Genomic DNA, 112720 nt, shown 5'->3' on the forward strand with positions numbered 1-112720 from the left:
ACTGCCGCCTGGAGCAGTCGGGATCCGTGACCCTTGCCGCGCTCGGTGGGGTCGAGGGTCAGCTCGGAGATCTCGCCGTCGGTGATCGGGTCGGCATCGGGGTCGGTGGCCGGGCTCGTCAGCGCGAAGCCGGTCACCCGGTTGCGTTCGAGGGCCACCAGCACCCGGTTGCGGGCATCGGCCGGCTTCCTCAGGGCGGAGCGCCAGGCGTCGGCGACGGGAGCGGGGTCGGAGGGCAAGGCATCGGCGGGTACGACGTCGGCGTACAACACCTGCCAGGCGCGGACCTGCACCGCCGCAATGGCGTCTGCGTCGTCAGCCCACGCGATCCGCACGGAGACGTCGGCGGTGGGTTTGTTCATGCACTCATCCTCACACCCGACCCGGCGGTGGCAGACCCCGGCTGGCGGCCGAGGTGGATGGCTCCCGCGATGGACAGCGCGAGTCCGCCGACGACCGCGACGGTCCACCCCGCCCGGACCGTGTCGCCGAAGGCCAGGACCCCGACCAGCGCGGGGACGCAGGTCTGCATGACGATCAGTGGGGCCGTGGAGGACGCGACGTCGGCCCGTCCCAGGGCGACCGAGTAGAGCCAGAACGCCACGACGCCCAGGGCGGACACGACGGCCAGCGCCGCCAGCGACACCAGCGGCGCGTCGAGGTCCAGGCCACGCGTCGTGACGGCCGTTCCTGCGTAGCCGAGCCCGGACCACGCCCCCAGGACTCCCGCGCCGGCCCTGATGCTCCACCGGGCGCCGATGCCGAGCACGAGCAGCCAGACACCGCCCACGACGACGAGGGCGGCTGCGGAGGCGGTGTGCTCGACACCGCCCGCGCCCAGCGCCACCAGCACCAGGCCCGCGATGACCGCGGCCACGGCCAGCCAGCGCCCCGGCTCGAGCCGTTCGTGCAGGACCACTGCCGAGATGACGGCCGTGACCGGCAACGACAGGGAGATCGAGGCCTGGGCGAGGTAGAGGGGCAGGAGCCACAGGGCGACGGCGTGCAGTCCGAACCCCGCGAGGTAGGCGCCGACGACGGCAAGAAGTGGCCAGGAGCGTACGGCGGCCCGTGCGAACGTGCGCAGGCCGGGATCGCCCTCCGGCAGCGCCCGCATGGCGTGGGCCTGGAGCACAGCAGACACCCCGAAGAGGACGGCAGAGCCGAGCGCGCAGGCGAGTCCCAGGATCACCGGGCACTCAGCGGTAGTGCTCGGGCAGCGTCTGCCCGATCTTGACCTTCGCCTTCGGCATCCGCATGAACTTCATCTGCAACGAGCGCATCACGGCGTAGTAGGTGGTGCCCTTGAGGGGCTCGTCGGGGAACCGCTGCGCCAGCTCGCGGCGCAGCTTGAAGCGCATCAGGATGATGTCGAAGGTGACCAGGAGCACGGTCCCGATCAAGATGGCGTTCCCGATGTTGGCGAGGTATCGGCTGCCCGCGTAGCCGAGCAGCATCGTCAGGACCAGCAGCGGCACCATCAGCTCCACGAAGGAGAAGCGCGCGTCGACATAGTCGCGGATGAAGCGGCGCGCCGGCCCCTTGTCGCGGGCCATCAGGTAGCGCTCGTCGCCCGACTTCATCGCGGCCCGGACGCTCTGGCTCGACTCGGTGCGCGCACTTCGCTGGGCGAGCATCTGCTCGCGGCGGGTCCGCGGGACCTTCGCACGCGCCTTGGCGGCCGCCTCGGCCTCCTTGCGGCTCGGCGTCGGGCGACCCTTCCCGCCGGGCTTGTCGACGACGGGAGCGGTGGATGTGGTGGCTTGCGACTTGCTACGACCGAACACGCGGGGGCCTCTGGGATCAGGTGAGTTGAATCTCCAGCCTACCGGCGCCTATCACTGGGCTTGGCTTTGGTCCTAGGGTGAAGGGAGTACCCCGAGGGAGACACAGGAGAGAACATCCCCATGAGTGTGATGAAGCGCTTGAGTCTGATCTTCCATTCCAAGGCGAACAAGGCGCTCGACCGCGCCGAGGACCCCCGCGAGACCCTGGACTACAGCTACCAGCGCCAGCTGGAGCTGTTGAGCAAGGTACGCCGCGGAGTGGCCGACGTCGCGACGAGCCGCAAGCGCGTCGAGCTGCAGATCAAGCAGCTCGAGACGCAGCAGGCCAAGCTCCAGGGGCAGGCCGAGAAGGCCATCGCGGCCGACCGTGAGGACCTCGCGCGCGAGGCGCTGACCCGCAAGTCCGGGATCACCAGCCAGATCCACGACCTGGAGGGTCAGCACGCGAACCTCCAGGGCGAGGAGGAGAAGCTCGTCCTCGCGCAGCAGCGGTTGCAGACGAAGGTCGAGTCCTTCCGCACCCGCAAGGAGACCATCAAGGCCAACTACACCGCCGCCGAGGCGCAGTCGCGGATCGGCGAGGCGATGTCGGGCATCGGCGAGGAGATGGGCGACGTCGGCCTGGCCATCCAGCGCGCCGAGGACAAGACGGCGCAGATGCAGGCCCGCGCCGGTGCGATCGACGAGCTGATCGCATCGGGTGCGCTCGACGACGCGTCGTCGATCAACTCCGGTGACGACATTGCCCGTGAGCTCGACGCCCTCAGCTCCACCTCGGACGTGGAGAACGAGCTGGCCCGGCTCAAGAGCAGCAGCCAGCCGCAGGCGATCGAGGCCGGCGAAGGTGACGTGAAGCGCGAGACCTCCGACGGGGGCCAGTCATGATCGTCCGGATCCTGGGTGAGGGCCAGTTCGACCTGGATGAACACGCGCTCGACGCGCTCAACGGGCTCGACCACCAGATCGAGCGTTCCATCGAGACCGGCGACGAGGAGATGTTCAAGATCGCCCTGGCAGGTCTCCACGCGGCCATCCGGTCCAGCGGGACCCACCACGAGGCTGCCAGCCTCGACGAGTCCGACCTGATCCTGCCGCCAGCCGACGCCACCCTCGACGAGGTGCGGCAGATGCTCGGGGACGACGGCCTCATCCCCGGCTGACCCGGACGTGGCGCGTTCGCGTTTCATCAAGGACACCGGACTCACCCTCCGGATGACCCTGGTGATGTTTTTGCTCGGCGCCCTGTTCGTCGGGCTGGTCGCCGCGTTGATGTATGCGTTCCCGAGCTACTGGTTCCTCATCGGGCTCGCGGGCGTCGGTGTCGCGTTCTACCAGTGGTGGTCCTCCGACAAGATGGCCATGCGTGCCATGCGGGCTCGCGAGGTGACGCCGCAGGAGGCGCCGGAGCTGCACGGGATGATCGACCGGCTCTGCGCCCTTGCGGACATGCCCAAGCCCCGCGTCGGTGTCGCCGACATGGACCTGCCCAACGCCTTCGCGACCGGCCGGTCTCCGGATCGCTCGGTGGTGTGCGTGACCACCGGCATCCTCCAGACCCTCGACGCCGAGGAGCTCGAGGCGGTGCTCGCCCATGAGCTCAGCCACGTGGCCCACCGCGACGTCCTCGTCATGACGCTCGCGTCGTCGGCCGGCGTCCTGGCGGGCATGCTGACCCGCGGCGCCCAGTTCGGTGGCCTGTCGCGCGGACGCGGCAGCAACGGCGCCCTGCCGGCCTTCCTGGTCGCCCTTGTGGTGAGCCTGGTCGTCTATGCCGTGAGCTTCGTCCTGCTGCGACTCCTCTCGCGCTACCGCGAGCTCTGCGCCGACCGATCGGCGGCCTACCTCACCATGAAGCCGGCGGCCCTCGCGTCCGCGCTGACCAAGATCTCCGGTGGGGCGGGTGCCATCCCGCAGAAGGACCTGCGGGCCAACAGCGCGGTCAACTCCCTGTTCATCGTCCCGGCCGTGGCTGGCATCTCCCTGCGGACGCTCACCGCCACCCATCCGTCCCTCGAGCAGCGTCTCCAGCAGCTCGCGCGCATCCAGGCCGAGCTCGGCCGTCCGATGGCGTGAGGGGCTGACATGCGCTGGCTCGACGCGGTGACGGGACGCAGGAGGTCTCCGAAGAACAACCTGGACGCCCTCTTCCTGGTCCCGAGCGCCGCCATCACCCTGCAGACCGCCGGCGGTTGGACACCGACCGGCCGCGGCGCCGTGTGCTACCGCGCCGTGGCCGGCCCTGCGTTCGCCCAGACCCAGGACGAGATCACCGCCCTGATCGACGACGACCCCGACGCGCCGGACGTGCAGGTGAGCCGCGACGGGTTCGGCTTCACGTGGTTGGTCGTCGAGGGCAGTCCCGACGACATGGCAGACCTGTGCACCGACCTGCATGCGGTCAACGCCAGCCTGGAGGCACAGGGCTTCGCCGACGGCCTGCTGTGCTCGATGGTGACCTTCGAGGGGCACGGACGGACGGTCGGTCTGGTCTATCTCTACAAGCAGGGGACCTTCTACGCCTTCGCCCCCACGGGGGCCCACCAGCGCGACAATCTCACGGAGATCAGCGTCCGGGACCTCCTCGCCGCGGAGCTTCCGATGGAGCCGGAAATGCACAAGTGGCTCGCGCTGTGGAATGCTCCCGGACTGTGAACACTCGTGAGGAACTCGTCGCCTTCGCGGCGTCGACGGCGCACGAGCTGAAGAACGCCGTGGCAGCGATCGCGATGGCCGCGGAGATGGCGCAGGACGAGGCCCCCGACGACGTCCCGGAGCTCCAGGCACTGCTCTCCCGGATGCAGGGCAGCGCCACCCGGCTGGCCGCGCTGCTCGACACGCTCCCGGCCGCTGCCTCCGTGTGGCCGCTGACCGAGGACTGACCCCCGCGCCGCGTCAGTCGCGGTGTGACTTGCCCGGCAGGTCCAGCATCCGCTGGAGCGCCACGAGGGCGTGACGCTCGGTCTCGTCGTCAACGGTGATCTGGTTGACCACCTGACCGGCCACGAGTGACTCCATCACCCACACGAAGTGGGGCAGGTCGATGCGGTTCATCGTCGAGCAGTAGCAGACGTTGCGGTCGAGGAACACGATGTTCTTGTCCGGGTGGGCCCGCGCCAGGCGTTGCACGAGGTTGAGCTCGGTGCCGATGGCCCAGGTGGTGCCGGGGGCGGCCGCCTCGACGGTCTTGATGATGAACTCGGTCGAACCGACGAGGTCGGCCTTGAGGACCACCTCATGGGTGCACTCGGGGTGGACGAGGATCTTGATGTCCTCGTGCTGGGCGCGGAGGTCATCGATGACGTCGACGGTGAAACGTCCGTGGACCGAGCAGTGGCCCTTCCACAGGATCATCCGGGCCGACTCGAGCTCCTGCTGGGTGAGGCCCCCGCCGGGCTGAAGGGGATCCCACACGACGCAGTCGTCGAGGGAGAAGCCCATCTTGAGCACCGCGGTGTTGCGGCCGAGGTGCTGGTCGGGGAAGAAGAGGATCTTGGCGCCCCCGTCCAGATGAGCCTTCTGCTCGAAGGCCCACTCGAGCGCGACGTCGGCGTTGGAGGAGGTGCACACGACGCCGCCGTTGCGGCCGCAGAACGCCTTGATGTCCGCCGAGGAGTTCATGTAGGTGACCGGCACGATGCTGTCCTGGACACCAGCGGCGGCCATCGCGTCCCAGGCGTCCTCCACCTGACCCAGGCGGGCCATGTCGGCCATCGAGCAGCCAGCGGCCAGGTCGGGCAGGATCACCACCTGGTCGTCGGAGGTGAGGATGTCGGCCGACTCGGCCATGAAGTGCACCCCGCAGAAGACGATGAACTCGGCGTCGGGGCGCCCGGCCGCGTCGCGGGCCAGCTTGAACGAGTCACCGGTCACGTCGGCGAACTCGATGACCTCGTCGCGCTGGTAGTGGTGGCCCAGCACGAACACGCGATCCCCGAGCGCAGCCTTGGCGGCACGCGCGCGGGCGACCAGGTCGGGGTCGGAGGCCGACGGCAGCTCACCCAGGCACTCCACGCCGCGCTCAGCGGTGAGGTCGCGGCCCTTGCCGAGGGGGAGCAGGGGGAGGTCGACGAGACTCATGGCTACACCTTAGTGGCGGGTGTGCGAACGCAGGCGTGACAGCCAACCTCCTCGGTTCGACCGGCAGACGGTCAGCTCGCCTTCGTACCCACGAACCGGACCACTGGTGATGCACGTGCCCAGGCAGCCGGAACTCGGGGCGCGAGCGGGGGTCTCCACCCCGCCCGCGTCCCGTGTCAGGAGCGGGTCCGTCAGCTGGTCAGTCCGCGGATCAGGGCGCCGTCTGCGGTGTCGCCGTTGAGCTCCCAGAAGAAGGTGCCGCCGAGCCCGCGCTGCCGGGCCCAGGCCGCCTTCGACTTCAGAGTGGACGGGGTGTCATAGCTCCACCACTCCGAGCCGCACTTGGCATACGACGTCCCTGCCACGGTGCCCGTGGGCGGGCAGCGTTGGGCGAGGACCTTGTAGTCCTCGATGCCGGCTTCGTACGTCCCGGGTGCGGCGCCCGTGGCAGAGCCGCCCGGGGTGCTCTGGGTGACACCGGTCCAACCGCGTCCGTAGAACCCGACACCCAGCAACAGCTTGCGTGCTGCGACACCGAGCTGGGTGAGCTTGTTGATGGCCTGCTCGCCGTTGAAGCCGGCACGCGGGATCCCGGGGTAGTCGGTCAACGGCGAGTGCGGGGCCGTGGGCCCCGTCGGGTTGAAGGCGCCGAAGTAGTCGTAGCTCATGACCATGTAGAAGTCGACGTACTGAGCTGCTGCGTCGTAGCCGCCAGCCTCGATCTTGCCGCCGGCGGTGCCGTCGGCAGTGATGGCCGATGTCACGAGCTGCGTGCCGAACCTCGTGCGCAGCGCCTTCATCAGGTTGGGGTAGGCCGCGCGCCCGCTGGTGTCACAGGAGAGACCGCACGAGTTGGGGTATTCCCAGTCGATGTCGATGCCGTCGAAGACCCCGGCCCAGCGCGGGTCGTTGACGAGGCGGTAGCAGGAGTCGGCGAAGGCGGTCGGGTTCTGCGCGGCCTGGGTGAAGCCGCCGGACCAGGTCCAGCCGCCGAATGACCACACGACCTTGAGGTGGGGATTCTTGGCCTTGAGCTTGCGCAGCTGGTTGAAGTTGCCGCGCAGCGCACCGGCGTCCCAGCTGTCGGCCACGCCGTCGACGCTCTCGGCGGCCGAGTGGAACTTGTCGTATGCCGCATAGGAGTCACCGACCGTGCACTGACCGTTCTGCACGTTGCCGAATGCGTACACGATGTGTGTCAGCTTCGAGGCCGAACCGCTCGTCGCGATGTTCTTCACGTCGTAGTTGCGGTCGTAGACACCCCACTCGGTGAAGTAGCCGACGACCTTCTCGCCGCTGGTGGGTGGCGTCGTCGGCGTCGGCGTGGGCGTCGGAGTCGGAGTGGGGGTCGGGGTCGGGGTCGGGGTCGGTGTCGGCGTCGTGCCGCCACACGCTCCTTCGTCTGCCCACACCCCCCACTCGCCGGTGGTGCCGGGGCGCTCGTTCTGGGTCCACCACTTGGCCCGCCAGGCGCGCCCGTTCAAAGTGACCTTGTCGCCGCCGACGTAGACCGCTGTTGCCGACCACGTGGCGGAAGGGCAGGTGACGGCAGCGCTTGCGGGTTGGATCGCACCTCGTGGCAGCGCGAGCATGGCTGCGACCAGGACGAAAGTGCCCAGCAGGGCGATGAGGACCGCAGTGCTGCGAGCACCGATCGGACGGACTGATCTGAGAATCGATTGCATGTTGGCCTCCAAGGCCCGAGAGAGAGGATTTGTAAAGTGATCTAACAAATAACTTTCCTCATGAGGGTAGATCGGCGGGTGCGCGCTGGTCAACGGTGGGGACGCATCGAGATGATCGGGAGACCCGTGCAAGGCTTTGACGCATCGGCCCCACGAGCGCATCGGTGCTCGGGCCAGGAGGAGGAGTCGTGGCACGACGAGGTGAGGTCCTGGCGCTGGTGCAGGCGGGCGGGCAGGGCGGACGGATGGACGTGCTGACCCGCGAGCGTGCCAAGCCTGCTCTGCCGTACGCCGGCGTCCACCGGCTCATCGACTTCGCCCTGTCCAGCCTGGTGCACGCCGACCTGTCCGACGTGTGGGTCTCGCTCGAATACCAGGTGACCTCCATCGACGAGTACCTCTCCGGCGGCCGTCCCTGGAGCCTGGACCGCAACCGGGGCGGCTTCCGGCGCATCGTCCCGCAGACCGGGACGGGGCCGGCGACCGAGAGCGGCTTCGCCCACGGCAACGGCGACCTGTTGCTGCGGATCTCGGCCGATCTCGAGGCCTCCGGCGCCTCCACCCTCGTGGTGTGCAGCGCCGACCACGTCTTCAACATCGACCTGGGGCCGGTGATCGACGAGCACATCGCCTCAGGCCGCGTGGCGACGGTGCTGACCACCGAGGTCACCAAGCGCGACGCGTCCGACAACGTCGTCGTGGTGACGAAGCGGGACGGCACCATCAGCGCGGTCGAGCACAAGCCGTCGCAGCCCTCGAGCACCACGGTGGCCACCGAGATCTTCATCTACGACATGGCCATCCTGCTCCCGACGCTGCGTGAGCTCCGGGCAGAGCTCTCGGGCGAGCAGGTCGACGACGACAGCGGGCTGGGCGACTTCGGCGAGCACCTGCTCCCGAGGCTCGTCGAGACCGGCCAGGTCGTCTCCGTCCCGATGACCGGCTACTGGCGCGACGTGGGCCAGCCGCGTCTCTACCTGCAGTCGCACCGAGACCTGCTGGCGGACCGGGTGGACGTGTTCGACCACCCCGGCCGACCGGTGATCGCGCACTGGCCGGACCGGCCTGCCGCTCGGGTGCGCTCGGCCGGGTCGTGCAGCAACTCCCTCCTCTCACCCGGCTGCGACGTGTCCGGCGAAGTGGTCGACAGCGTGCTGGGCCCGGGTGTCGTGGTCGAGAAGGGTGCGGTCGTGCGGGACAGCGTGCTGATGGAGGGCTGTGTCGTGCGAGCCGGGGCCGTGGTCCACACCGCCGTCGTGGATGAGCGGTGCGAGGTGCTGGCCGGTGCGCGCCTCGGAGCGCGGCCGACCGCCCGCCTGGCTCGCGACGAGGACATCGTGCTGGTGGGTCGCGACTCGCGGGTCGGTGGAGAAGTGGCCGCCGGCGCGAGGCTGGAGCCGGGCACCGACACGGGTCGCTAGAGCAGCGACCCGTGGTGGAGGTAGGGCGAGGGCGGCTTCATGCCGCGCAGGCACAGGTAGCCGCTCTGGTGCAACGACATCCGGGCCGCCATCCCGACGTCGACGGCCCACTCGTTGGCTGCGGTGATGTGGTGGACCGACACGCTCGAGCCCGGCGTCGACGAGCCGAGCGCCTCCCACATGACGTCCTGCGCCGTACGCCGGGAGGTCCCGGCAATCAGGCAGGGCGAGCCTGACTCGTCGACGTACGCATAGGCGGCTGCGGCGCTGCGTTCGCACACGACCAGGCGGAACTGCTGGAGCAGCAGCTCATGGTCGGAGAGGTGGGCGGCTCCGCGAGTCTGCCGGTCGATCGAGTTCAGCAGGTCGATGTCGCCGGCAGAGCCCTCGCGCACCCGTTCGATGGCGGGGATGGCGTCGCGGTCCACCACCCCGGTGAGGAACATCTGCGGGTGCAGGCTGAATCCGGCGAGCCGATATCGGCGTACGGCGCCGGGATCCGCGCTGGCCGCGAACATGCCCCGCAGGCAGCCCCGCCCGTGGTGCATAGCGGCCGCCAGGAGCTGGTGGCCGATGCCCTGGCCCTGGTGCTCGGGCCGGACCGCGAACGACGCCAGGATCCACATGAGCTCACGGACCCGGGAGATCGCGCCGCCGACGACCTCGCCGTCCACGTCCGCCACCCAGCAGCCCCCGGGGTCGGTGACCAGCGCCTGTCCCGTACGCCGCATCCAGGCGCCGTTGCGGGCGGCCGGCCGCGGCTCGGGGTCGGGCCACGAACGCTGGAAGGTCCGGGCGTCCACCTCGTAGTAGCTGATGGCAGTGATGGCGGCCATCGCCTCGAGGTCGGTCTCGCGTGCGGGCCGGATGAGTGCCTGTGCCATGCGCGACATCCTTGCGCAGCGGGCCACCCACCGATGAGACAGGATGGCCGCCATGCGCGTGCTGATCGCCCCCGACAAGTTCGCGGGCACCCTGACGGCCGTCGAGGCGAGCGAGGCCATCGCCCGGGGCTGGGCTCGGCGATCGCCGGACGACGTCCTGGACCTGGCCCCGATGGCCGACGGCGGTCCAGGCTTCGTCGACGTCCTGCACGCCGCCCTGGGCGGCGAGCTGCTCGCGGTCACCGTGGAGGCGCCGCACGGCGAACGCGTCCCGGCTACCCTCCTGTTCGTCGAGGACGTCGCCTACATCGAGACCGCCCAGGCAGTCGGCCTGCACCTGATGGACGGGGGCGCCGAGTTCGGCTCCAGCAACGGGGTGGGCGAGCTGATCCTGGCCGCAGTCGAGTCGGGTGCCCGCAAGGTCGTGGTGGGTCTCGGCGGGTCCGGGACCAACGACGGGGGTGCCGGTGTGCTGGCAGCCCTCGGTGCGACGTCCGACGGCATCCTGGACAGCGGCGCGATCGCGCTGGACACGGTCACCGCCGTCGACCTCGCTCCCGCCAGGGAACAGCTGGCAGGAGTCGAGTTGGTCGTGGCCTCCGACGTCGACAACCCCCTGACCGGAATGTTCGGCGCGACCAAGACCTTCGGGCCCCAGAAGGGGATCGACGAGGACCGGATCGTGGAGGTCGACGGGTGGCTCGAGACGTTCGCGGCGGCCACCGATCGGCGCACCAGCCTGGAGAAGGGCGCCGGCGCGGCCGGCGGGATCGGGTTCGCCCTCCTCGCCCTCGGGGCCTCCCGCGAGCCCGGCATCGCGCTCGTCGCGCGCCACGTGCGCCTCGCCGAGCGGGCCCGCGCTGCGGATCTCGTCATCACCGGCGAGGGTGCCTTCGACTTCTCCAGCCGATCCGGCAAGGTGCCCTACGGGGTCGCGGAGATCGCGGCCGCCGCGTTGCGACCGTGCGTCGCACTCGCCGGCCAGGTGCTGGTGGGTTCGCGGGAGATGCGGGCGTTGGGCATCGAGTCGGCCTACTCGCTGGTCGACCTCGTGGGCGAGGAGCGGGCGTTCGCAGACCCGTCGGGTGCCCTTGCCGAGTTGGCCGAACGTACCGCTCGCACCTGGTCGCGCTGAGGCTCAGTCGTCCGGCTCGGTCTCGGAGTCGCTCTCGGATCCCACGACCGTGAAGTCGCGGTCGAGCTGTACGTCGACCTGGTCGCCGTTGTCGAGGGTGACCTCGACCTCGTAGTAGCTCTCCTCGTCGCCGACCTCCGTCTCGGTGACCGTGCCGCCACCGGTCTCGGCGAGGGCAGCCTCCTCGGCCTGTTCGAGCGCCGGACCCTGGATCGGGGTGTCGGAGGCGTCGTCGTCACCGGATGCTCCGGCCACGGCAGCTCCGGCACCACCTACGACGATGACGGCGGCGGCTGCTGCGGCTGCTGCCTGCTTCGAGCGATTCATCGGGAACTCCTTGGATGGTGGCTGTGGTGACTGACCAGTTCATCGTGCACCTCGCGCCCTGAAGCCACGCTGAACGAGCAGTCAGCGGGCGTTCAGCGCGCCTTCAGCCGATCCGTGTCACCGTGGCACGGTGCGCATCTTGGTGGTGGAGGACGACAAGCGGGTCGCGCGCGCCCTCAAGCGTGGCCTCGAGGGCGAGGGCTTCGCGGTGGACGTCGCCTTCACGGGCGAGGACGGCCAGTGGCTGGCGGCGGAGAACCCGTACGACGCGATGGTGCTGGACGTGATGCTGCCCGGTCTCAACGGGCTTGACCTGTGCGTGGGGTTGCGCGAGGCCGGCAACTGGACGCCCATCCTGATGCTCACCGCCAAGGATGCATCCGACGACGAGGCCCAGGCGTTGGACAGGGGTGCCGACGACTTCTTGACCAAGCCTTTCTCGTACGTCGTCCTGGTGGCCCGGTTGCGTGCTCTCCTGCGGCGCGGTGGGGGCGTGCGGCCCGCCGAGCTGGTCGTCGGTGACCTGAGACTCGATCCGGCCGCACACCGCGTGTGGCGCGGCGACGCCGAGGTGCCGTTGACCCCTCGGCAGTTCTCATTGCTGGAGTTCTTCATGCGCCGTCCCGGGGAGGTGCTGGCAAAGACCGAGATCCTCGAGCACGTCTGGGACTTCGCCTTCGACGGCGACCCCAACATCGTCGAGGTCTACGTCCGTCAGCTGCGACAGCGGATCGACCTCCCCTTCGGCAGGACCGCCCTCCAGACCGTGCGGCTCGCCGGCTACCGGCTGGATGTGGACGGTGGCTGACAAGGCAGCTGGTCGGCTGCGACTGCGCCTCACCGCCGTGGCCTCGCTGGTGCTGGCGATGATCCTGTTGCTGGCGTCGGTGCTGATCGTTCTGCTCTTCCAACGCTCGGTCCATGCTGCGGCCGACGACCTGACGAGGTCACGTGCTCATGACGTCGCGGCCTCGTTCGAGGCCGGAGTGCTTCCCGCGGTGCTGACCGAGGTCGGTGACGACTCCGTCGGCCAAGTGGTGAGCGAGGACGGGCGGGTGCTGGCCGCCTCCGTCAACCTCCGCACCTCCGGTCCGATCACCGAGCGCACGCCCGACGGCCAAGGCGCCGAGGCCTTCGACCTGGAGGACGTGCCCGACGACGACGAGACGGAGGACTTCCGTGTCTGGGCCATCTCCGCGCAGGGCCCTGAAGGATCGGCCGTTGTCTACGTCGGCCACAGCGGGGAGGCGGTCAACGAGAGCATGTCCAGTCTCGTCGCCTCGTTGGCCTTGGGCCTGCCGCTGGTGCTGGTGGCGGCGACCGTGCTGCTCTGGGTCCTCATCGGCAGGACGCTGCGACCGGTCGAGGAGGCGCACCGTCGCCAGCGCACGTTCGTCGCGGACGCCGCTCATGAGCTGCAGAGCCCGCTGACGGTCTATCGCACGTCCTTGGAGGTGGCCATGGAGCACCCGGTTGACACCGATTGGACGCTGACGGCTCGTTCTCTCCTGTCCGAAGTCGACCAGATGGAGCAGCTCGTTCGAGACCTGCTGTTCCTCGCCCGGCAGGACGGAGCGCCAGTGGCCCACCGTCTGGTCGACCTCGACGATGTCGTCCTCGAGGAGGCTCGACGGTTGAGGTCCAGCGCGCGCGTCGAGATCGACACGTCGGGTGTGAGCGCCGCCCCGGTGACCGGCTCACGGGCCGACCTCGGCCGATTGGTCCGCAACCTGCTGGCGAACGCCGACCAACATGCGGCCTCACGGGTCAGCGTGCGCCTCACGAGTGACGCTGGTGGCGCCCGGCTGGTGGTGGCCGACGACGGGCCGGGAGTCCCTGCCAGACTTCGCGCCCATGTCTTCGACCGCTTCTGCCGGGGCGATGAGGCACGTGCCCACGAGACCGGGAGCACTGGGCTCGGGCTGGCCATCGTGCGTGCCGTCGCCGAACGCCACGGGGGGACGGCGCAGCTTGACGGGGCCTCGCCCGGCGCTACGTTCGTCGTCTGGCTCCCTATGCGTGAACACCGGCAACAAGGCGGGGAATAACCCCAGATGTGCGACCATTGATGAAGGCAACCGCCCGACAATCTTTGGGAGCACCACATGACCGAGCAGCTCGAGACCACCACCGAACGCCGCACCGACCAGATCAACCTGAGCGATGTCGCTGCGTCCAAGGTCAAGAGCCTCCTCGAGCAGGAGGGTCGCGACGACCTGGCCCTGCGCATCTCCGTGCAGCCTGGCGGCTGCTCCGGCCTGCGCTACCAGCTCTTCTTCGACGAGCGCACCCTGGACGGCGACGTCACCACCGACTTCGACGGCGTGACCGTCGTGGTCGACCGGATGAGCGTCCCCTACCTCAACGGTGCGCAGATCGACTTCGTCGACTCGATCGAGAAGCAGGGCTTCACCATCGACAACCCCAATGCCACCGGTTCGTGCGCGTGCGGTGACTCGTTCCACTGACCCCCTGACCCACAGCACCACGAAGGCCCCCGTCCGAGGACGGGGGCCTTCGTCGTTCGACAGGGGGGTCGGGCTGATCAGTCCAGGTGGAGGTGCAGCGCGTTGGCGAGGCGTGCCGCTGCGTCGCTCACCTCGATCTCGCGCTTGCGGATCTCCGAGGGGTAGTCATCGAAGTGGATGCTGGGCGGGGTGCTGACCGCAGCGCGGGCCGCGCGTTCGAGCCTGAGGTTGGCACCCATCGCGCGGCAGTCGGCGGCCATCTCCGGGGTGGGGGAGAGCTCGTCGTGGATCAGGTGGGAAGCAGCAGTGCGACGGGTCATGACAACGACGATATGGGCTACTCGTGCGTAGGCTCGGGTGTACCCACAGGTAGTGTTCGCGCGTGCCTCTCCTCATCGCCGGATCCATCGCGACCGACCATTTGATGTCCTTCCCGGGCAAGTTCTCCGACAGCCTCGTGGTGGACCAGCTCGACAAGCTGTCGGTCTCCTTCCTGGTCGAGGACCTCGAGGTCCGTCGAGGTGGCTGCGCCGCCAACATCTGCTTCGGCCTGGGCAACCTCGGTCTGAGGCCCGTGCTCATCGGGGCCGTCGGGGAGGACTTCGCCGAATACCGCTCCTGGCTCCAGCGCCACAACGTCGACTGCGACTCCGTCCACGTCTCCCAGACGAGGCACACCGCGCGCTTCGTCTGCACCAACGACAGCTCCCACGCCCAGATCGCGAGCTTCTACGCCGGTGCCATGAGCGAGGCTCGGGAGATCGAGCTCAAGCCGATCGTCGACCGTGTCGGCGAGCCCGACTACGTCCTGATCGGGCCTGACGACCCCGAGGGCATGCTGCGTCACACCGACGAGTGCCGCCAGCGCGGCTACAAGTTCGTGGCCGACCCCTCGCAGCAGCTCGCCTTCGGCGACGGGAAGATGATCCGCCCGCTGATCGACGGCGCCGAGATCCTGTTCTCCAACGAGTACGAAGCCGAGCTGATCACCCAGAAGACCGGCTGGTCGCCCGAGGAGATCCTGTCCCGCGTGGGCACGTGGGTCGTCACCCTCGGCGCGACCGGGGTCCGGATCGACCGCCAGGGCGAGGCGTCGATCACGGTCGACGCTGTCCCCGAGATCGAGAAGGTCGAGCCCACCGGCGTGGGCGACGCATTCCGAGCAGGCTTCCTCGCGGCCCTCGGCTGGGGTCTCTCGCTCGAACGCGCCGCTCAGCTCGGTTGCCTGCTGGCCGTCTACGTCGTGGAGCAGGTCGGCACGCAGGAGTACGTCCTGTCCCGGGCCGACTTCCTCGATCGCTGCACGGCGACGTACGGCGCAGAGGCGACAGCGGACATCGATCCGCACCTCAAGACCCTGCACCCCTGAGGGTCCCGGCTCAGCTGAGCCGGCGGACGAGGTAGCGGGCAGCACCGTCGGTCGCCGTGTCTGCCCCGACGAACTCCTGACCGCGCATACGGCACCAGGCGGGGACGTCGACCCGGGCGGCGGCATCGGTGGCAACGACGGCGATGGTCTGCCCGACCTCGACGTCCGCGAGGTGCTTGGCCAGCTCGATGACCGGCATCGGACACAGCATCGTGCGGCAGTCGAGCTCGAGGGCGGGCTCCAGCGCGTGCTCGGGCGTGCTCACAGTCCCACCCGGGAGCGGAGGCCGGCGATGACGTCGGGCAGCGCGTCGCAGAACGCGTCGACCTGCTGGCGGCTGGCGTCGCGCTGCAGCGAGAGACGCACGTTGCCGTGGGTCAGCACGCCCATCGCCTCGAGGACGTGGCTGGGGGTCAGCGTCGATGATGTGCACGAGGAGCCGCTGGCGACCCCGAAACCGCGACGGTCGAGCTCGTGGACCAGTGCCTCGCCGTCGAGGTAGAGGCACGAGAAGGTGACGAGGTGGGGGAGTCGGTCGACGGGGTCGCCGACGACCTCCACGTCGGTGACCTCGGCTGCGACGCGCGCCCGGATCACGTCGATGAGCTCGCGGTGCCGGACGTTGACCTCGTCGCGCTCGGCCACCACGGCCTGGAGGGACGCGGCCGCCGCGAGGATGGCAGGCACGTTCTCGAAGCCGGCTGTCCGCACGTCGACGCGGTCGTCGTCGGGGAACGGGTTGCGCCAGCGGGAGCCCTTGCGCACCAGCAGGATGCCGACCCCTGCTGGTCCGCCCCACTTGTGTGCCGACCCGGCCGCGGCGCTCCAGCCGTCGGGAAGCGGGAGCCGTCCCATGGACGCGCAGGCGTCGGTGAACAGGGGCGCACCGGTCTGCTCGCTGGCCGCTTCGACCGGCTGGATGGTGCCGACCTCGTGGTTGGCGCTCTGGACCGCCACCACGCCCGCCGTCGACGGCAGGTCGGAGAGGATCACGCGACCGTGCGTGTCCACGGGGACCGAGAGCGGCGTGCCCGCCCATCGTGCCGCGTGGAGCACCGCTGAGTGCTCCACGGCGGTGTGCGCGATCGGGAGTCCGTCGCGCAGCCCCCGGTGGGCCAGGCCCAGCAGCCCCCGGTGGACGGCCTCGGTGCCGGTCGCGGTGAAGGACACCTCGTCGGGGCGTACGCCGAGTGCCTGGGCGGTCGCCTCGCGGGCATTGTCGAGCAGCAGGCGCGCGTCGCGGGCCGATCCGTGCAGGCGTCGGGGATCGGCGTACCCACGCTCGAGGGCTGCCAGGTAGGACTCCCGGGCAGCCGGGTGCAACGGCATCGAGGAGGCTGAGTCGAGGTCCGTGCTCACCTGCCGAACGTAGTCCATCGTCCGCGGCGGGGCCGCGGAGTTCGTGTGGGCATCGACACCCCACCCACCACCGTGGTGAGTGGGTGAAGGGGGCTAGAGTTTGCCCAGTCGAGACTGGACTGAAGAGAGAGGCTCGTTCGTGGGTCTGCAACTCCCCAAGCGTGCACCCGTGCCTGCGCGTCGGCTTGCCGCAGGCGCACTCATCGGGGCGCTCCTGCTCCTCCTGAGTGCATGCGGCGACGCCGTCGAGAAGGGGCAGTGGTCGCGCCTGGCGATGCCGGAGCCTGCTACCGAACAGGCGCCCGCCACGCTCGAGCTGTGGAGGTGGGCCTGGCTCGCGGCCATGATCACGGGCGTCATCGTCTGGGGCCTCATCTTCTGGGCCGTCGTGAAATATCGCCGCCGCAGCGACGACGAGATCCCCGTGCAGACGCGCTACAACCTGCCGCTCGAGATCTTCTACACCATCGCGCCGATCATGATGGTGATCGTCTTCTTCTACTGGACCGTCAACGTCCAGAACGAGGTCACCGACATCGACCCCGAGCCTGACGTGACCATCGAGGTGGTCGGCCAGCAGTGGTCGTGGACCTTCAATCACGGCGTCGGTGAGCCGACGGGCTCGCCCACCCCGGACACGAAGAACGACGAATACCGCTACGACAGCTACGTCTACACGGTCGGTGACCAGCGCAACCCCCCGACCCTCGTGCTCCCCGTCGACCAGATCATCCAGTTCAACCTGCACTCGCCCGACGTGATCCACAACTTCGGTGTCGACTCGTTCCTGATGCGGATGGACGTCATCCCGGGCCGCGTCAACAGGTTCCAGGTCAACACGACACGCATCGGTGACTACAGCGGCAAGTGCTACGAGTTCTGCGGGGCCGACCACTCGCGGATGCTCTTCGACGTCAAGGTGGTCAGCCAGGCTGACTACGACGCCTACCTCGCCGACCTGGCCGAGCAGCGCTCCGAGTCCGACGGTCCGCTGCTCGGCGGCTCCGAGACTCGGACCCAGACCGGACTCGCCGAGGACGACGACCAAGAAGGGGGCCAGGAGTGACCGCCACCGCGACACCCGGCACCACACAGACCACCGCCACGGGCGGCAAGACCCTGGGTCAGCAGCTCGTCCGCATGATGACCACCACGGACCACAAGCTGATCGGCAAGATGTATCTCGCCACGGCCTTCGTGTGGTTCATGGTCGGCGGCGTCATGGCGATGCTGATCCGTTCCGAGCTGGCCTACCCGGGCAACCAGGTCGTCAACGACGAGCTCTACAACCAGCTCTTCACCATGCACGGCACGATCATGCTGCTGCTGTTTGCGACGCCGCTGTTCTTCGGCTTCTCCAACGTGGTCATGCCGCTGCAGATCGGCTCGCCCGATGTCGCGTTCCCGCGGCTCAACATGTTCAGCTTCTGGTTGTTCCTCTTCGGCGGCATCATCGCTGCCTCGGGCTTCCTGACCCCGGGAGGCGCCGCCGACTTCGGCTGGACCGCCTACACGCCGCTGTCGGACTCGGTGCGCTCACCCGGCGCGGGTGGTGACCTGTGGATCATGGGTCTGTGGATGGCCGGTCTGGGCACGATCCTGGGTGCGGTCAACTTCATCACCACCATCATCTGCATGCGCGCGCCCGGCATGACGATGTTCCGGATGCCGATCTTCGTGTGGAACACGCTGATCACCTCGCTGCTCGTGCTGATCGCGTTCCCGATCCTGGCCGGCGCGTTGCTGATGCTCGAGGCCGATCGCCAGCTCGGGGCGCACGTCTTCGACGCCTCCAACGGCGGACCGATCCTGTGGCAGCACCTGTTCTGGTTCTTCGGCCACCCCGAGGTCTACATTATCGCGCTCCCGTTCTTCGGGATCGTCTCGGAGGTCCTGCCGGTCTTCAGCCGCAAGCCCCTCTTCGGCTACGTCGGGCTGGTCGGCGCCACCCTCGGGATCGCGATCCTCTCCGTGGCGGTGTGGGCCCACCACATGTTCGTCACCGGTGCCGTGGACCTGCCTTTCTTCTCCGGGATGACGTTCCTCATCGCCGTACCGACCGGGGTGAAGTTCTTCAACTGGATCGGGACGATGTGGGGCGGCAGCCTGTCCTTCGACACCCCGATGCTCTGGTCGGTCGGGTTCCTCGTCACCTTCCTCTTCGGTGGCCTGACGGGCGTCATCCTGGCCAGCCCGCCGCTCGACTTCCACGTGACGGACTCCTACTTCGTGGTGGCGCACTTCCACTACGTCGTCTTCGGGACCGTGGTCTTCGCGATGTTCGCCGGCTTCTACTTCTGGTGGCCCAAGATGACTGGCCGGATGCTCGACGAGCGCCTCGGCAAGCTGCACTTCTGGTTGCTCTTCGTCGGCTTCCACACCACCTTCCTGGTCCAGCACTGGCTGGGTGTCGAGGGCATGCCGCGGCGCTACGCCGACTACCTCATTGAGGACGGCTTCACCACCCTCAACCAGGTGTCCACCATCGGCGCCTTCGTGCTGGGCGCATCGACGTTGCCGTTCCTCTACAACGTCTACGTCTCGAGCAAGGCGCCCCTGGTGCTGGTCGACGACCCGTGGGGCTGGGGTCGCTCCCTGGAGTGGGCCACCAGCTGCCCGCCCCCACGGCACAACTTCGTCACCATTCCCCGCATCCGCTCCGAGTCGCCTGCCTTCGACCTCCACCACCCGGAGATCGCGATGCTGGAGCTGGACGAGAACGACGCCGAACGCCGCGGCGACTTCGCCGACGCCCCCGACGTCCAGGGCCGGCAGGAGACGCTGAAGGCCCGCATCGAGGGTGACCTGGTCGACGGTGACGCAGACAGCCACGCCGACCGTGCGCGCGAGCAGCGCGACCCCGAAGGAGACAGCCGATGAAGCAGGAAACCTGGCTGTTCGCCGTCTGCACCGTGTTCTTCGTCCTCATCGCCCCGGCCTACTGGCTCATCACGAGTGACTGGACCGGCACCTCGGCGCTCACCATGACCGCGCTCCTGACCCTGATGGTCGCGCTGTACCTCGGCGTGCACGCGGCCAAGATGGACCCGCGGCCCGAGGACCGCAAGGAAGCTGAGATCGCCGATGGCGCGGGAGAGCTGGGATTCTTCCCGCCCTACTCCTGGTGGCCGCTGTGGTGCTCCCTGACCCTGGGCACGTGCGTCTACGCCACGGCGATGGAGGCCTGGTGGCTCTTCATCATCGGCGGCGTCCTCGGCATGGTGACGCTGTGCGGCTGGGTCTTCGAGTACTACCGCGGAGAGCACGCGCACTGAGGTTCGCATCCTGAGGCTCACGTGCTGGGCACCGCGCACTGACGTTCCGGGGGGAGCACGCATGGCTGCAGGTCGTGGCTCACTTCGGTCGCGGCGCCTGCACCGGCTGAACGGTGCGGTGGCCTCCGTCCTGTTGGTGACGTCCGTTGCTGCCTGTGACGTGGGGGAGGAGCCCGACAGCGCCCCCGGTTCCCGGGACGAGGAGCAACGCCCGGCCCCCGTGCCGCCGGTCCGGGTCGGCACGAACATCGCCGACCTGCGCGCCGCCGACATCGGAGAGCCGCTGCGGATCGATGCCTCCCAGGGCACGCTGAAGGACGTCACGCTCGAGACAGCCGACGGGACCGTGCTCCCGGGCGAGCTCGACGACGGTGCCTGGCAGCTCTCCTCGCGGCTCGAGCCGGGCACCGACTACGTCGCCACTGCCCGGGCCGAGCGAACGGACGGCGAGGTCGACACCTTGGTCGTGCGGTTCCACACGGAGGACCTGACCCTGGAGGAGCAGACCTATCCGTCCGTCGCGCCCCTGGCCGGGGAGACCGTCGGCGTCGGCATGCCGGTCATTGTCAGCTTCGACGTCGCCGTCGCGGACAGGGCGGCCTTCGAGCGGCACATGATCGTGACGAGCACTCCCGCCCAGCCGGGCTCCTGGCACTGGTTCAGCGACCACCTGGCCCACTGGCGTCCACGGACCTATTGGCAGGCCGGCACGGACGTCACGGTCGACCTCGACCTGAACTCGATCCACGCAGGCAACGGCGTCCACGGCCAGGAGAGCCGCACGGTGGACTTCCACGTCGGGGACGCCAACATCTACAAGGTCAATGCCAGGACGCACCAGATGCAGGTCTTCTCCAACGCGAAGCTGTTGCGGACCGTCCCGATCACCACCGGGAAGGCGGGGTTCACGACGCGCTCGGGCACCAAGGTGATCATGGAGAAGTTCGAGACGAAGCGGATGAACTCCGAGACCGTCGGCATTGCCAGCAACGACCCCGAGGCCTACGACATCGACGACGTCCGGTGGGCCATGCGGCTGACCCACTCCGGAGAGTTCATCCACGCCGCGCCTTGGTCGGTGGGCTCCCAGGGGTCGGCCAACGTCTCGCACGGCTGCACGGGAATGTCGACCGCTGACGCCGGGTGGCTCTACGCGATGTCCAGGAGGGGTGACGTGGTCGAGTACACCGGCACCGACGCCCGGATGACCCTCGACAACGGGTACGGCGACTGGAACGCGTCCTTCAGCGACTACAAGGCCGGCTCGGCACTCAGCTGAGCCTTCGACAACCGAGCCAGCAGATGCGAAAGCCCCGGACCCTCAGGGGTCCGGGGCTTTCGTGGTCGACCTTGCGTCAGCGGGCCCGTGGGGGCTCGTCGACGGACTGGACCGTGGATCCGTGGAGCTCATGACCGGTCGAGTGATCGTCACCGGCCTCGAGCTCGTGGTCGTGCTGTGCATGCGCGTGCGCCTCGGCGAGCTCCTCGGCCGTGGGCTTCTGCACGTTGTGGCCGAACGACGCCTTCGACAGCTTGGCCCGCAGCGCCTGCACCCGCGACCCCGGAGCCACGACGCCGTTGGCGTCGGTGTCACCGTCGACGGAGTAGATCTCGTCGCGGTCACGCGCGGTGAGGGTGTACGCCGACGTCTCGCTGATCGGCAGGTGCCGCTCGGTGTAGCCGCCCTCGGCCGAGCGCATGATCACGCCGGTCTCGTAGCCGTGCAGGAGCTTCTCGTTGTCGTGCCGCTGCAACGAGATGCACCACCGGCGGGTGATGAAGAAGGCGATCGCCGGCCCGACGAAGATCATCACCCGCATGAAGTAGGTGATCTGGTTGATGCTCAGGTCGAAGGTGATCGCCAGCAGGTCGTTGCCGCCGGCGGCCCAGGCGAGGCCGTAGAAGGTCATCAACGACACCATCACCGCGGTGCGGGTCGGGGCGTTGCGCGGGCGCTGGAGCAGGTGGTGGTCACGCTTGTCACCGGTGATCCAGGCCTCGATGAACGGCAGCAGCATCAGCACCACGAGCATGAGCGGCGGCACGATGAGGATCGGGATCATGACGTTCCACGAGATCGTGTAGCCGAAGATCACCGACTCCCAGCCGGGCATGATCCGGAGCAGGCCGTCGGGCCAGCCCATGTACCAGTCGGGTTGGGAGCCGGCTGTCACCTTGGTCGGATCGTAGGGCCCGAACTTCCACACCGGGTTGATCGACAACAGCCCGCCCATGATGGCGGTGACGCCGAAGACGATGAAGAAGTAGCCACCGGCCTTGGCGGCGTACACCGGAAGCATCGGGAAGCCGACGACGTTCTGCTCGGTGCGGCCGGGGCCGGGCCACTGGGTGTGCTTGTGGTAGACGAGCAGGAGCATGTGGGCGGCGATCAGGCCGAGCAGCAGACCGGGGATCAGCAGCACGTGGACGATGTAGAGGCGCGGGATGATCTGGTCTCCGGGGAACTCGCCACCGAAGAGGAAGAACGACATGTAGCTGCCCACGACCGGGGTGGCCTTCAGGAAGCCGTCCGCGGCCCGGACGCCGGTGCCGGAGAGCAGGTCGTCGGGGAGCGAGTAGCCGGTGAAGCCCTCCAGCGTGCCCAGCAGGAGCAGCAGGCAGCCGATCACCCAGTTGAGCTCGCGCGGCTTGCGGTGGGCGCCCGTGAAGTAGACCCGGAGCAGGTGCACCATCATCGAGGCGACGAAGATCATCGCCGCCCAGTGGTGCATCTGGCGCATGAGGAGGCCGCCGCGGACATCGAAGGAGATGTTGAGCGTGGACGCCATCGCCTCCGACATCTCGATGCCGCGCAGCGGGTCGTAGGACCCCTCGTAGTGGACCTCGCCCATGCTCGGGTTGAACCACAGCGTGAGGAAGACGCCCGAGAGCAGCAGCACCACGAAGCTCCACAGGGCGATCTCGCCCAGCATGAAGGACCAGTGGTCGGGGAAGACCTTGCGGAGGTTCTTGCGCATCGCGGTCGCGAGACCGAGACGGTCATCGGCCCAGCCGGCGACCCCGCCGATCTTGGACGGCTTCGAGGCCGTCGCGGGGGTGGAGCCGTTGGTGCTGGCCACCTTGCTCGTGTCGAGGCTCATTTTTGCTTCTCTCGCTCCCAATAGCTGGCCCCCACGGGCTCAGTGAAGTCGCTCTGCGCGATCAGGTAGCCCTCGGAGTCAACGGCCAGCGGCAGCTGGGGGAGGGGTCGGTGAGCGGGTCCGAAGACGACCTTGGCCGAGTCGGCCAGGTCGAAGGTGGACTGGTGGCACGGGCACAGGACGTGGTGGGTCGTGCGCTCGTACAAGGAGATCGGGCAGCCCACGTGGGTGCAGATCTTGGAGTAGCAGATGACGCCGTCGATGGTCCAGTCCTCGCGGCCCTTGCCCGGCTTGATCTCGTCGGGCTCCATCTTGACGATGATGATGGCGCCCTTGGCCTTCTGGACCTGGAGGGGAACTCCCTCGATCTCCTCGTAGCCGTTCTCCTCGGTCGGGAAGAGCGCCTCGGGGGCGGCGTTGACGAGGTCGCCGATCTCGATCTCGGAGGCCTTGATCGGGGTGCCGAGGACGTCGCGGACCAGGCGCATGCCCGGCTTCCAGATGGTGTGCTGGAGCCCGGTGCCCTCCTCCTCGTTGGCGACCTCGGCGTTGCTCGGACCGAGGTCACGCAGCAGCACCACCGCAGGCAGGCCGAGCAGGCCGAGGGAGCCCAGCAGTGTGTTGCGGACGAGTGGCCGGCGGCCGATGCCCGACTCCTCGGCACCCAGCGAGAGCGCCGCGAGGGTCGCCTCACGGTCCTCGGCGCTGGAGGCTGCCGGGTGCCGCATCTCCACGATCTCCTGGTCGCCCATGAGCTTGCGGGCCCACTGGATGATGCCGATGCCGATGAAGAGCAGCGCACCGCCGAGGGTGAGACCGAGGGCCACCGTGGAGGCGCCCAACCCGATGAACGTGTCGAAGTTGTCGCCGATCTCCAGCGTGAAGTAGGCGACGACGAAGAGGACTCCGCAGATCATGGACAGGACGAACATCGCCGCGACCTGTCGCTCGGCGCGCTTCTCGAGGCGCTCGTCGACGTCGGTGGGGCGCCACTGGTGGGCGGGCAGACCGGGGTTGGCGATCGGCTCCTCACGGACGGCGAGGCTGCGATCGTGGCCGGGGGCGATGGCGTCGTCGTTGCCGGGCTCGATCATGCCTCGGCCCCTTCCTCGAGGTGCGGCGTCCGGGTGGTGCGGGTGGTGTGGGCGGCGATCCAGACGGCGAAGCCGACCAGCCCACCGATGCCGAGGAGCCAGGCGAACAGGCCTTCGGAGACGGGGCCGAGGCCGCCCATCCCGAAGCCGCCGTACTCGGGCTGGTCCTCGATGGTGTTGAGGTAGGCGATGACGTCGCGCTTGGCCTCCGGCGAGAGGTTGCCGTTGCTGAAGTTGGGCATCGCCTGCGGGCCGGTGAGGAGCGCTTCGTAGATGTACCTGTCCTCGACGCCCTTGAGGTTGGGCGCATAGCCGCCGCGAGGCATGGCGCCGCCGGAACCGTTGAAGTTGTGGCAGGCGGTGCAGTTGGTCAAGAAGATCTGGCCACCGCGGACGATCGCCTCTTCGCGCTCCTCCTCGGACAGGCCCTCGAGGGAGTAGTCCTCCTCGGACGGGATGGCCGGTCCGGGCGCCAAGGAGGCGACGTAGGCCGCCATGGCGGCGATCTCCTCCTCGTTGTAGACCACGCCCTTGCGGGGGGCCTGCTGCTCCGGTCGCGCCATCGGCATGCGCCCCGTCCCGACCTGGAAGTCGACGGCTGCGGCACCCACACCGACCAGGGAGGGGCCTTTGACCTGGCCCTCGCGGACCGTGGCGAGGCCCTCGGCGTTCTGCCCGTGGCAGGAGGAGCAGCCCACGAGGAAGAGCTCACGGCCCTCGGCGACGAGCTCCTCGTCGCTCATGGTCTGCTCGTCGGCCTGCGCCGGAACGAACGCGGTGTCGAGCACGGTGTACAGCCCGCCGGTGAGCAGCAGGCCGAACAGGAGCACGACCAGTCCAGCGACGGGTCCGCGGCGGTGCCGGGAGATCCGACCTGCGGAGCGGTTCAACAAACGCACAGTGAGTCCTAGCGGTCCGGGTCGGGTGGCTACTTGATGACGTAGATCGTGAAGAAGAGAGCGATCCACACGACGTCCACGAAGTGCCAGTAGTAGGACACGACGATCGCCGTCACGGCCTGCTCGTGGGTGAAGCGGCGCGCGAGGTAGGTGCGCCCGAGGACGAAGAGGAAGGCGATGAGCCCACCGGTCACATGGATCCCGTGGAACCCGGTGGTGAGGTAGAACATCGTGCCGTACGAGGAGCTCGGGATCGTGACGCCCTCGTGGACCAGCTCGGCGTATTCGAGGGCCTGACCGCCGATGAAGAAGGCACCCATGATGTAGGTGAGGATGAACCACTCGCGCAGGCCCCAGCCGCCCACCTTCAGGATCGAGCCCTTGCGTCCGACCTGACCGCGCTCGGCCGCGAAGACGCCGAGCTGGCAGGTCACCGACGACAGGACGAGGATCACCGTGTTGACGGTCGAGAAGGGGACGTTCAGCTTCTCCGTCTCCTGGGCCCACAGCTCGGGGCTGACCGCCCGGATGGTGAAGTAGGCGGCGAAGAGAGCCGCGAAGAACATCAGCTCACTGGCAAGCCAGATGATGGTGCCGACGCTGACCATGTCGGGTCGGTCGTGGTTCCCGTGAAGTCGGGATGCCGGAATCGTCGCCGTTGCTGTCGCCACGTGCTCATTATGTCTGTAGCCGACAACCGGGGCACGCCGACCCCCTCGTTTTTCGACGTCATATTGTTCACACTGTGGTGAGCGCGGTGCGGGTGAGCGATCTGGACCTTCCGAGGTTCACCCTCGGGCGCGTCTTCACCGACTGGGGCCTCGATCCCGTGCCCTTCGTCCTGACCGTCTGGATTGCGGGCGTGTACCTCGTCGGGGTGGTCGTGCTGCGCCGCCGCGGCGACGCGTGGCCCCTCGGGCGGACGCTCGCCTTCGTCGTGGCCGGCATGGGCTCGTTCTTCTTCGCGACGTCGTCGGGGCTCGCCCGCTACGACACCACCCTGATCAGCGTGCACATGGTGCAGCACATGATCCTGTCCATGGTCGTACCGCTGTCCTTGGCGCTCGGCGCCCCGGTGACCCTGGCGCTGCGGACCCTGCCCCCCGCCCCGCGGCGCCTGCTCCTCGGCCTGCTCCACTCCTGGGTGGCCAGGATCCTGTCCTTCCCGCTGCTGACCTTCGGGCTCTACATCCTCTCGCCGTGGGCGCTCTACTACTCCGGCTGGTACGACGCATCGTTGGCGTCCCCCTTCGTGCACGAGATGATGCACGTCCACCTGGTCACGGTCGGGGCGCTCTTCTTCTGGCCGCTGATGGGTGTCGACCCGCTGCCCGGCCGCGTCGGTTATCCCTTCCGGGTCTTGTTGACGGTGCTCACGCTGCCGTTCCACGCGTTCCTGGGTGTGACCATCATGGGCCAGACGACCCTGCTCGGGGCGTCGCACTACCTGGCGCTGCGCGAAGGTCCGATGGGCGCGTGGTTGCCGGACCCCCTCGACGACCAGCACCTGGCCGGCGGGATCCTCTGGGCGTCCGGCGACCTGATCGGGCTGGTGTTCTTCGCGGTGCTCTTCGTGCAGTGGGTCCGCTCCTCCATGAAGGAGGCGGCTCGGGAGGACCGGCGGCTCGACCTGGTCGAGGCGCGTGCCTCGCGCAGCGATGACCAAGATCGCCGATCCGGACACCGACAGGGCGGCGCCGCCTAGGCTTCCCCGGTGCAGAACGTCTCGATCCGCCAACGTCTCCCACGAGACCTCGTCTGGATCGTCGGGATCGCATGCGCCGTCAACGCAGGCATGGTGGTTGCATCCTCCGGCTTCGGCTACGACTCCCATGCGTATTGGCTGACCGGACAGTCCGGCGACATCTACGGCCGGCCGCCCAACACCAAGGACGCCTTCCTCTACAGCCCGGCCTTCGCCCAGGCGCTGTGGCCGCTGACCCAGCTCCCCTGGCCGGTGTTCGGGGTGATCTTCATCCTGGCCCCCGCGCTGACGTTCGCGTGGCTGCTCCGCCCGTTGCGATGGCAGTGGGGGGTGCCCCTGTGGCTTGCGACGCTCCCGGAGATCGTCACGGGCAACGTGTTTTGGCTCCTGGCACTGACCGCGGTCCTCGGTCTTCGCCATCCGGGAGCGTGGACCGTGGCAGCACTGACGAAGATCACCCCGTGCCTGGGTCCGATCTGGTTTCTCGCCCGGCGAGAGTGGCGCAACCTCGGGTTGTCGGTCGCCGTGATCGGCACAGTCACCGCGGTGTCGGTGGCCCTCGACGCGGATGCCTGGGCCGACTGGCTGGCTTTCCTCTCCCTGCACATGTCTCAGGCCGGGGACGCCATGGGCATACCTGTCCTGCCGCCCCTCGCGATCCGGCTTCCCCTGGCACTGGCCGTCGTGGTCTTCGGAGCCTTGACGGGTCGGCGCCAGCTGATCCCCGTAGCCATGGTGCTCAGCACGCCGGTCCTTGCCATTGCCTCCTTCACCATGCTGACCGCAATGCCCCGACTCGCGAGACAGGCCAACGGCTACCAACGGCCGCCTGCTGACGGCGGTGACCATTGAGTACGATGTCGGCGTGAGCCAGACCACGTCCTCGGAGTCCTCGGAGTCCTCGCACCGCAAACCGTTGAAGGTCCTCGTCTACAGCGACGACGTCGACACCCGCCAGCAGGTCATCTTCGCCCTCGGTCGTCGACCGCACCCGGACCTGCCCGAGGTGGAATACGTCGAGGTGGCGACCGAGCCCGTCGTCATCCAGAACATGGACGTCGGTCACATCGACCTCGCGATCCTCGACGGCGAGGCCGTCCCAGCCGGCGGGTTGGGCATCGCCAAGCAGCTCAAGGACGAGATCTACCAGTGCCCCCCGGTGCTGGTCCTCCTCGGACGTCCGCAGGACGCCTGGCTCGCGACCTGGTCGCGCGCCGAGGCCGCCGTCCCGCACCCGATCGACCCGATCCAGCTCGCAGAGGCCGTCGTGTCGCTGCTCCGCTCACGGGTTCCGGCCACCGCCTCCTGATCGCAGGCGAGACGCCACCCGTCGCCGACAGGGGAGTCTGGAAGACTCCGGTCCCATGACGACCTGGGCCGACGTCCTGTCCACGCTGGTGGCGCACCGCGACCTTGCCCCAGAGCAGGCGGGCTGGGCGATGGCGCAGATCCTCGCCGGGGACGCGACGCCCGCTCAGATCGCAGGTTTCGCCGTGGCGCTCCGCTCGAAGGGGGAGACGGTCGCCGAGGTGACCGCGCTGGCCGATGCGATGCTCGCCGCCGGCAACTCGATCTCGGTCGAGGGGCGGCTGCTCGATGTTGTCGGCACGGGGGGCGACCGGTCGATGTCGGTGAACATCTCGACCATGGCCGCGATCGTTGCGGCCGGGGCTGGTGCGCGCGTCGTCAAGCACGGCAGCAGGTCTGCCTCCTCCGCGGCCGGCTCCGCGGACGTGCTCGAGCATCTCGGGATCCGTCTCGACCTGCCGGTCAAGCGGGTGGCCGAGGTCGCCGCTGAAGCCGGCATCACGTTCTGCTTCGCGGCGGCGTTCCACCCCGCCATGCGGCACGCGGCCGTGCCGCGTCGCGAGATGGGCATCGCCACCAGCTTCAACCTGCTCGGTCCCCTGACCAACCCGGCGCGACCGGACGCGCAGGCCATCGGCTGCGCCGACCCGGCGGCAGCCCCGGTCATGGCCGGCGTCTACGCGTCCCGGGGCGTCGACGCGTGGGTCTTCCGTGGGGACGACGGGCTCGACGAGCTCACCACCACGACCACCTCGACGCTGTGGGCCGTCCACGGCGGCGAGGTGACCAGGACGACGATCGATCCGGCGGAGCTCGGGATCGCGTCGGCCACCACGGCGGACCTCCGCGGCGGTGACGTGGCCCACAACGCGGGCGTCGTCCGCCGGGTCATGGCAGGGGAGCAGGGGCCTGTACGGGACGCGGTGGTGCTCAACGCTGCGGCGGCCCTTGCGGTCCACGGCGACCCGGCCGGCGACCCGATGACGGCGTTGGCCGCGGGCACCGTCAGGGCTGCCGAGGCGATCGACACGGGTGCCGCGCTGGCCACGCTGGACGGCTGGGTCGCAGCGTCGTCGCGCTGACTCAGCCGGTCGGCGGACTGAGCAGGGCGAAGTCCTCGTCCGCCTCGATCTCCGTCCAGCCCAGGTCGTTGGTCATGGCGTAGCCGAGGGGCGAGTCGGGATCCACGAGGGCGACGTCGACGTCGAGCTCGGCGACCTCGCGGTCCCAGCCCGGGGCCAGGACGCTGATCTCGACGTTGCGGACGATCTCGTCGTCGGTGAACGCGTCGGCGTACCCGTGCATCACTAGGTCAAGCTGGGGGTGCCGCCAGAGGAAGTAGGCGCCTTCATTGAACTCGTTGAGCACGGTTGTTCCAGCCGGCATGGCGTCCAGCCGGCCGTCCAACCAGGCAGGAGCCGCCTTGTCATCAGCTCGGGCGTTGGCCACCGGGACGAGCACGCAGGACGCTGCGACCAGCATGGCCCCCAGTGCTGCTCCCTCAGCCCGACCGATCGACGGTCCGCGCGGGACGAACCGCTGGAGCGTGCCGGCGAGGATCGGTGCGAGCATCACGGCGGCGACGACGGTCGTCCGCAGTGTGTAGATGCTCCATGCGATGGCCAGACCGACGAGCATGATCGTCGGCCAGTCGACGCGGTCGCGCCGCATGGCAGCCATCAGGATCACGGCGATCATCACGGCAAGGATGGCGGCCGGGGGAGTGGTGAAGTCCGGGGGATCCCACTCGTCCAGGAACTGAGCGCGGTCGCCGACGACCGCCACGGACTCGAAGACGTGGACACCGAGTGGGGTGAGGATGGTCACGAGCGTGGACAGGACAGGGATGAGTGCCAGCTTCAGGACGCGACGCCGATCGTGCTGACGTTCCAAGGCGATGCCGATCGTCGCGACCACGCCGATCAGGATGCCGATCATCCACATGCCGTGCAGTGGCACCCACACCCAGTTGACGACAACCAGCCACCACCGCGCTTTGCCGTCGCGTGCTGTTGCGAGCCACGCGGTCGTCACGATGGAGATCAGGATGTAGCTGAGGATCTGCGGGCGCCCGCTGAGACCGGGGGTCGCGGCCATGATCGCGACGATGGTCGCCAAGGCGGCCGGCAGAGGTGCTGCCATCGTCCGACAACCGAGGTACACCGTGACGGCAAGGACGCAGATGACCGTGCCGGTCAGCCACATGACGCCACTGAACCCACCCGCCTGCTCGGCCCACGCCATGCCGATCTGGGTGAGCCACTGGGTGGGATACCAGGCCTGGCTGTCGAAGGAACCGAAATGGCCCGGCTCGGCGATGCTCCAGCCGCCCAGGAACTCGGCCCCCACCCTCAGGTGCAGATAGACGTCGGCTCCGAAACCGGGAGCGCGTTGAGCTCGTACGAGCCCGCCCAGCAGCAGGCCGATAGCGGTGATGGGCAGCCACCTGCGGACCAACGCTTCGATCACGACGGCACCTCGAGGGTCCAGGCATCATTCTGGTGGCGAAAACCGACCCGGTGGTAGTACGGGGCGACCATCGACGGCGAAGTCACCACGCGACGGATGCCCAGCCCGGCCAGGAGCCCGCTACGACGCCAGACGAACTCGCCGGGCGAGAAGTCACGGTAGCGGGGCGTCACATAGTCCAGCCGTACGTGCGCGTCGTCACCCAGCACCGCGAGGATGACGACGCCGACGGTCTCATCGCCGTTCTGGATGATGAACGCGTGCTGGTCCTCGGCGTGCGGGTCGTGCACGAAGTCCGGGTTGAACTTCGAGATGTCGGCGCCGTGCACCCGCAACACGTGTCGCAGGTAGTGGTCGAGACCCCCCACTTCCAGCACCTCGAATGCGGCCTCGTCGTGTCGGTCACGGACGAGCTGGACGATGAACCACAGGTTGATCACGCTCAGCACGATGTTCATGCCGACCATCGGCCACACTTCGAGGGCCCAGTTGAAGACAGTCAGGATGAGGCACGCCGCCAGGTTGAGCACGCGGAGGCGAAGCACCCGCGACTGGAGCAGCGAGTACACCAGGAGTGCACTGCCGCCCCAGCCGAGGACGTCGAGCCAGTGGTCGGTCAGGAAAGTCACGGGCGGAGACTACTGCCGCGGGCGCCGATCGCAGCAGTCAGCGCGTCGGAGCTGCGAACGTCTTGTCGACCAGCGTGTTGCCCGCGCCATCCTTGATCGCCGAGTTCTTGAAGACGATCTTGTACGCGCCCTTCTTCAAGGGACCCTTGGGGTTGATCAGGGCCAGCTTGCCGCCGTTCTTGACCTTCAGCTTGGTCTTGACGACCTGGAACTTGCCCTTCGCGTTCTGGCGCTTGAGCTTCACGGTCTTGGTGCTCAGACCCTTGACCGCCTCGCTGAAGATCACCTTCAGGTTCGACGTGGCCTTGAGCTTGCCCGGCTTGACCTTGACGACCTTGGGGGCGTCGGCGTCGATACGGAAGGTGCGGAGCGCGCTGGCGCCGAGCACCTTGCCGGAGGCGTCGAACGCCGTGACCTGCCAGGTGTAGGCGCCGGTGGCGATCTCTGACGGTGCCAGGGCCGTCGCCACCGTGCCGGTCGACTGCGACGAGCCCGCCCCGTTGCGCATGGTCACCTCGTAGCGGACGGCGCCGGGGACGTCGCTCCACTCGAAGTAGCCGGCCGCGGTGCCCTGAAGAGCACCGTTGCCGGGGGCGATCAGCGTCGGGGCAGCGCCGCGCGAGACGAACGAGGCAGCGCTCCATGGACCCGGGTTGCTGCGGGAGTCGAGGCGACGAACTCGCCAGACGTACGGAGACGCCGATGCGGGGATCGTTTCTGACGGTGTGTAGGCCGGGTTGGACACGCGAGCACTCATGATCCGGTTGGCCGGCGAGAAACCACCGTCGTTGTTGGCGTAGACCTCGACCTCATAGGCCGAGGCGAATGCCTGGGGTTGCCACACGAGCGGGACATCCCCGGGAACGGCCTGGCCGCCGATCGGCGAAGTCTGCACGACGAGTGGGCTCGCCTTGGTGAGTGACTGGGTCGCCGACCACGTCAGGCCGTTGTCCTGCGCGTCGATGGCCTGCACTCGCCAGTACACGGTGCCCTCGGGGTAGAGCCGATCGCCCGAGGTGTAGGTCGCCTGGTCGACGACCTTCTCGTCGAGAAGGGGCTGAGCGAAGCTCGGCTCGTTGTCGACCTGGATGCGGTAGGTCTTGGCCGCCTGCTGACCGAGCTCACCGAAGGAAGCGGTGGCCTGGTTGGTGTCGAAGTAGTCCTGCCAGCTGAACGAGATCTCTGAGCCCCCGCCGTCCGACGATGACATACCGGTGATGGCCGGCGAACGCTTGACGAAGCTGTGAGCCCCGGGCAGTGGCGGGTTCTGCGACACCGGGCTCGGTCCGCAGCTACCGGCCTTGCACGGGATGACGTACCAGAAGTAGGGCTCGCCCGCCTCGCTCTCGGCGAGCGCCTTCTTGTCGTCCTCCATGACGAGGCTGAGGTAGTTGTTGGTCGTGCGGTACTTGTTCAGGTCCGGAAGGGGCGACGTCGTGAAGTTCTCGTCGCTGCCGATGACCACGACGTATGTCGCGATGCCGGGCTGCTTGTTCCAGGTGAAGACCGGGGTTGCCGACATGCTGTCGCACTGCACAGCGGTGCAACCACCGGGCCCGGCAGCGCCGACGCCCGTCATGGCGACCTGGAGCCCCGTGACCGGCGAATAGCCTGGTGTCTCGGCGCCGATCGGGGTGGCAGCGCCCCACTTCACCTTTTGGACCGTGGAGTAGATGCCCGGCAGCCCGTCACCGTCGGGGTAGGGCGCGTCCATCGCACGGACTCGCCAGTAGTGCACCGTCCCGGCCGGGAAGGAGCAATTGGCGTTGCCGCGACCGGGGGCCAGAGTCGTGCCTGCGGTTTTGCACACCTTCGTGCTCACACTGAAGTTCTGGTCGAGAGCGGCCTCGAACCGGTAGCTGGTCGCGTGCTGGACGGGGCTCCACTGGTAGAAGAGCTTGTCACCGTCGAGCGACCCCACGCTGGCATCGTCTACGGCGAGGCTTCCTGTGGGGTAGACCGCTTGCGGGGTGTCGAGCCACTGGCGCTTGAAGCTGAAGCGCGCCTCGGCCCAAGCGGTCGGCTGACCGGCGAGGTCGACCGCGCGCACTCGCCACCAGAACTGGTCGTTGAACAAGGTGGTCGGCGGGGAGTAGCGGGTGCCGTAGACGTTCTCGGCCTTGAAGGCGAAGTTGTTGAACGTGGAGTCGGTCGCAACTTGCAAATCGTAGGTCACGGCGCCAGCGACGGGCTCCCAGTCGAAGACGACGTCTTCGACTGCGGAGTTGATGTCATCGACCGGGAAGGTCAGTGTCGGGGCGGACAGGGCGCCGAGGATGAAGCTGTGGGTGCCGGACGGAACGCTGTTGAGGCCTTGTCCCAAGCTGGCGGTGACCCGCCAGAAGTAGTCGCCTGCAGGGAGCGCGTCTGGCACCGAGACCGACGTGTTCTTGGTGGTGTAGGTCTTGGCGCCGATGAAGTCGGCATCACCGTCGACCTCGACTGTGTAGGACGTCGCGCCACGACTGGTCTGCCACCGCAGCAGCGGCGGCCGATCGGGTTGCGGCAGGACCTCGCCATTGCCTGGCGAGGTCGGCACAGGCACGCCTACGGCTGATACGGAGAACGTGCTCGACGCCCAGGACGGCTGGGTGCCGTCCTTGACCGCCGTCACGCGCCAGTACTGGGTCCCGGGGGACAGGTGGGTCGTGGGGACGTATCGCGAGTTGCGGGTGTCCTGCTGTACCTCGGGCGATGGGAAGCCCGGGTTGTTGTCGATCTGGACCTTGTAGGTGGTGGCACCCGCGACCCGGGTCCATGTCAGGACCGGTGTGCTGGAGTTGACCAGCGCAACCTTCAACCCGACAGGGGCCTTGGCCTGCGCCGGGGCGGTCAGAGCGAGCGGTGACGCCAGGACCGCGAGCGCGGCCACGGTAGCCACAACCTGACTACGGCGGCGAAAAGCAGACAAACGGAAGCGCATGGGGTCCCCTCGAGATGATGAGCGCGGTCGCCGTACGGTAGCCGCTCGGCCGGTTGGCCGCCGACGAATGCCGCAATTGATGAGTGGCCGACACAACGAGCCCGCGAAACGGCTACGGTCGGACCATGATCACCGCCATCGTCTTCGTGAAGGCCGACGTCGCAAGCATCCCTGAGGTGGCCGAGGAGATCGCGGCTCTGGAGGGCGTCAGCGAGGTCTACTCGGTCACCGGCCAGATCGATCTGATCGCCATGATCCGGGTCAGCAAGCACGAGGACATCGCGGCTGTGGTGGCCGACTCGCTCAACAAGGTCACCGGAGTCACGTCGACCGAGACGCATATCGCCTTTCGCACCTTCTCCAAGCACGACCTGGAATCCGCCTTCTCCCTCGGTCTGGAGTAGCGGAGTCCGCACGAGGACCCTCAGCCTGGGCTAGCCTCCCGCGGGTGTCTGCGAACCTCGGACCCCAGTGGCCCACGCGCCTGCCGCTGCTCGTCCTTCTCCTGCTGATCGCGGTTGGTGCCTTCGGGGTGGCTCCCATCCTGGCCGTGAGCGTCCCGCTCACCCTCCTGCTGGTCGTGGCTGCAGCGGCGACCCAGTCTCGGGGGAGCGAGTCATCGCTGACTCGACCGGTTGCCGTGGTGGTCGCGCTGCTGGGGGTCCTGGTCGCCCTGCCGCTGGTCGTCCTGGCCGTGCCCGACGCGCCGGTCGTCCTGCCCGTCGTTGTGGTCGTCGTCCTGATGGTGTCAAGCACGATGGCGACGTACTGGCCGCGCACCTTCTACTTCCACCTGGCCCTGATGGCCGGCTACCTCGTGACGATGATCGACCGGATCCCCCCGAAAGGTGACGTGCCAATCCTGGTCGAGGACTCGCTCGACGCGCTGCTTCGCGGCGTCAACCCCTACTCGCTGACGTTCCCCAATCCTTACAACGCTGAGGAGACTGCGAAGTACTGGTCGCCGGAGTTCATCGATGGCGACCAGCTCGATGTGGGATATCCATACCTCCCCGGCTCGCTGTTCGCGGACCTCCCCGGACACCTCCTGGGCGACGTGCGCTACGCCAGCGCGCTGGCCGTGCTCCTGACGACCGCCTTGGCGTGGCGACTCACGTCTGACTCTGTCGGGCGCGCCGTGGTGGCGGCACTGCCGGCAAACGTCCTTGCAGTGATCACGGTCGTCGGCTACTGGGTCGAACCGCTGATGCTGCTCGGCGTCGGCGTCGTGGCCTTTGCCATGGCACGGGGCAAGCCGGGCCTGGGAGCGATCGGCCTGATGCTTCTTCTCACCACGAAGCAGTACGCCGTCGTGCTGGTCCCCCTCGAGAAGCAGATCAGGGCCCGCCTCGGGAACACGTGCCTGCTCGCGGCTGTCGGCGCGTCGGCGCTGCTGGTCACCGGCTTCTTCCTGCTCGGCCCTGCCGACTTCTGGAGATCGGTCGTGATGCTGCACCTCGGACAGCCCTTCCGGTCGGACTCGGTGTCGCTCACCGTCGACCTGGTGGGTGCGGGCGTACCCATCCCGGTCGACGCCATGTCGGTGCTGTCCGTCGCAGCCGGCTTGGCGGTCTCGTTCTGGATCCGGCGCACCGCCCCGCCCTCAGCGACGTGGACGGCTCTTGGCGTCGGCCTTGCGCTGCTGGCGACGGTGCTGTTGTCCAAACAGGGCTCCGTCAACTACTACTTCCTCATCTACGGCTGTCTGGTCGTCGGCGTTGCCGCGTGGCCGCGCGACCTGGGGATGTCACCTGACCGGCCGATGGACGGCGGCCGGGAGCCGTCGCTCGTCGAACGGGACCACTGAGAGCTGGGACTGGTTGAGCGCGTCGTAGACCGCCAGGTGACGGGTGGCGCCGCCGACGGGGCAGACCCAGTCGCCGTCGACCTCGACGAGCCGGATCCCCGGCGCCTCCAGCCATCGCAGGACCTTCTCGCTCTCCTCCGCGGTCGCGGAGGGGACCGGGCCGGGCGCGCGGGCCACGGTCTCGGCACTGGCCCGCAGCTGCTCGACGTAGAGGTGGGCGTCCGCCCCGGGTGGGATGACCCCGGCCGAGGCGAGCCTGCCGAAACGCACCACGTGGACCGCCCATCTGCCGTCGTCCTCGCGCCGGGCGGCCACGATCTCGGAACAGGCACTCAGCGCGGAGAGTCGCTGCGTCCTGGCAGCTGAGCGCACGAACGTGGACAGCCGATCACGGTGGACTCCGGCCTCCTCGAATCGTTCGAGCTGAGCCAGCGCCGTCATCCGCGCATTGATGGCGTCGACCACCTCGTCGGGGCGCCGCATCATCGTGTCGCGCACCGACCTCACCACCGCGCCATAGGTCGCAGGATCGGCGCTGCCGTCACAAGGGGACAGACAACGCCCCATCTCGGCCAGCACGCACGGGGTGCGGGACGGGCGGGCCCCTATCCGGTCGGAGCACTGCCGGACGGGGAACGTGTCGTGAAGGACGGCCAGACACTTCTCCGCTGTCTTCCTTGATGAGAACGGTCCGAGATAGTCGGCGTCGTCGTCGAGCACGCGTCGAACCAGGGACAGTCGCGGCCAGACCTCGCGGGTGAGCTTGACGAAGTGCACCTTCTCCGGGAAGCGCGAACGCCGGTTGTACTTCGGTTTGTGCTCGGCGATCAGCCGCAGCTCCCTGACCTCGGCCTCGAGCGGGGTGGCGCAGGTGATCGCGGTGACGGACTCGGCCAGGCCGATCATCTCTCCCATCCGCGACCTGGTCTCGGAAGCCGTGAAGTAGGTGCGAACCCGGCTGCGCAGGTCCTTCGACGTCCCGACGTAGAGCACCCGGCTGCTGTCGTCACGGAACAGGTAGACACCCGGAGCGTGTGGCAGCCCCTCCGCCAGGTGCCGCTTGCGCCGCTGAGCGGTGGACACCTTAGAGGTGAACGTGCGCAGCTCCTCGAGGGTGTGCACACCGATGCCCCCGAGCCGCTCCATGAGTCCGTGCAGGACGTCGACGGTTGCTCGCGCATCGGACAGTGCGCGGTGGTTGGGCGTGGTGGTGGCGTGGAACAGCTGGGCCAACGACGAGAGCTTGCAGTTGGGGGCGTCGTCCCGGGTGATCACCCGCCGCGCCAGCTTCGCTGTGTCGACGACCTCGAAGCCGGGCCAGGTCAGGTCCTGGAGGCTGGCGAAGTGGCGCAGGAAGCCCACGTCGAACGGAGCGTTGTGCGCGACCAGGACGCTGCCGGCGGCGAACTCCAGGAAGGCGGGTAGCGCCGACTCGATGGACGGGGCGTCGCTGACCATGGAGTTGGTGATGCCGGTGAGCACGGCGATGAAAGGCGGAATGGCGGCATGCGGATTGACCAGCGTCTGGAACTCGCCCAGCACTTCACCGCCGCGGACCTTGACTGCACCGATCTCGGTGATCATGGACCCGCCAGCGGCAGAGCCGCCGGTCGTCTCGAGGTCGACCACGCAGAACGTGATGTCGCGCAGTGGCCTCCCCAGCTCGTCGAAGCTGCGCTGGGCCTCCCAACGTGAAGGCGCGGACGCTGTGGTGCTCATGGCAAGGACGCTAGATCGCACCACCGACATCTCCCGGCAGGGCGCGCCACTAGGCTGAGCGCGTGACCCCAGAGCTTCCTGACGAGACCCGCCGGTGGAGATGCGGTGGTTGTGGAAATCTCACCCGCTTCGACGTGACCCGCAGCCGTCGTACGACGGAGTTCTGGCACTTCGACCTGGCGGGAGATCATGGCGTCGAGTCGATCCAGGTCAAGGACGAGTCGGTTGAGCTCGTGTCGTGCCGCTGGTGCGGGCGCGACGATGCGATCGAGCTCGTGAACCGCCATGAGGCTTCCCAGGCCGATGACCCCACCAGCCGGTCCTCGGCCTCCGACTAGACCTGTCGCTGTGACGGGTCGAAGTGGCGAGCGGGACACGACCTGCCGCGCGGTCGGAGCGAGCTTGTTCGTCAGCGGACTCCTCCTGGCGCTGCTGATCCTGGTGGGCGCCGACCTTCTGTGGCTCGTGGCCATGGGCGATCACGTCCGCGCCACCGGCGCGCTGCCTGATGGCGTCCCGTTCGCGACCGCGCCGAGTGAGGGATGGCCTCCTGTCCTGGTGCTCGCCCAACTCGTGCTCTCCGTCGTCCATGAGGCCGGGCTCGCTGGCCTGCTCGTCTGGCACTACCTCCTCGTGCTCGCCGCACTCGGCCTCGTCGCTCTCGGCGCGCGTCACCGCGGGGCGACAGATCTCACGGCGGGCCTCGTGGTGGGGGTGCTGCTGCTGGGCGGCATCGCGACGTTCGGCGTCGTTCGTCTGCAGACGTTCTCGCTCGTTCCCTTTGCGATCGTCCTCATCCTGGTCCGCGCACAGCACGATCGGCCCAGCAGAGCCATGTGGTGGGCGCCTGCCCTGGTTGCGATCTGGGGCAACCTGCACGGCTCGGTGCTCCTCGGAGTCTGCGTGATCGGCGCCTACCTGCTGTTCTCACGGCTCGGCCACCGACTCGTCGAAACCCTTCTCATCGGCATCTCGACCCTGGGCGCCCTGTTCCTCAATCCCGCTGGGTGGCGCACCCCTCACTACTACGTGGGTGTCCTGCAGAACGAGGCTGCTGCGCAGAAGGAAGGGCTCTGGGCCGCTCCCAGCCTGACCAACCCCTTCGACGTGCTCATGATCGTCGCAGCCGTCGTGCTCGGCGGATGCGCGCTACGCCGCAGGCTGCCAGCGTGGGAGTACGTCGCGCTGGCGGGTCTCGCCATTGCCACGGTCATGGCCACCCGCAACGGTGTCTGGCTTTTGCTCTTCCTCGCAGCGCCGGCGGCCTACGGACTGGTCCGGGCGAGATCCCTTGAGCGCCCCCCCGCAGGATGGCCGGGCGTGCGGCCCCTGGGCCTCCTGGCGGTCGCTCTGGCGGTCTGTGGGGGCGTGCTCGTGCAGCGGGCGCAGGTGATGTCCGAGACCGACACGGCTCTCGCTTCGGACGTCCGGGAAGCGGCCCCGGGGCGGGTGGTGCTCGCCCCCGAGCCGGTGGTGGAGAGCTTGGCCGTCCAGGGCGTCCAGGTCTGGCTGGCCAACCCCTTGGATGCCTTCGGTCAGGAGGACCAGAGCGCCTACCTCGACTTCATGTCCGGTCGGCCGGGGATGGCGAGGGCCGTCGCAGGCAGCGAGGCCGTGCTGGTGGAGGTGGGCACTCCTGCTGCGACAGAGATGGCCGGCACTCCCGGCTTCGACCTGACCGAGCTCTCCGGCTCGTGGTTGCTCTACCTGCGCAGGTGACGGTCCGGCCCCAGTGTCGGTGCCTGCTGTCACCGTGCATCTCATGACGACACGAATCGATTGCGACACCTGCCTGGTCCGCGGTCTGGCCTGCCACGACTGCATGGTCACCGTGCTCCTCGGCCCCCCGCCGGAGCTGACCTTCGACGACGACGAACGGCGCGCCCTCGAGGCGCTCGCGGCCGGGGGACTGGTGCCACCGTTGCGCCTGGTCCAGCCGGTGGCCGCGCCGGAGGTCGAGTCTGCCTGAGAGTCGCCACCGGAGTCTGCTCCTCGGTCATCAGGAGAAAATGTGCTGAAGATTGGCAGGGCCCCTTGCGGGCGACTAGGGTGACGAGCCAAGGCGTTCGTGGAAGTGGGCCACTGGGGTCCGCGCGAACGCCACGTCGAGTCCGATCCCGCTGACCTCGTCAGCGGTTCGGAGCCGGGGAACCACGTCCCGTCTGGGGTGAATCGCATCCAAGGACATGCGCTTGCGCATGGCGGAGGGGGCGTAGGGCATGTCGTGCCCGAACCCGTCAGCTCACCTGGTAGACGTACGACACACAAGGAGAACCCCCCGCTCGTGAATCACGACCGGATGCGACTCGGCAGCGCGCTGCTGGGAATCACCGCCCTGCTTGCCATCGGCCTCGTCCCGCTCTCACCCGCCCAGGCCGAACCGGACATCAAGGACGTCGAGGCCACGGTGGATCGCCTCTACCACGAGGCCGAACAGGCTTCGGAGCGCTACAACGACGCCAAGCTTGACCTCGACGAGCTGCGCAAGGACCTCGCGGCCCTGCGTGCCGACGAGAACCGCCAGAGCGAGAAGCTCGAGGCGGTCCGCAACGAGGTCGCGGACTCGATCCTGCGGGGCTACCAGGGAGAGGCCATCTCCACCGTCGGCCAGGTCGTCGTCTCCGACGACCCCAGCGCCTTCCTGGGTCAGCTCTCGACCATGTCGGGGTTCAACGACCTCCAGGACAGCATGTTCGACGACTACTCCACCGAGCTCCAGGCGCTCGACCTGCGCCGTGCGGCGACTGCCGAGCGCGTCGCGGAGATCGCCGAGACCACTGAGCAGCTCGAGGACGAGAAGTCGACCATCGACTCCAAGCTCGCCGACGCCAAGGACCTGTTGGCCGACCTCGAGGCCGAGGAGCGCGCGAGCCTCCTCGAGACCTCCAGCTCGCGCAGCACCGGCCGGATCCCGACCGCAGCGCCTGCGTCCGGTCGCGCCGCAGCCGCGGTGGCCTACGCCATGGCCCAGGTCGGCGATGCCTACGTCTACGGCGCCACCGGCGACAGCGCCTTCGACTGCTCGGGACTGACCATGCGGGCATGGGGTGCGGCCGGTGTCGGTCTTCCCCACTCCTCGAGTGCGCAGTACGGCTCCGGTGCGCACGTCTCCGCCAGCGCTCTGCAGCCCGGTGACCTAGTCTTCTACTACTCGCCGATCAGCCACGTCGGCCTCTACATCGGCAACGGGATGATCGTGCACGCCGCCAACCCCGGCACCGGGGTCGCCGTCGCCGGCCTCTACTCCATGCCCTACGTCGGCGCGGTCCGCCCTGGCTGATCGCCTGACCTCGAAGACCGGCCGCCCACGATGGTGGGTGGCCGGTCTTTCGTTGTTCCTGGGGCTGGTCGTCCTGGCTGGGCTGGTGCTGTCAGGACGAGGCGAGCGCTACGAGGCAGACCTGTCACGGCAGGGCCCACCGACCGCCCAGTCCGGCGCGGCGGCGGGTGCGGTGCAGGACCTGCTGTCCGCCCTCGAGGCCGGCGATCCTGAGGGTGCGGCCGAGCTGGCCGCCGATGGCGATGCGGCCGCCCGCGACCAGCTGGCGGACGCCGCCACCAACGCGAGGGTCCTCGACCTGACCGAGCTGTCGGCTCGCTACGTCGACGAGGTGGGCGCCGTGTCGCCGGACGGCTCGTGGACCGCCGCGGTGGCACTGACCTGGGCCATTGCCGGCTTCGACGAGGAGCCGGCCAGGGCGGAGGTGCTCGTGGACTTCGCAGGAGACGGCGACCGCGTGGTGATCGCCGGGCTCGGCGGCGGCGACCGCATCAGTCCGCTCTGGTGGGGCCAACGGCTCGCTGTGCGGCGTACTGACACAGCGCTGGTCATGGCAGCCGGTGACGACGCCGCGAGGCAGGTGCGGACCTATCTCCAGCGCGTGCGGCGGGCCATCCCCGTCGTCAGTCGCGTGCTGCCGCAGTGGCGTCCATCGGTGGTGATGGAGGTGCCGGCGAGCGCTGCCGGTCTCGACGCAAGCCTTGACGTGGCCGAGGGCACCTACTCTGCGATCGCCGCCGTCACGGCACAGGCCGACGGTTCCGGTCGCAGTGACGCCCCCGTGAGGGTGTTCGTCAACCCGGAGGTGACCGGGCGTCTTCGCGGCGCAGGCGCCCAGGTCGTGATCAGCCACGAGCTCGTGCACGTGGCGACCGACGCCCCCAATGCCGTGATCGACCCGTGGCTGCTGGAGGGCTTCGCCGACTACGTCGCGCTGCGAGACATCGACCTGCCGCTCGATGTCACGGCGGCGCGGGCGCGCGCGAGCGTACGCCGAAGCGGTGTGCCCGATCGCCTGCCCGGCACCGCGGAGTTCGACGTCGCAGCCGACGACCTTGCGGCGGCCTACGAGATGGCGTGGCTGGCCTGCGTGGAGGTGGCTGCCCAGGTGGGAGAGCAAGGTCTGGTGCGGGTCTACGAGCTGGCCTCCGAGGGGAAGAGCACCCGCGCCGCCCTCGCGAGCGTGGGCCTGACTCCGGATGAGGTGGTCGCCGCGTGGCAACAGCGGCTGAGGAGGCTGGCCTCGTGACCGACGAGCGGGCCGCGCGCCGAGTGGCGCTCGGGGTCACGGTCGTTGCCGCGGTCGGGTTCGCGATCGTCGCCCTCGTCTGGGTGCCGTGGCAACCCGTGGCAGGCGGAACCCCGCGCGCGGTTGCGGCCGACTCGGTGTTCACGCCGCTCGAGATCCGGCGGGGCGAGGACTACGCCTCGTGGGCACGGCTGTGGAGCCTGTCCTCGCTCATCATCAGCCTGGCGGTGGCGTCCGCCCTTGGTTTCAGCCGCTGGGGGGCACTCCTGATGGCACGGCTGCCCGGACCGTGGTGGGTCAGGGTCGTGCTGGGGGTGGCCATGATCGGCTTGGTGGGGCGGCTCGCGACGCTGCCGTGCAGCGTGATGCTGCAGCGACACCGCCTGGCCAACGGCCTCAGCAACCAGTCGTGGGCCGGCTATGCCCGCGACCTCGTCGTCAGTGAGGCGGTCGCGGTGCTCGCCACCTCGCTGGCGCTGCTCGTCCTCATCGGGGTGGCTCGGCGGTGGACTCGTGCCTGGCCGGCCGTTGGTGCGTTCGTGGTGGGCGCGATGGTGGTCCTGACGTCCTTCGTCTATCCGGTCGTCGTCGAGCCGCTGTTCAACGACTTCGTGCCCTTGGAACAGGGAGACCTGCGCTCGGCGATCCTGGAGCTTGCGACCCAGGAGGGTGTGCACGTCGACGACGTCCTGGTGGCCGACGCATCGCGACGTACCACCACCCTGAACGCCTACGTGTCGGGGTTCGGAGCCACCCGCCGGGTGGTTGTCTACGACACCCTCGTCGAGTCGTTGTCGCAGGACGAGGCTTTGTCCGTGGTTGCTCACGAGCTTGCGCACGCCGAGCACGACGACGTGGTCATTGGTACGGCGCTGGGTGCCCTGGGCTCCGCAGCCGGAGTAGGTCTGCTGGGACTCGTGCTGACCCGCAGGGGACGCAGGCTGCCCATGGCCGACCCGGGAGTCGTGCCGGTCGTTCTTGCGCTGACCCTGTGGGCCACGCTGGCGGCGAGTCCGCTGCAGAACGGCATCAGCCGGCAGATCGAGACGCGCGCGGACGTCGACGCCCTGGCAGCCACGGAGGAGGGCCCAGCGTTCATCGAGATGCAGCGGACGCTGGCGCTCAGATCACGTGCAGACCCGACGCCGCCGACCTGGCTGCACTGGTGGTGGGGGAGTCACCCCACGACGCTGCAGCGGGTGGCTCTCGCGGAGTCCTTCCGGTCCGGAAATGGCGGCGACCCGGTCCGCTGACGCAGACCGGGTCGAGATGTCGCTGTTGATCAGAAGGTCAACTTGTAAAGCGGGATGATATTGCCACCCAACAGGGTCATTACGGTGATGAGCACCGCCGCGATCAGGCCCACCAAGAGCGCATACTCGACCGCCGACGCTCCGCGCTCAGATCGAGGCTCAGGCTGTGAGCTCATGCTTGTCTCCTGGCGGTGAGAGCGGAATGCAGAAGGCCGGGGCGCCTCGAGGAGAGGCGCCCCGGCCATACTGGACTGGATCAGAGCTGGTTGGTGATGGAGCTGAACGCGGTGTTGATCTGCTTGCCGAGGAGCACGACGACGGTGATGATCACTGCGGCGATGAGGGCGACCAACAGGCCGTACTCGACGGCGGTGGCGCCGTCCTCCTCGTCGCGCGGGGCAAGCATGAAGAGCTGGAAGGCAATGAACTTCTCGAGCATGTGATTCTCCTAGGGGAATTGAAGTCAGTGTTGACGGGGCCGGGGGCACCCGGTGAGAAGAATCTTGCCCCGGCTCGGCTCCGAGGAGATCAGGTGATCGGTCAAGACCCACTAGTCCCATCTGACTAGGTCGCACCACCCGCTGGACTGGACCAGCTGATCCAGGCGGCTTCGCCGGCCCAGAAATCACAGAGACCGGGACCCCAATGGGTCCCGGCCGAGTGAGCGGAGTCAGAGCTGGTTGGTGATGGAGCTGAACGCGGTGTTGATCTGGTTGCCGAGCAGCACGACGACGGTGATGATCACTGCGGCAATGAGGGCGACCAGCAGGCCGTACTCGACAGCGGTGGCGCCCTCTTCGTCGTTCTTGCGGCCGACGATCATGAAGGTGATGAACTTCTCGAGCATGGGGGTCTCCCTAGTTGAACGGTTGAGGTTGCACAGGCCCGTGCGTGCGCAAGCAGTTATCGTCGCAGCCTTCACCTCGGCGCGGATCGGAGGATCGGTCGCACCTCACTGGTCCTCTCTGACTAGGGAGATGCGCTCAAACGGGAGCGGACATCTAGCCCACCCGGGGGTGACGACGAAGGAGTCAGAAACGCTGGGGCGCCAAGTGCGACAACAACCCCATGCGCATGGCGGTCACGAGGGCCTGTGCTCGGTTGGCGGCGCCGAGCTTCTGATAGATGTGCGTGATGTGGGTCTTCGCGGTGGACTCGCTCATGAACAACCGGCCGGCGATCTCCCCGGTGCCCAGACCATCGGCGAGGAGGGCGAGAACCTCGACCTCGCGAGCGGACAGCGAGGGAGTGGACGGGGTGCTGGCGCGCCGCATCATTGCCGCGGCCAACCCGGTGCACAGGAAGGTCCTGGGCGCGACCGCGGCGTGCTTGGCAGCGCTGACCACCTCGGCGGCCTTGCTGTCCTTGCCCACGAAACCCGATGCGCCCGCTTCCATGGCGGCGAAGATCTGGTCGTCACCGGCGTGCATCGTCAGCACCACCAGACCCACGCTCTCGCTCTCGGCCCGGATGGCCCGGACGACGTCCAGCCCGTGCCCGTCCAGCAGCTGGAGGTCGGTGACCACGACGTCGGGCTGGAGGCTGGCGTAAGCGGTCAGTGCCTCTGCCACACCTCCGACCTGGCCGACGACGGTCATCTGGTCGTCGCGCTCGAAGGCGCGGGCCAATCCTTGGCGGATCAGCTCATGGTCGTCAACGAGGAGAACGGTGGTGGTCACGGGTTGTGATCCTTTCGGGGGTGGCCACGTCCGTCGAGCGCAACAGGACGACTGTGCCCCCGTCTGCGCGTGGCGTGATGGTGAGGCGGGCACCGATTCGCTCGGCTCGTTCAGTCATGGTCTGCAGTCCCCAGTGACGCTCACGGGGAACCGCATTGCCGACGCCGTCGTCCTCGATCCTCAAGGTGACGTCAGAGCCGTCCGAGACCAAGGTGATCCAGACGTTGGCCGCTCGGGCGTGCTTGCGCACGTTGCCGAGGGCTTCCTGCGCGATGCGGAGCAGCTCGGTCTCGATGCGGCTCGGCAGCGCCGGGCCCGACTCGTCGAGGATCAGGTGGACCCGCAGGCCCGTGCCGTGGCTGATCTCGCGCACGTACTCGGTCAACGCTCCGGCCAGTCGGTGGTCGGCGACGTGGTGCCGGAGGTCGAAGATGGAGAATCGCAGCTCGGTGACAACGCGGCTGATCTCGCCGCGCAGGTTTGCTGCCATCTCCCGGATCTCCGGCTCCTGCGAGACGGTCTCGATCTCGTCCACGACGTAGCCCAGCGCGACGACCTCCTGAGCCACACCGTCATGCATCTCGCGGGCGATCCGGTTGCGCTCCTCGGCGGTGGCCATGAGGCGTACGTCGTCGAACAGGACGGCCGTGTCCAGACGCAGGACGAACTCGTCGGCGATCTCCTGGGCCCGCGCCAGCGGCTCGTCGGTCCACTCCTTGGTCCGGACGAGCAACACGTGACCACGCACCTTGTCGGCGCTGCGGAGGGGGAGCTGGGCCACCCCGGGGCCGGCGGGCTTGCCGTCGGCGATCTGGTCGCGTAGGGCCAGCAGCTGGGGAGTGTCGCCATGAGCGGCGAGCAGGTCGACCGCACCACCGTCTGCGTCGATGAAGACCGCGGACTGCTCGGCACCGGTGGCCGAGCGCAGCTCGACGCCCAGGTCCGATGCCACCTGTGCGCTGTCGAGGCCCACCCGGCCGTGCCGCGCCAGCTGGTGCAACTGCGACATCAGCTGGTTGGCCGCAGCGTACGGCGCCTGCCGCGCCTCGATGTCGCGCACCGAGCGCAGCTGCCAGGTGGCCAGCAGACCGACGCCGTAACCTGCGAGCAGCCACAGCGCAGCGCGAGCGAGCCGGTCGGCGCCCCCGGGGTCACCAGCGACCACGGCGGTCACCACGCTGGCTGCCGCCGCGACGAAGATTGCGTTGGTCGCCGTCACCAGCCCGAAGCGGACGCCGGCCACCGCGGGGGGGACCGCGAGGTAGGCGAGCACCCCCGGCTGCTCGGGCGTGGACATCAGGAGAATGGCGACGAGCAGGGACTCGCCGACCGGCAGCCACCGAGTGCCGACCGTGGGGGTGCCCCATTCCAGAGCGCTGGTGGCACTTGCGATCAGGGCGATGGCGGCGAGCAGGGGAGCTGCCTGGCTGAACGATCCGGCAGCCAGGACGGACCCGGTCGCCAGCGCCAGGCTGAAGACCCGGACGGCGGTGGTGACCCGCCACTGCCTCAGCGAGGCAGTGCCTGAGTAGCCGGCGGCCGGGCTCATGTCTTGCCGAACATCTCAATCATGCTGATGACGGCCGGACCCATCACGATGATGAACAGGCACGGCAGGATGAAGAGCATCAGCGGGATCATGATCTTGACCGGCACCTGCTGCGCCTTCTCCTCCGCCCGCTGACGCCGCTTGACACGCATCTCAGCGCTCTGGATGCGCAGCACCCGACCGATCGGGATGCCGAGGTTGTCGGCCTGCACCATGGCCATGCAGAACGACTTCAGCTCCTGGATCGAGGACCGCTCGGCCATGGCCCTCATGGCCTCGGTCCGGCCCACGCCCAGCTGCATCTCCTGCAGCAGGCGGGCGAACTCCTCCGACAACGGGCCCTTGGTGTTGAGGGCAACCCGGCCCACGGCCGAATCGAAGCCGAGCCCGGCCTCCACCGAGACCGTCAGCAGGTCGATTGCGTCTGGCAGGGAGTTGCGCATGAGCTTGGAGCGCTTCTGACCCGCGTTGTTGAGCAGGATGTTGGGCAAGACGTAACCCAGGGCAGCCAACAGTGCGGAGATGATGATGACCCGCATGAAGGGCATTCCGATGACGACGGCCGTGTAGAAGAGCCCGAGGAGCCCGAGACTGCCCAGGCCGAGGGCCTTGAGACCGATCAACCGGCTGACGCCCCAGCCGGGAGGGTTGCCGGCGACATCGAGACGGTATTGCAGCTTCTGGGCGGTGTCGGCGCGGGTCAGCTTCCGCCCCAGCGTGACGAGGCGGTCGCCGAGCGGTCCGATGACGCGCTCGGCGAACGGCCGTTCGAGCTCGGACTCCTTCATCGAGGCTGGAGCGGCGTCGAGGGCCTGGATCGCTGCGACCGAGCGGGCGACGCCGCGCCGCTCGGTGCTGGCGACACCGATCATGCTCAGGACGAGGGTGATGGCGGCGAAGACGAGTCCCGCTCCAAGCAACAGGATGATGGTGGACGACATGATTTCAGACCTCTACCTTTGCCAACTTGGACATGGCCATGCCGCCCATGAGGAGCATGACACCGGCGATGGCCAGGATGATCCAGCCGATCGCGGTGCTCCACAGGACTTCGATGTATTCGCGGTTGGCGAAGGACAAGTAGACCATGATGAACGGCGGCATGCCGGTCAGGATGTAGCCGGAGAGCCGACCCTCCGCGCTGAGTGCCTTCACCTGACGGCGGAGATACTCGCGCTCGCGGAGCGTGTCGGCGACCGTGTTGAGGATCTCGGCCAAGTTGCCGCCGATCTCCCGCTGGATGCGGATCGCCATCACCACCCAGGCGAAGTCGTCGCTCTCCATCCGCTCGCCCACTCCCTCGAGACCCTCGGCGATGTCGACGCCGAGCCTCTGCTCGACCAACGCGCGCCGGAGCTCGCCAGCCATCGGCTCGATCCCCTCCCGGACGACCGTGTCCACAGCCTGCGGCAGAGACAACCCCGCCTGGAGCCCGCCGGCCATCAGGCCGAGGGTCTCGGCGAGCTGACCGTTGAAGGCATTGAGTCGTCGGGAGTGCCGCCACTTCAGGTAGACCCACGGCAGGACGATGCCCAGGAGAAGGCCCAGCACAGCCATGAGCGGGCTCAACAGGAAGAAGAAGACGACGGCGGTGCCGACGGCGATCGCCCCGTGCAACAGCACCCATTCTGCCACCGTCAGTGAGGACCCCGCGCCGGCGAGGCGCTTGGCGATCTTGGTCTCGAGGTCGTCGTTGACCATCCGCCCGGTCAGGGCGACGGCGGAGTCCTTCATTCCGGGGGCATCGGCGGAGCGACGACCACCCTTGGTCTCGCCGCCACCGAAATAGACGTCGAGCCGCTTGTCGACGGACGACTTGCGGCCCGAACCACCGGACAGCATCGCCCACAGGAGAACGGCCAGGCCGAGGAACAGGGCGCCGGCTCCCGCCAGCATGACGGGGGTGCTCACCAGCGGCGCTTCGACCACGGTCGACGTGGGCCCGGTGTCGGCCTTCGCGCGTTCGCCGACGTTGACGAAGACGGAGTCGTCGAAGGACGTGCCAACGCCCTCGACGCTGACCGTGATGTCGGCGTCTCCACTCACCCCGTCGGGGAGCTCGACGCTGACCAGCAGCTGCTGGGCGAGCGCCTGCGCCTGGTCGGCAACGACGGCAGCCAAGGCCTCGGCCTCGGCCGGGATGACTTGGCCTGATGTCTCGTCCGCGAAGGTGTTGAGGGCATCGGCCTTCGCCGCCCCTCCGATCGACACCACGTCGATCACCACCTCGGCCTCCACCGCCGCCTTCGCCACCTCGTCAAGAGTGGCCGTGCTGCCGGTGTCAGCGCCGTCGGAGAGGAGCAGCAGCGAACGAGATCCCTCGGACCCCGCCAGCTCCAGGGCCTCTGCGACCGCGTCATAGACGCCGGTGCCGGCGGCGAGCTCGAGGCCGGTGAACTCCTCCAGCAGGGCTTGGCGATCCGTGGTGGGGGGCACGACGGTGCCGACGGTGCCCGCGAAGGCCACCATGCCGATCTGGACGTCGGGAGGTGCCGTTGCCAGGAACGCGGTCACCGCGTCGGTCGCGGCGTCGAACTTCGCCCCGCGCATGCTGTTGCTGGCGTCCACCACGAGGATCGAGGTACGCGTCACGTCGCCCGCAGCGACCGCCTTGGCCTTGGCGTCGACTGCCTCGCCGTTGATCTGGACCGAGACGTCGGACTCGCCGACCGACGCGCCCGGCACGCCGTCCACCGAGACGACCATGGAGACGACCCCGTCGGTGGTCTCCACGAAGTCGATGGTCACCTCGTCGGCGGCCATGGCAGGCGCGACCGAGAGGACTGTGAGTGCGGCAAGACTCGCGAGCGCCGCAGCGCGGGGGCGCCACCGAAGCAGGATCATCGCAGCCCGCTGGGGGTTGCGAAGATGGTCGGGTCGACCTTGACGCCGTGGTCGATGAGGCGCTCGAGGAAGCGAGGTCGCAGGCCCATCGACTTGAGCTGGCCCTGGAACTTCCCGTTCTCGTCCGTGCCGGCCGAGTAGTCGAAGAGGAACACGTCCTGGGTCGTGATGATCTCGCCTTCCATGCCCACGATCTCGGTGATCGCGGTGATCCGGCGCGTGCCGTCCTTGAGACGGGTCTGCTGGATGATCAGGTCCACGGCGCTGGCGACCTGCTCGCGGATGGCGCGCATCGGCAGGTCCATCCCGGCCATGAGCACCATCGTCTCCAGACGGGAGAGGGCGTCGCGAGGGGTGTTGGCGTGCAACGTCGAGATGGAACCGTCGTGACCGGTGTTCATCGCCTGCAGCATGTCGAGCGCGGCAGCGTCACGGATCTCACCGACCACGATCCGGTCGGGTCGCATGCGCAGCGAGTTCTTCACGAGGTCGCGGATGGTCACTGCGCCCTTGCCCTCGATGTTGGACGGACGCGACTCGAGCCGCAGGACGTGGTCCTGGTGCAGTCGGAGCTCGGCGGCGTCCTCGATGGTCACGATGCGCTCGTCGGAGGGGATGAACGAGGAGAGCACGTTGAGTGTCGTGGTCTTGCCGGAACCGGTTCCGCCGGAGACCAGGATGTTGAGGCGGCCCTTGACACAGGCTTCGAGGAGGTCTGCGCCCTGGCGCGAGATGGAGTTGAAGCTGATCAGGTCCTCGATGGTGTACGGGTCCTCGGAGAACTTACGAATGGTCAGCTTGGAGCCGTCGAGAGCCAGCGGCGGGATGATGGCGTTGACACGGCTGCCGTCGGGCAGGCGGGCGTCCACCATGGGGCTGGTCTCGTCGACGCGTCGGCCGATCTTGCTGACGATCTTGTCGATCGTTCGGCGCAGGTGGGCCTCGTCGGCGAACTGGAAGTCCGTCTTGACCAGCTTGCCCTTGCGCTCGATGTAGATGCTGTCGAAGGAGTTGACCATGACCTCGGAGAGGTCGCCGTCGCGCAACAGCGGCTCCAGGGGACCGTAGCCGAGGATGTCGTCGGCAATCTCCTGGGAGACGCGGGCGCGGTCGACCGAGGACATCGGCTGGTCGGCATCGGCGAGCGCGATCTGCAGGGCGACGTGCACCTGCTGCTCCAGCTCGGACTGGGTCATGTGCGCGTCGTACAGCTTGGGTCCCAGCGCCTCGACGAGCTTGGCATGGACGATCCGCTTGACCTCGGCAAAGGGGTCGCGTCCGGCAGGCGCTGCCTTGGTGGCCGTCAGCTTCGCGAGGGCCGTGGTGCCGCTCCCGTTCGACGTCCCGGACGGGGGAGCGGTTGCCTGAGGAGTGGCGGCGCGGGCGGCGGCGACACGCGCGCCGGGGGGTGCTCCTGCCGGTGCAGCGGGGGCAGGAGGGGGCGCGGTGGCGACGCCGGCTGCTGCTGGGGCGGGCTCTCGGGCCGTGGCGGGAGCGTCCGAGGACGTGCGGGAGCGTTGAGCGGCGGCGATCCGGTCGCTGAGACTCATGTCAGTCCTTCCTGAGACGCAAGCGGGAGCCTGAGGCCTTGCGACCCTTGGACCCGGTGTCGCTGACGCCGATGAACGAGTGGGCGAGTGAGGTGATGGCTTTGGAGTTGGGGTGCGAGGGGTAGGCGCGGACCAGCGCTTCGCCCCGGTTGACGGCCGTCAGCACTTCGCGGCTCGAGACCAGCGTCGTGTTCGCCTTGAGGCCGAGGGTGGACTCGAACTCGTCAACCGTGAGCCCGACCTTCCCGTCAGCCCTGTTGAGGACGAACTTCCACGTGTCGCGGGGGAAGTTGAGGAGGTCGAGGGTGCCGGTCGCCAGCTTGAGGCCCTTGAGCGCCGGGATGTCGAGGGTGGCGACCAGGATGATGGTGTCGGTCCGATCGAGAGCCGTGAGGGCGTTGTCGTCGAAGACCCCGGACGTGTCGACCACGACGTAGTCGAACATCGCCTTGAGGGTGTCGATCATGTTGCCGATGTCGTCCGCGGTGGCATGGTCCGGTGAGTCGAGCCGCACGGGCGCAGCGACGATGGACAACCGGTCGGAATGACGGGTGAGGATGGAGGTGATGGCCTCCTCGTCGATGATGCCGTTGAAGGCGACGAGGTCATTGATCGTCCGCGTCGGTGAGAGCTGCAGCATGATCGCCACATCACCACTGTTGACGTCGAGGTCGATCAAGCAGACCTTCTTGCCGGCGTCGCTGAGGGCGACGGCCGTGTTGGTGGCCACCAGGCTCTTGCCGACACCGCCCTTGGTCGAGAAGACCGTGAGCAGCTTGCCCTGCGGAGCGTCCGCAGCTGCCTGAGCGGCTGCCGACTCGGCCCGGACCTGGGCAACGGCCGACGTCGCAGCGGCCTTGGCCTCGCCCTCCAGGATCTTGGACATCTCGCCTGCGACCGATCGGGCGCGGTGCACGGCGGTGGTGATGCCGGCCAGGTCGCTGGCCTCCACCACCTCGCGCATCCCGCTGCGGAGGGCAGTTGTCAGGACGTCGTGGTCGATCGCGCGACGCAGGAGGATCACGCCGAGATCGGGCCGCTGGATGCGCGACCGCTTCGCGAAAGCCGTGGCGACGTCCATGCCGACGGTCGGCCCGATGACCACCGCGAACTCGTGGGGTTCGGCGACCAGATGAGCGTCCAGCTCGTCCATGGTCTGGTAGGCGATCGATCCGTGGAGCATCGTCCGGACGATCGTGAGCTGCCCGACGTCGGGCTCGAGGATTGCGGTCACTGTCCGGGCCTGAGGAGCTCGGGCATCAGCTGGTCGGCCGAGACACCCGGCTGGTCGGTGATCTTCGTGTTCTTGTTCAGCAGGGCGAACGACACGTCGCTGTTGCGGGAGGCGTAGATCAGCTTCTCTGCGTCCTTCTGGTTGACCGCCACGGTCAGGATGGTCCTGGGCACCGACTCGGTGACCTCGGCGCCGGCCTCGGTGGTGATCGTCGTGGCGGAGACACTGGTCGTGCCGACGCCGATGACCTGGACCTTGGGCAGCAGGAGACGGGTGTACGGCGGCAGGGTCTTCTGAGTGCCGTCAGGCAGGAATAGCACCGGGTCGGACGACATGAAGATCGCCACGTCGGAGCCGGGATTGACGAAGCCGGCGACTCGCTCCGGGTCGGAGAGCTCGACGGACACGGCGAGCTTGTCGTCAGGGATGACCAGGCTCTCGGAGTCGGACTGGCTGCCGAACTTGGCGGCCAGGATCTGCTCGCCCGGGAAGATGGTGCCGAGGGCGACCGAGTCCTGGATCCCCTGGGTGGTCGTCAACGCGCCGTCGACGAAGTCGGCGCGGCGTACTTCCCGCGTCTCGAACTTCCCGGCCTCGCTCGCGTCGGTGACGTCCTCGCCTGACTCGATGGTCGCAGAGGCGACCAGCACCTCGACCATCTCCTGGCCTTCCTGGGCGCGTTGATCGATGCCTTGGACGTAGACCACGATCAGTGCTGTGCCGGCCAGGGCGATGATCACAGCAACCAGCAGGAGGACGGAGCGGCGAGCCATGTGGCGTTCCTTCGCAGTGTCAGAGAATCCGGGATTTCGTCTGGGTTTGCTCAGGTCAACCGCCGGGCGGGTGATGTGAGCTGCCACCAGTCGGCGTAGGGGAGGACCCAGATTCCTCCCCGGTTGAAAAATCTAGGGGGCTGGCCGGAGGTGTGTGGGCTAAACCGAACAAACCGCCCGAACGACGCGTTCGTACCACCCGAAATGACTAGAGATGACTCCGATTCCCTAGTCACTTCGGTGACGGGGCGCGCGAGGTCGGACGCGATCAGGGTAGGTAGAGGGCCTCGACGTCGGCTCGGAACTCGCGCATGACCACCGTGCGCTTGAGCTTGAGGCTCGGCGTCAGGTGCCCGCCCTCCTCGGTCCACTCATCGGGGAGGATGGCGAACTTGCGGATCGCCTCGGCCCGGGAGACGGCCGCGTTGGCGTCGTCAACGGCCTTGTCGATCGCTGCGAGCAGGTCCGGATCGTCGAGGTTGTCCTCCACGGAGCTCGACTTGCCGTGCGCCTCGGCCCAAGCGGGGAAGGCGTCGCGGTCCAGGGTCACGAGGGCGGCGATGAAGGGCTGGCCGTCGCCGACGACGATGCACTGGTCGATGAGTGCGTGGGCGCGGAGGTGGTCCTCGAGCACTGCGGGGGAGACGTTCTTGCCGCCCGCTGTCACCAGGATCTCCTTCTGGCGGCCCGTGATCCGGACGAAGCCTTCGTCGTCGACCTCGCCCACGTCGCCGGTGTGGAACCAGCCGTCCGCGACGGCTTCGGCCGTCGCTGCCTCGTTGGCCCAGTAGCCGTCGAAGACCTGGCCGCCGCGGAAGAGCAGCTCGCCGTCGTCGGCGACCCGCACGGCTGTGCCGGGCAGCGGCCGGCCGACCGTGCCGATCTTCTGGGCGTCCGGGAGGTTGACCGTGAGCGCAGCCGTGGTCTCGGTCAGGCCGTAGCCCTCCAGCACGGTGACGCCCACGCCGCGGTAGAAGTGGCCGAGGCGTTCCCCGAGGGGGGCGCCGCCGGAGACGGCGTAGGAGCACTTCCCGCCCAGCGCGGCGCGCAGTTTGCCGTAGACCAGCTTGTCGAAGAGCGCGTGCTGGGCCCTGACCCGGAGCGGGACCCGGCCCTTGTCCTGGGCCCGCGACCAGGCGATGGCCGTCTCGGCTGCGCGGTCGAACAGCTTGCCGTGACCATCAGCAGTCGCGCCCTGGGAAGCGCTGTTGAAGACCTTCTCGAAGACTCGCGGCACCGCAAGGATGAAGGTGGGCTGGAAGGCCTCGAGGTCGGCGAGGAGATGGGTGATGTCGGCACTGTGGCCCAGCCGGACCCGCTGCTTGACGCAGCCCACCTGGATGATCCGCGCGAAGACGTGGGCAAGTGGCAAGAAGAGCAGGGTGGAGGCGCCGGAGGTGTCGAAGAGCTCGTGGAGCTCCGCAGTGGCGACCTCCAGCTCGAACATGAAGTTGCCGTGGGTGAGCATGCAGCCCTTCGGCCTCCCCGTTGTCCCGCTCGTGTAGAGCAGCGTCGCGAGGTCGCTCAGCGCGGTCGTCGTACGCCGCGCCTCGAGTGCCTCGTCGGAGATGTCCTCACCCAGCTTGCCCAGCACGCGGAGAGCGTTGTCCTCCAACGACCAGACGTGGTTGAGGTCGGAGCCCGCTCCGGCCTGGCGCGCCTCGCGGACCCGGGCGAGATGATGGGCGCTCTCGGCGACGACCGCCCGAGCCCCCGAGTCCTGCAGGATCCAGCCGATCTGTTCGGCGGACGACGTCTCGTAGACCGGCACGGTCACGGCCCCGGCGAACCAGATGGCGTAGTCGAGGAGCGTCCACTCGTAGCGGGTCTTGGAGATCAGCGCGACCCGGTCGCCGGCCTCGATGCCGGCTGCCATCAGGCCCTTGGCAACTGCGGAGACCTCGGCGAGGAACTCGCCCGCCGTCACGTCCACCCAGGCGTTCGAGATGCGACGGCTGAAGATCACGTCATCAGCAGCCTCGCGGGCGTTGCGGACGACGTCGTCGGTGAGGTTGCCGGCAGCCGGGATCTCGATCGTGAGTGGCGCAGCGAACTCGCGCACAGAGGCCTCCTTGAAGGGCGGTGTGCCCGCAGGCTATCGCTGGCCAGCAGCTCGAGCTGCGCTGGCTCGACGTCCGGTAGGGTCACCGGCATGGCCGAGCAGACCACCTCGTCGATCGTGATCGACGCCCCGCCCGCCGCGGTGATGGCGGTGATCGCCGACTTCAAGTCCTACCCGTCGTGGGCCAAGGGCGTCCAGACGGCCGAGGTCACCTCCGAGGGGGTGGACGGTCGCGCCGAGGAGGTCTTCTTCGAGCTCGACGTGTCACCGATCAAGGACGAATACACGTTGGCCTACGACTGGGACGGCGACCGTGAGGTCACCTGGTCGCTCGTCGAGGGCAAGATGCTCAAGGCGCTGGACGGCTCCTACGCCCTGCGCGACCTGGGCGAGGGCTCGACCGAGGTGACCTATCGCCTCGCCCTGGACGTCTCGATCCCGCTGATCGGCATGCTCAAGCGCAAGGGCGAGAAGATCCTGATCGACACCGCCCTCAAGGGTCTGAAGAAGCGCGTCGAGACGCTCTGAGCGCGCAGGCCTGACGCGTGCGGATCGTTCTGTTCACGGGCAAGGGCGGCGTCGGCAAGTCCACGATCGCGGCTGGTACGGCCGCGTTGGCGGCCGCCGAGGGGCATCGCACGCTCGTGCTGTCCACGGATGCTGCCCACTCGCTGGCGGATGCGTTCGGTGCGCCCGCAGGGTCCGAGCCGAGCGAGGTCTCGCCAGGCCTCTTCGTCCAGCAGGTCGACGCCCAGCTCCGCTTCGAGCAGTCGTGGGCGGAGATCCAGGCCTATCTCCTGCGCGTGCTCGACGTCGCCGGTGTCGATCCGGTGGCGGCGGAGGAGCTGGCGGTCATCCCCGGCGCGGAGGAGGTCCTGGCGCTGCTCGAGCTGCGGGCGCAGGCCCAGTGCGGCGAGTGGGACGTCATCATCGTCGACTGCGCGCCAACCGCCGAGACCCTGCGATTGCTGGCCCTGCCGGAGGCACTCGGGTGGTACATGGAGCGGGTCTTCCCGGTGGAGCGCCGTATCGTCAAGGCGCTGGGGCCGATGCTGTCGAGGGCGGCCAAGATGCCGATGCCCGAGGACTCGGTCTTCGGTGCGATCGAGCGCCTGCACGCGGAGCTGGACGAGGTGCACGGACTGCTGACGGGGCCGGACTCAAGTGTCCGGGTGGTGCTGACGCCGGAGTCCGTGGTGCTCGCGGAGGCCCGTCGCTCCTACACGATGCTGTCGCTGTTCGGCTATCGGGTCGACGGCGTCGTGGTCAACCGGATCTTCCCGGAGGACGGTAGCGACGACTGGCGTGCCGGTTGGGTCCTGGCCCAGAAGCACGTGCTCGGCCAGGTCTCGGAGTCCTTCGCCGGTCTGCCGCTGTGGCGCTCGGTCTACCGCACGGCGGAGCCCATCGGCGTCGAGGCCCTGACAGAGCTGGCGCGTGAGGTGTACGCCGACTGCGACCCGTTGGCGGTCCCCGAGGGGAACGGACCGTTCCGCGTCACCCGCACGGGCTCGGGGGCCGTGCTCCACCTCGCCCTGCCGCACGTCACCCGCGACGACGTCGATCTCGCCCGGCACGGCGACGAGCTCGTGGTGAGTGTGGGGTCGTATCGTCGTCTGCTCACGCTGCCCCCGGGGTTGGGCCGTCACCGGGTGGCCGGTGCGCGGATGGCCCAGGGGGAGCTCCAGGTCAGGTTCGAGGAGGGCACGTCGTGACGCACGCGCAGGACGGACACGACCCCGACGTCGGGTCGTTGGCCGAGGAGGCCACCAAGCTGCTGGGCGCGATCAACGACTGGGCCCGCGAACACGGCCACGGACTGGGCGAGAGCGTCTCGGGGATGTCCGACCATGCGACTGCGGCCGCCCACGACCTCAACGGCCACCTCGCGACCGGCGCAGCCGAGTGCACGGTGTGCCCCATCTGCCGCACGGTGCACGCGGCGCGCCACCTGAGTCCGGAGGTCAAGAACCACTTGGCCAGTGCCGCGGCCTCGCTGATGCATGCCGCCGCCGGGATGCTGGCGACGGTGGTGCCGCCCGGCGAGCCCGCGTCCGGGTCCGGGGTCGAGCACATCGACCTGGACGAGCCGACCGACGACTGGCCCGCAGACGAGCCCTCATGACCGTAGGTCTTGCCTGCGGAGTCGACGTGGGCGGCACCAAGATCGCGGCAGGGGTCGTCGCTGCCGACGGGTCCGTGCTGGAGGAGCTGAGGGTGGAGTCGCCGGCGCGCGACGCAGATGCGCTCGAGGATGCCACCGGCGGTCTCGTCGGCGACCTCGCCTCGCGCCACGAGATCGTCTGCGTCGGGATCGGCGCGGCGGGATACGTCGATCGGCACCGGGCCCAGATTCTGTCCGCCCCCAACCTCGCGTGGCGTGACCTGGACCTCAAGGCAGAGATCGAGAAGCGGGTCGACCTGCCCGTCGTGGTTGAGAACGACGCCAACGCCGCGGCGTGGGGCGAGTTCACCTTCGGCGCAGGCAGGGACGACGTCCTACGCCTCTGGGACGGCGCTCGTGCGCGGAGCCCGCGCCGCCGCCGAGGGGAGCTCGCCCCTCGCGGCTGATCTCCTCGAGCGTGCCGGCGGTGTCGTCGCAGCGATCGACGGACCATTCATCACCGAGGCAGCCCTGGCCGGCGATGCAGTCGCCCTGGGGGGGGTCGTGGTTCTCGGGACGCGGGTTGGGGGAGGGCATCGCGTCCCTGGCCGCCGTGCTCGACGCGGCAGTGGTGGCCATCGGGGGCGTCAGCGAGGCGGGGGACCTGCTCCTGGAGCCCTTACGGGGCGGCGTTCGAAGATCACGCCACCAGCCGGGGACACGAGTGCGTGGCTGTGATCCGCAGGGCCGAGCTCGGCAACCGGGCCGGCCTCATCGGCGCCGCCGACCTCGCACGACGCTGATCAGCGACACGGATGCCTAGTAGGAGAAGCCGCCGCTGACCATGCGGACCTGGCGGAGCCCACCATCGCAGGAGAGGCCCAACTGGCAGGTGGAGTCGGCCGTCACGTTGGAGACCTGAAGGTTGCGGGCGATCATCAGCAGGTAGACGTCGTCGGAATTGTCTCCCATGAGGCTGCCCGTCTCAGCGCTGTATCCGCTGCAGCCCGCCAGGCTGTTGTTGACGTACTTCCTGGTGTTCTGCTTGCCGAAGTGGTAGCCGCAGATCTGGACCGCGATCAGCTTGTGGACCGGGAAGATGGCGTTGGTGCCGGTGCCCGTCACGGACGAGGTGGCGCAGATCCCGGGCGACGGAGCGCAGAACACAGGGATCGGGACCGTGAGCTCCTGGTCGATGAGGTCCCGCCAGGCGTCCTCGATGTGACCGCTGTCGGGTTGGCCCGGGTCACCGCTCAAGCACATGGACGGTGCCGTCGCGACGGTGGGGCAGCGGCTGGCTAGGTGAGAGTTCAGCGCAGCTCCGGTGAGTGCTCCCTGCAGCGGAATGATCTCGATCGGGGTCGAGCAGCCGTTGCGGATCTGGTCCTCCAGAGCCGCGGTCCCGCCGCTCTCGACGGGGCAGTCGAGGGTCCACCAGTTGCCGGGGTTGGGCGGGATCGGGCACGATCCCGGCGCTGCGCCGCCGTTGCCGGGCGCGAAGAGGCGGAAAGCGGTTCCGGGGACCGTGGCAGCGGGAAGGTCCGCGGCACACAGAGCCATCGGGCGCAGGCGGGGAGCCGTGTTGCCGGCCTCGACGACCGCAGCCGCGGACCGGACGATGTTGTAGTCGTTCCCCGAACCGACGACCCGGCCGAAGATGTTGGGGCTGGTGGCGGACACGGTGGTCCTGACCACCAGGTCACCGCTCTCGCACAAGGCGGTGAACGAGGTGAGGACACCGGGGGACAGCGAGGACCGGTGCGCAACGACCTTGGACTCGGCTTCGACCGTCGCGGCGGTCAGACCGTTCAGGCGGATGTCAGCACACTGCCGGAACTGCTGTTCCGCGAAGACCCCTGCTGCGCCCAGCGCGGCGGCGTCCGCCGAGGTCTGCAGCTGACGCTTGTTGGCGTAGGCCGCGCCGACGTCGACGACGAAGGCCGACATGCCCATCAGGGCGAGGGTCAGGACGGCAACGACGACCGCAATGGCGCCCGACTCGTCACGCTTCCTCATGTGAACTCTCCTCATTTGAATTCACAGCGCATGACGCCCTTGCCGACCAAGGTCGGAGCGTTTCCGGAGGTGAACAGCGGGGCGAAGGGAACGGCCCAGGTGGCAGAACGCGTCATGGTCACGGTGACGTTGGTGCCGGCCGTGGTGCCGGAGCACGGCTTCGAGGAGCCGGAGCAGGTCGGCGAGATGACCGGGGTCGGAACTTGGCTCGCCGTCATGCCAACCGTCTCGGCGCTGTTCCTGGTCTCGGACACGATCTGCGTGCAGGTGCGGTCGTCGACAACGGCGTAGCGCGCTCCCTGCCGGGCGCCGTTGCTGAGGGCGATCTGCTGGGCGAAGACGAAACCCAGGTTGATGATGCCGAAGACCACGATCAGAAGGATCGGGATGACGAGGGCGAACTCGACCGCCACGGCCCCTTGCTCTTCACGCCGCATACGTTGTGGTCTCTGCGTGCCCATGCCAACCCTTCGATTCCTTGCTGTCCCCGTGAAGTTCGAGAATAGGGAGCCGCAGGCCCCACCGACGGGCCCATGGGCCGAAATGACCCATTTGCGGTGGGCGGCATAGTCCGTTCGGACTATGCGCCAGCCTGGTGACGGGTCATGGGGCATCGTGCACCCAGCTGGGGCAGCTGGGTACGACAGGATGTGGGACGTGACGCCACCCTCGAGCCCCGTCTGGATCGGCGTCGACGTCGGCGGGACCAAGGTGCTGGCCGGTGTGGTCGATGACCTCGGTCGAGTCGTCCGCACTGCCCGCCGGGCCACGCCCGGCCGCCGTGTCGACATCGCGCACGTGGAGGACGCACTCGAGGCGGCTGTGCTCGAGGCCGCCGCCGGCGCACCGATCGCGGGCGTCGGGGTCGCCGCGGCCGGTTTCGTGGACGTGACGGGGCGTCGGGTGATGTTCGCACCGCACCTGCCGTGGCAGGGGGAGGACGTGCAGGGGCGACTCGGCGACAGGTGGGGGGCACCGGTCGTCCTCGACAACGACGCCAACTGCGCTGCCGTGGCCGAGTCGACGTATGGCGCAGCGCGCGGCTCCCGCTCGGCGATCATGGTGACCATGGGCACCGGCATCGGCGGTGGGATCGTGATGGAAGGCCGGCTCGTGCGGGGGGCGAACGGGATGGCGGGGGAGTTCGGTCACATGCAGGTCGTGCCCGGTGGCCGCGCCTGCGAGTGTGGCGGCAACGGGTGCTGGGAGCAGTACTCGTCGGGCAACGCCCTCGTGCGGTCCGCCCGCGAGCTCATGGGTCAGCAGCCGTCGGTGCTCGAGGAGGCGACCGGAGGCGAAACCGCCCGTCTCACCGGACCGATGGTCAGCGACGCCGCGGCGATGGGAGACCTGGTCGCGCGGCAGGCATTCGCCTCGGTCGGCGACTGGCTCGGCGTCGGCGTGGCCAACCTGGTGGCCGCCTTCGACCCCGAGGTCGTCGTCGTCGGCGGCGGCGTCTCGGCGGCCGGCGATCGGCTGCTCGGACCCGCTCGCGACGCGCTGCTCAGGTCCTTGGTGGGTGCGGCACACCGCGACGTACCACCGCTGGTGTCCGCCCTGCTCGGCCCGGAGGCCGGGCTCGTCGGTGCCGCCGAGCTGGCGCGGCGGGCTCAGGCGCGGCGGTAGTCCGGGACCAGCTCGAGAGCGAGCTGTTCGAGGAACAGTCCGACGTCGGTGACGATCCCCTTGGCCTGGCTCGAGCCGCGGTCGGACAGCTTGGTGACCGTGGCGGGGTTGATGTCGACGCACACCAGCGGGATGGACGCAGGCAGGATGTTGCCGGTCGCCACGGAGTGGAGCATGGTGGCGACCATCAGGCAGAAGCCGACATCGGCGATCTCGGCGCGCATCGCCCGCTGGCCCTCGATGACGTCGGTGTAGACGTCGGGCAGTGGCCCGTCGTCGCGGACCGAGCCGACGAGGACGAACCGCTTGTCGTGCTTGACGAGGGCGTGCATGATCCCGCCGGTCAGCACACCGTTGTCGACCGCTGCCTTGATCGAGCCCTGCTTGCGGATCGTGTTGAGGGCGCGGATGTGGTGCTCGTGCCCGTGCTCGACCCCGCGGCCCATCGCCAGGTCGACGCCCAGGCTGGTGCCGTAGAGCGACGACTCGATGTCGTGGGTGGCCAGCGCGTTGCCCGCGAACAGCACGTCGACGAAGCCGGCGTCGACCAGCGCCACCATCGCGGGCGCGGCACCCGTGTGCACGACGCCGGGCCCGCCGACCCACAGCACCTTCTTGCCGGCCTGTCGCGCCTCGCGCATCCCGTCCGCGACCTGGCGGACCAGCACGGCCTGCGGCTTCTCGCTCGACACGTCGGAGTCCATGAAGCCGAAGGAGTCGCCACCCTTGTCGATGACCGGCACGATCACCTTGATGCCGGAGGCGCCGGTCACCACCTGCATGCCGGCGCGCACGTCCGACATCGGGAGGGTGTGGACGCGCTCACCCTCCACGATGAGCCCGCAGTCCATCTCCGGGTTCTCCACGTCGAGCCACTTGCCGCCCAGCCGGATCTTGGTCGCGAGGTTGGTCGTGGAGTAGAAACCGTCGGGGAAGACCCCGTCCTGGTCGGCGAGGCTCACCGAGGCCTCACCCGGGTCGACCTGGTTGACCCCCCGGGTCTGCAGGCGCATCAGCAGGCGCTGGAGCGACTCGTCGTCCTCCGCAGTCACCACGAGGGAGGCCCGGCTGATGTCGTTGACCTCGTGGCCGACGTCGAACCGGTCGATGACGTAGTCCCCGCCGTACTCACGAATGTCCTCGAGGACGCGGGAGAGGATCCCGCTGTCCATCAGGTGGCCGGTGACTTCGACGTTCTCGCTCACGCTCACGGCGACGAGACTAGCGCCGCCCGGGGAACTGCAGGCAGCGTGCCTAGATGCGTGAGCCGTCGTCCCAGGGCTCACGGCCGCTGCGCGACATCGTGGCCACCAGGTAGAGGAAGCCGCCGACGAACCAGGCGACGAGCAGGTAGTCGAGGAGCGACGGCAGGTCGATCCGCAGCGCTACCAGCACGAGCACCGGCGCGCCGAAGACACCTGCCCAGGCGATCGCGCGCCTGGGCTCCGGGCGGGGGAGCGGGGGCGGCGTCGGCGGGACGAACCGGGGCTCGTCGTACGCCGCAGCGGGCCCAGGGTCGGGGGCAGGATCAGGCTCCTCCTCCGACCACGAGCGGGCCGGGGCGGGCTCGACGGGGTCGGGTTCGTCGATCTTGGCGCGCTCGCCGAAGTTGTCGACGATGGCCTGCCAGTCCTCGTCGTTCGTGCGCTCGCTGTCGCCGGTCCCGCTCACGGGACAAACGGTAGCCGGAGGATCAACTGCAGACCCGGGCGATGAACTCGGCCGACTCCTCGAGGATCCTCTCGGCGTCGTGGTCGAGGGTGGCGACGTGGTAGCTCTCCTCCAGCAACCTCTCCTCGACGTCGGTCGAGCTGATCGCCCCCAGGACCGTCGCGCTGGAGGACTCGTCGATGACGTTGTCGATGCGGGAGCGGAAGTAGAGCAGGGGCTGAGTGACACGCGGCAGGTCCGGGACGACGACCCGCCACATCGCCACGACCTCGGCGAGTCCCTTGAGCGGCAGCATGGGATAGCCGAGCTCGTCCATGCCGGGCTTCTTGATGTCGTTGGTGATGCCCTTGAGGCCGGGGAGGATCCGCTTGAGGACGGGCAGCGCCAGGAGCTCCCGGCGCTTGCTGGAGACGAAGGGGTTGACGAGCACCAGCCCGCTGATGTCCGAGCCGCGCTCCTCCGCGAGCCGGAGCGCCACCGAGCCGCCCATCGAGAGCGCGCAGACGACGGCGGTCTCGCAGGTCTCGAGGAGGCGATCGAGGGCGGCCGACGCCTCGTCGTACCACTGCGTCCACGTCACGGTGTTGAGGTCCTGCCACTTGGTGCCGTGCCCGGGCAGCAGCGGCATCTCGACGGCGTAGCCGCGCTCGGCGAGGTCCTCGGCCCACGGTCGCATGGACGCCGGCGAGCCGCTGAAGCCGTGGAGCACGAGCGCCCCGATCGGGCGCCCACCGGTCAGCTCGGGACGGGCGGGGGTCGACATCGCGGTCAGCAGAGGGTTTGTCGTCACGGGGAGAGTGTGCACCACGGGCGGGGGTCGGGGGACAGCGTTTCGGCGCTAGGCTCACCTGGTGCTCTATTGGTTCTTGAAGTCGGTCGCTCTCGGGCCCCTCCTGCGCATCGTCTTCCGTCCCAAGGTCGAGGGTGTGGACCACGTCCCGGCGCAGGGACCGGCCATCCTGGCGAGCAACCACCTCTCGTATGCCGACTGGCTGTTCATGCCGCTGACCTTGCCCCGGCGGGTGACCTTCGTGGCGAAGGCGGAGTACTTCACGACCCCCGGGGTGAAGGGCTGGTTCCAGAAGAAGTTCTTCTCCGGCGCCGGGCAGGTGCCCATCGACCGTTCCGGGGCCAACGCCGCGGAAGGGGCGATGAGGTCGGCCAAGAAGATCCTCGACGCAGGCGGGCTCTTCGGCATCTACCCCGAGGGCACGCGCAGCCACGACGGCAAGCTCTACCGGGGCAAGACCGGCGTTGCCCGGCTCGCGTTGGAGACGGGTGCCCCGGTGGTGCCGTGCGCGGTGGTGGGGACCGACGTGGTGGCCCCGAGCGGCAAGGTCTTCGGCCACTGGACCCGGCCGGCAGTGCGGTTCGGCCCGCCCCTGGACTTCTCCCGCTACGAAGGCATGGAGGACGACCGCTACATCCTCCGCGCCATCACCGACGAGATCATGTACGAGATCATGCGTCTCTCCCAGCAGGAGTACGTCGACATGTATGCCTCCAAGGCCAAGGAGCTCGCCAAGGCCGCCAAGGGGTCGGGGTCGGCCGACGCGCCGGACTCCACCTCCGTCGCGAAGAAGGCGTCCTGACCACTCGCGGCGTCGAGGCCGCGGCCTCCCGGGCCGGGACGGCCGTGGCGGACCGCCTGTTCCGGGCGCTGGCGCTGGTCCGGGTCGTGGTCACCCTCAACGTGATCGTCCTCAACACCTATCGGCGCGACAACTACGACCACCCGTGGGCGGCCGTCGCGGTCGTCGCTGCCATGGTGGCGTGGACGGGCTACGCGATCTGGGCGTCGAGCAGCGCGCGTCGGCGTACGACCCTGTTCTTCGTCCTCGACCTCGGGTGGGCCGTCGGCGCCATCGCGGCCACGCCCCTGGTCAAGGGCAGCGACTTCAACGCGACGATCCCCGGGTTCTGGGTGATGGGAGCGCTGCTCGCGTGGGCGATCCGCTGGCACTGGAAGGGTGGGCTGGCGGCCGCGACGATCCTCTCGGTCACCGACCTCACCCTGCGCGACAGCATCGACCAGGCCAACTACGGCAACGTCTTCCTGCTGATGATCGGCGGACCGATCGTGGGCTACATGTGTGAGTCCCTCCAGCGGATGGCCGTCGAGCGCGACCTCGCCGAACGCGCCGCTGCGGCCGCCGAGGAACGCACCCGGCTCGCGCGGGCCGTCCACGACGGTGTGCTGCAGGTGCTGGCCCTGGTGCAACGGCGCGGGACCGGCTCCGACAACGCCGACTTCGCCGAGCTGGCCGGCCTGGCGGGGGAGCAGGAGCGGGCGCTCAGGTCGTTGATCCGGCAGCAGGGCACCGTCACTCCGGACGCAGCCGAGCGCGACCTGGCGGGGATGCTCGAGGAGCGAGGAAGCAGCCATCGGCTCCGGGTCGAAGTCGCCACGCCCGGGGTGCCCGTCGCCATGCCGAGCACGGTGGCGGAGGAGATCACCGCTGCCGTGGGGGCCTGCCTCGACAACGTCGCCCACCACGTGGGCCACGAGGCGCGCGCCTGGGTCCTGCTCGAGGCGATGCCTGAGGAGGTCGTGGTCTCGGTGCGCGACGACGGTCCGGGCATCCCGGCCGGGCGCCTGGAGTCCGCGGTCGACGAGGGCCGGATGGGGGTCACCGAGTCGATCCGCGGCCGGATCGAGGACCTGGGAGGCAGTGCCACACTGGACACCGGACCCCACGGGACCGAGTGGGAGCTCACGGTCCCGCGATGACTGGAGCGAGGCAAGCGTGACCATCCACTCCGAGCATCCGTTCGCCACCCCCGAAGAAGGACGTGACGCTGCGCGTCGGCTGCGGGGGCGCCTGGGCGGCCAGGTGTCCTTGTGGACCAGTGGTGCGGGCGCCGGTCGCGTGGGGCTGACGGTCTCCTCGCTGATGGTTGCCCTCGGTGAGCCGCCGGTCGTGGTCGGCCTGCTGGATCCCGACTCGGACCTCGCGGAGCGGTTGCAGGGCTCGACGCAGGAGCGGTGCCTGGTGCAGCTGCTGGAGTGGCGACACCACGACCTGGCCGAGAAGTTCGGCGGGCAGATGCCTGCGCCGGGTGGCCTCTTCGCTGCGGCGGACTGGGTCGACTCGGCGTACGGCCCCCGTCTCGCTGACGCCGAGACGTGGGCGGAGTGCGTCGTGCAGGATGTTCGTGAGCTCGGGTGGTCGCTCGAGGTGACCTGCCGGATCGAGTTCGCGACCATCGGCGTGCTCGACGACGCACTCCAGCACAGGCGTGGCCGCTACTCCCACCACGTGTGATGCCCGGGGACGGTGCCGCACACTAGGGTCAGCCGCATGAGTGAGCCGATCCGGATCATGGTCGTCGACGACCACCCGATGTGGCGCGACGCCGTGGAGCGCGACCTGCTCGCCGCTGGCTTCAACGTCGTGGCAGTCGCCGCCGACGGCCACCAGGCACTGGCGCGCTTCCCTGCGGCCCGTCCCCAGGTCGTCGTGCTCGACCTGCAGATCCCCGGTCCCAACGGGGTCGAGGTGACTGCGCAGGTGCTGCAGCACGACCCGTCGGCGCGCGTGCTCATCCTCTCCGCGTCGGGGGAGCAGACCGATGTCCTCGAGGCGGTCAAGGCCGGTGCCACGGGCTACCTCGTGAAGTCCGCGTCCCGGGAGGAGCTCCTCGACGCCGTACGCCGCGTGGCGGCCGGCGACACCGTCTTCACCCCCGGCCTGGCGGGGCTCGTGCTCGGAGAGTTCCGCCGGATCGCAGACGGTCCGGCCACGGATCCTCGTGACGAGCTGACCGAGCGCGAGACGGAGATCCTCAAGATGGTGGCGAAGGGGATGAGCTACAAGCAGATCGCCGAGCGCCTGGTCATCTCCCACCGCACCGTGCAGAACCACGTGCAGAACACGCTGCGCAAGCTCCAGATGAACAACCGGGTGCAGCTGACACGGTGGGCGATCGAGCACGGCCTCGACGATGATGACGACGACTGAGGCCTATCTCCAGCGACTCGGCTTCGCCGACCGTCCAGAGCCCAGTGTGCACTCGCTCCGACGGCTCCAGCGCGCTCACGTCGAGCGCATCCCTTATGACAACCTGTCGATCCAGCTCGGCCGCCCCGACGACGTGGAGACCAGCGCGCATCGCGTCGCCAGGGGTGAACGACTGGGCTACTGCTTCCAGCAGAACACCGCCTTCCAGGCGCTGCTCACCGACCTCGGGTTCACGGTCAGCCGCCGTCATGGCCATGTCTGGACCGATCCGGGCGACCAGCTGGGCGATGCTCTCAATCATCTGATCCTGGTGGCCAGCGGGCTGCCCACCGACGACAACCCCGGGGGCCACTGGTGGGTCGACGCTGGTCTCGGCGACGGCTTCGCCGAACCGTTGCCTCTCGTGCGCGGAGAGCACGTCGACGACGGCTTCCGCTACGAAATCGGTGCCGGCTACGGCGCCCAGGCCGCAGGTCGCCCGAGCGGACCTGCCGCCTGGACCTTCCGCCATGACCCGGCCGGGGTCTTCGCCGGAGTCGTCGCTACGTCGCGAGCCAGCGACCCGATCGCGGTCCAGGATGCGCACGTCCGCCTGAGCACGTTGCCCGACTCGCCGTTCCGCAGGGTGCTTGTGGTCCAGCGTCGCGAGGGTCCCGTCTGCCTGACCCTGCGCGGCTGCTTGTTGCACGAGGTCACCGCCGACAACAGCACCACCACCGAGCTGACGACGTACGCCGAGTGGCGCGCCGCCTTCGAACGCCTCGCCCTGTCCGTCGCCGACGTCTCCGAGCCAGAGTGGCAGACCCTGTGGACGCGAACTCGCGCGGCTCACGAGGCGTGGGACGCGGCGGGACGCCCGTGATCGATTGGCGAAGGGCGACCCCGGATGACGCGGGTCCGCTGACTGATCTAGAGCGCGACGCGAACCTCGTCGGCCTGGCGCACGTGTTTGGCGAGCTGCCGTTTCCCTACGCTGGCGTGCTGAGCAGGTGGGCGCTGGTGCTCGACGACCCAGAGGTGGTCACCGAGGTGGTCGACGGCGACCACGGGTTGCTCGCGTTCGCGGCCTACGACGCAGAGTCGTTGCGTCATCTCGCGGTGCACCCGGACGCGTGGGGGACCGGGCTGGCGACGGCCGGCGTCCGGCGAGCCGTGCATCACGGGGTGGTCCGCCTGTGGGTGCTCGCTGCCAACCGCCGGGCACGTGGGCTCTACGAGCACCTGGGCTGGCGGCCGACCGGTGTGGAGCAGGAGTGCCCGTGGGTGCCACACCCCACGGAGCTCGAGTATGCGCTCGTAGGATCGCGAGCGTGACCGACCCGCTCCTCGACCTGGCCGACGAGCTCTACTCGCTGCCCCTGGCTGACTTCACGCCGGCGCGAGACGCCGCGGCAAAGGAGCACAAGGCCGACACGTCCTTCGCGGCCCGGGTCAAGGCACTGAAGAAGCCGTCGCTCGCGGCGTGGGTCGTCAACCTGCTCGTCCGCCGCGACGCTCCGCAGGTGGAGCAGGTGCTCGCAGTGGGAGCCGCCCTGCGTGAGGCCCAGGCCAACCTCGACGGCGAGGAGCTCCGGGCGTTGACCCGTCAGCGCCGGCAGCTGACCGCGGCCGTCACCACCCAGGCTCGCGGGCTGGCCCACGAGGAGGGCGTCAAGGTCACCCAGGCCGTGGCCGACCAGGTGGAAGCCACGCTGACGGCGGCGATGGTCGACGAGGGCGCGGCGGCGGCAGTTCGCAGTGGACTGCTGGTCGCCGCCCTGAGCGCCACGGGGGTCGACGAGGTCGACGTCGCGGCGGCGCTGGCCGTGCCCGAGGCGTTGGGGTTCGCCGCAGCTCCTCGCGATGCGACCCCGCCCCCGCGGCCCGAGCTGCACGTCGTGCCCGACCCCGAGGCGGACGAGAAGGCCAGGGCTGCCGCTGCCCGCGTCGTGAAGGATGCCCGCGCCGAGGTCGACGCCGCACGCGAGGCGCTGGCGGCCGCTGTCGCGGACGTCGATGCGTTGCAAGCACGTGCACTCCAGCTCCAGGCGGAGGTGGATGAGCTCAAGGGCCGGATCGCCCAGCTGGAGAGCGACCTCGAGGAGAACGACGACGAGCTCGTCGACGCCGAGGACGTGAAGTCGGAGGCCGAGGATGCACTGGCCGAGACGGAGACCCAGCTGGCCAGGGCCGAGGCGGCGCTCGCCCGGCTGCCCGGCTAGGCCCGAGAGCTAGACCCTGGGCTAGACCGCCCAGCCCTTCGACCGCTCGACGGCGTCCTTCCAGCGTTCGTGCGCCTGGTCCGCCGCGGCCCGGTCGGCTCGTGGCTCGAAACGTTGGTCGAGCGACCAGGTCTCGCGCAACGCCTCGGTCGACTCCCACAGGCCCGTCCCCAGACCGGCGAGGAAGGCCGCGCCCAACGCTGTGGTCTCGACGATCTCGGGGCGCTCGACCGGCAGCCCGACCTGGTCGGCCTGGATCTGGCACAGGAAGTCGTTGGCGGCAGCGCCGCCGTCGACCCGCAAGGACGTGATCTCGGGCATGGTCTCGAGCACGTCGCGCACCTCGAAGGCGATGGCCTCCAGCGTCGCCCGGACGATGTGGGCGCGGGTCGTGCCGCGGGTGATGCCGATGATCAGCCCGCGGGCGTGCGGGTCCCAGTGGGGGGCACCGAGCCCGGTGAGGGCGGGCACGAACACGACACCGCCGGTGTCGTCCACCGTGGAGGCGACGGCCTCGGTTTCTGCCGCGGAGCCCACGATCTGCAGACCGTCCCGCAACCACTGCACGGCGGCGCCGGTGACGAAGATGGCCCCTTCGTTGGCGTAGGTGAGGGTGCCGTCCGGCGACCGCCAGGCGGCGGTGTTGAGCAGCCCGGCGTCGGAACGCTGGACGGTGGTGCCGGTGTTGGTGAGGATGAAGGACCCGGTGCCGTAGGTGCACTTCGAGTCGCCCACGTCGAAGCAGGTCTGGCCGAAGAGCGCCGACTGCTGGTCACCGGCAATGCCCGCGATGGGCAGTGACAGGCCGAGGAACACCGAGGGCTCGGTGGGCGCGACCTCGCCCCAGTTGGGAACGAGGTCGGGGAGCGCGTCGCGGGGTACGCCGAAGAGCTGGCACAGCTCGTCGGACCAGTCCCCGGCCTCGAGGTCGAAGAGCAGGGTGCGTGACGCGTTGGAGACGTCGGTGACGTGCCACGTGCCGCGGGTCATCCGGGCGATGAGGTAGGAGTCGACGGTCCCCACGGCGTAGCGGCCGGACTGGACGAGCGCCCAGGTGTGGGGCTCGTGCTCCGCGAGCCACATCAGCTTGGTGCCGGAGAAGTAGGGGTCGAGCCGGAGTCCGGTCAGCTCGCTGACCCGCTCCTCGTGCCCCTGGTCGCGCAGGCGGGTGCAGATGTCGGCCGTACGACGGTCCTGCCACACGATCGCGCGCCTCGGGGACCCGAGCGTCTCGCGGTCCCACAGGACGATCGTCTCGCGCTGGTTGGTGATGCCGATCGCGGTGAGCTCGCTGGCGTCGACCTTGGTCAGCACCTCCCGGGTCGCCTCGAGGGTGGCCTGCCAGATCTCCTCCGGCGCATGCTCCACCCACCCGGGCCGGGGGAAGTGCTGGGAGAACTCCTGGTAGCCCTTGGCGACGACGTGGCCCTGGGGGCTGACGACGACGGCGGTGACTCCCGTCGTACCTGCATCGATGGCGAGGACGGACATGGAGCCAACCTAGCGGGAGTTTGCGGGCGTACGCCGCTGGGGCCGGTCGTTCCAGTAGGTTCTCCGCATGCGCGACACGGAGGGCTCGGACTACGCCGAACGACTGCAGACCAAGCAGAACGCCACTTGGAAGCGGGTGCTGAACGTCCAGGCTCCGTATCAGTGGAACCTGCGTCGGCAGGGCCTGGGCCGGACCCTCGACGTCGGGTGCGGCATCGGTCGCAACCTGCCCACCTTGCCCGCGGGTTCCGTGGGTGTCGACCACAACCCCACCTCCGTCGCGATCGCCCGGGCAGCGGGTCACGTGGCCTACACCACCGAGGAGTGGGAGACCGCTCCGGAGCGCCGGGCCGACTACTTCGACGGGATGCTGCTCTCCCACGTCATCGAGCACCTTCCGCCCGAGATGGGGCGCGAGGTGGTCGAGTCCTACCTGCCGTGGTTGCGTCCGGGAGGCAAGGTGCTGTTCATCTGCCCGCAGGAGCGCGGCTACGCCTCTGACCCCACCCATGTCCGGTGGACGACCGGGGAGGACCTGATGGACCTGGCGACCGACCTGGGCCTGCGACCCGAGAAGTGGCGCAGCTTCCCCCTGCCGCGCCTCACGGGCAAGGCGTTCATCTACAACGAGTTCAACGTGCTGGCGGTCAAGCCGGAGGCGTGAGGCCGATGATGTCGAGGACTCGCCGGTCGACCCAGCTGAAGTCCTCGGCCACGCGCATCTCGTAGTTCTCGGCACCGACCCAGGCTGGGAAGTCCGCCCGCCCAACGGCTCGTGCCCGCTCGTTGAGCTTGTCGCGCAGGGAGCCGTCGACGGGGACCTTCTCGTCGTCGGTCGAGGCGGTGAGATAGAGGTCGTTGAGGTCGAGGAGCCGGACCAGCTCGGCAACGGGGTCAGCGTGGTCGTCGACGCGCAGGTCGGCAGCGACGTCGTCGAGACCGCCGTACCCCGCACCGTCCTTGACCACCAGCAGCGCGGCCGCCTGGCGTCCCCGGGAGTCCCCGCCGGCGTCGTCCCCGGCCTTGAGTGCGAGCGTCAGGCGCCGGGCCAAGGAGTCCCCGGTCGAGGAGAGCCAAGCGGTCTCGATGGCCTCCACGACCTCTGGTCCGGCGAGGATGTTGCCCTGGATCGCGTATCCCGGGCCGGTGAGCCCGCCGGCCCAGGCGTAGCACTCGGGACCGGTGTGGCTGGCGGCCGTGCCTTCGACATCGACGATCCCGACCTGCCGGTGGTCGCGCTTGTCGTCCTCGGCAAGCAGGCGCTCCAGGGCGATCGGTGCGGTCGCGCCGTCGTCGAGGTGCGCGAGGGCGAGGAACTTGTAGGACACGTTGGCGTCGGCCTGGGTGGCGATGGCTCCGACGCCCGCCACCGCCGCCGGGACGGCGGAGCCGACGGCCAGGAACTTGGAGGCGACCGCCACCCCCCACGACTCTCCGTCGTCGGAGCGGGCCACGATGGAAAAGGTCATGGCGCCGACCCTAGTAGGGCACCCTCGGCCTGCCCGGCATGACACGATGGCGCGGTGTCAGATGCCGGTTCACCGTCTCTCGAGCACCCCGAGTACTGGTGGTACCGAGCGAGATCAGAACTGCTGTCGGCGACGCTGCAGGACTACGTCTCAGCGCCGGGTGCCCGGCCCCGCATCCTCGACGTCGGCAGCGCCGACGGCCCCAGCGTGGGTTGGTTGAGGGACCGCGGGTTCCGTGTCGGCATGGACGTCGATCCCCGCGGACTCCGACCCGGGGACGTTCAGGCCTCGGCCATGGACCTGCCGTTCGCCGCGTCCTCGTTCGACGTCGTAGCGGCGTTCGACGTCGTCGAGCACTGCGACCCGGAGGAACGGGTCCTCGCCGAGATCAGCCGCGTGCTGGTCCCCGGCGGCCGGCTGCTCATGAGCGTCCCGGCCTACGAGTGGGCGTGGACGAGCCACGACGACCACAACCAGCACCACCGGCGCTACACCAAGCGGCGAGCGGTGGCCGCGTTGTCAGCCCAAGGGTTCCAGGTCCTCCGCGCCACCTACGCCTTCGCCGGGACGTTTCCGATGTTCGCCGCAGATCGACTACGGCGGCGGGCAACCGAACGCCGCCGCGGACCCCGCGACTCTCCGGCAGAAGGGGTGCCCGCCCTCCCTGTCGTGCACCCGAGGACCGAACAGCTGCTGATGGGGCTCTCCTCGCTCGACAGACGGATCCTGAGCAGGTGGGATCTTCCCTTCGGCTCGTCCGTGGTCGTCGCGGCGAAGAAGCCGGACACGCAGTGACGCTGAGGAAGAGGCCCAGACCGTGACCATGGACGAACACACGCTGTCGATCGTCATTCCTGTCTTCAACGGCGAGGAATGCCTGCCCTCTCTCATCGAGGCGATCGCGCCACTGACCGAGGGATTCTCCACGCCCGAGGGACGACAAGCGAGGGTCGCGGAAGTCGTCCTGGTCCATGACTGCGGCGTCGACAACTCCGACGACCTCATACGCCGTCTGGCGGCTGCCCACGACTGGATCCGGCCGATCTGGCTCAGCCGCAACTTCGGGCAGCACGCCGCCACCCTCGCCGGGATGTCGAGCTCTGGTGGGGACTGGGTCGCCACGCTCGACGAGGACGGCCAGCACGACCCCCGCGCCTTGGGAGGGATGCTCGACACGGCCATGGGTGAGCGGGCAGACGTGGTGTACGCAGCGCCGGTGAACAGGCGGCCCCACGGGTTGGTCCGCAACGCTGCGTCCTGGTTGGCCAAGCGCTCCCTGCGCCTCATGACGGGCAACGCCGATGCGCTGCGATACAACAGCTATCGACTCATGCTCGGCGACGTGGCGCGGAGCGTCGCGGCCTACGCGGGTCCCGGGGTGTACCTGGACGTGGCGCTCGGCTGGGTCGCTCGAACCGTCACGACCTCGCCCGTCACGCTTGCGACCGAGGGCCGCCCATCCGGCTACCGCATACCCTCGCTGCTGTCGCACTATCGACGGATGGTGCTCACCGGGGGGACCCGGCTCCTGCGCGTCGTGAGCGGCATCGGGCTGCTGTTCGCGGCCCTGGGCTTCGCGCTGGCGCTCGTGGTGGTCGGCATCAGGATCTTCGGCGACATCCCGGTTGCGGGATGGGCGTCGGTGATGGTCGTCTCGCTGATCAGCTCGGGCGTGACCCTGACCGCGCTGGGCATCGTCGCCGAATACGTCGGCGTGGCAGTGAACATGGCGCTGGGCAAGCCCCTGTTCCTCATGGTGCGTGATCGTGCGGACGGTCCGCTGGGGCGCGAGGGCGCGGAGCGCTCCTCGCTGTGACGACCCTGGTTGTCGGTCGGGGCCTGCTCGGCCGCGCGGTCATCGGGTCACTGGCGAGACGCAAGCGCGCGGTCCAGACGGTCGACGTGCCGTGGGAGGACCCCGGAGCTGCCGTCCGGGCGCTCCGGCGTGCCTGCGAGCGCGCGGCCGCGACGGACGAGGCATGGCAGCTCGCGTGGACCGCGGGCGCTGGAGTCATCGCCACGCCCGAGGATGAGCTCACACAGGAGGTCCTGACCTTCCACACGCTGCTGGCGGGCCTGCGAGACCCTCCGTCGGCGATGTTCCTCGCCTCCTCGGCTGGGGGTGTCTATGCCGGGTCTCCGGACCGTGCGCCGTTCTCGGAGACATCGGCGGTGGGCGCGCTCTCGCCGTACGGGCGAGCCAAGCTGGCGATGGAAGGAACAGCCGCGGAGCTGGCCGAGCGGGGCAGCAGGGTGGTTCTCGGCCGCATCGCCAATCTCTACGGCCCGGGACAGGACCTGACGAAGAACCAAGGGCTGGTGTCCCAGCTGTGCGTCACCCACCTGACCCAACAACCCCTCCAGGTCTATGCCGCCATGGACAGCCTGCGGGACTACATCTTCGTCCGGGATGCTGCTGAGCTGGTGGTGAGCTGTCTCGACCGGGCCGCGCTCATGGAGTCGGGTCGGGTCGTGGTGAAGATCCTCGCCTCGGGCCAGTCTCGTTCGGTGGGATCAGTCATCGGCGAATCGACACGGGCCTTCCGTCGACGTCCTCACATCGTCATTCGCGGTGCCAGTAGCCAGGTCATGGACCTACGTCTCCGTTCGACCACGTGGGCCGACCTGGACAGCGTTGCTCAGACCCCGTTCCTGGTGGGGCTTCGGGCGACGGTCGACGACCTGAGCGTGCACATGCGATCGGGTCCCCTGGCGTAGGTCGTCGAGTCGACCTTAGTGAGGGCTTGAAGGCTCACCGCGGTCGATGCGGTCCACGGCGGCCTTCGCCGTGGCCAGATCGGCCCCGGTGATCTCGCGGTACTTCTTGATGGCCGCGAGGCGGTTGCGCTTGCGCCCGGGACCGATGAGCAGCGCCCGGACGGGTTCGAGCTGAGGATCGACCAGGACCATGCCGTGGTGCTCGGCGATGCGCTGTTGCAGCCGCTCCATGCGAGCCAGGCGTGTGTCGACCGCTGTGAACTTGACCTCCAACGCCATCCACAGCACCAGCAGAGCCGCAACGAGGCGCACGAATCCGAACTCCATGGCCGTACCGTAGTGGCGGACGCGGTGACCGCAGCGGACTGACGCGGCCCCTTCCCACGGCGCCGCGGCGTGACGAGGGTTGGAGACGGTTCGACTACGGTCTCGACTGTGATCGACGTCCCGAAGTCCGCGAGCACGCGTGCCGACCAAAACGCTATGCAGGCCGTGCAGATCCTGCTGCTCGGGGTGCTCCCCATCTCGCTGTTGGTCATGATCGTCGTGTCGACAGCAGGCCAGCAGTACGGTTTCGACTTCCATGGCAGTTTGTGGGAGGCCTCGCGGGACATCGTGGCTGGGCGCAATCCTTACCCGCCGGCAACGGCTGACGGTGTGGCGCCAGGCGACGAGTTCGTCTATCCGCCGCTGCCGGCGTTGTTGTCCATCCCTCTCGGGGTGATGCCCTACCCGTGGGCCGCTGGCGTCATGACCGCTCTCCTTCTGCTCGCCATGGCTGCAGCCCTGCTCGCTCTGGGCGTCCGCGACTGGCGTTGCCACGGGGCAACGCTCGCCTCGATCCTGTTGCTTCATGACGTGCGTCTAGGTGCGATCACGCCCCTGCTCGTCCTCGGTGTCGCTCTGGTGTGGCGGTTTCGTGACTCGACCTACGCTGCCGTCCCATTCGCCCTCGTCGTGGTGGCGAAGGTCTTCTTCTGGCCGTTAGGCATCTGGTTGCTGGCGACGCGGAGAGTCCGAGCCGTTGGAATCGCTGTCGTCCTCACCCTTGGCCTGGTGCTGGCGAGTTGGGCCGTCATCGGGTTCGCGGGCATGAAGGAATATCCGGAGCTGCTGAGTGTGCTTGCTCGGGTGGAGCAGGCGGACGGCTATTCGGTCGTAGCAGCGGCCATGTCAGCCGGGATGGCGGCGGCGGCTGCGCGCGTCGTCGCCGTGTGCCTCGGCGTGGCGTTGCTGGCCTGGGCCTGGCGTGCCGGCAGGAGAGGCTCCGACCTGAGGTCGTTCGCGATGGTGATCGGCGCGTGCTTCGTCCTCACCCCGATCCTGTGGTTGCACTACTTCTTGTTGTTGTATGTCCCGATCGCGATCCGCAGCCCCCGTTTCAGCGCAGGCTGGCTCCTCCCCCTTGCTTTCTGGGCAACGCCGTTCCAGGAGAACTTCGGTTCTCCGTGGCGGATCTACTACGCCGGAGTGGTGACCGTGGTGATCCTCGTCTGGGCAACCCGAGACAGTGACCCTCGCTCCGAACCTGGGGCGCAGGAATATCGGCGGCGTGTTTCTCTTCTCCCGGGGCCGCGGCGTGACTAGGGTTTGATCGATCAAATCCAGCGATGAGGAGAGAACATGCGCGTCGGAGTGCTCACCGGAGGCGGCGACTGTCCAGGACTCAACGCGGTGATCCGCGCGGTCGTCCGCAAGGGCGTGACGACGCACGGCTTCGACTTCGTCGGCTACCGCGACGGCTGGAAGGGGCCCCTCGAGGGCCTCACGATGGAGCTCGGCATCGCCCAGTGCCGCGGGATCCTGCCCCGCGGCGGCACGATCCTGGGCTCGAGCCGGACCAACCCCTTCAAGCTGGACAACGGCGTCGAGCAGATCCGGGCCAACCTCGCCAAGGACGGCGTCGACGCCCTCGTCGCCATCGGCGGCGAGGACACGCTGGGTGTGGCCACCAAGCTCGCGGACCTCGGCGTGAAGGTGGTGGGTGTCCCCAAGACCATCGACAACGACCTGTCGGGCACCGACTTCACCTTTGGCTTCGACACGGCCGTCAACGTCGCCACGGAGGCGATCGACCGGCTGCACACGACCGCGGAGTCGCACCACCGGGTGCTCGTGGTGGAGGTGATGGGCCGGCACGCAGGCTGGATCGCGTTGCACAGCGGCATCGCAGGTGGCGCCAGCATGGTGCTGATCCCCGAGCAGCCCTTCGACATCGAGGACGTCTGCAATCGCGTGCAGACCCGGTTCGAGAGCCAGTACGCCCCGATCATCGTCGTGAGCGAGGGGGCCGTTCCGCGCACGGGCGGCGAGATGACGCTCGTGTCGGGGGAGAAGGACGCCTTCGGTCACGTCCGTCTGGGGGGCATCGGTGACCGGCTCGCCAGCGAGATCGAGGCCCGCACCGGCAAGGAGGCGCGCGCCGTCGTCCTCGGCCACATCCAACGTGGTGGCACGCCGACCGCCTTCGACCGATGGCTGGCGACGCGCTTCGGGCTGCAGGCGATCGACGCGGTCGCGGAGGGCGACTTCGGCACGATGATGGCGCTGAAGGGCACCCGGATCGAGCGGCTGCCGCTCATCGAGGGCACCGGCGAGCTCAAGCTCGTCAGCGAGGCGGAATACGCTGAGGCCCAAGTCTTCTTCGGCTGATCACTGCTTGACGCGCGGGTCCATCAGGGCCCGCGCGGCGGCAGCCAGGACGCCGTCCGCGCACAGTGTCGGAGCCGAGACGTGGAAGACCTCGCGGTCCTCCCACTCCACGAGTTCCACGCCCGGCTGATCGCGGATCGCAGCATCCATCTGGAGGGTTGCGTCATCGGCGTACGCGATTGTCGCCCCGTCGCTGACCCACAGGGTGAAGTGGAACGGGCCGATGCGTTCGCGGGACCCATGGAGGTCCAGCCACCTCCCTTGCGCCTCGACGGGCCGGACACCCAGCTCACGCCCGTCCAGGAGCTCACCCACGGTGAACGGTGCGTAGGCGAACTGGCGGGTCGGCGCGGGAGTCACGACCTCGCCGCGCAGGTCCTCGATGTGCTCCGAGCACGCGCAGTCGCCTCGCTCGGACGGGAGGATCGAAGCCGCAGGCGGATCGGTGCGGCGGAAGAACCTCATGGGCGGACCCTAGGTGTCCGGAGGCCTGCCGAACGCGATCCCCTCCTTCGGGGTCCTTGCCTTCACTCATCGGCAAGGCCAGAGTGAGTGCACTTCATCACACCGGGAGAGGGTTGGCCATGTCCACCAGCAGCAGTGTCGATCGCGACCACCAGGACGGGCAGCACGAGCTCAAGCGGGTGATGGGACCCAAGCTGCTCCTCCTGTTCATCGTCGGGGACATCCTGGGCACCGGGGTCTACGCGCTCACGGGTTCGGTCGCGGGTGAGGTCGGTGGAGCGGCGTGGGCGCCCTTCCTGGCCGCCTTCCTCGTCGCCACCATCACCGCCTTCTCCTACCTCGAGCTCGTCACGAAGTACCCCCAGGCGGCCGGGGCGGCGCTGTACACCCACAAGGCCTTCGGCATCCACTTCGTGACGTTCCTGATCGCCTTCGCCGTGATGTCGTCCGGGATCACCTCGGCCTCGACGGCCTCCAACGCGTTCGCCGGCTTCTTCAGCGCCGGCTTCTCGCTGGACCTGGCGCCCGGTGGCACGGGGCTGATGTTCATCGCACTGGGCTTCATGGCCCTGGTCGCGGCGATCAACTTCCGCGGCGTCAGCGAGAGCGTCAAGGCCAACGTCGTGCTGACGATGGTCGAGCTGTCCGGCCTGCTGCTGATCATCTTCATCGGCATGTACGCCGTCACCCAGGGCAACGCCGACTTCTCGCGGGTGATGGTCTTCGACAGCCCCAGCGACAAGGGCACCTTCCTCGCGATCACTGCGGCCACGTCCCTGGCCTTCTTCGCGATGGTCGGCTTCGAGGACTCGGTCAACATGGCCGAGGAGTGCGAGAACCCGATCCGCGACTTCCCCAAGATGATGCTGACCGGCCTGGGCATCACCGGCGTCATCTACATCCTGGTCTCGATCACAGCGGTCGCGCTGGTGCCGGTCGGCGACCTGACCAACGTCGAGCTCGGGCCAGCGCTCAACCAGGTCGTCGCAGCCGGAGCACCCGACCTGCCCTTCGACAAGATCTTCCCGTTCATCGGGATGTTCGCGGTGGCCAACTCGGCCCTGATCAACATGCTGATGGCCAGCCGCCTGCTCTACGGCATGGCCAACCAGGACGTGCTGCCGCGCTCCCTGGGCAAGGTGCACCCCGAGCGTCGTACGCCGTGGGTCGCGATCCTCTTCACCACGCTGCTCTCCTTCGGCCTGATCATCTACGTCGTCCGGGCCAGCGGGTCCGACGACGGCCTCGCCAACGTCACCCTGCTGGGCGGGACCACTGCGCTCCTGCTGCTGTGCGTCTTCACCGTGGTCAACATCGCGGTGCTGGTGCTGCGCAAGCAGCCGGTTGACCACGACCACTTCCGGGCCCCGACCTTCCTGCCCGTGCTGGGAGCGATCAGCTGCGCCTTCCTGGCGGGCCCGTGGGCGCGCGCCGACATGGAGCAGTACAAGATCGCCGGGCTGATGATGGCCGTCGGGCTCGTGCTGTGGGTGATCACCTGGCTGGTCAACCGTGGCGGCCGCGCGAAGAAGACGGGCTTCCGCGACATCGAGCACTTGGAGAAGTAGCTGGCGGTGCAATCCCGCTCACCGGTCGCGAGTCGGGATGGAGCGCGCCCCGCCCGTACTCTTGAGCAGTGAGCATCCCCACCCTCGAGCAGCTGCACGCCATGCGCCCTGTCCAGCAGCCGAACTACCCCGACGCCGACGCCGTCGCCGCCGCCGTCGCGAAGCTGCGGCGGTCGCCGCCTCTGGTGTTCGCCGGCGAGTGCGACGAGCTCAAGGCCAAGATCGCGGCCGTCGGCCGCGGTGAGGCGTTCCTGCTCGCAGGCGGCGACTGCGCGGAGACCTTCGCCGAGGTGACGGCCGACAACGTCCGCAACAAGCTGCGGGTGCTGCTGCAGATGGCGGTGGTCCTGACGTACGCCGCCTCGGTGCCGGTGGTGAAGATCGGCCGGCTTGCCGGGCAGTACGCCAAGCCACGCTCCAGCGACCTCGAGACCCGCACCACGCCTGATGGTCCGGTGACCCTGCCCGCCTACCGCGGCGACGCGGTCAACGGCTTCGACTTCACCCCCGAGTCGCGCATCCCCGACCCCCAGCGACTCGTCGACGTCTACAACGCCTCGGCCGCGACGCTCAACCTTGTCCGTGCCTTCGTCACCGGTGGCTTCGCCGACCTGCGCCAGGTCCACACCTGGAACAACGACTTCGTGCGCGAGTCGCCGTACGCCCAACGCTACGAGCTGGTGGCTGGCGAGATCGAGCGCGCCCTGACCTTCATGAAGGCCATCGGCGCAGACCCGGACGAGTTCCACCGCGTCGACTTCCACTCCAGCCACGAGGCGCTGCTGCTCGACTACGAGCACGCCATGACCCGCATCGACTCGCGGACCGGGCTGCCCTACAACGTGTCCGCCCACATGGTGTGGATCGGCGAACGCACCCGCCAGCTCGACGGCGCCCACGTCGAGTACTTCAGCAACATCCGCAACCCGATCGGCTGCAAGCTCGGCCCGAGCGCCACGGCCGACGACGCCCTGGGTCTGGCCGCCAGGCTCAATCCGGACAACGAGCAGGGCCGCCTCACCTTCATCACCCGCTTCGGCGCGGAGAAGATCCGTGACGGCCTGCCGCCGCTCGTCGAGAAGGTCACCGCCGAGGGCGTCCAGGTCACGTGGGTCAGCGACCCGATGCACGGCAACACGTTCGAGGCCTCGACGGGCTACAAGACCCGGCGCTTCGACGACGTGCTCGATGAGATCCAGGGGTTCTTCGACGTCCACCGCGCGCTGGGCACCGTGCCCGGCGGGATGATGGTCGAGATGACCGGCGACGACGTCACCGAGATCGTCGGGGGTGGCGAGGAGATCGACGAGATCGGCCTCGCGCACCGCTACGAGTCAGTCGTTGACCCGCGCCTGAACCGCGTCCAGTCGCTCGAGCTGGCGTTCCTCGTGTCGGAGATGCTCCGCACGCGATGATCGACCTGCGTTCGGACACCCTCACCACCCCGACCGCCGCGATGCGGTCCGCGATGGCGGACGCGGAGGTCGGCGACGACGTCTACGGCGAGGACCCGACGACCAAGGCCCTCGAGGAGAGGGTCGCGGCCATGTTCGGGCACGAGGCGGCGCTCTTCACCCCGACCGGCTCGCTCGCCAACGTGCTCGCGGTCCGCTCCCTCGTGCGCGTTGGCCAGGAGGTGCTCTGCGAGTCCTCAGCGCACATCGCCCGGGCGGAGCTGGGCGCCCACGGCGCGATCACCGGCCTGACCATGCGCACCTGGACCGGTCACCGCGGCCAGATCGACCTGGCGGCGATCACCGAGATGTACGCACCCGACATGGGCCCGTTCCTGGTGCCGACGGCGGCCGTGTCGGTGGAGAACACCCACAACTTCGCCGGCGGCGCCGTGCTGCCGTTGGCCGATCTGCAGGGCCTGCGGACGTGGGCCGACGAGGTCGGGGTCGCAGTCCACCTCGACGGTGCTCGCATCTGGAACGCGCACGTCGCGACCGGCACGTCCTTCCGCGACTACGGCGCCGTGGCCGACGTGCTCGCCGTCTGTCTCTCGAAGGGCCTGGGCGCGCCGGTCGGTTCGCTGATGGTGGGCTCGGCGGACGCGATCGCAGACGCGCGGGTATGGCGCAAGCGACTGGGCGGCGGGATGCGTCAGACCGGCATCCTGGCCGCAGCGGGCCTGCACGCCCTCGACCGCCACCTCGAGCGGCTGGCCGAGGACCACGATCACGCGAAGCTGTTGGCCGAGGCGTGCGGCGTCGACCCGGCGGGCGTGGACACCAACATCGTGGTGGTCCCACGACCGGACGCGGCCGAGTTCGTGGCGGCAGCAGCCGATGCAGGGGTGCGGACCGCGGCACTGGGTCCACGCGTCGTACGCCTCGTGACGCACCTCGACGTGTCGAAGGCCGACGCCGACGAGGCCGCGGCGATCCTCAGCCGCCTCTAGGGCCTCCGCCACTCCAGTCGGTTGATCTGGTCGCCCTCGTGGAGGGAGGCCCGCTCACCGGTGTCGACGAACCCGCTCGAGCGGTAGAGGCGGAGAGCTCGCTGGTTGTCGGCGCGGGTCCACACACTCAGCCGGGTCCAGTCCCGGCCCTCGGCCGGCGCCTGCAGCGCACGGAGCAGCGATCCGCCGATGCCGCTGCCCCAGTGGGCCGGGTGCACGAACACCATCGCGATGTGACCGCACGTCGCGTCGATGCCGTGGGCGTCGAGGTAGGGCTCGGCCACGACCATGCCGGCAGGCGTGGATCCGTACGTCGCAAGCAACGCCACGTCGCTCGAGACCAGCTTCTGGGCGACCCGCGCCCGCCTGCCTGGCGACGGTGCTCGTCCAGCAGCGCTCCGGGCTGCGATCCAGATCTCCGTCGCCGCAGCCCGTTGGTCCGTGTCGACGATGGCGGCGATGACGGTGCGAGGCACGGACGATCACGCAGCCGGGGCGCCCGCAAGGAGGACGTCGCTGATGGCCGTGTAGTCGCGCCCCAGCACACCGGCACCGGGGGCAGTCACCGCGAGCACGCGCAGCTGCACGGTCGTGGTCGTCACCGGGTCGATCGTGAGGCGCTGCAGCTTCGGCTTCTCCCGGAGCTCCTGCTGCACCGAGGTGCCGTCGTCGAAGATCCACTCCACCAGGGTGATGCGCCGGTTGTTGGGGTACCAGTCGACCAGGCTTGTCCCGCTGGGCACCTTCCGGGCGTAGCCGTTGACCAGCCCGACCCGGCGGATGGTGGTGGCCTCCCGCAGGGAGAACGTGATCGTCTGGCCGGTCGCGTCACCGGCGGTGCGCCACGCCGTTGCCGGCTCCCCGTCGAGCATGCGCCGGGGGCCGTAGCTGACGAGCCGGCCGTCCAGGTCGGTGGTGGGCGGTGCGGCGGGCGGCGCCTTGACCCTGACCGTGCTGGTGAGGTCGATGGTCTCGGCCGGCGGAGCCTCGCTCTCGGTGCTCGTCTGCCGCGGCTCCGTCGCCACGCCCTCCGCGGGGTCGTCGTCACCACCGAGGAAGGCCGCCAGCACCGCCAGGACCCCCAGGACCATCAGCAGCAGGCTGGCCCCGACCGCCCATGGCACCCACGACGGGCTCCCGAGATCGGGCCGGTCGGGGGAGGATTCCTCGTGCAGCGTGGTGAGGCGTGCCTCCTGTGCGGGCAGGGGCTCATCGACGGGGTGGCCGCAGTTCAGACAGAACCGCCCGATCCCCAGCTCGTGGCCACAGCGCACACAGGTCGTCACGGCGCAAGACTACGGCCGTCCGCCTCCCTCAGACCGCGATATGGGTGACCTCGGCCTCGACGTGCCGGCGCGGGACGAGCTCGACGGCCACCATCGCGGTGAGCACCATCGTCCCGCCCACCAGCAGCCGCGCCGTGATCCCCTCGCCGCCGAGCGCCACTGCGAAGGTCGCCGCGAAGACCGGCTCCATGCTCATGATGATCGCGGTCCGCGTCGGCGCCAGGTGGGCCTGGGCCCAGGTCTGCCCGAGCATCGCCAGCGCGCCCGCGAAGATCGCCATGTAGAGCACCGAGAGCCAGTCCCGTCCCGTGTGCGGCAGCACGATCCCGTCGGGCACGGTCGCCACGAAGCAGACGGCGGCGATCACGATGATCTGGAGGATCGACATGCCCACGGCATCGAGCGGCGTCGACCACGCACCGAGGCCGACGATGTGCAAGGCGTAGAGCACCGCCGCGACGAGCGTGATCGCCTCGCCGTACCCGAGACTGAAGCCGCCCAGGGTGAGGACACCCAGACCAACCGTGGCCAACCCCACCGCGGCCCAGGTCAGCGCACCGATCCGGGTGTGCAGGATGGCGGCGGCGAACAACGGCGTGAACACGACGTACATGCCGGTGATGAACCCGCTGACGCTGGCCGGCGTCTGCGCGAGACCTGACGTCTGCAGGATCTGCGCGACGCCGTACAACATCCCCAGCACGACGGCGTGCCGGCGCACGGCAGGGGAGAGGCGAGCGATCGCCGTCGGCGCCACCACCAGCATGGCCGCCGCGGCGATGGCGAAGCGGACAGCCAGGAAGTCGAGGGTGGGGACCCGGTCGATGAGGTCCTTGATCAGGAAGAACGTCGAGCCCCAGCACGCGGTCATCGCCAGGAGCGCCATCGCCGCCAGCAGGGTGGTACGCCGCTGCTGGGCCGCCGTGGTCGCAGTCGGGATGGCCGTGCTCACCGGCGGAGCCTAGGGCGCTAGATCAGGTAGAGCGTGATCGTGCTGCCTCGGGCCACCATGTCGCCGGCACCCGGGGAGGTGCTGAACACGAAGCCCACCCCGATGTAGCTCTCGGAGTTCTGGACGTCGACCTGGAACCCCAGGGCCTCGAGCTTCTCCGTGGCAGCCTCGACACCCATGGCGATCACCCGGGGCACCTCCACCAGCTCGGGTCCCTTCGAGACGACGAGGGCGACGGTGTCGCCCTTGAAGAGGGGCCCCGCGGCGGGATCCTGGGAGATGACGTCACCCTCGGCCACCGAGTCGCTGTATTCCTCGCCGGCGACCTCGACGACGAGCTTCCGCTTCTCGAGCGCGGCCACCGCCTGGTCGGCGTCCTTGCCGGTCCAGTCGGAGATCTCGATGGGTAGGCGGCCCTTGCTCACCACCAGGTCGACCGAGGTGTCGGGCTTGACGGTCGTGCCGACCGCCGGGACGGTCTTGATGACCGCACCGAGGGGAATGCTCTCGCTGAACTTCTCGGTGCTGTCGCCGAAGGACAAGTTGCTCTGCTGGAGGGCGTCCTGGGCCTCGTCCTCGGTCATGCTCTTCACGTCGGGGACGTCGTAGCGCTCCGGACCGAGCGAGACCACCAGGCTCACGGTGCCGTCCCTGAGCACCCGCTCACCCGGCTCGGGCTCGGTCGCCAGCACGAGGCCCGCCTCGACGGTCTCGGAGAAGCGGGGTGTCCCGACCTCGGTGTCGAGGCCCTCGCGCTCGAGCTGGGACGCGGCGGCGGCCTCGGTGACCCCCAGGACTCCGGGAGTCGTGGTGTAGCGGGCGAAGCCGAACCACCAGGCTCCTGCCCCGACGCCGATCAGCAGCAGCACGACCAGCAGGAACGACAGTGGCCCCTTGACCGATCGGCGGCGGGGGGTCGTGTGCACGGGTAACGGTGCGGCCGGCCTGCGGGCAGCAGGCCGCCGGGGCGGGCTCGCGACCGGGCGTACGCGCGTCGGCGCGAACACAGCGGGGAGGTGTTCGAGGGCCGTGGTGTCGTTGCGCTCCTCGACCAGGACGTCCTCGACCTCGACGTCCTCGAAGGGGTCGTGACGGGCCGGGGACAACGCCAGGTCGGCCGTGAGGTCGGGGTCGTCGTGCACGCCGGCATGCAGGGCCTGGGCGACCCGGTGGATCTGGTGCAGGAGGACCGCAGCGTCGGCGGGCCGCTGGGACCGGTCACGAGCCGTGGCGCGGGCCACGAGAGCGTCGACGTAGGCCGGGATCTCGGGCACGACGCGCGACGGCGGCGGGACGTCCTCGTGGACGTGGCGGTAGGCGACCTGGATCGGGCTCTCGCCCTCGTGCGGCTTGTTGCCCGTGAGGAGCTCGTAGAGCACGACCCCGGCCGCGTAGACGTCGGCGCGGGCGTCGGACCGGCCATCGACCACCAGCTCGGGGGCGAGGTAGGAGACGGTGCCGATCAGGACGCCGCCGGTGGCGGTGTGCTGGGTGTCGGCGCTGATCGCCTTGGCGAGACCGAAGTCGGCGACCTTGACGCCCCCGCCGTGGGCCTCGTCGGCGATGAGGACGTTCTCGGGCTTCACGTCCCGGTGCACCAGGCCGGCGCGATGAGCTGCTGCGAGTGCCGAGACGATCGGCTCGAGGAGCGACAACGCCCGGGCGGGCGTCATCGGGGCTTCCTTGCGGATCACGTCTCGCAGCGTGTGGCCGGGGACGTATTCCATCGCCAGGAAGACCACGCCGTCGTCGTCACCCTGGTCGTAGACCCCGACCACGTGCGGGTGGTTCAGCTTCGCCGCGGCGCGCGCCTCGCGGACGAAGCGCTGGGCGAAGTCGTCGTCGTCGCCGAGGCCCGGGTGCATGACCTTGACGGCGACGGTGCGGTCGAGCCGGATGTCTTCGGCCTCGTAGACGCTGGCCATGCCGCCGCGTGCGATGCGGGGCCCGATCCGATATCGGCGGTCCAGGAGTCGACCGACGAGGGCGTCGGTCGACGCTCGACGCGCACTCTCGACGTGCTCGGTTGACTCCACTGCTCGACCTCCATCACCGGACGGGGAAGGATCCGGTGGCTCCATCGTACGAACCCGGCAGGCAGAGGTGGCGGCGAGACGGTGTCCCGGCGTGGCGTGGCATGTCGGGCGGGAGGGCGCGGCGCGACGTGCGGCATGAAATAGTGCCTGTATGACGTCCTCCGACAGCTCCGTTCCCCTGGCCGAAGCCGATCTCGATGCGCTCGTCGACGAGTGGCTCGACTGGGAGCAGGTGGGCGAGCTGCTCGACGTCACCCCGGCCAAGGTCCGCACCATGATCAAGGACCACGAGATCGCGGAGGCGGTCCCGCGACCGGGCCTGCCGCCGTCCGTGCCGGCGGCGTTCTTCCAGGACGGGTTGGTCGTCAAGGGCCTGTCGGGGCTGCTGACCGTGATGCACGACAACAACTTCACCGACCGCGAGGCCATCGCGTGGATCTTCATCGACGACGACCTGCCCGGGCGACCCATCGACGCCCTGCGGGAGAACCGTGGCGCCGAGGTCAAGCGTCGCGCACAGGCCCTGGCCTTCTAGATGAGCGGACTGGCAGGACTCCTGGCCGGGCTGATCGCCCACCACGCCCAACCGGGCATCTACCGGTGGCACGGCGCCTTCGAGGTCGCCGACGTCCGGCGCACCGTCGAGCACGCCGACTTCGGGTTCGCCCACGTGGACGGCTGGTTGAGCGAGACCAGGGCCGAGTTCCTCGATGCGGTCGGTCAGGCTCTCGGCTTCCCGGACGACTACGGGCAGAACTTCGACGCCCTGGGCGACTGTCTGCACGACATCGGCGCCGGCCTGGCGGGCGTCGTCCTGTTGTGGGACGGCTGGACGACGCTGGCGCGGGCCGACGAGAGGGCGTTCAACATCGCCCTGAGCGTGCTCGGCTCACGTGTCAACGCCGACCGCGGTGTGCCGTTCTCGGTGCTGCTGCGCGGCGAGGGCCCGGAGGTCCCGGGCATCGGCTCGCTCGACTGAGCGAGGCTCAGACCACTCGCTGCGTGGCAGCGGACGCGAGCTGTGCGAGCACGCCGCGTGCGTGCTCGTCGATGTCTGCCCGGGCCAGCACGGCAAGGGCGGTGTCGGCGAGCGAGCCGATGAGCTGCTCCACCTGGGCGTCCGCGCCCGACTCCCGGATGATCCGCCGGAGGTCGACGACCGCGACGTCCTCGAGCGGACTGCCCAGTGACGAGTCCAGCCGCGTGGCCTCGGCGGGAGCGGCAGCGGCGAGGGCCAACGCGACGAGCACGGTTCGCTTGCCCTCGACGAGGTCGTCTCCTGCGGGCTTGCCGGTGACGGCAGGGTCACCGAAGACGCCGAGGAGGTCGTCGCGGAGCTGGAACGCCTCGCCGAGCGGCAGGCCGAAGGAGGACAGCTGGCTGCTCTGTTCCCGCGTCGCCCCGGCGAGCGCGGCGCCGATCTCCAGCGGCCGTTCGATGGAGTACTTCGCGGACTTGTAGCGGAGCACCGTCATGGCGGTGTCGAGGTCGGCATGGGCCCGCGCCTGGACCGAGACGTCGAGGAACTGGCCCGCGATCACCTCGGTACGGCAGAGCTCGAAGACGCTCAGGCCGGCGTCCACCTGGGCCCGCGGCAGGCCGCAGTGGCGGAGCATGTCCCCGGCCCACCCGAGCAACAGGTCACCCAGGAGGATGGCTGCCGCAGCGCCGTACTGCTTGGGGTCCCCGGTCCATCCAGCCCCTCGGTGCTCGCCCTCGAAGGCCCGGTGCGTGGCGGGGCGGCCCCGCCTGGTGTCGGAGGAGTCCATGAGGTCGTCGTGGACGAGCGCGCTCGCGTGCAGCAGCTCCAGCGCAGCGCACGCACGGACCAGGGCGGCCTCGTCGGCGACCTCGGGCTGGATGGCGCGATAGCCCCAGTAGCAGAAGGCGGCCCGGAAACGCTTGCCGCCGCCGACGCAGGTGCGTGCCTCCGCGACGAGACGGGCGGCGTCCCCGCCCAGGGCGTCGAGGCGCACGGACTGCTCGTCGAGGAAGTCGTCCAGGACCGTACGGACCCGTGCTCGGAAGGCGTCGGAGTCCCAGTCGACAGGCGCGGTGTCGCTCGTCAGGTCGCGTCGCGGGTCACTCACCAGTGGAGCCTAGCCAGTGGACGGATTCGTCCGCGCATCGCCGCCGTCCCTAGGCTTGGCCCATGACCGAGGGACCCGGGCGCAGCATGCGCGAGCTGATCGAGAGCGGGGAGAAGTCGTTCTCGTTCGAGTTCTTCCCGCCCAAGGACGAGGCCGGGGAGGAGCGCCTGTGGCGGGCGATCACCGAGCTCGAGCCCTACCGGCCCACCTTCGTCTCCGTGACGTACGGCGCAGGCGGCAGCTCCCGCGACACCACGGTGCGGATCACCGGCAGGATCGCCCAGGAGACCTCGCTGCTGCCGGTCGCGCACCTGACCTGCGTGGGCCACAGTCGCGCAGAGCTGGTCGAGATCCTCGATGCCTACCGTGATGCCGGCGTCTCGCACATCCTGGCCCTGCGGGGGGACCCGCCCGGCGGACCGCACACCGAGTGGGCCAGCGCCGAGGACGGCCTCGAATACGCCTCCGATCTCGTGGCCTTCATCAAGGAGCGCTACGACGCTGCCGTCGGCGTCGCGGCCTTCCCGGAGGGGCACGTCAACGCGGAGAGCCTCGAGCACGACGCCCAGGTGCTGAAGGCGAAGCACGACGCGGGCGCCGAGTTCGCGGTCACCGAGATGGTCCTTCGGGCCGCTGACTACTTCGCCCTCGTCGAGCGCGCACGGGCGATCGGTGTCGACATCCCCATCATCCCGGGCATCATGCCGATCCTGAACCTCAACTCGATGAGCCGCATGGTCGAGCTCTCCGGGCGCGAGATCCCGCCCGAGGTGACCGCCCGCATCGAGCCGCTGGCCGAGACGCCCGCAGAGCTGCGTGCCGAGGGCATCCGCATCTCCACCGAGCTGTGCCAGGAGCTCCTGGCCGGGGGCGCCCCGGGGCTGCACTTCTACACGCTGAACTTCTCCCGGGCCACCCGCGAGATCTTCACTGCGCTGCAGATCACGGTCTGAGCGGCGGCTCGTCGCTACGGTGTCGCTCATGAGCACCCACACGGTCACCGTCACCGGTCACGGCACCACCTCCGTCCAACCGGACTCGGCGGTGGTCAGGGTGGCGGCGGTCGCTCGGGCAGAACGTGTGGCGGAGGCGTTCGGGGGCTGCTCCGCCGCGGCGGCCTCGATCGGGGTCGTCGCACGGCGGCACACCGCCGAGGAACGCGTCGCCACGACCGGGATCAACGTGTGGCCCTGGCATGACAACCAGGGGCAGCCGCGTGGGTTCGAGGCTCGTCACTCGATGAGCATCCGCTGCGCCGACCTCGATGCGGCCGGATCGCTGCTGGACGAGCTCGCGACCGAGATCGGCGATGCGCTCGTCGTGGAGGGCGTTGCTCTCGAGGTGTCCTCGCCCACGTCGGCCCACGAGCAGGCCGTCGCTGCGGCGTACGACGACGCAGTCCGGCAGGCCACCCAGCTGGCGGGCCTCGCCGGTGCCTCGCTGGGGGAGGTGTTCGCCATCGGCCACGCGGGCTCCGCGGGGGACGGGCCCGGCCACCGCGAGGCGATGGCGATGTCGGCGAAGATCGAGCCGGGGGAGACGCTGATCGGCGCGAGCCTGACCGTCACCTGGTCGCTGGTCCGGCCGGGACTGCCCAGTCGCGCTGATGGTCTGAGTGACTGATCGTCCTGCGAAGCACGACCAGCAGCATCAGCGGGGCCGTAGACGGCGCGCTGCCTGTGCAGCGGCCAACGCGGCGGCAAGACGCATGGGCGAACGCGCACCACGGCAGATGATTGCGCTTCCTCGCTGCCGTTACGCTGCTTCGCATGGCGATCAGGAAGTCGCGCAAGTGGTGGACAGCTGACGTCGCAGAAGACCTCGGCGAGTACCTGGCCGAGTACAGCGCCTCGCTCCATCGTCCGGTAGGAACGGTTGCGCACGCCCAATGCGAAGACTGCGGGTCAAGCGACTTCGGCGTGCGAGTAGATGATGACGAGGGCTGCGCACAGCGGACGTGTTCCGGGTGTGGACGGGCCGCATGGATCTTTGACTCGGCGGACGCGGCACAGGACGCGGAACTGGATGACGCCACATGCCCCTGCGGTAGTGCAACCTTCAACGTGGCGGGCGGGTTTTCGCTTCGCGACGACGGCGATATCGACTGGGTCTTTGTCGGTTTGCGATGCACCACGGATGGGGTGCTCGGCTGCTACACCGACTGGAAGATCGACTACTCGCCCACCGCTCACCTGCTCACCCAGGTCTCAGCGTGGCGCGCGGGGATTTCGGCACCCGAATTACCCGACAGACGGCGGATTGACTCAACTCCGGCGACCACCCAAGATGTCCGGTTGAGGCTCCAGACAAGGCCACGGGTCATCATCATGACGAGCCTGTTCTGCATCGTCGCCGGCGCGCTTCTCATCTTCATTGACAGTTGGTTCGGCTACGCGCCTCCGGCCTACGGGGTCATCGTGCTTGTGGTTGGGCTTTGCGCCATCAGCCGCGCGATCGCGGCGGTTTGCAGCGCTTTCGCTACGCCCCTGTAGGCAGGGGAGTTTCACCCCAGGCGGTCAACACGCCACTCAACTTCGGCGAGCTCTGTTCGTCCGCGCGGTTGCTGGTGCGCTGCGTGGATCCTCGGGCCAGGCGTGCTTGGGATAGCGCCCGCGCAGGTCAGCACGCACCCCCGGGTAGCCGTTGTCCCAGAAGGACTCCAGGTCTGCGGTGACGGCGGCCGGGCGTTGCGCGGGAGAGAGCAGGTGCAGCAGGAGCGGCACCCTGCCGTCGGCCAGGGCCGGGGCTGCGGTCCAACCGAAGACCTCTTGCAGTCGTACGGCAAGCACCGGCTGATCCTGGGAGTAGTCGACCCGCACGCTCGACCCGCTGGGCACCTCCACGCGCTCGGGGGCCAAGTCGTTGAGCCTGCCCGCCTCCGGCCACGGCACCATCGCTCGCAGGGCGGCAGTCACGTCGATACGACGAAGATCCTGGGCCGAGCGGACCCGCGCCAACTTCAGCCCGAGCCAGGAGTCGAGGTTCTGCGTCAGTGCCGCGTCGCTCACGTCGGGCCACGGGTCGCCGAGCGCGCGGTGCAGGAAGTCGAGGCGGGCGCGCAGCGCCGTGGCCGCCTCCGTCCAGGCGAGGAGAGCGATCCCCTCGCTCGCGACCGCCTTCTTGATCGCGTCGGTCACGGCCTGCGCGGGTGGATCGCTGAGCGGGGCTGAGCTGAGCTCGATCGCGCCCAGCAACGTCCGTCGGCGAGCCAGCACCCGCCCACTGGTCCAGGTGACCTCATCCACCTCGGTCCACAGCGATCCAGCAGCCTCCAGCGCCAGGTCCTCGGTGAGGGGGGCCGCCGCGCGGATCCGGGCCTCACGTTGCCCGGGCCGTCGTTCCGCGTCCCCGACTGCGAGCCACTCCAGTCCGGCCAGCGGGCTCGGGTCGCGCGAGTCGAGCGCCGCGCCTGTCCCGGACGCCATGAGGTAGCTCGACGTTTCGGAGCGCTTGCGTGCAATCCGCTCCGGATGCGCCAGGGCCACCACCAGACCTACCGCCACATCATCGGTGAGCGCTCGGGCGTCGTCCGCCGCCACTCTCCGGTCGCCGGTGGTCCCCTGCTTCGCGACGACCTCCTCCAGTCGGGTGACCTGGCGGCGCCACGATCCTGCCCGCTGGTCAGCGCGCAGGGACCGGAGCGCAGCAACGAGGTCTCCGCCCGGAGCGCGGACGTCCTCGCTCAGCATCGCGACCACCTCTGCGGCCCGCTTGGTCCCGACGAGACCAGCCCCGTCGATGAGGGCACGCGCCAGCCTGGGATCGGCCGGCACGCTGGCGATCACCCGGCCCCGCGGGGTGGCTCTCCCGTCCTCGGTCATCGCCCCCAGACCCACCAGCACCTCCTTGGCCGCCGACAGTGCGTGCACCGGTGGCTGGTCGAGCAGCGCCAGGTCGTGGACGTCGTGGCTGCCCCAGCACGCCACCTCCAGGGCGAAGGCCGTCAGATCGGCGGTGGCGATCTCGGGCTCCGGGTGAGCGGCCAGATGCCCGTGCTCCGCCTCGGACCAACAGCGCAGCACGGTCCCAGGTCCCAGCCGTCCAGCCCGTCCCGCCCGCTGCTCGGCCGCTGCTCGGCTCACCGCGACGGTGACCAGAGAAGCCAGTCCGCGACGGTGATCGGTGCGCGGCTCGCGCGAAAATCCGGCATCCACCACGACGCGCACCCCGGGCACCGTCAGCGACGACTCAGCGACCGCGGTCGAGACGATCACGCGTCGACCCGGGCCCTCGCTGAGCGCACGATCTTGCTCGGCGCCGGACAAGCGTCCGTGCAGGGCGTGCACGGCCGCGTCCACGCCGGCAAGGCGGCGTACGGTCGCCTCGACCTCCGCGACACCCGGCACGAAGACCAAGACGTCGCCCTCGTGCGCGACCAGCGCACGACCCACGGTCGCTGCGACATGGTCGTGAAACGCCGGGGTGATCCCCCGGTCGTCGGTGCGGCGCACCCCCGCAGGCAGCGGGCACCAGACCGCTTGAACCGGGTGCAAGGCACCCGGAACGCGGATCACCGGGGCGTCCCAGAGGCCGTCGGGACCATCGGGATCGTCACCTCGACCGAGCAGTGTGGCCGTCCGTTCGGCCTCGATGGTGGCCGACATCGCCACCAGGGACAGGTCCTCTCGCAGGTTGGCCCGGATGTCGATGAGCAGCGCCAAGGTCAGGTCGGCGTCGAGGTGGCGCTCGTGCACTTCGTCGAGCACGACGGCCCCGACGCCGGCCAGCTCGGGATCGTGCTGGATGCGCCGGAGCAGTAGACCGGTCGTGACGATCTCGACACGTGTACGTCGGCTGCTGCGTCGGTCTCCGCGTACGGAGTATCCGACCGTCTCGCCCACCGGCTCGCCCAGCAGATGCGCCAGCCGACGGGCAGCAGCGCGGGCTGCGATGCGGCTGGGCTGCGTGACGACGACCCGTCCCGCGACGACCCCAGCGACCGCGGGTGGAACCAAGGTCGTCTTGCCGGTGCCCGGCGGTGCGTGGACCACCGCAACTCCGCGGGTTCGGAGCGCCTCGACGAGAGCGGCCAGACCAGCGGTGACCGGGAGGTCGGGCGGCGCGGCGAGCAGGTTGCGCAGCGGGTCGGACACTCTTGCAGTGTGCCTGACGCGCATCTGCTGACGAGGCTGCGGGACACCCGCCACGGACCTGACACGGGAGGAGGGTGAATCTGCTTCCGCAGGGTCAACACGGCGCTGGATGCCGGTTGCTTTGCTGATGCAAAGGCGGCGGATCGACGCGCCTTGCTATCGCCCTCATCGCGGCAGGAGCGGACGCTCAGCGCACGGACGGCGCGACCTCTGGCTCCGTGACGCTTGCCGACTGCGCGTCGATGATGATGCTTCGATCGTCCTCCCAGAGCACCTGCAGTTGGAGGCCGTCTGGGCACGGCGCAGCGCGCAGCGACGCGACTTCGGAAAGGCCCCAGTTGATGTTCTCTGGGTGGTCGAGCATTGCCTCGGTCAGCCGGCCCTCCAAGTGGAGTCGCTGCACGCCGTGCATCTCGATGGTCAGTCGCTGCTCGCGGCTGTCGCGGTCGGGACGAAGCACGCCCTCTGCAGTCCAGGTCAGGTTGAACGAGAGTCTGACTCCATACCCGTGCTGCGTCAGAGCCATCTCGATGAGAAGCGACTCCTCGCAATGCGACCAACGCTGCAATTCGTCGTCCAGCCGCGCAGCTTCTCGAAAGCCAGTAGACCCCATACCGGCATCTTCGCACCGACGGCAGAGGCGTCGGGCCGACTACGCTCATCGCCATGTCGCCGAGGGAGACCGACCGCGCGCGGTACGAACGCGACTTGAGCTGGCTGTGGGCTGCTGTCCACGAACTCCCCTCAGGCGTCTTGTGGGGCACCGATGCGGCATCCCGGGAACACTGCGACGAGATGATGGCGGGGTTGCAGGAGTTCGAGCGCGTCTTGCATCGGCTGGGTTTAGACGACCATGGCGAGTTCATCGAAGGCTGCCGCTGGCACTTCGAGCACTACCCTCACTACCTGGAACGCCGACGCCACTTCATCGACTACGCGACCTACACCCGTGACCGTCGGGGCCCGACGACAGTTCCGCTTCCCGCCAAGCGGCCTCGCTGACGCACGTCCGCCCATCCAGATCCAGGTCGACGCACGACCCGCTGGCGGCGATATGACGCACGTTCGATCGCGTGGCGGTCAACCAGTTCGCTGGTGGGCACTTCCTTGGCGGGATGTCGTGCGCGTTTCGGTGCCCCGCGTTCCCACCAGTCGATCGACGGGCCTTCATGCAGCTGGCTCGCTGTGACCTGGACGTTGCCGATATTGCAAAACTTCCAGAGCTCGTTCGCGACACGTGAGTACTGGAACAAGACCTCGTCGACGTCGAAGGTCTTAAGCTCGCCGCTGCGAGACCGGTCGACCGCTTCGGCTACGTGCGCGAGGAGCTCGGGCGAGCTTCGCTTCGTGGTACGCCGCTACCGCCTCACGTGCCTGCCGAAGATCCGATTTTTGGGACACGAGCTGAGGCTAGTGCGAATCGCCGACCGAGAGAATGCGTGCACTGATCGCGGCAGATCCAGATGAGGACGTCCAGGCATTGCGGCGCCTGAGAGCTGACTCTCGTCAGAGCCGACCGTAGGCCCGGAGGGTCCGCAGAGCCCGGAGCGTCTCGATCCCGCGCCATTCCAGGGTGGAGGCGCCCCCCGGTGGTTCCCATGTGATGGGCCAGCCCCCATCCGACTGCTGGTCACGGACCAGGCGGTCGAGGTGACCCTCAATGATTGTGTCGTCGAACAGTCGCCTCCAGGGGCTGTCCGGCGACGGCGCCAGGTGGACAGGGGTGAGTCCGTAGCCAGGATCCGCCGGATCCGCCCGGTACCAGTCGGCCTTCGACAGCCATTCGCCCACGTGGGCGCCGACGGTCTCCGCCCGAGCACGGTCTGGAACATGGGCGAGGAAGACCATCACCTCGATCAGAGCGTGTGCGTCTTCCTCGAAGCCGGACTCGAGCCGCACCCAGGTCCAGTCGGTGGCCCGGTCGAGCCACGGGTGGGTCACCCCCAGTTGGTGCAGCCGTCCGGCCAGACCCGCCGTCGGGTTCAATCCGGGGGTGTAGGTCCAGTCCGACCAGTGCTCAGCCCGGGGGTAACGCTCCATGACCGGGAAGGCCAGGGACACCGCTCCGTCGGGCGCGGCCACAGAAGCCAACCAATCACAAGCGTCCCTGACGAGCCCGTCCGCTACCGGATCGCCTGACCCTGCCGTGGCGTCGCCCCGGCTGGCGACCAAAAGGATCCCGAGAGCGCACTCGACGTCGATGGGCAGGCTTGCCGGGCAACGCTTGTCGGGCTCAAGGCCATGACCGAATCCGCCGTTGGCGTTGCGGTAGGCGCGGACGGCGTCGATCACGCCAGAGGCATCGGCTCCGTCGAACAGCACAGAGGCGAGACGGCGCTCGATGAGCCGTCCCTCGCGGTCAAGAAACGCCCGGGCAGCAGCGAAAATGTCTTCGGTCACGCGCGGCAGTCTGGCACCAGCGACCCAGCGTGCGGGTCAGTCAGGACGCTGCACGGCAGCGCGGATTCTCGGTCCGCGCTCATCGGTGCGATCCGGATGCTTCGCCAGGATGATTCGCCATGCCCCCATAATTTCAGACCCATAGCGTTCATCTATTTACGACACGCGGCACTAGGCGGGTCCGATCGCCTGCGCGACGAGCGCCGCCGACAACCCGACGAAGGGCAGACCCGACCCCGGAGTCGCGTAGGCCCCGGCGGCGTAGACCCCGGGGATCGGTGTCGTCGGGCCGAGCCGGTCGCGGACCGTCTGCCGGCCCTGCCACAGGACCCCCAGCGGTGAGCCCGACCATGCCTCCACCAGGTCGCGAGGGGACCGGTCGATGCGGGTGACGACGTGGGGGCGGAGGTCGATCCGGTGCCGTGCGAGCGCGCGGAGCACGTCCTCGGCGATCTGTCCCCGGCCATGGATCGTCCACGCAGCGCAGCCCTCGGGAGCGGTGCCGCCGGTCCGGACGACAAGCATCGGGTCGCCGTGCAGCACCACCTCGTGCGGCAGGTCCAGAAGTTCACCCTCGAGACCGACGTGGCAGACGACCGGTGGGATGGCGGGCATGCTGCGACGGACGAACCCCGCCAGCGCCGGCAGCCGGCGCGGATCGACGGCGCACACGACGGCGTCGGCATCGAGGGCTCCCGCCGAGGTGCGGACCCCCACCGCGCCACCGTCACGCACCACGATGTCGAGCACCGTCGTGCTGAGCTCCACGGCGACCTCGCGGGTGTCGAGCCGGTCGACCAGTGCGGTCCCCAGGGCTGCCAGTCCGCCCGGGATCGTCCACGCGCCGAACGTCTGCTCCAGGTAGGAGATCGCCCCCATCCACACCGGGACGTTGCGCAGGTCGTGGCCGTCGGCGACGAACGGGTGACCGGCGACCAGGCGCAGGCGCTCGTCCCTCGACACCGTCCGCAGCCGCTTGTGCAGCATCTCCCGGCGGCCGAGCAGGTCCGTCAGGTCGCGTGGGGAGAGGTCACGGTCCCAGGGTTGCTCGAGGTAGCCGCGTCGCAGCACCTCCCACTCGTCGGCACGCTCGTCGACGTACGCCGCCCAGGCTGCCCCCAGACCGCCGAGCTGGTCGAAGGCGGCGATCTGTCCGGCCCGCGAGCCACTGGGCAGGCCCAGGACGGAGCCGTCGGCGAAGCGGTGCTCGCGGACGAGGTCGAGCGGTTGGAGGTCCAGCTCGCGTTCGAGGGGGCGGCCTGTCTTGCGGAACAGGTCGCGGATGACGGCCGGCAACAGGGTCGTCGACGGGCCGGCGTCCCAGGTGAAGCCGTCAGCCCGGACGGGCTGCAGGGCGCCACCAAGGGTGTCCGAGTGCTCGACCAGGGTGACCGCGTGGCCGAGCTTGGCGAGGCGTACGGCGCTGGCCAAGCCGCCGAAGCCACCGCCGATGACGACGATCCGCAGGGCGCTCACAGCGAGGCCGTGATCGGGTCCTTCTTCTTCCACCTCCGCCAGCCCCGACGGATGACCTTGGCGAGGAAGAACAACATGATCAGACCCAGGGCCAGGGCCACGCCGGCGATGGCCGCCGCGGCCTCGGGGTTGTTGATCGCGAAGGCGACGACGGCCAGGACGGCGACGTCCTCGGCGAGGCTGGCGCCGATGTTGGTCACGGGCTCGGGCGAGGAGTTGATGGCCAGCCGGCTGCCGGCCTTGACCAGGTGCGAGAGCAGCGCGGTGCCGCCTCCGACGACGCCCAGGACGGCCTGGTCGAGCGAGGACGCGTCACCGGCCAGCAGCACACCGATCACCGCGCCGACGGTGGGGCGGATGGCGGTGGAGATCGCGTCCCAGGTGGAGTCGATGTAGGGGATCTTGTCGGCGATGAACTCCATCGAGAACAAGAACCCGGCGACCGTGAGGACGTCCCAGCGCGCCAGCACGTCGGGGATCTGCGAGAAGTTGTTGACCTTGTCGGCGATGCCGAGCACCAAGGACGACCAGATAGGCGTTGATGCCGCTGGCCCAGCCGCTGGAGAAGGTCAGGGCAAGTGATTCCACGGCCCCACCCTAGTGTTGGGGGGCGAGGCTTGACGGCGCCCTCACTCGACGTCGATCTCGGGCGCACCCGTCATGGCGACGAGCTCGTCGAACGTCGAGGAGAACACGGCGGCGGGGTGCCCCGCGGCGGCCCACACCACGTCGTACGTGCGCAGCCAGCTGTCGATCCAGGTGGGCACGGGGACCGGGTGGTCGATCGGCGACACGCCGCCGATGACCTGACCGGTGTGCTGCCGGACGAAGGCGGGGGAGGCCCGCTCGAGCCGGCCCAGCCCGAGGTGCGCGGCGACCTTGTCGGTGTCGACCCGGTGCGCCCCGGAGGTGAGGATCAGGACCGGGGTCGCGCCGGCGTCGAACAGCAGGCTGTTGGCGATGGCACCCACCTCACAGCCCAACGCCTCCGCGGCGAGTGCGGCCGTATGGACCGAGTCGGGCAGGATGACCACGTCGCCCGTCCCACCACGACGGCGCAGCTCGTCTCGAAATGACGTGATCGCAGGGTGCTCGCTCGACATGATGTGAGCCTAGTCAGACGCCAACGCAGGAGTTGTCCACGAGATGTCCACGCGCAGGGAATTGCCCGGATCCGTCACCAACGCGGTGCGGAGCCTGACCGCGCTCGTGATGGTGAGTGGCGTGGCGGTGCTGCTGACGTGGCTGCAGAGTGACGAGGTCATCCGGTCCTGGGCCAAGGGCAACCCGTCGGCCCAGGAGCTACTCGCCTCAGGCGGGATGGCCTCACTGCGCGATGCGGCGATCGTGCCGAAGTTCGTGCCGCTGGCGGTGGTCTCGTTCGTGGTCTTCGTGGCGCTCGCGGTGGTGCTGGCCGCGTTCTTCAGGGACGGCCACGGGTGGTCGCGGCTGGTCCTCACGGCGGGGTGCCTCTTCGGCGTCTTCGTCGCGGGCCTGGGGCTGAGCCACGGACTGCCGACGGCCTTCGTCCTCGTGTCCGCGCTCTTCCTGGTGCTCTGCCTGGCGCTGGTCTTCTTCCTCTGGCGCAAGGACACCAGCGACCATCTGCGCCTGCACTAGGGCCAGTTCCTCTGTCGCTCTTGACCCACTGTCGGTGGGGCGGTGTACCTTTGGCCTTGTTCGAACACCTGTTCGGACAAACGCCGGGGTCGACGAGCATGAGGAGCGCAGATGCGACTGTACGACGACCCCGTGGAGGTGCGACGGGGAGAGGCTGACGGGCCCGACCAGTTCCTGTGGCGTGGGCGGCTGTGGAAGGTGCGCGCCGTCATCGCGCACTGGGTGGAGACTGCGCCGTGGTGGCAGTCGACGACGGTCCAGGCAGTGATCGGCACCGACGAGCACCCTGACCTGACCCGGGAGCAGGCGCCGCCGGTCGATGCCGACCTGCTCGTCGAGCGTGAGCTCTGGCGAGTCGTTGCCGGTCGGGGGATGGTCGCAGTGACCGGCTCGGACGGCGAGGTCGTGCATACCAGTGGTGTCTTCGACCTGTCCTTCAACTGGTCCGACGGCCGCTGGCAGCTCGTCGGCTGTGCGGACTGAGCGGCGATGATGACGATGAACCCTCACCTGTTGCCCGCGACCACCCACTCCTATCTCTCCCTGGCGGCCGAGTCGTTGCAGGAGGCGATCACGGCTCGCGACGTCCCCAGCCGCTATGCCTGTGCCCATGTCGCGGCGCTGCGGGCCGCAGCCGCCCTGCTGGCAGCCCGGGCCCAGCCCGCTCCGCGCCGTGGACGGCAGAAGAACGCGTGGGTGCTGCTGGCCGAGCTCGCGCCCGAGCTCACCGAGTGGGCGCGCTTCTTCGCGGCCGGTGCCTCGAAGCGCGCCGCTGCCGAGGCAGGCTCCACCCGGGCGGTGACCGAGCGGGAGGCTGACGACCTGGTCCGCGACGCCGATCGATTCCTGGCCGTGGTCGAGTCGGCCCTGGGTCTGGTGCCCCACGCCCATCTCGACCGACGGCTGGTCGCAGCCGGACACGCCGCCGGACGGGCCGGTGTCGCCTAACGAGGCCAGGGGGGGTCCACGGGGGGTGTCTCCCCGTGTGTCCTGACCCGTTCGTCCATCTCCACGTGGCGTCCGGCTACTCCCTGCAATACGGGGCGTCCCATCCCCAGGGCGCTCGTCGAGCGTGCCGTGGAGCAGGAGATGGACGCGCTCGCGCTCACCGACCGCGACGGCACCTACGGCGCGGTGAAGTTCGCCCAGGCCTGCGGTCGGGCCGGCGTCCGCCCGGTGCTCGGGGTGGACCTGGCCCTGCTCCCCGTGGTCCCCGTGAGCCCTCAGCCACCCCGGGTGGATTCAGCGCCGCGCACACCAGTGCGAGGCGGCGCCCACCGCGACCTGCCGGTCCACCTGGGTGGTTCGCACCGGGTGACCTTCCTGGCCGTCGGCAAGGCGGGCTGGTCGGCGATCTGCCGGATGGTCTCGGCCACCCATCTCACGGGCGAGCGCGGCCGCCCGGTGGGGACGCTGGAGGGCTTGGCTCCGTTCCTGATGGGGGGCGACGTGATGGTCCTGCTCGGGCCGGTCTCCGAGATCGGCGCGGCAGCGGCGCGGCGACGTGATGACCTCGGGATGGCGGCGCTGGCACCGTGGCGGGAGATCGTGCCCCGCGAAAACCTGGTCATCGAGCTGGTCTCCCACCGCTTGGCCAGCACGGGGAGCCAATGGGGTCCGGGCACCACGCCGCACGCCGCGCGGATGGCCGGCATGGCCCGGCGGGCCGGGCTGGGCACGGTGCTGACCAATGCCGTGCGCTACGCCGACCGTCTCGATGCGCCGACCGTCGACGTGCTCGACGCAGCGCGACGACTGGTCGCCCTCGATCGGCGACACGTCGATCGCGGCAACGCTGAAGGCTTCCTGAAGTCCGGCAAGCAGATGCAGGAGGTCGCCGAGGAGATCTGCCGGATGGCCGGCCTCGGCGACCGCGACGCCACTCTGCTCCTGGCCCAGACCCGCGCCATGGCCGACCGATGTGCTCTGGACCCGCGCAGCGACCTCGGCATCGGCGAGGTGCACTTCCCGGAGCTCGCCGTCGGACCCGCGACGCAGGAGCCTGGGTCGGACGGAACAGAAGAGCAGCGTCGGCGAAGCCGGCTCCAAGCAGATGCCGAGCTTCGGCGACGCTGCGAAGGCTCGATCGGTCGCCGCTACGGCTCGGCGCCTCGCCAACGCATCTGGAAGCGCCTCGACGACGAGCTCGCGATGATCCGCGGGCTGGGCTACGCCCCCTATTTCCTCACGGTCGCTGACATCACCGACCTGATCGGGGAGATGGGCATCCGCCGCACTGCCCGCGGCTCCGGCGCCGGGAGCCTGGTCAACTACCTGCTCGGCATCTCCGGCGTCGACCCGATCCGGCACGGCCTGCTGATGGAGCGGTTCCTCTCGCCGCTGCGGGCCTCCCTGCCCGACATCGACGTCGACGTCGAGTCCGCACGGCGGCTCGAGGTCTACGAGGCGATCCTCGACAAATACGGCGGAGAGCGCTGCGTGTGCGTCTCGATGATGGACACCTACCGCGTCCGCCACGCCGTCCGCGACGTCGGCGCCGCCCTGGGCATGCCCCCCGGGGAGATCGACGCGATCGCCAAGGCCTTCCCGCACATCCGCGCCCGCGATGCCCGAGCCGCCCTGCGTGAGCTGCCCGAGCTGCGGCTCAGCGGGCTGCTGAATGGGGAGACTCGAGCGTCCTTTGACCTCTTCTTCCGCCTCGTGGAGCGCCTCGACGGACTGCCCCGACACATCGCCGTACACCCCTGCGGCGTGCTGCTCTCCGACATCACGCTGCTCGACCGCACGCCGGTCGAGGCGTCCTACGCAGGGTTCCCGATGAGCCAGTTCGACAAGGACGACGTGGAGGCGTTGGGATTGCTCAAGCTCGACGTGCTCGGCATCCGGATGCAGTCGGCGATGGCTCACGCGGTGGCCGAGGTCAAGCGGGTCGACGCCGTGGAGATCGACCTCGACGACGAGACGCAGGTCCCCTTCGACGACGAGACGACCTACCAGATGATCAGCGAGGCGAAGACCCTCGGCGTCTTCCAGATCGAGTCGCCGGGACAGCGTGAGCTCGTCGGCAAGTCCGGCATCGGCTCCTTCGACGACATCATCACCGACATCTCGCTGTTCCGTCCGGGGCCGGTCAAGAGCGACATGATCACGCCCTACCTCGAGGCCAAGCAGGGGTGGAAGACCGTCGTGCACCTCCACGACGACCTGCGACCGATCCTGGAGGCGACCCAGGGTGTCGTGGTCTTCCACGAGCAGGTCATCGAGATCATCGCGCTGTTCACCGGGGTGAGCCTCGCTGAGGCCGACGAGAAGCGCCGGGCCCTGGGCGACGCCGCCGGGATGGCCGAGACCAAGGTCTGGTTCCACCCACGTGCGTTGGGACGTGGCTACGCCCTCACGCTGGTCGAGCGGATCTGGAAGGTGCTGGAGGCCTTCGCGTCCTTCGGTTTCTGCAAGGCCCACGCCGCCGCCTTCGCGTTGCCGACCTTCCAGTCGGCCTGGCTCAAGGCGCACTGGCCGGCGCACTTCCTGGCCGGGGTGCTCACCCACGACCCGGGGATGTATCCCAAGCGGCTGATCCTCGACGACGCGCGCCAGCTCGGGATCGGCGTGCACGGCCTCGACGTCAACGCGTCGAGCGAGGCCTATGTCGTCGAACCCCGCCCGGAGGCGGAGGGCGCCGGTTACGCGATCCGGCTGGCGCTCGCCGAGGTCAAGGGCATCAGCGGGGCCGAGGTCGTCCGGATCATCGCCGCCCGGGGCGGCATGGGGGAGGAGTGCACGAGCCCCTACGTCTCGCTCTCCGACTTCTTCCAGCGAGCCCAGGTCTCGCGGCCCGTGCTGGAGCGGCTCGTGCTGGCCGGCGGCTTCGACACCATCTACCGCATCTCGGGTGGCGACCAGAGCATCCGGGCACGCGGCCAGATCACCCGCCGTGACCTGCTGCTGCAGGTCGCCGAGCTCGACGTGCACGCGCGTGTCCTGGACCGCACCGCTCGCAGCCGTGGTCTGGCGCGAGGTCGCGCCCGCACCCCTGTGGCGCGTGCCGCTGACACGAGGGTCAGCGAAGCGGCGGTCCGCAACAGCACCGACCCGACCACCCGGGAGCAGTCGGGGGTATGGCCCAGGGCGGCCGCTCAGTCGCGCGCCACGGCGACACCGCGCCCCGTCGAGTCCGTGCAGCTGACCCTGAGCCTCGGGGACGAGCCGGGAATGGGTGGCGAGGTGCCGACAGGATTGCCGGAGATGACCACCGACGAGCGGATGCGTGCGGAGCTGGAGATCCTCGGCCTCGATGTCACCCAGCACGTCGTGACGCCCTATGCCGAGTTCCTCGACGCGCTCGACATCACCCGGAGCAAGGACCTCCTCAACCGCCGGAGCCGCTCGGAGCTGCTGGTCGCCGGAGTCAAGGTCGCGACCCAGACGCCCCCGATCAGGTCCGGGCGCCGGGTCGTCTTCCTGACCCTCGACGACAGCACCGGACCGGTCGACTGCACGTTCTTCGAGGACGCCCAGGGCCCCTACGCCGCCACGATCTTCCACTCCTGGCTGCTGGTCGTGCGGGGCGAGCTGCGACGCACCGGACGGCGGGGGGTGTCCCTGCGCGCCACCGGCGCCTGGGAGCTGTCCGCCCTCCACGCCGTCTGGCAGCGCGCCTGCAACCGGGAGGACGCGCTCGCCGCTGTCCGGGCCGAGCTGGGGCGCGCGCCCGAGGGCGACACGCAGGCCGATGAGCCCGCCCGGCGTCGGGTGCTCGTCCACTCCAGCGGCTTCCAGCTGTCGCCCTACGCCGACATCAAGCCCGCCGGCGACGCAGGCCAGGACGTCGCACGCACGCTGTGGCACCGCAGTCCCGGGGGTCCCGGATGAGACGGCCACTAGGGTGGTGGCCATGTCCGCCAGTGCCAGCGAGCGTCGCCAGTCCGTCCGCACCGGCGTGGTGTGGACCGCGGTCAGTGGCCTCCTCGCCGAGAGCGACGGTGCTGCCCGCATCGTCGACATCGGCGGCGGCACCGGCGGCTTCGCCGTACCCCTCGCCCAGCTCGGCCACCGGGTCGAGGTCATCGACCCCAGCCCCGACGCACTCGCTGCCCTCGACCGGCGAGCGCGCGAAGCCGACGTCGCCGACCGGATCACCAGCCAGCAGGGCGACCTCGCCGATCTGGCCACGCTCGTCGAGGACGCCGACCTCGTGCTCTGCCACGGCGTGCTCGACGTCGTCGACGACCCGGCGGCCGGCCTGGCCACCATCGCCTCCGTGCTCCGACCCGGCGGACACCTCAGCCTGCTCGTCGCCCAACGGCATGCCGCCGTGGTCGCGCGCGCCATGGCCGGCCACTTCCAGGCAGCCCGCGACCTGCTCGACGACCCGTCCGCTGGCCGGACCGCCGGACGAGGTGGTCGCCGCTTCACCGTCGAGGAGCTCTCGCCCCTGCTCGCTGCCGCGGGTCTGGTCGCCACCACGATCCACGGGGTCCGGGTCTTCGCCGACCTCGTGCCCGGACCGCTGGTCGACCTCGAGCCCGGGGCGAGCGCCGCGTTGGTCGAGCTCGAGAGTGCCGTGGCCACCCGTCCGGAATACCTCGCGCTCGCGACCCAGCTGCACGTGCTCGCCACCCGCTGACCCCGGGCTCCGAGGGGCGTCCCGATGACGGACACCCCGATCCTGCACGTCGACATGGACGCGTTCTACGCCTCCGTGGCGGTCCGTGAGCGCCCCGACCTGAGGGACGTCCCGGTGATCGTCGGAGGGGGGAGCCGGGGGGTGGTGCTCTCGGCCAACTACCTGGCCAGGCAGTACGGCGTCCGCTCGGCGTTGCCGATGACGCGCGCCCGGCGGCTGTGTCCCCGGGCGGTGGTGATCGCGCCGGACTTCGAGACCTTCCAGCAGGTCTCGACCTCGGTGCTGGAGAACTTCCGTCGTGTGACCCCGCTGGTCGAGGTGGTCTCGCTCGACGAGGCCTTCCTCGACGTCCGCGGCTCCACCCGGCGACTGGGGTCGCCCGTCACGATCGCCGAGAACCTGCGATCAGTGGTCCACGACGAGCAGGGCATCACCTGCTCGGTGGGAGTGGCGGCATCGGTGTCGGTGGCCAAGCTGGCCAGCCGCCGGGCCAAGCCGGACGGCGTGGTGGTGGTGCCCCCGGCGGGAGTGACGACCTTCTTGCACCCCCTCGACGTGGGCGAGCTCTGGGGAGTGGGGGAGAAGACCCGGGCGATCCTGCACCGCCTCGGCCTGGTCACGGTCGGCGACGTCGCCCACACCCCGGTGCGCACGCTCCAGCGAGCGGTCGGGCACCAGCTCGGCAGCCATCTGCATGACCTCGCCTGGGGCACCGACCGTCGGGCGATCACGCCCCGGGTTGGTCCGCTGGAGCCGGACCGGTCGATGGGGGCGGACGAGACCTTTGCCCGCGACACCGATGACAGCGAGGTGGTCAGGCGTGAGCTGCTCAGGCTCTCGCAGCGGGTCACCGGCCGGATGCGCGCTGCCGGGGTGGCCGGCCGCACCGTCACCATCAGGATCCGGTTCGCCGACTTCACCACCATCACCCGCTCGCGCACCCTGCTCGAGGCGACCGACGTGACGGTGGAGATCTATGGCACCGCCACCCGTCTCTTCGACGCGCTCGGACTCCAGCGCGCGCGGCTCCGGCTCGTGGGGGTGCGCGTGGAAGGGCTGGTCACGCGCACGAGCGTGCACCGTCAGCTGGTGCTGGGGGAGCCGCAGCACGGCTGGGCGGACGCAGATCGGGCGGTGGACCGGGCCAATCGACGCTTCGGAGCCGCTGCGCTCGGTCCGGCGAGCCTGTTGCGGACATCCGGAAGGAGGTAATTCTCTCTACCCGCTACCTCCGTGCCCACGGCGCGCCTAGACTTGCGGGGACACACTGGTCCGGCTGGGTCCTGGGGTCAGACGAGGAGGAATCGTGCCGCTGTCCGAAGAAGAGCTTCGACTGCTCGAACAGATGGAGCGCGCGCTCGTCGAGGAGGATCCCAAGCTGGCCTCCACCCTCCGAGGCACGTCGATGCAGCGAGCGGCCCGCCGCCGCGCCATCGTCGCCGGCGTCGTCTTCGTGATCGGCCTGGCGCTGCTCACCACCGGAGTGATGGTCCAACCGATCGTCGGCGTCGTCGGCTTCGTGGTCATGCTGGCCGCCGCGACGATCGGCGTGACCGCCCTGCGCAACCCGGCCGTCCTCCACCAGCCCATGCGGGAGACCCGGCACGAGGGCTTCGGCGTGGTCGACGGCGGACGTCGCCCGCAGTCCAAGCGGTCTCGTGGACTGCGCCGACCGACGTCGTCTCGTTCCTCCGGCACCTTCATGGAGCGGATGGAAGAGCGCTGGCGGCGCCGTCGCGAGCAGGGCCCCTTCTAGGAGTCAGGTCTTCTTCGGGCTCGCCCGGAGGTCTCAGGACCCGGCCGCCGACGAGGCCGCCTGGAAGCAACCTCAGCCGCGCACCGCGTTCTCGGCCTCGCGGGTGACGACCTCGCGTCCGGTGGTGGACGGTCTTGGCCGCAACGACCGCGGCAACCACTGCGAACGGCGACGCACCCGCGGTCCGACTCCGTGGTCGAGAGCCGACTCGACGGCCCTGACGTCCTCGATCGCCTGGGCGGTGTCCAAGGCACCGGCCGAGCGGGCGTAGCGCGCACGCTCGAGCTGTCCGACAAGTCGGTGCAGCGCCTCGACGGCGGCGGGGTCCTGTTCAGGTCCCTGACGGGGCCGCTCGACACCGTGATCGGCATCGTCGTGGTTGGGCCTGGGACCGAAGTAGGTCGACAGCCAGACACCGCTCGCACGCGGAGACAACCCGTGGGCCCAGCCGTGGCCGAGGTCAACAGCATGGTCGCGCAGCTCGAGCCAGAGATCCTCGATGCCGCCCAGCAGGCGGCGATCGCGGCGCCTGCGGCGTACGGCGCCAGGCACCAGGACGAGGGCGACCAGCAGGAGGATCCCCAGCAGGGTGAGCACGATGCTCGCCCACGGAACACTGGAGGCCTCGTCGCTGGCTCCCTCCTCGGGTGCGGCGGTCTCTCCACGGGGAGCCAGCTCCGCGCTCGACCGGGTCGCGCTCGGGGACGGCGCCGCGCTCTCCTCGGGGCCGAGGTTGACGCTGGTGTAGCCCGGGACGCCTTCGGCTCGTGCTCCCGGGGTCGGCTCGAACCGGACCCAACCCGCGCCGGGGAAGTACAGCTCGGGCCACGCGTGCAGGTCGTGGGACGAGAACTCGTAGGTGTCGGTGCCGACGCGCTTGGACTCCAGGAAGCCCACGGCCACGCGGGCGGGGATGCCCAGGATCCGGGCCATGATCGCCATCGAGGCCGCGAACTGCTCGCAGTAGCCGACGCGACCCGACTCGTCGAGGAAGGCGTCGAGGTTGCCGTCCTCGGCGTTCTCGATGTTGTCGGTGCTGTAGGTGAAGTTGCCGTCCTCGCGGAACCACTGCTGCAGTGCCTGTGCCTGGCGGAAGCGCGTGCTCGCGTCGGCGGTGACGCTGGCGGCCAGTCTGCGGATCTCGCCGGAGACCTCGGTCGACACCTCGAGATAGGTGGATCGCACGTCGGCTGCGCCCGACACCGCGTTGTCCATGAGCGCCGGGTCGGGTTGCACGGAGACGCCGGTGAACGAGTAGTCCATCTCGGAGGTCGTGGTCTCCTGGTCGGTCGTCATGAAGTCCATGGTGGCGGTGTCATAGCGCCAGTCGCCCTCGACCTCCATCGTCGACACCAGAGGCGTCGTCGGCAGCCAGGTCGACTTGAAGTCCTCGGTGACGCTCACCTCGAAAGGGACCTCGTTGCGTGGCGTCGAGACGGCGATGCCGGCGAGATCGGGCATCGTGCCGCGGGCGACCTGGGACTCGGGGATGTCACGATCGCCCGGAGTCCAGGTGTCTCCGTTGAAGCTGGTCAGCACCGTCGTGCGGAAGTAGCTGGGACTGTCGCCGGGGGTCCTGACGATGAGCAGGGGGACGTCCACGCCACGATCGAGGTCGCGTCGCAGGTCGACCATCGGGTTGACGACCTCGATCTCGCGCTGCCCGGGCCCGTTGCCGTCGAACAGGGTGACCTCGAGGGTCGGGATGATGAGCGGCAGCGCCAGCGCGAGCGTCGTGGCGGTCGTCCCGATCGCCAGGGCCGAGGTGCGTACGGCGCCAGTGCGGACCCCGAAGGCGCTCGGGTCGGCGTCGTCCTCCGAGCCCATCCCACGGCCCCACCCGGAGATCTGCTCGTCGTTGACGATGTGGAGCATGCCCAGGAAGCCGACGGACATGGCGATGAAGGCCCACCACGACAAGCCGTTGCCAGTGATGGAGACGGGGACGCTGTAGACCGTCAGCAGGACCAGTCCGGCCAGCGGGATCCGGCGGAGGCCGGCGGCGAGGAGGTCGATGACCACGAACGTGAGGGCGCCTCCCGCGAGGAGGAGCGCGGTGATCGGGGGCACGTTGGGGGGAATGGGAGCCATGTAGGCCCGCGAGGACGCCAGTCCGTCCTGGAAGGCCCGCACGAACTCGCTCAGCGTCCCCGGCGTCGGGGCGATCGAGCCCGTGACGGCGCCCAGCACACACAGGGCCGTCACGACGATCTGGGCGACCAGGACAACCGCCAGCGGCAGCCGCAGCCAGCGGCCGCCACCACCGATGCCGGCGACCAGGGCGCCGATGAAGAGCAACGGCATGGTCACCTCGACGGCGTTGCTCGTGAAGGTGCGCCACGACAGGAGCGTGAACCACGTCGTGGCCGCGGCGGCCGCGGCCAGTCCGATCGTGAACGACAGGGACGCGCGCTGGCGGCTCATGCGCCGACCCCCTGACGGGTGCTCAGCCGGCCGAGCTCCTGCCAGACGACTTCGAGATGGTCACCGGGGCGCAGGGTGACCGCCCGCCAGCCCGTCGCCGCGAGGGCGGTCGCGGCCCGCGTGTCAGCCGACCGGGCGAGGTGTGGAGCCCACGCATCGACATCGAGGGTGATCGCGGCGCTCGTGGCAGCGTGGTGCTGCAGCCGCTTGAGGAACGGTCCGTCGTTGTCGGTCACCGCGCCCAGGACGGCCAGCAGCAGGCCGCCATGACCCGGCTCGTCGGAGAGCCAGCTGGTGTCGAGTCGGGCGGAGTGCTCGATCTGGACGACGGCCAGCGCCTCCAGGAGGGGAGCCGTGTTCACGCCGGCGGACCGGGAGTGCCAGGCAGCGCCTTGGTCCTCGCCGGACGCGGTGACGAGGCGGACGGCGTAGCCGCGCTGGCTCAGGTGCACGGCGATGGACGCGGCAGTGGAGACGGCCGCCTCGAGGGACGACGCGACGCCTTGGCCTCGGTGGGAGATGAGCCGGTTGTCCAGGAACACAGTGGCGCGAGACTGCCACGGCTGCTCCTCGCGCCGGACCATGAGCTCGCCGACACGAGCGGAGCTGCGCCAGTGCACCCGGCGCAGGTCGTCGCCCCGGCGGTATTCGCGGACCGTGACGTCCTCGGCGCTGCCGGTGGCGAAGGCGCGCGGTCGGTTGTCCCCTGAGCCCGTCCACGCCCCACCCAGCGGGATGCCGGGCAGCGCGACCGTCCGGGGGGTCACCGTGAGGGACGCGGTGGTGTGGAACGCCCGACCCAGCTCCACGAAGCCGAACGGGTCGGTGACCCGCACCGACATCGGGCCGACATCGAAGTGACCCCGGACCTCGGACCTCACCTGATAGGTCACATGGCGGCGCCAGCCGTGGCCGATCCCCTCGAGCACGAACCTCGGACGTGTGCCGAGGACGTAGGGCAGGTGGTCCTCGAGGAGCAGCACTCCGGTGGGGGTGCGCGACTCGTTGGTCAAGGTCAGCTGCACCTCGGCCGGCTGACCGGCGGCGACCAGCTGCGGGGACACGGTGCGGGTCAGTGCGAGCCGGTAGCGCGACCTGCCGATCCACACGGCCGCGAGCAGCGGCAGAGCCGTGACCAGCACACCGACACGCACGAGCGGGGTCTGCCCCACGATCATCGCGCAGACGACCGTGGCCACTCCGGCAGCCAGGAACAGCCGTCCGCGGACGGTCAGACCGGCGAGAGCCTCACGCACCGTCGCCGATCCGGACATGGTCGGGGACCGGCACTCCAGACACGATGCCGTCGAGGATCGCTCCGCCCGTCCGGCCGCTCATCGCCGACTCCACACTCGGCAGCAGTCGGTGCGCCAGGACGGGTCGAGCGAGTCCATGGACATCATCGGGCAGCACGTAGTCACGTCCCGACATGGCAGCGACTGCCTTCGCCGCGCGGACCAGGTGAAGGGTGGCTCGCGGTGATGCTCCGAGGTGGAGCTCGGGGGAGTTGCGGGTCGCGGTCGCGAGGGCGACCGCGTATCGCTGCACCGCAGGCGAGACGTGCACCTGGCCGACGATCTCGGTGAGCTTGCGGATCTCGCCCGCGTCGGTGACCGGCTCGAGGTCGTCGAGCGGGTTGGCGCTCGTGTGCGCGTTGAGCATGGCGATCTCCGCGGCCTCCACGGGATAGCCCACCGAGACCCTCGCCATGAAGCGGTCGCGCTGCGCCTCGGGGAGGGCGTAGGTGCCCTCCATCTCGATCGGGTTCTGCGTGGCGATGACCATGAAGGGCTTCTCGAGCATGAACGTCGTGTTGTCGACGGTGACCTGACGCTCCTCCATGCACTCGAGGAGCGCCGACTGTGTCTTCGGGGAGGCGCGGTTGATCTCGTCGCCCACCACGATGTTGGCGAAGACGCCGCCGGGCCGGAACTCGAACTCCCGGGTGTCCTGGTTGAAGACCGAGACCCCCGTGACGTCGGAGGGGAGCAGGTCGGGCGTGAACTGGATCCGGCGGACCGTGGAATCGATGCTGCGGGCCAGCGCCTTCGCCAGCTGGGTCTTGCCCACCCCGGGCACGTCCTCGATGAGGAGATGTCCTTCGGCGAGCAGCACCACGATCGCCGCGGAGACGACGTCCGGCTTGCCCTCGATGACGCGCTCGATGTTGTTGCGAACCCGATCAACGACCCGCGCCAGGGTTTCCAGATCAGCATCGCCTGAGACCGACGTACTCAACGTGCACTCCCTCATTCGTGACCGGAACGCACTCCGGCTCATGCCCGATGGCTCAACCGTAAGACCTGCGGGCAAGTAACCGGCACTCGGAGTGCAGATTCGCTCGCCGCGACGCCATTTCCCCACCACGCGCTCCACTTCGCTCCACCCAGCACGGGCGGACCCGCCCGCAGGCGCGCCCGCCGGCTTGTGAGCGACCTTGCGGGTCGTGGGCGCGAGCCGATCGTCGGTGCCACGGCCTTGATCCGACGCGAAAACACCCTGAATGTGGTTGACGGTGGAGCATTGTGGAGTAGAGTGGAGCGAAGTGGGGGACAGGGTCGTTCTCGCACATCGAGCAGGGGAGGGGCCGGATGTTCTTCGGCACCTACACGCCCAAGCTCGATGAGAAGGGTCGGCTCTTCCTTCCGGCGAAGTTCAGGGACCAGCTGACGGAGGGACTCGTGGTGACCAGAGGGCAGGAGCGCTGCCTGACGGTCTGGTCACTCGATGACTTCAGCAAGCTGACCGACCGGCTCCGTGAGGCGCCGGTGACCAACAAGGGCACGCGGGACTACGTCCGCATGCTGTTTGCCGCTGCCTCCCAGGAGGTGCCGGACAAGCAGGGACGCATCTCGATCCCACCGCCACTGCGTGAGTACGCCTCGCTCACCAAGGACGTCGTCGTCATCGGCTCGATGAACCGCATCGAGATCTGGGACCCGGCGTCGTGGACGGCCTACTCGGAGGAGCAGGAGCAGAAGTTCTCCGAGCTCAGCGACGAGGTCTTCCCCGGCATCTAGCCAGCAACAACAACTGAACAGCTGACGAGGTCCGCAGCATCCGGTCTCGTGTCCGCTCCCTTTCGTCTTCTGACTCACCTTCCCCGGTGTCAGACGGCACTTCCCTGGGGGAGCGGACCGGGACCAGGTCCGGCGGCCCGACGTCAGCAACAGAGAAGTCAGCGGCACACAGCAGCAGCCAGCCAGCCAGTCGTCAACGAACACGTGGGGTCGAGATCATGAGCAGCACCGCAGTCACTCGCAGCCCGGGCGGCATGGCCCCCCGGCAGCCGCGGGTGCGCGAGCAGGCTCGCGAGGCAATGGCTCTGATGGTCTTCTCCGCCGCCACGTCAGCCGGACTCACGGTCGCGTTCTTCCTCCTCATGCACCTGGGTCGGTAGGCGCGGCAGATGAGGACTCCCAGCCACGCCCCGGTCCTCCTCGACCGGGTCGTCGCTCTCCTGGCGCCTGCGCTGGCACCCGACGGTGCCGTCCTGGTCGACTGCACCCTGGGCCTCGGTGGTCACAGCGAGGCCGTCCTCCAGCGCTGCGGCTCGGCCCGGGTCATCGGGATCGACCGCGACACGGCCGCGCTCGAGCTCGCAGGCGAGCGGCTCCGCCCCTTCGGTGAGCGATTCGTCGGCGTACACGCCGTCTATGACGAGATCGCGGACGTCGTCCGGGACCAGGGGCTCGACCACGTCGGCGCTGTCCTCTTCGACCTGGGCGTCTCCTCGATGCAGCTCGATGTCCGCGAGCGCGGATTCGCGTACGCCGCAGACGCACCGCTCGACATGAGGATGGACAACACCACCGGGCTCACTGCCGCCGACGTGCTCAACACCTACTCCGTGGCCGAGCTCGCCCGCGTCCTCCGGGACTACGGCGAGGAGAAGTTCGCCAAGAAGATCGCCCGGGCGGTCGAGCGGGAGCGAGAGGTCACCCCCTTCACCACGAGCGCTCGGCTCGTGGAGCTGCTCTACGCCGAGATCCCTGCCCCGGCTCGTCGGACCGGCGGCCACCCGGCGAAGCGGACGTTCCAGGCGCTGCGCATGGAGGTCAACAACGAGCTCGCAGTCCTGGAGCGCGCCGTCCCGGCCTCGCTCGAGGTCATCGGCGTCGGCGGCCGGGTGGTGGTGGAGTCCTACCACTCCCTCGAGGACCGACTGGTCAAGCGGGCCTTCACCGCAGCCTCGCGCCTCGACGTGCCCGAGGACCTGCCGTTCGTGCCCGAGGGCAGCGAGCCCGACATGCAGCTCGTCACGCGCGGCGCCGAGGTCGCGGACGTGCACGAGATCGAGCAGAACCCTCGTGCCGCCTCGGTCCGGTTGCGCGCCATCGAGCGGGTCCGCCCCTCACGTCCCCCAGACCGGCCCCGCCGAGGAGTTGCCCGATGAGCAGTCCTGCCGTCCAGATTCGTAGCCGTGGGTCGCGCGTCGCCTCCGCCGCGGTCGAGAAGGCCCGCCTCTCCGTGGTCCCCCGCGCCCGGACGCGAGCTCCCAAGGTCCCGTTCGTGACGCTGGTGAGCCTCCTCCTGGTCGGTGGCGTCGTCGGGCTGGTGCTGTTCAACACCTCCATGCAGCAGGCGTCGTTCGCCGCGACGTCCCTCGAGGAGCAGGCCACCAACCTCGCCGCCCGGGAGCAGACCTTGCAGATGGAGCTGGAGGACCTCCGCAACCCCCAGCGGGTCGCCGCCGAGGCCCAGGCGATGGGCATGGTGGTTCCCCGGGCGCCGACCTT

At 69.2% G+C, this 112720-nt stretch carries 117 protein-coding genes and 1 riboswitch (2 of these 118 only partly in view); of the genes, 65 read left to right on the forward strand and 52 right to left on the reverse strand.

What is annotated here, in order from left to right; all coding sequences use genetic code 11:
- The 3 genes in view from VNJ48_RS05480 to VNJ48_RS05490 are tightly spaced (at most 7 nt apart) and all read right to left on the reverse strand, a layout consistent with a single transcriptional unit that may run on beyond the window.
- Positions 1-362, reverse strand: partial view of a GNAT family N-acetyltransferase gene (locus tag VNJ48_RS05480; protein ID WP_325599889.1) — the 5' portion only. The gene continues 184 nt to the left of window position 1, outside the view; the window shows 362 of its 546 coding nt (coding positions 1-362); the start codon lies at positions 360-362; its stop codon lies beyond the left edge, outside the window.
- Positions 359-1192, reverse strand: a complete 834-nt coding sequence (locus VNJ48_RS05485; protein WP_325599891.1) for a hypothetical protein — start codon at positions 1190-1192, stop codon at positions 359-361. The genes VNJ48_RS05480 and VNJ48_RS05485 overlap by 4 nt, the downstream gene beginning before the upstream one ends.
- A 7-nt stretch (positions 1193-1199) precedes the next feature.
- Positions 1200-1787, reverse strand: a complete 588-nt coding sequence (locus VNJ48_RS05490; RefSeq protein ID WP_325599893.1) for a DUF3043 domain-containing protein — start codon at positions 1785-1787, stop codon at positions 1200-1202.
- Positions 1788-1907: 120 nt separating this feature from the next.
- Here VNJ48_RS05490 and VNJ48_RS05495 point away from each other — a divergent pair, with 120 nt between their 5' ends.
- The 5 genes from VNJ48_RS05495 to VNJ48_RS05515 are packed head-to-tail and all read left to right on the forward strand — an operon-like array spanning position 1908 to position 4666.
- On the forward strand, positions 1908-2672 hold the full coding sequence (locus VNJ48_RS05495) for a PspA/IM30 family protein (protein WP_325599895.1): 765 nt from the start codon (positions 1908-1910) through the stop codon (positions 2670-2672).
- On the forward strand, positions 2669-2947 hold the full coding sequence (pspAA, locus tag VNJ48_RS05500; RefSeq protein ID WP_325599897.1) for a PspA-associated protein PspAA: 279 nt from the start codon (positions 2669-2671) through the stop codon (positions 2945-2947). The genes VNJ48_RS05495 and pspAA overlap by 4 nt, the downstream gene beginning before the upstream one ends.
- 7 nt (positions 2948-2954) lie before the next feature.
- A complete protein-coding gene (htpX, locus tag VNJ48_RS05505; protein ID WP_325599899.1) occupies positions 2955-3860 on the forward strand; it encodes a zinc metalloprotease HtpX in 906 nt (301 codons plus the stop codon).
- A 9-nt stretch (positions 3861-3869) separates the two neighbouring features.
- Complete coding sequence (gene pspAB, locus VNJ48_RS05510; RefSeq protein WP_325599901.1) at positions 3870-4439, forward strand: PspA-associated protein PspAB; 570 nt, start codon at positions 3870-3872, stop codon at positions 4437-4439.
- Positions 4436-4666 carry a histidine kinase dimerization/phospho-acceptor domain-containing protein gene (locus VNJ48_RS05515; RefSeq protein WP_325599903.1) on the forward strand — a complete coding sequence of 77 codons (231 nt, stop codon included), beginning with the start codon at positions 4436-4438 and terminating at the stop codon, positions 4664-4666. The genes pspAB and VNJ48_RS05515 overlap by 4 nt, the downstream gene beginning before the upstream one ends.
- A 13-nt stretch (positions 4667-4679) precedes the next feature.
- On the opposite strand, the gene nadA is transcribed toward VNJ48_RS05515, so the two are convergent.
- Together nadA and VNJ48_RS05525 are read right to left on the reverse strand one after the other, a co-directional pair.
- Positions 4680-5864 (reverse strand): quinolinate synthase NadA, encoded by a 1185-nt coding sequence (nadA, locus tag VNJ48_RS05520; protein ID WP_325599905.1) that lies wholly within the window; start codon positions 5862-5864, stop codon positions 4680-4682.
- Between the two features lie 191 nt (positions 5865-6055).
- Positions 6056-7549, reverse strand: coding sequence for a glycosyl hydrolase family 18 protein (locus tag VNJ48_RS05525; RefSeq protein WP_325599907.1), 1494 nt, complete (start codon positions 7547-7549; stop codon positions 6056-6058).
- A 188-nt stretch (positions 7550-7737) separates the two neighbouring features.
- On the opposite strand from VNJ48_RS05525, the gene VNJ48_RS05530 reads away from it, so the two are divergent.
- Positions 7738-8970 carry a glucose-1-phosphate adenylyltransferase family protein gene (locus tag VNJ48_RS05530; RefSeq protein WP_325599909.1) on the forward strand — a complete coding sequence of 411 codons (1233 nt, stop codon included), beginning with the start codon at positions 7738-7740 and terminating at the stop codon, positions 8968-8970.
- Here the strand turns inward: VNJ48_RS05530 and VNJ48_RS05535 are convergent.
- Positions 8967-9854, reverse strand: coding sequence for a GNAT family N-acetyltransferase (locus tag VNJ48_RS05535; protein WP_325599911.1), 888 nt, complete (start codon positions 9852-9854; stop codon positions 8967-8969). The genes VNJ48_RS05530 and VNJ48_RS05535 overlap by 4 nt on opposite strands.
- A 52-nt stretch (positions 9855-9906) precedes the next feature.
- Here VNJ48_RS05535 and VNJ48_RS05540 point away from each other — a divergent pair, with 52 nt between their 5' ends.
- The gene (locus tag VNJ48_RS05540; RefSeq protein ID WP_325599913.1) at positions 9907-10989 is read left to right on the forward strand and encodes a glycerate kinase; all 1083 of its coding nucleotides are present in this window, start codon (positions 9907-9909) and stop codon (positions 10987-10989) included.
- 3 nt (positions 10990-10992) lie between these two features.
- Here the strand turns inward: VNJ48_RS05540 and VNJ48_RS05545 are convergent, their stop codons facing one another.
- Positions 10993-11316 (reverse strand): hypothetical protein, encoded by a 324-nt coding sequence (locus tag VNJ48_RS05545; RefSeq protein ID WP_325599915.1) that lies wholly within the window; start codon positions 11314-11316, stop codon positions 10993-10995.
- Positions 11317-11446: 130 nt separating this feature from the next.
- On the opposite strand from VNJ48_RS05545, the gene VNJ48_RS05550 reads away from it, so the two are divergent.
- The 3 genes from VNJ48_RS05550 to erpA are packed head-to-tail and all read left to right on the forward strand — an operon-like array spanning position 11447 to position 13784.
- On the forward strand, positions 11447-12124 hold the full coding sequence (locus tag VNJ48_RS05550) for a response regulator transcription factor (RefSeq protein WP_325599917.1): 678 nt from the start codon (positions 11447-11449) through the stop codon (positions 12122-12124).
- Positions 12117-13364 (forward strand): HAMP domain-containing sensor histidine kinase, encoded by a 1248-nt coding sequence (locus tag VNJ48_RS05555; protein WP_325599919.1) that lies wholly within the window; start codon positions 12117-12119, stop codon positions 13362-13364. Before VNJ48_RS05550 ends, VNJ48_RS05555 begins: the two co-directional genes overlap by 8 nt.
- Positions 13365-13421: 57 nt before the next feature.
- Positions 13422-13784, forward strand: coding sequence for an iron-sulfur cluster insertion protein ErpA (gene erpA / locus VNJ48_RS05560; protein WP_325599921.1), 363 nt, complete (start codon positions 13422-13424; stop codon positions 13782-13784).
- Positions 13785-13861: 77 nt separating this feature from the next.
- On the opposite strand, the gene VNJ48_RS05565 is transcribed toward erpA, so the two are convergent.
- A complete protein-coding gene (locus tag VNJ48_RS05565; RefSeq protein WP_325599923.1) occupies positions 13862-14104 on the reverse strand; it encodes a hypothetical protein in 243 nt (80 codons plus the stop codon).
- A 62-nt stretch (positions 14105-14166) separates the two neighbouring features.
- On the opposite strand from VNJ48_RS05565, the gene VNJ48_RS05570 reads away from it, so the two are divergent.
- Positions 14167-15153 (forward strand): carbohydrate kinase family protein, encoded by a 987-nt coding sequence (locus VNJ48_RS05570; protein WP_325599925.1) that lies wholly within the window; start codon positions 14167-14169, stop codon positions 15151-15153.
- Positions 15154-15163: 10 nt separating this feature from the next.
- On the opposite strand, the gene VNJ48_RS05575 is transcribed toward VNJ48_RS05570, so the two are convergent.
- Together VNJ48_RS05575 and VNJ48_RS05580 are read right to left on the reverse strand one after the other, a co-directional pair.
- Complete coding sequence (locus VNJ48_RS05575) at positions 15164-15418, reverse strand: sulfurtransferase TusA family protein (protein WP_325599927.1); 255 nt, start codon at positions 15416-15418, stop codon at positions 15164-15166.
- Positions 15415-16512, reverse strand: a complete 1098-nt coding sequence (locus VNJ48_RS05580; protein WP_325599929.1) for a cysteine desulfurase family protein — start codon at positions 16510-16512, stop codon at positions 15415-15417. Before VNJ48_RS05580 ends, VNJ48_RS05575 begins: the two co-directional genes overlap by 4 nt.
- A gap of 169 nt (positions 16513-16681) precedes the next feature.
- Between VNJ48_RS05580 and coxB the strand changes: the two genes are divergently transcribed.
- From coxB to VNJ48_RS05600, 4 genes are all read left to right on the forward strand, one after another.
- Positions 16682-17578 carry a cytochrome c oxidase subunit II gene (gene coxB / locus VNJ48_RS05585; protein WP_325599931.1) on the forward strand — a complete coding sequence of 299 codons (897 nt, stop codon included), beginning with the start codon at positions 16682-16684 and terminating at the stop codon, positions 17576-17578.
- The gene (gene ctaD, locus VNJ48_RS05590; protein WP_414689913.1) at positions 17575-19392 is read left to right on the forward strand and encodes a cytochrome c oxidase subunit I; all 1818 of its coding nucleotides are present in this window, start codon (positions 17575-17577) and stop codon (positions 19390-19392) included. The genes coxB and ctaD overlap by 4 nt, the downstream gene beginning before the upstream one ends.
- On the forward strand, positions 19389-19787 hold the full coding sequence (locus VNJ48_RS05595; protein ID WP_325599933.1) for a cytochrome c oxidase subunit 4: 399 nt from the start codon (positions 19389-19391) through the stop codon (positions 19785-19787). The genes ctaD and VNJ48_RS05595 overlap by 4 nt, the downstream gene beginning before the upstream one ends.
- 61 nt (positions 19788-19848) lie before the next feature.
- Entirely contained in the window at positions 19849-21066 is a 1218-nt protein-coding gene (locus VNJ48_RS05600) for a L,D-transpeptidase (protein WP_325599935.1), read from the forward strand.
- A gap of 76 nt (positions 21067-21142) precedes the next feature.
- On the opposite strand, the gene VNJ48_RS05605 is transcribed toward VNJ48_RS05600, so the two are convergent.
- Genes VNJ48_RS05605 through VNJ48_RS05620 form a run of 4 tightly spaced genes read right to left on the reverse strand, consistent with a single transcriptional unit; the run spans position 21143 to position 25531 of the window.
- Positions 21143-22888, reverse strand: coding sequence for a ubiquinol-cytochrome c reductase cytochrome b subunit (locus VNJ48_RS05605; RefSeq protein ID WP_325599937.1), 1746 nt, complete (start codon positions 22886-22888; stop codon positions 21143-21145).
- Positions 22885-23982, reverse strand: a complete 1098-nt coding sequence (locus VNJ48_RS05610) for a ubiquinol-cytochrome c reductase iron-sulfur subunit (protein ID WP_325599939.1) — start codon at positions 23980-23982, stop codon at positions 22885-22887. Before VNJ48_RS05610 ends, VNJ48_RS05605 begins: the two co-directional genes overlap by 4 nt.
- Positions 23979-24881, reverse strand: a complete 903-nt coding sequence (locus tag VNJ48_RS05615; RefSeq protein ID WP_325599941.1) for a c-type cytochrome — start codon at positions 24879-24881, stop codon at positions 23979-23981. Before VNJ48_RS05615 ends, VNJ48_RS05610 begins: the two co-directional genes overlap by 4 nt.
- Before the next feature lie 29 nt (positions 24882-24910).
- A complete protein-coding gene (locus VNJ48_RS05620; protein ID WP_325600207.1) occupies positions 24911-25531 on the reverse strand; it encodes a heme-copper oxidase subunit III in 621 nt (206 codons plus the stop codon).
- A gap of 113 nt (positions 25532-25644) precedes the next feature.
- Here VNJ48_RS05620 and VNJ48_RS05625 point away from each other — a divergent pair, with 113 nt between their 5' ends.
- Genes VNJ48_RS05625 through trpD form a run of 4 tightly spaced genes read left to right on the forward strand, consistent with a single transcriptional unit; the run spans position 25645 to position 28976 of the window.
- Positions 25645-26586, forward strand: a complete 942-nt coding sequence (locus VNJ48_RS05625; RefSeq protein WP_325599943.1) for a cytochrome c oxidase assembly protein — start codon at positions 25645-25647, stop codon at positions 26584-26586.
- A gap of 9 nt (positions 26587-26595) precedes the next feature.
- A complete protein-coding gene (locus VNJ48_RS05630; protein WP_325599945.1) occupies positions 26596-27438 on the forward strand; it encodes a glycosyltransferase family 87 protein in 843 nt (280 codons plus the stop codon).
- 13 nt (positions 27439-27451) lie between these two features.
- On the forward strand, positions 27452-27895 hold the full coding sequence (locus tag VNJ48_RS05635; protein ID WP_325599947.1) for a hypothetical protein: 444 nt from the start codon (positions 27452-27454) through the stop codon (positions 27893-27895).
- A 55-nt stretch (positions 27896-27950) separates the two neighbouring features.
- Positions 27951-28976, forward strand: a complete 1026-nt coding sequence (trpD, locus tag VNJ48_RS05640; RefSeq protein ID WP_325599949.1) for an anthranilate phosphoribosyltransferase — start codon at positions 27951-27953, stop codon at positions 28974-28976.
- Position 28977: 1 nt separating this feature from the next.
- Here trpD and VNJ48_RS05645 read toward each other — a convergent pair whose 3' ends face one another.
- Genes VNJ48_RS05645 through VNJ48_RS05655 form a run of 3 tightly spaced genes read right to left on the reverse strand, consistent with a single transcriptional unit; the run spans position 28978 to position 33873 of the window.
- The gene (locus VNJ48_RS05645) at positions 28978-30363 is read right to left on the reverse strand and encodes a hypothetical protein (protein WP_325599951.1); all 1386 of its coding nucleotides are present in this window, start codon (positions 30361-30363) and stop codon (positions 28978-28980) included.
- Positions 30360-30992: a hypothetical protein gene (locus tag VNJ48_RS05650; protein WP_325599953.1), complete on the reverse strand. Its 633-nt coding sequence runs from the start codon at positions 30990-30992 to the stop codon at positions 30360-30362. The genes VNJ48_RS05645 and VNJ48_RS05650 overlap by 4 nt, the downstream gene beginning before the upstream one ends.
- A gap of 37 nt (positions 30993-31029) precedes the next feature.
- Positions 31030-33873 carry an Ig-like domain-containing protein gene (locus VNJ48_RS05655; protein WP_325599955.1) on the reverse strand — a complete coding sequence of 948 codons (2844 nt, stop codon included), beginning with the start codon at positions 33871-33873 and terminating at the stop codon, positions 31030-31032.
- A 167-nt stretch (positions 33874-34040) separates the two neighbouring features.
- Here VNJ48_RS05655 and VNJ48_RS05660 point away from each other — a divergent pair, with 167 nt between their 5' ends.
- Both VNJ48_RS05660 and VNJ48_RS05665 read left to right on the forward strand, forming a co-directional pair.
- A complete protein-coding gene (locus VNJ48_RS05660) occupies positions 34041-34319 on the forward strand; it encodes an Lrp/AsnC ligand binding domain-containing protein (RefSeq protein ID WP_325599957.1) in 279 nt (92 codons plus the stop codon).
- A gap of 44 nt (positions 34320-34363) precedes the next feature.
- Complete coding sequence (locus VNJ48_RS05665; RefSeq protein ID WP_325599959.1) at positions 34364-35722, forward strand: hypothetical protein; 1359 nt, start codon at positions 34364-34366, stop codon at positions 35720-35722.
- On the opposite strand, the gene VNJ48_RS05670 is transcribed toward VNJ48_RS05665, so the two are convergent.
- Complete coding sequence (locus VNJ48_RS05670) at positions 35663-37441, reverse strand: DEDD exonuclease domain-containing protein (RefSeq protein ID WP_325599961.1); 1779 nt, start codon at positions 37439-37441, stop codon at positions 35663-35665. The two genes, VNJ48_RS05665 and VNJ48_RS05670, sit on opposite strands and share 60 nt — an antisense overlap.
- Before the next feature lie 62 nt (positions 37442-37503).
- On the opposite strand from VNJ48_RS05670, the gene VNJ48_RS05675 reads away from it, so the two are divergent.
- The 6 genes from VNJ48_RS05675 (at position 37504) to VNJ48_RS05700 (ending at position 43223) form a co-directional block, all read left to right on the forward strand.
- On the forward strand, positions 37504-37779 hold the full coding sequence (locus tag VNJ48_RS05675) for a hypothetical protein (RefSeq protein WP_325599963.1): 276 nt from the start codon (positions 37504-37506) through the stop codon (positions 37777-37779).
- Positions 37780-37789: 10 nt separating this feature from the next.
- Positions 37790-39160, forward strand: coding sequence for a hypothetical protein (locus VNJ48_RS05680; protein WP_325599965.1), 1371 nt, complete (start codon positions 37790-37792; stop codon positions 39158-39160).
- 43 nt (positions 39161-39203) lie between these two features.
- Entirely contained in the window at positions 39204-39410 is a 207-nt protein-coding gene (locus VNJ48_RS05685; protein ID WP_325599967.1) for a hypothetical protein, read from the forward strand.
- A gap of 139 nt (positions 39411-39549) precedes the next feature.
- Positions 39550-39712: riboswitch (cyclic di-AMP (ydaO/yuaA leader) on the forward strand.
- Positions 39713-39725: 13 nt separating this feature from the next.
- Positions 39726-40721 (forward strand): NlpC/P60 family protein, encoded by a 996-nt coding sequence (locus tag VNJ48_RS05690; protein WP_325599968.1) that lies wholly within the window; start codon positions 39726-39728, stop codon positions 40719-40721.
- A gap of 37 nt (positions 40722-40758) precedes the next feature.
- Positions 40759-41970, forward strand: a complete 1212-nt coding sequence (locus VNJ48_RS05695; RefSeq protein WP_325599970.1) for a hypothetical protein — start codon at positions 40759-40761, stop codon at positions 41968-41970.
- Positions 41937-43223 (forward strand): M48 family metallopeptidase, encoded by a 1287-nt coding sequence (locus VNJ48_RS05700; RefSeq protein WP_325599972.1) that lies wholly within the window; start codon positions 41937-41939, stop codon positions 43221-43223. Before VNJ48_RS05695 ends, VNJ48_RS05700 begins: the two co-directional genes overlap by 34 nt.
- A gap of 29 nt (positions 43224-43252) precedes the next feature.
- On the opposite strand, the gene VNJ48_RS05705 is transcribed toward VNJ48_RS05700, so the two are convergent.
- From VNJ48_RS05705 to VNJ48_RS05755, 11 genes are all read right to left on the reverse strand, one after another.
- Positions 43253-43399, reverse strand: coding sequence for a Flp family type IVb pilin (locus tag VNJ48_RS05705; RefSeq protein ID WP_325599974.1), 147 nt, complete (start codon positions 43397-43399; stop codon positions 43253-43255).
- Positions 43400-43479: 80 nt separating this feature from the next.
- Positions 43480-43662: a Flp family type IVb pilin gene (locus VNJ48_RS05710; protein WP_325599976.1), complete on the reverse strand. Its 183-nt coding sequence runs from the start codon at positions 43660-43662 to the stop codon at positions 43480-43482.
- 231 nt (positions 43663-43893) lie between these two features.
- On the reverse strand, positions 43894-44070 hold the full coding sequence (locus VNJ48_RS05715; RefSeq protein WP_325599978.1) for a Flp family type IVb pilin: 177 nt from the start codon (positions 44068-44070) through the stop codon (positions 43894-43896).
- 184 nt (positions 44071-44254) lie between these two features.
- Entirely contained in the window at positions 44255-44902 is a 648-nt protein-coding gene (locus tag VNJ48_RS05720) for a response regulator transcription factor (RefSeq protein WP_325599980.1), read from the reverse strand.
- Positions 44877-46451 carry a sensor histidine kinase gene (locus tag VNJ48_RS05725; protein WP_325599982.1) on the reverse strand — a complete coding sequence of 525 codons (1575 nt, stop codon included), beginning with the start codon at positions 46449-46451 and terminating at the stop codon, positions 44877-44879. Before VNJ48_RS05725 ends, VNJ48_RS05720 begins: the two co-directional genes overlap by 26 nt.
- Positions 46448-47392 carry a type II secretion system F family protein gene (locus VNJ48_RS05730; protein WP_325599984.1) on the reverse strand — a complete coding sequence of 315 codons (945 nt, stop codon included), beginning with the start codon at positions 47390-47392 and terminating at the stop codon, positions 46448-46450. Before VNJ48_RS05730 ends, VNJ48_RS05725 begins: the two co-directional genes overlap by 4 nt.
- A 4-nt stretch (positions 47393-47396) precedes the next feature.
- The gene (locus VNJ48_RS05735; RefSeq protein ID WP_325599986.1) at positions 47397-49295 is read right to left on the reverse strand and encodes a type II secretion system F family protein; all 1899 of its coding nucleotides are present in this window, start codon (positions 49293-49295) and stop codon (positions 47397-47399) included.
- Complete coding sequence (locus VNJ48_RS05740) at positions 49292-50845, reverse strand: CpaF family protein (protein ID WP_325599988.1); 1554 nt, start codon at positions 50843-50845, stop codon at positions 49292-49294. Before VNJ48_RS05740 ends, VNJ48_RS05735 begins: the two co-directional genes overlap by 4 nt.
- 1 nt (position 50846) lies before the next feature.
- Complete coding sequence (locus VNJ48_RS05745) at positions 50847-52079, reverse strand: AAA family ATPase (RefSeq protein ID WP_325599990.1); 1233 nt, start codon at positions 52077-52079, stop codon at positions 50847-50849.
- On the reverse strand, positions 52076-52852 hold the full coding sequence (cpaB, locus tag VNJ48_RS05750; protein ID WP_325599992.1) for a Flp pilus assembly protein CpaB: 777 nt from the start codon (positions 52850-52852) through the stop codon (positions 52076-52078). The genes VNJ48_RS05745 and cpaB overlap by 4 nt, the downstream gene beginning before the upstream one ends.
- A gap of 268 nt (positions 52853-53120) precedes the next feature.
- Complete coding sequence (locus tag VNJ48_RS05755; RefSeq protein ID WP_325599994.1) at positions 53121-54914, reverse strand: AMP-dependent synthetase/ligase; 1794 nt, start codon at positions 54912-54914, stop codon at positions 53121-53123.
- A 90-nt stretch (positions 54915-55004) separates the two neighbouring features.
- On the opposite strand from VNJ48_RS05755, the gene VNJ48_RS05760 reads away from it, so the two are divergent.
- From VNJ48_RS05760 to VNJ48_RS05775, 4 genes are read left to right on the forward strand one after another with little or no spacing between them, the layout of a single operon-like run.
- The gene (locus tag VNJ48_RS05760) at positions 55005-55442 is read left to right on the forward strand and encodes an SRPBCC family protein (RefSeq protein WP_325599996.1); all 438 of its coding nucleotides are present in this window, start codon (positions 55005-55007) and stop codon (positions 55440-55442) included.
- Between the two features lie 17 nt (positions 55443-55459).
- Entirely contained in the window at positions 55460-56629 is a 1170-nt protein-coding gene (locus VNJ48_RS05765; protein ID WP_325599998.1) for an ArsA family ATPase, read from the forward strand.
- The gene (locus VNJ48_RS05770) at positions 56626-57039 is read left to right on the forward strand and encodes a hypothetical protein (RefSeq protein ID WP_325600000.1); all 414 of its coding nucleotides are present in this window, start codon (positions 56626-56628) and stop codon (positions 57037-57039) included. Before VNJ48_RS05765 ends, VNJ48_RS05770 begins: the two co-directional genes overlap by 4 nt.
- Positions 57036-57485, forward strand: a complete 450-nt coding sequence (locus tag VNJ48_RS05775; RefSeq protein ID WP_325600002.1) for an ROK family protein — start codon at positions 57036-57038, stop codon at positions 57483-57485. Before VNJ48_RS05770 ends, VNJ48_RS05775 begins: the two co-directional genes overlap by 4 nt.
- A gap of 352 nt (positions 57486-57837) precedes the next feature.
- Here VNJ48_RS05775 and VNJ48_RS05780 read toward each other — a convergent pair whose 3' ends face one another.
- Both VNJ48_RS05780 and VNJ48_RS05785 read right to left on the reverse strand, forming a co-directional pair.
- Positions 57838-59034 carry a pilus assembly protein TadG-related protein gene (locus VNJ48_RS05780; protein WP_325600004.1) on the reverse strand — a complete coding sequence of 399 codons (1197 nt, stop codon included), beginning with the start codon at positions 59032-59034 and terminating at the stop codon, positions 57838-57840.
- Positions 59035-59045: 11 nt separating this feature from the next.
- Complete coding sequence (locus VNJ48_RS05785; protein ID WP_325600006.1) at positions 59046-59447, reverse strand: TadE/TadG family type IV pilus assembly protein; 402 nt, start codon at positions 59445-59447, stop codon at positions 59046-59048.
- Positions 59448-59682: 235 nt separating this feature from the next.
- Here VNJ48_RS05785 and VNJ48_RS05790 point away from each other — a divergent pair, with 235 nt between their 5' ends.
- Positions 59683-60660: an ROK family protein gene (locus VNJ48_RS05790; protein ID WP_414689918.1), complete on the forward strand. Its 978-nt coding sequence runs from the start codon at positions 59683-59685 to the stop codon at positions 60658-60660.
- On the opposite strand, the gene VNJ48_RS05795 is transcribed toward VNJ48_RS05790, so the two are convergent.
- The 3 genes from VNJ48_RS05795 to VNJ48_RS05805 are packed head-to-tail and all read right to left on the reverse strand — an operon-like array spanning position 60645 to position 63121.
- Positions 60645-61871, reverse strand: a complete 1227-nt coding sequence (locus VNJ48_RS05795; protein WP_325600010.1) for a TIGR00300 family protein — start codon at positions 61869-61871, stop codon at positions 60645-60647. The genes VNJ48_RS05790 and VNJ48_RS05795 overlap by 16 nt on opposite strands.
- Before the next feature lie 43 nt (positions 61872-61914).
- On the reverse strand, positions 61915-62331 hold the full coding sequence (locus tag VNJ48_RS05800) for a hypothetical protein (RefSeq protein WP_325600012.1): 417 nt from the start codon (positions 62329-62331) through the stop codon (positions 61915-61917).
- Between the two features lie 22 nt (positions 62332-62353).
- Positions 62354-63121, reverse strand: coding sequence for an alpha/beta hydrolase (locus tag VNJ48_RS05805; protein WP_325600014.1), 768 nt, complete (start codon positions 63119-63121; stop codon positions 62354-62356).
- Positions 63122-63182: 61 nt separating this feature from the next.
- On the opposite strand from VNJ48_RS05805, the gene VNJ48_RS05810 reads away from it, so the two are divergent.
- The 7 genes from VNJ48_RS05810 to VNJ48_RS05840 are packed head-to-tail and all read left to right on the forward strand — an operon-like array spanning position 63183 to position 68494.
- Positions 63183-63923 carry a lysophospholipid acyltransferase family protein gene (locus tag VNJ48_RS05810; protein ID WP_325600016.1) on the forward strand — a complete coding sequence of 247 codons (741 nt, stop codon included), beginning with the start codon at positions 63183-63185 and terminating at the stop codon, positions 63921-63923.
- A 44-nt stretch (positions 63924-63967) separates the two neighbouring features.
- The gene (gene macS / locus VNJ48_RS05815) at positions 63968-65062 is read left to right on the forward strand and encodes a MacS family sensor histidine kinase (RefSeq protein ID WP_325600018.1); all 1095 of its coding nucleotides are present in this window, start codon (positions 63968-63970) and stop codon (positions 65060-65062) included.
- 16 nt (positions 65063-65078) lie between these two features.
- Complete coding sequence (locus tag VNJ48_RS05820) at positions 65079-65597, forward strand: flavin reductase family protein (RefSeq protein WP_325600020.1); 519 nt, start codon at positions 65079-65081, stop codon at positions 65595-65597.
- Positions 65598-65633: 36 nt separating this feature from the next.
- Positions 65634-66293 (forward strand): response regulator transcription factor, encoded by a 660-nt coding sequence (locus VNJ48_RS05825; protein ID WP_325600022.1) that lies wholly within the window; start codon positions 65634-65636, stop codon positions 66291-66293.
- Complete coding sequence (locus VNJ48_RS05830; RefSeq protein WP_325600024.1) at positions 66277-67155, forward strand: arylamine N-acetyltransferase family protein; 879 nt, start codon at positions 66277-66279, stop codon at positions 67153-67155. The genes VNJ48_RS05825 and VNJ48_RS05830 overlap by 17 nt, the downstream gene beginning before the upstream one ends.
- A complete protein-coding gene (locus VNJ48_RS05835) occupies positions 67152-67607 on the forward strand; it encodes a GNAT family N-acetyltransferase (RefSeq protein WP_325600026.1) in 456 nt (151 codons plus the stop codon). The genes VNJ48_RS05830 and VNJ48_RS05835 overlap by 4 nt, the downstream gene beginning before the upstream one ends.
- The gene (locus VNJ48_RS05840; protein ID WP_325600028.1) at positions 67604-68494 is read left to right on the forward strand and encodes a hypothetical protein; all 891 of its coding nucleotides are present in this window, start codon (positions 67604-67606) and stop codon (positions 68492-68494) included. Before VNJ48_RS05835 ends, VNJ48_RS05840 begins: the two co-directional genes overlap by 4 nt.
- 21 nt (positions 68495-68515) lie before the next feature.
- Here the strand turns inward: VNJ48_RS05840 and glpK are convergent, their stop codons facing one another.
- On the reverse strand, positions 68516-69985 hold the full coding sequence (glpK, locus tag VNJ48_RS05845; protein ID WP_325600030.1) for a glycerol kinase GlpK: 1470 nt from the start codon (positions 69983-69985) through the stop codon (positions 68516-68518).
- A 67-nt stretch (positions 69986-70052) separates the two neighbouring features.
- On the opposite strand from glpK, the gene VNJ48_RS05850 reads away from it, so the two are divergent.
- On the forward strand, positions 70053-70649 hold the full coding sequence (locus VNJ48_RS05850) for a class I SAM-dependent methyltransferase (protein WP_325600032.1): 597 nt from the start codon (positions 70053-70055) through the stop codon (positions 70647-70649).
- Here VNJ48_RS05850 and VNJ48_RS05855 read toward each other — a convergent pair.
- Positions 70633-71454, reverse strand: coding sequence for a DUF1028 domain-containing protein (locus VNJ48_RS05855; protein WP_325600034.1), 822 nt, complete (start codon positions 71452-71454; stop codon positions 70633-70635). The genes VNJ48_RS05850 and VNJ48_RS05855 overlap by 17 nt on opposite strands.
- A gap of 54 nt (positions 71455-71508) precedes the next feature.
- Here VNJ48_RS05855 and VNJ48_RS05860 point away from each other — a divergent pair, with 54 nt between their 5' ends.
- Genes VNJ48_RS05860 through VNJ48_RS05870 form a run of 3 tightly spaced genes read left to right on the forward strand, consistent with a single transcriptional unit; the run spans position 71509 to position 74172 of the window.
- Positions 71509-72249, forward strand: a complete 741-nt coding sequence (locus VNJ48_RS05860) for a class I SAM-dependent methyltransferase (protein ID WP_325600036.1) — start codon at positions 71509-71511, stop codon at positions 72247-72249.
- A 28-nt stretch (positions 72250-72277) separates the two neighbouring features.
- On the forward strand, positions 72278-73270 hold the full coding sequence (locus tag VNJ48_RS05865) for a glycosyltransferase family 2 protein (protein WP_325600037.1): 993 nt from the start codon (positions 72278-72280) through the stop codon (positions 73268-73270).
- Complete coding sequence (locus tag VNJ48_RS05870; RefSeq protein ID WP_325600039.1) at positions 73267-74172, forward strand: NAD-dependent epimerase/dehydratase family protein; 906 nt, start codon at positions 73267-73269, stop codon at positions 74170-74172. The genes VNJ48_RS05865 and VNJ48_RS05870 overlap by 4 nt, the downstream gene beginning before the upstream one ends.
- 15 nt (positions 74173-74187) lie before the next feature.
- Here VNJ48_RS05870 and VNJ48_RS05875 read toward each other — a convergent pair whose 3' ends face one another.
- Positions 74188-74499 carry a hypothetical protein gene (locus VNJ48_RS05875; protein ID WP_325600041.1) on the reverse strand — a complete coding sequence of 104 codons (312 nt, stop codon included), beginning with the start codon at positions 74497-74499 and terminating at the stop codon, positions 74188-74190.
- A 108-nt stretch (positions 74500-74607) separates the two neighbouring features.
- Between VNJ48_RS05875 and VNJ48_RS05880 the strand changes: the two genes are divergently transcribed.
- Together VNJ48_RS05880 and VNJ48_RS05885 are read left to right on the forward strand one after the other, a co-directional pair.
- Positions 74608-75759: a glycosyltransferase family 87 protein gene (locus tag VNJ48_RS05880; protein WP_325600043.1), complete on the forward strand. Its 1152-nt coding sequence runs from the start codon at positions 74608-74610 to the stop codon at positions 75757-75759.
- 36 nt (positions 75760-75795) lie between these two features.
- Positions 75796-76824, forward strand: a complete 1029-nt coding sequence (locus VNJ48_RS05885) for a 6-phosphofructokinase (protein ID WP_325600045.1) — start codon at positions 75796-75798, stop codon at positions 76822-76824.
- On the opposite strand, the gene VNJ48_RS05890 is transcribed toward VNJ48_RS05885, so the two are convergent.
- On the reverse strand, positions 76825-77289 hold the full coding sequence (locus VNJ48_RS05890; RefSeq protein ID WP_325600047.1) for a hypothetical protein: 465 nt from the start codon (positions 77287-77289) through the stop codon (positions 76825-76827).
- Positions 77290-77408: 119 nt separating this feature from the next.
- Between VNJ48_RS05890 and VNJ48_RS05895 the strand changes: the two genes are divergently transcribed.
- From VNJ48_RS05895 to VNJ48_RS05905, 3 genes are all read left to right on the forward strand, one after another.
- Positions 77409-78857, forward strand: a complete 1449-nt coding sequence (locus VNJ48_RS05895; RefSeq protein WP_325600049.1) for an APC family permease — start codon at positions 77409-77411, stop codon at positions 78855-78857.
- Between the two features lie 101 nt (positions 78858-78958).
- Positions 78959-80272: a class II 3-deoxy-7-phosphoheptulonate synthase gene (locus VNJ48_RS05900; protein ID WP_325600209.1), complete on the forward strand. Its 1314-nt coding sequence runs from the start codon at positions 78959-78961 to the stop codon at positions 80270-80272.
- Positions 80269-81261 (forward strand): threonine aldolase family protein, encoded by a 993-nt coding sequence (locus VNJ48_RS05905; RefSeq protein ID WP_325600051.1) that lies wholly within the window; start codon positions 80269-80271, stop codon positions 81259-81261. Before VNJ48_RS05900 ends, VNJ48_RS05905 begins: the two co-directional genes overlap by 4 nt.
- On the opposite strand, the gene VNJ48_RS05910 is transcribed toward VNJ48_RS05905, so the two are convergent.
- The 4 genes from VNJ48_RS05910 to pknB are packed head-to-tail and all read right to left on the reverse strand — an operon-like array spanning position 81258 to position 85535.
- A complete protein-coding gene (locus VNJ48_RS05910; protein WP_325600053.1) occupies positions 81258-81737 on the reverse strand; it encodes a GNAT family N-acetyltransferase in 480 nt (159 codons plus the stop codon). The two genes, VNJ48_RS05905 and VNJ48_RS05910, sit on opposite strands and share 4 nt — an antisense overlap.
- A gap of 6 nt (positions 81738-81743) precedes the next feature.
- The gene (locus tag VNJ48_RS05915; RefSeq protein ID WP_325600055.1) at positions 81744-82547 is read right to left on the reverse strand and encodes a discoidin domain-containing protein; all 804 of its coding nucleotides are present in this window, start codon (positions 82545-82547) and stop codon (positions 81744-81746) included.
- Between the two features lie 28 nt (positions 82548-82575).
- Positions 82576-83499 (reverse strand): DMT family transporter, encoded by a 924-nt coding sequence (locus tag VNJ48_RS05920; RefSeq protein ID WP_325600057.1) that lies wholly within the window; start codon positions 83497-83499, stop codon positions 82576-82578.
- Between the two features lie 17 nt (positions 83500-83516).
- Positions 83517-85535: a Stk1 family PASTA domain-containing Ser/Thr kinase gene (gene pknB, locus VNJ48_RS05925; protein WP_325600058.1), complete on the reverse strand. Its 2019-nt coding sequence runs from the start codon at positions 85533-85535 to the stop codon at positions 83517-83519.
- 151 nt (positions 85536-85686) lie between these two features.
- Here pknB and VNJ48_RS05930 point away from each other — a divergent pair, with 151 nt between their 5' ends.
- Together VNJ48_RS05930 and VNJ48_RS05935 are read left to right on the forward strand one after the other, a co-directional pair.
- A complete protein-coding gene (locus tag VNJ48_RS05930; protein ID WP_325600059.1) occupies positions 85687-86070 on the forward strand; it encodes an Rv2175c family DNA-binding protein in 384 nt (127 codons plus the stop codon).
- Positions 86071-86514, forward strand: a complete 444-nt coding sequence (locus VNJ48_RS05935) for a barstar family protein (protein ID WP_325600061.1) — start codon at positions 86071-86073, stop codon at positions 86512-86514.
- Between the two features lie 7 nt (positions 86515-86521).
- On the opposite strand, the gene VNJ48_RS05940 is transcribed toward VNJ48_RS05935, so the two are convergent.
- Positions 86522-87625: a polyprenyl synthetase family protein gene (locus VNJ48_RS05940; RefSeq protein ID WP_325600063.1), complete on the reverse strand. Its 1104-nt coding sequence runs from the start codon at positions 87623-87625 to the stop codon at positions 86522-86524.
- 62 nt (positions 87626-87687) lie between these two features.
- On the opposite strand from VNJ48_RS05940, the gene metF reads away from it, so the two are divergent.
- The 3 genes from metF to VNJ48_RS05955 all read left to right on the forward strand — a co-directional run bounded on the left by metF (position 87688) and on the right by VNJ48_RS05955 (position 90117).
- Entirely contained in the window at positions 87688-88578 is an 891-nt protein-coding gene (gene metF / locus VNJ48_RS05945) for a methylenetetrahydrofolate reductase [NAD(P)H] (protein ID WP_325600065.1), read from the forward strand.
- 28 nt (positions 88579-88606) lie between these two features.
- Entirely contained in the window at positions 88607-89248 is a 642-nt protein-coding gene (locus tag VNJ48_RS05950; protein ID WP_325600067.1) for an SIMPL domain-containing protein, read from the forward strand.
- A 146-nt stretch (positions 89249-89394) separates the two neighbouring features.
- A complete protein-coding gene (locus VNJ48_RS05955; protein ID WP_325600069.1) occupies positions 89395-90117 on the forward strand; it encodes a hypothetical protein in 723 nt (240 codons plus the stop codon).
- Between the two features lie 36 nt (positions 90118-90153).
- Here VNJ48_RS05955 and hrpB read toward each other — a convergent pair whose 3' ends face one another.
- Together hrpB and VNJ48_RS05965 are read right to left on the reverse strand one after the other, a co-directional pair.
- Positions 90154-92718 (reverse strand): ATP-dependent helicase HrpB, encoded by a 2565-nt coding sequence (hrpB, locus tag VNJ48_RS05960; protein WP_325600071.1) that lies wholly within the window; start codon positions 92716-92718, stop codon positions 90154-90156.
- Positions 92719-92905: 187 nt separating this feature from the next.
- Positions 92906-93331: a hypothetical protein gene (locus tag VNJ48_RS05965; RefSeq protein ID WP_325600073.1), complete on the reverse strand. Its 426-nt coding sequence runs from the start codon at positions 93329-93331 to the stop codon at positions 92906-92908.
- Between the two features lie 53 nt (positions 93332-93384).
- Between VNJ48_RS05965 and VNJ48_RS05970 the strand changes: the two genes are divergently transcribed.
- Positions 93385-93720, forward strand: coding sequence for a hypothetical protein (locus VNJ48_RS05970; RefSeq protein ID WP_325600075.1), 336 nt, complete (start codon positions 93385-93387; stop codon positions 93718-93720).
- A 504-nt stretch (positions 93721-94224) separates the two neighbouring features.
- Here the strand turns inward: VNJ48_RS05970 and VNJ48_RS05975 are convergent.
- The 4 genes from VNJ48_RS05975 to VNJ48_RS05990 all read right to left on the reverse strand — a co-directional run bounded on the left by VNJ48_RS05975 (position 94225) and on the right by VNJ48_RS05990 (position 97697).
- Positions 94225-95118, reverse strand: a complete 894-nt coding sequence (locus VNJ48_RS05975; RefSeq protein ID WP_325600077.1) for a hypothetical protein — start codon at positions 95116-95118, stop codon at positions 94225-94227.
- 171 nt (positions 95119-95289) lie between these two features.
- Positions 95290-96594, reverse strand: coding sequence for a phytoene desaturase family protein (locus tag VNJ48_RS05980; protein WP_325600079.1), 1305 nt, complete (start codon positions 96592-96594; stop codon positions 95290-95292).
- Positions 96591-97112, reverse strand: a complete 522-nt coding sequence (locus VNJ48_RS05985; RefSeq protein ID WP_325600211.1) for a DUF4126 domain-containing protein — start codon at positions 97110-97112, stop codon at positions 96591-96593. The genes VNJ48_RS05980 and VNJ48_RS05985 overlap by 4 nt, the downstream gene beginning before the upstream one ends.
- Positions 97113-97223: 111 nt before the next feature.
- The gene (locus tag VNJ48_RS05990; protein WP_325600081.1) at positions 97224-97697 is read right to left on the reverse strand and encodes a YbaK/EbsC family protein; all 474 of its coding nucleotides are present in this window, start codon (positions 97695-97697) and stop codon (positions 97224-97226) included.
- Between the two features lie 43 nt (positions 97698-97740).
- Here VNJ48_RS05990 and VNJ48_RS05995 point away from each other — a divergent pair, with 43 nt between their 5' ends.
- From VNJ48_RS05995 to VNJ48_RS06025, 7 genes are all read left to right on the forward strand, one after another.
- Entirely contained in the window at positions 97741-98214 is a 474-nt protein-coding gene (locus VNJ48_RS05995; RefSeq protein WP_325600083.1) for a hypothetical protein, read from the forward strand.
- Positions 98215-98325: 111 nt separating this feature from the next.
- Positions 98326-98697, forward strand: coding sequence for a DUF6504 family protein (locus tag VNJ48_RS06000; protein WP_325600085.1), 372 nt, complete (start codon positions 98326-98328; stop codon positions 98695-98697).
- Positions 98698-98712: 15 nt separating this feature from the next.
- A complete protein-coding gene (locus VNJ48_RS06005; protein WP_325600087.1) occupies positions 98713-99162 on the forward strand; it encodes an SAV_6107 family HEPN domain-containing protein in 450 nt (149 codons plus the stop codon).
- Positions 99163-99264: 102 nt separating this feature from the next.
- The gene (locus tag VNJ48_RS06010) at positions 99265-103047 is read left to right on the forward strand and encodes a DNA polymerase III subunit alpha (RefSeq protein WP_325600213.1); all 3783 of its coding nucleotides are present in this window, start codon (positions 99265-99267) and stop codon (positions 103045-103047) included.
- A 22-nt stretch (positions 103048-103069) separates the two neighbouring features.
- The gene (locus VNJ48_RS06015; RefSeq protein WP_325600089.1) at positions 103070-103801 is read left to right on the forward strand and encodes a methyltransferase domain-containing protein; all 732 of its coding nucleotides are present in this window, start codon (positions 103070-103072) and stop codon (positions 103799-103801) included.
- A gap of 24 nt (positions 103802-103825) precedes the next feature.
- Positions 103826-105013, forward strand: coding sequence for a DNA polymerase IV (gene dinB, locus VNJ48_RS06020; protein ID WP_325600091.1), 1188 nt, complete (start codon positions 103826-103828; stop codon positions 105011-105013).
- Positions 105014-105107: 94 nt separating this feature from the next.
- Positions 105108-105557, forward strand: coding sequence for a DUF3040 domain-containing protein (locus VNJ48_RS06025; protein WP_325600093.1), 450 nt, complete (start codon positions 105108-105110; stop codon positions 105555-105557).
- Between the two features lie 72 nt (positions 105558-105629).
- On the opposite strand, the gene VNJ48_RS06030 is transcribed toward VNJ48_RS06025, so the two are convergent.
- From VNJ48_RS06030 to VNJ48_RS06040, 3 genes are read right to left on the reverse strand one after another with little or no spacing between them, the layout of a single operon-like run.
- Positions 105630-107981 (reverse strand): DUF3488 and transglutaminase-like domain-containing protein, encoded by a 2352-nt coding sequence (locus VNJ48_RS06030; RefSeq protein WP_325600095.1) that lies wholly within the window; start codon positions 107979-107981, stop codon positions 105630-105632.
- Positions 107978-109255: a DUF58 domain-containing protein gene (locus VNJ48_RS06035; protein ID WP_325600097.1), complete on the reverse strand. Its 1278-nt coding sequence runs from the start codon at positions 109253-109255 to the stop codon at positions 107978-107980. The genes VNJ48_RS06030 and VNJ48_RS06035 overlap by 4 nt, the downstream gene beginning before the upstream one ends.
- A complete protein-coding gene (locus VNJ48_RS06040; RefSeq protein ID WP_325600215.1) occupies positions 109230-110234 on the reverse strand; it encodes a MoxR family ATPase in 1005 nt (334 codons plus the stop codon). The genes VNJ48_RS06035 and VNJ48_RS06040 overlap by 26 nt, the downstream gene beginning before the upstream one ends.
- A gap of 338 nt (positions 110235-110572) precedes the next feature.
- Between VNJ48_RS06040 and mraZ the strand changes: the two genes are divergently transcribed.
- The 4 genes from mraZ to VNJ48_RS06060 form a co-directional block, all read left to right on the forward strand.
- On the forward strand, positions 110573-111001 hold the full coding sequence (mraZ, locus tag VNJ48_RS06045) for a division/cell wall cluster transcriptional repressor MraZ (RefSeq protein ID WP_325600099.1): 429 nt from the start codon (positions 110573-110575) through the stop codon (positions 110999-111001).
- A gap of 218 nt (positions 111002-111219) precedes the next feature.
- The gene (locus tag VNJ48_RS06050; RefSeq protein ID WP_325600101.1) at positions 111220-111381 is read left to right on the forward strand and encodes a hypothetical protein; all 162 of its coding nucleotides are present in this window, start codon (positions 111220-111222) and stop codon (positions 111379-111381) included.
- Between the two features lie 9 nt (positions 111382-111390).
- Positions 111391-112377 (forward strand): 16S rRNA (cytosine(1402)-N(4))-methyltransferase RsmH, encoded by a 987-nt coding sequence (gene rsmH / locus VNJ48_RS06055; protein WP_325600103.1) that lies wholly within the window; start codon positions 111391-111393, stop codon positions 112375-112377.
- Positions 112374-112720 carry the 5' portion of a hypothetical protein gene (locus VNJ48_RS06060; RefSeq protein ID WP_325600104.1) on the forward strand. The gene runs 196 nt beyond the window's last position, so 347 of the gene's 543 nt are visible here — the first part of the coding sequence; it begins with the start codon at positions 112374-112376; its stop codon lies beyond the right edge, outside the window. Before rsmH ends, VNJ48_RS06060 begins: the two co-directional genes overlap by 4 nt.

The sequence above is a fragment of the Nocardioides sp. genome (assembly GCF_035576065.1).
Taxonomy (GTDB): Bacteria; Actinomycetota; Actinomycetes; order Propionibacteriales; family Nocardioidaceae; genus Nocardioides.

Coding starts and splice junctions, on each gene's coding strand:
- nadA (WP_325599905.1), bottom strand. CDS start 5,864: ATGAGTCTCGTCGACCTCCCCCTGCTCCCCCTCGGCAAGGGCCGCGAC.
- VNJ48_RS05735 (WP_325599986.1), bottom strand. CDS start 49,295: ATGATCCTGCTTCGGTGGCGCCCCCGCGCTGCGGCGCTCGCGAGTCTT.
- VNJ48_RS05545 (WP_325599915.1), bottom strand. CDS start 11,316: ATGAATCGCTCGAAGCAGGCAGCAGCCGCAGCAGCCGCCGCCGTCATC.
- VNJ48_RS05495 (WP_325599895.1), top strand. CDS start 1,908: ATGAGTGTGATGAAGCGCTTGAGTCTGATCTTCCATTCCAAGGCGAAC.
- VNJ48_RS05725 (WP_325599982.1), bottom strand. CDS start 46,451: ATGAGCCCGGCCGCCGGCTACTCAGGCACTGCCTCGCTGAGGCAGTGG.
- VNJ48_RS05930 (WP_325600059.1), top strand. CDS start 85,687: ATGACGTCCTCCGACAGCTCCGTTCCCCTGGCCGAAGCCGATCTCGAT.
- cpaB (WP_325599992.1), bottom strand. CDS start 52,852: ATGGCTCGCCGCTCCGTCCTCCTGCTGGTTGCTGTGATCATCGCCCTG.
- VNJ48_RS05780 (WP_325600004.1), bottom strand. CDS start 59,034: ATGAGGAAGCGTGACGAGTCGGGCGCCATTGCGGTCGTCGTTGCCGTC.
- glpK (WP_325600030.1), bottom strand. CDS start 69,985: ATGTCCGTCCTCGCCATCGATGCAGGTACGACGGGAGTCACCGCCGTC.
- VNJ48_RS05830 (WP_325600024.1), top strand. CDS start 66,277: ATGATGACGACGACTGAGGCCTATCTCCAGCGACTCGGCTTCGCCGAC.
- VNJ48_RS05670 (WP_325599961.1), bottom strand. CDS start 37,441: ATGAGCACCACAGCGTCCGCGCCTTCACGTTGGGAGGCCCAGCGCAGC.
- VNJ48_RS05790 (WP_414689918.1), top strand. CDS start 59,683: ATGTGGGACGTGACGCCACCCTCGAGCCCCGTCTGGATCGGCGTCGAC.
- VNJ48_RS05605 (WP_325599937.1), bottom strand. CDS start 22,888: ATGAGCCTCGACACGAGCAAGGTGGCCAGCACCAACGGCTCCACCCCC.
- VNJ48_RS05705 (WP_325599974.1), bottom strand. CDS start 43,399: ATGAGCTCACAGCCTGAGCCTCGATCTGAGCGCGGAGCGTCGGCGGTC.
- mraZ (WP_325600099.1), top strand. CDS start 110,573: ATGTTCTTCGGCACCTACACGCCCAAGCTCGATGAGAAGGGTCGGCTC.
- VNJ48_RS05730 (WP_325599984.1), bottom strand. CDS start 47,392: ATGTCGTCCACCATCATCCTGTTGCTTGGAGCGGGACTCGTCTTCGCC.
- VNJ48_RS06050 (WP_325600101.1), top strand. CDS start 111,220: ATGAGCAGCACCGCAGTCACTCGCAGCCCGGGCGGCATGGCCCCCCGG.
- metF (WP_325600065.1), top strand. CDS start 87,688: ATGACCGAGGGACCCGGGCGCAGCATGCGCGAGCTGATCGAGAGCGGG.
- trpD (WP_325599949.1), top strand. CDS start 27,951: ATGACGACCTGGGCCGACGTCCTGTCCACGCTGGTGGCGCACCGCGAC.
- VNJ48_RS05525 (WP_325599907.1), bottom strand. CDS start 7,549: ATGCAATCGATTCTCAGATCAGTCCGTCCGATCGGTGCTCGCAGCACT.
- VNJ48_RS05855 (WP_325600034.1), bottom strand. CDS start 71,454: ATGACCTTTTCCATCGTGGCCCGCTCCGACGACGGAGAGTCGTGGGGG.
- dinB (WP_325600091.1), top strand. CDS start 103,826: ATGACGGACACCCCGATCCTGCACGTCGACATGGACGCGTTCTACGCC.
- VNJ48_RS05760 (WP_325599996.1), top strand. CDS start 55,005: ATGGCCGAGCAGACCACCTCGTCGATCGTGATCGACGCCCCGCCCGCC.
- VNJ48_RS05950 (WP_325600067.1), top strand. CDS start 88,607: ATGAGCACCCACACGGTCACCGTCACCGGTCACGGCACCACCTCCGTC.
- pspAB (WP_325599901.1), top strand. CDS start 3,870: ATGCGCTGGCTCGACGCGGTGACGGGACGCAGGAGGTCTCCGAAGAAC.
- VNJ48_RS06035 (WP_325600097.1), bottom strand. CDS start 109,255: ATGTCCGGATCGGCGACGGTGCGTGAGGCTCTCGCCGGTCTGACCGTC.
- VNJ48_RS05850 (WP_325600032.1), top strand. CDS start 70,053: ATGCGCGACACGGAGGGCTCGGACTACGCCGAACGACTGCAGACCAAG.
- pspAA (WP_325599897.1), top strand. CDS start 2,669: ATGATCGTCCGGATCCTGGGTGAGGGCCAGTTCGACCTGGATGAACAC.
- VNJ48_RS05865 (WP_325600037.1), top strand. CDS start 72,278: ATGGACGAACACACGCTGTCGATCGTCATTCCTGTCTTCAACGGCGAG.
- VNJ48_RS05955 (WP_325600069.1), top strand. CDS start 89,395: ATGGCGATCAGGAAGTCGCGCAAGTGGTGGACAGCTGACGTCGCAGAA.
- VNJ48_RS06015 (WP_325600089.1), top strand. CDS start 103,070: ATGTCCGCCAGTGCCAGCGAGCGTCGCCAGTCCGTCCGCACCGGCGTG.
- VNJ48_RS05685 (WP_325599967.1), top strand. CDS start 39,204: ATGACGACACGAATCGATTGCGACACCTGCCTGGTCCGCGGTCTGGCC.
- VNJ48_RS05715 (WP_325599978.1), bottom strand. CDS start 44,070: ATGCTCGAGAAGTTCATCACCTTCATGATCGTCGGCCGCAAGAACGAC.
- VNJ48_RS06005 (WP_325600087.1), top strand. CDS start 98,713: ATGAACCCTCACCTGTTGCCCGCGACCACCCACTCCTATCTCTCCCTG.
- erpA (WP_325599921.1), top strand. CDS start 13,422: ATGACCGAGCAGCTCGAGACCACCACCGAACGCCGCACCGACCAGATC.
- VNJ48_RS05740 (WP_325599988.1), bottom strand. CDS start 50,845: ATGAGTCTCAGCGACCGGATCGCCGCCGCTCAACGCTCCCGCACGTCC.
- VNJ48_RS05970 (WP_325600075.1), top strand. CDS start 93,385: ATGTCGCCGAGGGAGACCGACCGCGCGCGGTACGAACGCGACTTGAGC.
- VNJ48_RS05965 (WP_325600073.1), bottom strand. CDS start 93,331: ATGGGGTCTACTGGCTTTCGAGAAGCTGCGCGGCTGGACGACGAATTG.
- VNJ48_RS05565 (WP_325599923.1), bottom strand. CDS start 14,104: ATGACCCGTCGCACTGCTGCTTCCCACCTGATCCACGACGAGCTCTCC.
- VNJ48_RS06030 (WP_325600095.1), bottom strand. CDS start 107,981: ATGAGCCGCCAGCGCGCGTCCCTGTCGTTCACGATCGGACTGGCCGCG.
- VNJ48_RS05600 (WP_325599935.1), top strand. CDS start 19,849: ATGGCTGCAGGTCGTGGCTCACTTCGGTCGCGGCGCCTGCACCGGCTG.
- VNJ48_RS05875 (WP_325600041.1), bottom strand. CDS start 74,499: ATGGAGTTCGGATTCGTGCGCCTCGTTGCGGCTCTGCTGGTGCTGTGG.
- VNJ48_RS05890 (WP_325600047.1), bottom strand. CDS start 77,289: ATGAGGTTCTTCCGCCGCACCGATCCGCCTGCGGCTTCGATCCTCCCG.
- VNJ48_RS05535 (WP_325599911.1), bottom strand. CDS start 9,854: ATGGCACAGGCACTCATCCGGCCCGCACGCGAGACCGACCTCGAGGCG.
- VNJ48_RS06040 (WP_325600215.1), bottom strand. CDS start 110,234: ATGAGGGAGTGCACGTTGAGTACGTCGGTCTCAGGCGATGCTGATCTG.
- VNJ48_RS05935 (WP_325600061.1), top strand. CDS start 86,071: ATGAGCGGACTGGCAGGACTCCTGGCCGGGCTGATCGCCCACCACGCC.
- rsmH (WP_325600103.1), top strand. CDS start 111,391: ATGAGGACTCCCAGCCACGCCCCGGTCCTCCTCGACCGGGTCGTCGCT.
- VNJ48_RS05610 (WP_325599939.1), bottom strand. CDS start 23,982: ATGATCGAGCCCGGCAACGACGACGCCATCGCCCCCGGCCACGATCGC.
- VNJ48_RS05895 (WP_325600049.1), top strand. CDS start 77,409: ATGTCCACCAGCAGCAGTGTCGATCGCGACCACCAGGACGGGCAGCAC.
- VNJ48_RS05540 (WP_325599913.1), top strand. CDS start 9,907: ATGCGCGTGCTGATCGCCCCCGACAAGTTCGCGGGCACCCTGACGGCC.
- VNJ48_RS05660 (WP_325599957.1), top strand. CDS start 34,041: ATGATCACCGCCATCGTCTTCGTGAAGGCCGACGTCGCAAGCATCCCT.
- VNJ48_RS05995 (WP_325600083.1), top strand. CDS start 97,741: ATGTCCACGCGCAGGGAATTGCCCGGATCCGTCACCAACGCGGTGCGG.
- VNJ48_RS05990 (WP_325600081.1), bottom strand. CDS start 97,697: ATGTCGAGCGAGCACCCTGCGATCACGTCATTTCGAGACGAGCTGCGC.
- VNJ48_RS05905 (WP_325600051.1), top strand. CDS start 80,269: ATGATCGACCTGCGTTCGGACACCCTCACCACCCCGACCGCCGCGATG.
- VNJ48_RS05885 (WP_325600045.1), top strand. CDS start 75,796: ATGCGCGTCGGAGTGCTCACCGGAGGCGGCGACTGTCCAGGACTCAAC.
- VNJ48_RS05825 (WP_325600022.1), top strand. CDS start 65,634: ATGAGTGAGCCGATCCGGATCATGGTCGTCGACGACCACCCGATGTGG.
- VNJ48_RS05595 (WP_325599933.1), top strand. CDS start 19,389: ATGAAGCAGGAAACCTGGCTGTTCGCCGTCTGCACCGTGTTCTTCGTC.
- VNJ48_RS05710 (WP_325599976.1), bottom strand. CDS start 43,662: ATGCTCGAGAAGTTCATTGCCTTCCAGCTCTTCATGCTTGCCCCGCGC.
- VNJ48_RS05900 (WP_325600209.1), top strand. CDS start 78,959: ATGCGCCCTGTCCAGCAGCCGAACTACCCCGACGCCGACGCCGTCGCC.
- VNJ48_RS05775 (WP_325600002.1), top strand. CDS start 57,036: ATGACCGTAGGTCTTGCCTGCGGAGTCGACGTGGGCGGCACCAAGATC.
- VNJ48_RS06000 (WP_325600085.1), top strand. CDS start 98,326: ATGCGACTGTACGACGACCCCGTGGAGGTGCGACGGGGAGAGGCTGAC.